Here is a 112,689-nt window from a genome sequence, read left to right as displayed (position 1 = left end):
GCGCGCGCTCAGATCGCGCCGACCAATCCAGCGGATCGCCTGCAACCCGTTGTCACGGGTGATGACCCGGTCCCCGACCTGCAAGTTCTCGACCGCGACCTGCCCGCGCGGTGTGGCGATCATGGTACCGGGCGTGAAACACGGCACGACCTTTTCGATGTTCTTGAAATCAATCTGCCCTGCGGCGTTGCCATCGGCATCAAACAGGCGGATCGTTCCGTTCTCGATGTTGTCGGGGTCACGATCGACGCGCAGGCTGCCGCCGGAAGGGATCGCGCTTTCGGCGTTGATACGGTCGAAATCCTCGCCGCCTTCGCCGCCGTCAATCACATCGCCCGCCGTGACGTTGTAGAAGATGTCGCGCCCGTCGCCCCCGGTCATGGTGTCGGCACCCGCGCCGCCGTTGAACAGATCGCCACCGCCGTTGCCGATCAGCACGTCGTCGCCGTCCCCGCCAAAGAAATCATCCGTCTCGGCGCTGCCGATCAGAGTGTCGTTGCCCGCACCGCCAAAATACAGATCCGCCCCCGGCCCACCGTCGAGCAGATCGTTGCCCGCCCCACCGCTCAGCGTGTCATTGCCGTCCAGACCGGTGATGCGGTCGTCCTCGTCCGTACCGGGCAGTGAATCCGCGCCGGGCGTTCCAGTAATATCAGCCATGTCCCAATCCCCTTGATCGGCGCCAAAATCGGCGCATCGACTCGTCACATCCCCGGGACAGTGATACCGCGTCGGCAGCGTTTCGCCTAATGAACGCTGCATTTTAACCATATTTTACAGTGTATTGGAAACATGCGCGGGGTCTGCAAGGAATTGACGCGCGGTGGTGGACAATCGCGCCACAATTGAAAAAGGGGCGACGCGCCCGTGGCCCGCCGCCCCCTTAAGGGTGCCCGGGCAGTGATCCCGGGCCGTGCTGCATATGTCGTGCAACGGCCCCGGCGCGAACCGGGGCCATTGGATTACTTGGTGATGAGCTTTGCCTCATGCTTTTTCAGCGACTTGCGCGCGGAGGCGTAGGCATCGATCCCTTCCTGCGTGGCCAGTTCCGGGAAGAGCTCTAGGATCTCCTCGCGGGACGCGTCGCCCACACCGGCCAGCGACATGTCGCCGGGCTGGAAGCTCTCGGTCCAGGTGCCGTCGGACAGAACCACCTCGTGGCGGTCGAACATGATGTGGATGTAGGTCGTCTGCGACACCTCCACCACGTCGATCCCTTCCATGTCAGTCAGGTGTTTTGCGGCGACCAGGACTTCACGCTCCTCAAAGTAGAGGGCCGTCTTGTCGTTGGCCACCAGCACCCGGTGCTGGGGAGAGACCATCATGTCCCGCTCTGGCAGACCGTTGCCGAGCGCGCCTTGCTGGATCAGAACGGGGCGCAGGTGTTCCTTTGCTGCCAGTTCTTCGCCCGGCATGTCACGCTTGCCGACCCAGCGGATCACCTGCATGCCGTTGTCGCGGGTGATGACCCGGTCACCGACCTCCAGCTCCTCGACACGACGCTCGCCCGTTGGGGTGGCGATCAGCGTGCCGGGGGTGAAGCAGGGGATGACCTTTTCGATGTTCGAGAAGATCAGCTGACCCGCGTCAGTGCCGTCGGCGTTGAAGTACTGAACGATACCGTTCTCCGGGTTATCGGGATCCGCCGGATCGGGCAGGATGTTCAGGCTGCCACCTTCGGGGCGGAGCCCGTCAGGTCGAGACAGTCGAAATCATCCCCCGTTTCAGAGCCGTCCACGATATCGCCGGCATTCACGTTGACAAAGTTGTCGCGATCCGCGCCCCCCGTCATCGTGTCGTTGCCGTCACCACCGTCGAAGATGTCGTCGCCGGAGCCGCCCGTCAGGACATCGTCACCCTCACCGCCGTTGAGCGTATCATCGCCCAGACCGCCCGCAATGGTGTCGTCGCCCGCATCACCGCTCAGCAGATCATCGTCCGCGCCGCCATCGATGTCGTCGTTACCGGCGCCACCGTGCAGGCTGTCTGCACCGGTGTTGCCCGTAATCGTGTCATCGCCGTCACCGCCTTCGACGGTATCGTCACCGGCACCGCCATCGAGGCTGTCGTCACCGATCCCACCGTCAAGCGTGTCGTCACCGGTGCCGCCCTGCAGCGTATCGTCGCCCGCATCGCCGGAGAGGCTGTCGTTTTCGCCGCCCCCGTCGAGCATATCGTCGCCGTCGCCGCCGTGCAGACTGTCGTCCTCACGGTTGCCACGCAGGGTGTCGTTGCCTTCGGAGCCTTCGAGGCTGTCGTTGCCCCGTCCGCCCTCAAGGCTGTCGTCGCCCTGTCCGCCGATCAGGGTGTCGTCGCCGACGCCGCCCAGAAGCGTGTCATCGTCGATTTCACCGTCGAGCAGGTCATCGCCCTCGCCGCCGATCAGCAGATCGTCGTCGTCGGCCCCAAAGATGGTGTCGTTTCCGGCGCCGCCGTCCACGGTATCGCGCCCGTTGTCGGGACGTGGATCCGGGATGCCACCGACACCCGAACCATCGTCGGGAATGTCGAGCCCGTCGGGGATCTCGTCGGGGTCGTTACCGGCAAAGATCAGATCGTCCCCTTCGCCGCCAAGGATGCTGTCATTACCCTCGCCACCAACGATGCGGTCGTCGTCATCCCCGCCGTCGACGATATCGTCGTCGATGCCTGCGTTGATGACATCCTCGCCGGTGCCGCCGTTGATGGTGTCACGATCGTCGCCGGTGCGGATGGTGTCGTTGCCGTCCCCGCCATCGACGCTGTCGCGATCATTCTCCGGATCCGGATCGGGATCGAACACACCCGGCACACCAAGATCGGGCAGCACATCGCCGTTGTCGGTGTCGATGACATCGTCGCCCGCGCCACCGATCACGGTGTCAGAGCCGTCACCGCCTTCGATTGTGTCAGCGCCGTCGCCACCGTCCAGAAGGTCGTCGCCCTCTTCGCCCAGCAGGCTGTCGTCGCCGATGCCGCCGTTGACCGTATCGTCGCCCACGTTGCCGTTGACGGTGTCGTTGCCGTCCCCGCCATCGAGGCTGTCGTTACCGTCGCCGCCAAGCACCGCGTCGTCGCCGGGTCCGCCGTCGAGCGTATCCGCCCCGTCACCACCGTCGAGACTATCGTTGCCCTCGCCGCCGATCAGGCTATCGTCGCCCTCCTCACCGTTGAGCAGGTCATCGCCGTCACCGCCGTCAAGCGTATCGTCGTCCAGACCGCCTTCGAGCGTATCGGCGTCATCGCCACCGTCCAGGCTGTCGTTGCCGTCGCCGCCGATCAGGCTGTCCTCACCCGCGTTGCCGTTGACGGTGTCGTCGCCGGGTCCGCCGTTGACGGTGTCGTTGCCGTCACCGCCGTCGAGGCTGTCGTCGCCCTCGCCGCCGTTGACCACATCGTCGCCTGCACCGCCCGTTGCGGTATCGTCGCCGGGGCCGCCTTCGAGCGTGTCGTCGCCCGCACCGCCATCGAGGCTGTCGTTGCCTTCGTTGCCGATCAGCAGATCGTCGTCATCGCCGCCTTCGAGCGTGTCGTCGCCGACACCGCCATCGAGCGTATCCTCACCCGGACCACCGACAAGGCTATCGTCACCCTCTCCGCCGACAAGCGTGTCGTCGCCCGCGCCGCCGTCGAGCGTATCGTCGCCCGCGTCGCCATTGAGCACATCGCCACCGTCGCCGCCGTCGAGGCTGTCGTTGTCGTCGCCACCGTTGAGGTTGTCGTCGCCCGCGCCGCCTTCAAGCGTGTCTTCGCCGGTGCCGCCGCCGATGGTGTCATCGCCGTCGTCGCCCGCCAGGCTGTCGTCGCCCGGGCCGCCGTCGATCAGATCGTTTCCGTCGCCGCCCGACACATCGTCGTCGCCAAGACCTGCGTTGATGGTGTCATCGCCGCCACCGGCCTCGATGATGTCATCCTCCGGGCCCTCGCCGGGCAGGAAGCCGTCGCCACCGTCAACCACATCGCCTTCGGGATCGCCGTCGAAGTTCTCGTCAATGAGCTCTCCGTCGTCGGTGCCCGTCACGATACCGTCCCGCACGGTCACCGTCACGATGGCCGGATCGGTGCCGCCGTTACCGTCCCCGATGGTGTAGTTGATGGTCGCATCACCAAAGAAGTCGGGATCGGGCGTGAAGGTCACGGTGCCGTCGTCGTTGATGACCACGTCACCGTTCGGGCTCGATGCCGCGATCACTGTCAGCGGATCGCCTTCGGGATCGCTATCGTTGGCCAGCACCGGAATGATCACGGGCGTGTTGAGGTTGGTGTCCGCCACGTCGTCCTCGGCCGCAGGGCCATCGTTGACGGGGTTGACCGTCACAACCACTTCGCCCACGTCGCGACCGCCGTTGCCGTCGATGATGTCGTAGGTGATGATCGCCTCACCGTTGAAATCTGGATCGGGCGTGAAGGTCAGCGTACCGTCGTCGTTGATAACCACGTCGCCGTTGGGCGATGTCGCCACCACAACCGTCAGCGGATCGCCGTCCGGGTCGCTGTCATTGGCCAGTACGTCGATGGTAACGGGCGTATCTTCATCCGTTTCCGCCGTATCGTCCTCGGCCACCGGCGCACCGGAAACCTCCCCGACGGAGACTTTCGCCACCGCATCATCGGTGCCGCCCTGACCATCGTCGATGGTATAGGCGATCTCAGCATCACCGGTAAATCCGGGCGTCGGGGTGAAGGTGATCGTGCCATCGTCGTTGATGACCACATCGCCATCGGGCGACGTCGCCGCCGTCACGGTCAGCGGATCACCGTCCGGATCACTGTCGTTCGCCAGCACCGGAATGGTCACCGCCGTATCAAGATCGGTCGAGACGCAATCATCCTCGGCCACCGGCGCATCCTGCACCGGCGTCACATCCACGGTCACGACCGCGTCGTCAAAGCCGCCATTGCCGTCGGTGATGGTATAGGCGATCTCCGCCGGGCCGTTGAAGTCGGGCGCGGGCGTGAAGGTCAGCGTGCCGTCGTCGTTGATTACCACGTCGCCGTTGGGGCTGGTGGCCTCGGTCACGGTCAGCGGATCGCCATTGGGATCCGTGTCGTTGCCCAGCACGTCGATGGTGACAGGGGTGTCCTCGGGCGTCGTGTCGCTGTCGTCGTTGGCGACGGGCGCCAGGGCGTCGTCCACGTCGTTGACCGTCACGGTCACGACCGCGTCGTCAAATCCGCCATTGCCGTCGGTGATGGTGTAGTTGATCACCGCCTCGCCGAAGAAATCCGGGTTGGGCGTGAAGCTCAGCGTGCCATCGTCGTTGATGACCACATCGCCAAAGTCCGACGTCGCTTCCGTCACCGTCAGCGGATCCGCATCCGGGTCCGTATCATTGGCCAGCACCGGGATCACGACGGTCGTATCCTCATCCGTCGTCGCCGTGTCATCGGTCGCCACGGGCGGATCGTTCACGTCGTTCACGGTGACCGTGACGATGGCCGGATCGGTGCCGCCGTTGCCGTCGGTGATCGTGTAGTTGATGGTCGCCTCGCCGGTGAAATCATCGTCCGGCGTAAAGGTCAGCGTGCCATCGTCGTTGATGACCACCTCGCCATCGGGGCTCGACGCCGCGATCACCTCAAGCGGATCGCCCTCGGGATCGCTGTCGTTGGCCAGCACCGGAATGATCACGGGCGTGCCTTCGTCGGTCTCGGCCACGTCGTCCTCGGCCACCGGCGGATCGTTGACCGGGTTCACCGTGACATCGACGGTTGCCGTGTCCTCACCGCCGTTGCCGTCGGTGATGGTGTAGCTGATCGTGGTCGGCCCGTTGAAATCGGGGTTGGGCGTGAACTCGAGCGTGCCATCGTCGTTGATGGTGACGGTGCCGTCGGGGCTTGTCGCCTCGGTCACGGTCAGCGGATCGCCGTCGGGATCGCTGTCGTTGGCCAGCACGGGGATCGTGACGGGCGTGTCCTCATCCGTCTCGGCGGTGTCATCCACGGCCACGGGCGCGTCGGACACCTCGCCCACCGACACAGTCACCTGCGCGGTGTCAAAGCCACCGTTGCCATCGGTGATCGTGTAGTCGATCACCGCGTCGCCGGTGAAGTCCGGTGCGGGCGTAAAGGTCAGCGTGCCGTCATCGTTGATCACCACATCGCCGTCTGGCGAGGTCGCCTCGGTCACCTCCAGCGGATCGCCATCGGGATCGCTGTCGTTGGCCAGCACGGGGATCGTGACGGCGGTATCCTCGTCGGTGCTGGCAGAATCGTCCACCGCAACGGGGGGATCCTGCACCGGCGTCACATCCACGGTCACGACCGCGTCGTCAAAGCCGCCGTTGCCGTCGGTGATGGTATAGGCGATCTCCGCCGGGCCGTTGAAATCGGGCGCGGGGGTGAAGGTCAGCGTGCCGTCGTCGTTGATCACCACGTCGCCGTTGGGGCTGGTGGCCTCGGTCACGGTCAGCGGATCGCCGTTCGGATCGGTGTCGTTGCCCAGCACGTCGATGGTGACCGGGGTGTCCTCGGGCGTCGTGTCGCTGTCGTCGTTGGCGACGGGCGCCAGGGCGTCGTCCACGTCGTTGACCGTCACGGTCACGACCGCGTCGTCAAAGCCGCCATTGCCGTCGGTGATGGTGTAGTTGATCACCGCCTCGCCGAAGAAATCCGGGTTGGGCGTGAAGCTCAGCGTGCCATCGTCGTTGATGACCACATCGCCAAAGTCCGACGTCGCTTCCGTCACCGTCAGCGGATCTGCATCCGGGTCCGTATCATTGGCCAGCACCGGGATCACGACGGTCGTATCCTCATCCGTCGTCGCCGTGTCATCGGTCGCCACGGGCGGATCGTTCACCGCACCGACGGTCACGGTCACGACCGCGTCGTCAAAACCGCCATTGTCGTCGGTGATCGTGTAGTTGATCACCGCGTCGCCGGAGAAGTCAGGCGCCGGGGTAAAGCTCAGCGTGCCGTCGCCGTTGATCACCACGTCACCGTTGGGCGATGTCGCCTCTGTCACGCGGATCGCATCGCCATCGGGATCGCTGTCATTGGCCAGCACGGGGATTACGACGGTCGTATCCTCGTCCGTCGTCGCGGTATCGTCCTCGGCCACGGGGGGATCCTGACGCGGATCGACGAACAGGTTGACCTGCGCGGTGTCAAAGCCGCCATTATCGTCCGTGATTGTGTAGTCAATGACCGTGTCGCCGGTGAAATTCGGCGCCGGGGTAAAGCTCAGCGTGCCGTCACCGTTGATCACCACGTCGCCGTTGGGCGATGTCGCCTCTGTCACGCGGATCGCGTCGCCGTCGGGATCGCTGTCGTTGCCGAGCACGTCGATGATGATTGCCTCATCTTCGACCGCGTCCTCATTGTCGTCCACGGCGATCGGCGCATCATTGACCGGGTTCACGGTCACATTGACAACCGCATCGTCAAAGCCGCCATTGCCATCGCTGATGGTGTAGTTGATCACGGCAGGCCCGTTGAAATCGGGCGCGGGCGTGAAGGTCACGGTGCCATCGGGCGTGAACGTGACTTCGCCATTGGGGCTGGAGGCTGCCGTGACGGTCAGCGGATCAAGATCCGGATCGCTGTCGTTGGCCAGCACGTTGAGGCTGCCGGTGGTGTCTTCGTCGATGGTCAGCGTATCGTCCACGGCAAGGGGCGGCTGATTGCCGGCGGGCGGCAGGATCAGCGTTTCGATTTCGGCAAAGGTCATGAAACCGCCGCTGGTGCCGTCCCCGTTGAGGAACTCGATCGTGCCGGAGGTGGAATCGCCATCCGCGTCCACGGTTTCCTCGACCAGACGCAGCGGGCCGCTGTCGCTCAGATCCAGCGTGTCGTTGTCGTCGCCGCCGGTGCCACCGTCGACCACATCGCCGGCGTTGCCGCCGATGAAGAGGTCGGCGTCGTCGCCGCCCGACAGGCTGTCCGCGCCCACACCACCGGTGATGACGTCATCACCGCCTTCGCCAAAGATCGTGTCGTCGCCGGCTTCGCCCATCAGCACGTCATTGCCACCGGGCACCATCACACCGCCACCGGCGGTAAAGAACACGTCGGAGATGTTGACGTTGGTGCCGTTTGGTCCGTCCTGCGTGTGCTCGATCACGATGCGCGAAACGGGGCCCGCGATATCCACATTCAGGCTGTAGACGGGATTGGTATCGTCGGCGTAATTGCCATCGCTGTTGGCGGTATCGGCGCCAGGCACGGCGTCGGTATCGCTGAGCGTAAGGCCGGAGCCGCCGTTGAGGGTGACCACGACGGGGTTGCCCTCGGCATCGAAAGCGGTGATGCGCACATTGCTGTCGCCATCGATGTCGTTGATGTTGAAATCGACGTTGCTCACGGGGGCGTCAAAAGCCAGCTCGAATGTGCTGCCCTGCCCTTCGGCGCGGGTTTCGCTTTCCAGCGAGCTCGTCGCGCTGACGGCTTCGCCCGCCCCGTCGATGTTGTCGGTGTTCTGCGCGTCGGTGCTGTAGGTGACGCTGGTTTTCGGGGTCGAGCCGACGTTGGTGAAGGTGACGTTGGTCGTACCGGTATCCTGCGTGAACGACGACACGGCTGCGCCATCGGCGGCGCCCAGCTCGCTCCAGTTAAAGCTTTCGCGCGTGGCCTCGCCCGCATCCGCGCCATCGGCAAGCGTGCGGTCCCCAAAGATCAGATCGTTGCCGTTCCCACCCGCAACGGTATCGTCACCGGCACCGGCGTATACGTCGTCGTCGCCCTCGAACGAAGAGATGTTGTCATCCCCGCCGCGCGCGTCGACGATATCATCATCGGGCGCCTCGCCCGCAATCAGCGCGTCGCCCGCGTCGATCCGGTCCCCTTCGGGATCGCCAACGTAGGCCAGATCAATGGTGTTGCCGGTGTCGTCGCCCGACACGATGCCGTCACCTTCGGCGACAGGCGGCTCTTCGGGCTGCATGTCGTCAAAGATCAGATCATCGACGGCGCCGGAGCCGCTCAGCACGACTTCGAAACGGTCGACACCCTCGACGAACAGCTGCACGACGCTGACCTGATTGTCGCCACCGTCCGCGGGCACGAACTGCTCGCTGATGACGTTGCCCTGCGCGTCGTAGAAAAACAGCCGTGCGGGCTCTTCCAGATCGATGAAGGAGAGCGATTTCACGGTCGAGAGGCCGGTGAAGTCAAATACGAACGTGCCGCCCGACGCATTGTCGTTCGGAACGTCCGTCGATCCATCCTCCGAGATGATCAGGATGTTTTCCTGTGTTGTGGTACCCAGATCGGGATCTGCCGCCGTCGGGTTGGCGCTGTCAAAGATCAGCGCCTGATTGCGGCCCGTGCCATTGGCCACGGCAGAGATCACCACACCTTCGGCTTCGAATTGGTTGGTCACGGTTTCGCCCTGCGTAAGGGCGTTGAAATCGATGGTTCTGATCATGTCGAAGTCTCCTGAGCGGCGGCGCGGGGCGCGCGGGCATCTGTCATCTGTGTGTGGGTGCAAAAGGACGGGAACGCGATCGCCCGGTGGGGCGCCGTTGGCCTTGGTCGTGCAGTCATGGACGTTTTCATCATCGTCTCCGTCGTTTCGTTTCACCCCGTGAAGTGGCAAGGACCCGGTCCCGACACGGCACGCGCATCTGTCAGCGGCAAAAGAGGGAGGAAGGCACGGCAGCCCGCACGCCACACATCCGTGCGACGAACTTCTGCCCGCGACGCGATAGCGTCACGGCACATCATGCAGCGGTCGCAAACTAGCGGCACCTGCACGTCCTCCACGTCTTTCGACATGGCACATGTGCGGCCGCCCCCGAGACCAGACTCTTCGCCCCCAGTTGGGCATGCACCATAGATAGCGAAGCGCCGTCGGGCGACAAAGGGAAAAAAGTTTGAAAAATGTCCATGAATGGGGCACTCAGGACAAGCATGGTTAACGCAGGCGCCCCGGACACGCCCCGCGGCGCGCCATTGTTTCCAAAAGAGAAATCAAGGAAATTCCAGTTTGACCCCGCTCAGCATGGGGTTTGCGCAGATCAGGGCAGCCGCGGGCGCCCCGAAAACGCGGCTGACTGTTTCCACCATGTGAACAATGACACCGCTCCACGGTGGCCCCACCCCGCCAAGACCCCCGTGCGTCTAAATCATGGCAGTGTTCGCGAAACAGCACCAATGCCTCCCATCGGGCGGATTTGGCCACGCGGATCGACACCGCCTGCCACAATCGTTGTCGAATCAATGATCCCTTGTCGGCACCCGTCAACCACCCGTCTGACGCCGTAGGACATGAGCATCAGAGCACACGCAAATACATCAATCAGGCCGCCACACCGCCTATACTGTTCGGGGATCATGAGGTTTTTGGCGGGGCCCGCACCGCGCGCGCATCCCGCAAAGGCCGTGGTACCCAAGGCCGGACTCGAACCGGCACGCCTCGCGGCGGGGGATTTTGAATCCCCTGCGTCTACCATTCCGCCACTTGGGCCTCTGCGCCCGCAATAGCGCAATCCGCTTTACCGGGGCAAGCGGAAAACCCCGCCCTTGACGCACGCCGCGCTGCGTGGTCAGACCACACAGCGACAGCGGAGCGATAAGATGATCCAACGCCTCTACGACTGGACGATCCACCTGGCAGAGCATCGCCATGCGATGTGGGTGCTGGCCATTGTCGCCTTCATCGAAAGCTCGGTCTTTCCGATCCCGCCGGACGTCATTATGATCCCGATGATCCTTGCCCGCCCCAGCCGCGCCTTTGTCATCGCGGGCGTGGCGCTGCTGGCCTCGGTCTTGGGCGGGCTGTTGGGATACGCCATAGGCGCGCTTGCGTTCGAAACCCTGGGCGAGCCGATCCTGACCGCCCTGGGCAAGGGTGACGCCATGGCCGAATTCGCCGAACGGTTCAACAATATGGGCTTCTGGGCGATCCTCACGGCGGGGGTTACACCTTTTCCCTATAAGGTTATCACGATCATGTCAGGCTGGACGGCGATGCCGATGGGCGTTTTCATCGCCACCTCGATCCTCGCGCGCGGGCTGCGGTTTTTCCTTGTGGCGGGCCTTTTGTGGAAATTCGGCGCCCCGGTACGCGATTTCATCGAACGTCGCCTGCCGCTGATGTTCACCCTCGCCGTCGCCCTGCTGATCGGCGGCTTTTACGCGATCAAGTTCCTATGAGCGCGCGGCATCTCTGTGCCCTCGCGGCGCTCGGATCGCTCGCGGTTCTGCTGGGCGCTTACGGCTTTCAGCATCTGGGCGGGCTGGCGCCGTGCAAGATGTGCCTGTGGCAGCGCTGGCCCCATGCCGCCGCCATCGCCATCGGCGTGCTGATCTGGTTCACCGGCCTGCGCGCGCTGGCCTGGGCCGGGGCCGCCGCCGCGCTTACCACCGCCGGGATCGGCGCCTATCACGTGGGGGTCGAGCAAGGCTGGTGGGAAGGCCCCTCGACCTGTTCTTCGGGGCCATCGGGGGGCTCAGCCCGGATGAATTGCTAAACCAGATCCTGACCGCGCCGCTGGTGCGCTGTGATGAAATCGCGTGGCAGCTGGCGGGCATCAGCATGGCGGGCTGGAACGCGCTGTTATCGCTGGCGCTGGCCACCCTTTGGATCCTCGCCGCCCGCCGCCCCTAAGCCCGCCTTTTGCGTGCTCAGCAGCAGGCTGGTTTCGCTGCTGACCACCCCGTCGAGCCGCCGGATACGGTCCAGCACCAGATCAAAGGCGGCCAGCGTATCGGTCCCGATCTCGACGATCAGATCCCAGCGCCCGTTCGTGGCGTGCACCGCGCGCAACTCGGCCATGGCGCTCAGCTGGCGCTTGATGCGCGCGGCGCCGCGCCCCTCGATCCCGATCATCATCAGGCCGCGCACCGGATCGCGCGCCACATCCGCGCGGGTGACGACGGTAAATCCCACGATCTCCCCGCCCGCGCGCAGCCGCGCCAGCCGGGCCCGCACCGTGGTGCGCGCCAGCCCCAGCGCCGCCGCAAGATCCGACAGCGAGGCGCGCGCGTCGTGGCGCAGCGCCGCGATCAGCCGTTCATCCGTTTCGTCCATATCGACGCTCCATTTCGGTCAGTAAGTATCCGTATCGGTCACTTTGTACGCTTCTGTCCACCCAGTTTTGCGCATATCCCTGGGGGCAATCACGCAGAGGAACCGACAATGACCAAAAACATTCTGCTTCAGGGCGCACCCGTTGATTGCGGCAAACGCCGCCGCGGCTGCCTGATGGGGCCCGACGCCTACCGCACCGCCGGGTTGCAGGAGGCGTTGGAGGATCTGGGCCACCGGGTCCGGGATGCGGGCAACGTGGCCCCCGCCCCTTCACCGACGCGCCCCACCCCAAGCTGCACCGGCTGGCGGAAACCATCGCCTGGACCGAAGCGCTCGCCGACAGTACCGAAGCGGCGTTGCGCGACGCGCTGCCCATCACGCTGGGCGGCGATCACGCGCTGGCGGCAGGCACGGTGCTGGGCTCGATGCGCCACGCGGCGGCGGCGGGCAAGCCGCTGTTTCTGCTGTGGCTCGACGCGCACAGCGATTTTCACACCCTCGACAGCACCGACAGCGGCAATCTGCACGGCACGCCCACGGGCTATCTGACCGGGCGCGCGGGGTTTGACGGCTGGCCCACCCTGCCCGCGCCCCTGCCCGGCGCGCAGATCGCGATGATCGGCCTGCGCTCTGTCGATCCGGCGGAACGCGCGGCCCTGCAGGAGACCGACATCACCCGCATCGACATGCGCCAGATCGACGAAAGCGGCATCGCGCGGCCCATGGCGGCTTTCCTCGATCGGGTCGCGGCAGCGGGCGGGCATCTGCATGTCTCGCTCGACGTGGATTTCCTGGATCCCGCCTATGCGCCTGCCGTGGGCACTACCGTGCCCGGCGGCGCCACCGTGCGCGAGGCGCATCTGGTGATGGAGATGCTGCACGACAGCGGCGCCATGACCGCGCTCGATCTGGTTGAGCTCAACCCCTTCCTCGACGAACGCGGACGCACCGCCCAGCTGATGGTGGATCTTGCCGCCTCGGCGCTGGGGCGCAACGTCTTCGACCGTCCGACACAATCCTACTGAAAGGCCCCGAGATGACCCAACCCTCCGAAAAAGCCTTTGTGCCCTTTGTCAGCGTCGATCACATGATGCAGCTCATTCACCACGTTGGGCTGAAGCCCATGCTGCGCGGCATTGCCGACCGGATCGAGGCGGATTTCCACCGCTGGCCCGATTTCGACAAGACGCCGCGCGTGGCGTCCCATTCCGACGTCGGCGTGATCGAGCTGATGCCGACCTCCGATGGCGATGTCTACGGCTTCAAATACGTGAACGGCCACCCCGGCAACACCAAGGGCGGTTTGCAGACCGTGACCGCCTTTGGCCTGCTGTCGGATGTGGCGACGGGCTATCCGGTGCTCTTCTCCGAGATGACGATCCTGACGGCTCTGCGCACCGCGGCGACCTCGGCCTTCGCGGCCCGGGTGCTGGCGCCCGCGGGCTCAAAGGTGATGGCAATGATCGGCAACGGCGCGCAGTCCGAATTCCAGTCGCTCGCCATGCAGGAAGTCGTGGGCATCGAGGAGGTGCGCCTGTATGATATCGACCCGGCGGCGACCGAGAAGGCCGCGCGCAACCTCGCCGGATCGGGCCTGCGCGTGGTGCCCTGCAAGACCGCCGAAGAGGCGATCGAGGGCGCGCAGATCATCACCACCTGCACCGCCGACAAGCAATACGCGACCATCCTCACCGACAACATGGTCGGCGCGGGCGTGCATCTGAACGCCATCGGCGGCGATTGCCCCGGCAAAACCGAGCTTGCCCCCGCGATCCTGCACCGCGCCGATATCTTTGTGGAATACCCCGAACAGACGCGGATCGAGGGCGAGATCCAGCAGCTGGACCCCGATCACAAGGTGACCGAGCTTTGGGAGGTCGTGACCGGCGCCGCCAAGGGGCGCACATCGGAGCGCCAGATCACGCTTTTCGACAGTGTGGGCTTCGCGATCGAGGATTTCTCGGCACTGTGCTATGTGCGCGACGCCATCAGGGGGACCGACTATTTCACCCCGCTCGACATGCTCGCCGACCCGGACGATCCGCGCGATCTGTTCGGCATGGTGCAGCGCGCGGGCTGAGGGCCCTTCACACCTCGCGCGTCACGTCGTGGGCATAGAGCCAGTCGAACCCGCGCAGCATCCGCCCGGGTGCTACGCGACTGCCCAGGCGCAACGCCGTATGCGCCACCGTGCGCAACGGGCCGGGGTGCAGGTGGTAGCGCCAGGCGTTACGCTCCGCCGCGCGGATGACGCGCGGCACCCGCGCGGCGCGCAACGCCTCAAAGCGGGGCAGATCACCGGCGCAGGCGGCCAGCACCCAGGCATCCTCCAGCGCCTGATTGGCGCCTTGCGCCAGAAAGGGCAGCGTCGGATGCGCCGCATCGCCCAGCAAAGCCACACCGCCGCGCTGCCAGACGGGGGCGACCGGATGGCGGTGCAGGCCCCAGAGCGTCGGCGCCTCGACCGCGTCGATCAGCGCGCGCGCCGGGCCCCCGAACGCCGCAAAACCCGCGCGCAGGTTTGCCGGATCATCGGGCAGCGCCCAGCCCTCGGCGGCCCAGGCGTCGCGTTCCTCAACCGCCACAAGGTTCACCAGATCGCCGCCCCGGATCGGGTAGCTGACCAGATGACGCCCCGGCCCCATGCTGACGACCGCCGCCGCCGGGTGATCGACGCCGCGCACCGTGGCGCGCCACGCCACCTGCCCGGTAAATTCCGCCGCATCCTCGCCGTTGAGCACCCGGCGCGTGCGCGAATGGATGCCGTCAGCGCCCACCACCAGTTCAGCGCGCAGCGACGTCTCATCGGCGCAGAGGACCGAGGGCAGATCGCCCGGCACCACGTCCGTCACCTCCACACCCAGCCGCAGGGTCACCCCCGCCTCGCGCACGGCGCGGGCCAGTACCTCGATCAGATCGGCGCGATGGGCAAAGAGATAGCTTTGCCCTGACGGCAACAGCCCCAGATCCAGCCGCGCGACCTCATCGCCGCGCGCATGATCGCGCAGGATCACCGCCTGCCCCTCGACCGCGCGGCGCGCGCGCAAGGCACGCTCAAGCCCCAGCGCGCGCAGCACGACCAGCCCGTTGGGGCTGATCTGGATCCCCGCGCCGACCTCGCGCAGCGCCTGCGCGCGCTCCAGCACCGTCACCGCCACGCCGCGCCGCGCGAGCGCCAGCGCGCAGGCCAGCCCGCCGACACCGGCGCCGATCACGAGTGCATTGCGCATGATCCCTCCGAACGAAAAACGCCGCGGCCCTCACGGGGCCACGGCGCTGAACTCTCACGATCCGGCGTTGGGATCAATCGTCGCGGTGCACGCGCTCGCGGCGCTCGTGACGCTCCTGCGCCTCAAGGCTCATGGTCGCGATGGGCCGCGCGTCGAGACGTTTGAGCGAGATCGGATCGCCGGTCACCGAGCAGTAGCCGAATTCACCCTCGTCGATGCGGCGCAGGGCGGCGTCGATCTTGCCCACCAGCTTGCGGGCGCGGTCACGGGTGCGCAGCTCAAGCGCGCGATCGGTTTCCTCGGACGCGCGGTCGGTCACGTCGGGGATGTTGCGGGTGCCGTCCTGCAGGGTTTCGATGGTATCGCGGCTGCCCGCCAGCAGTTCGGCTTTCCAATCCAATAGCTTGCGGCGGAAGTATTCGACCTGACGGTCATTCATGAACGGCTCGTCTTCTGCGGGCCTGTAGTCGTCTGGCAAGAACGCCTCTTGTTTCATGTGTTTTGTCCCCTCAACGGCTGTCATGGCTGTCACTTTGCTGCACTCCCTGGCAACATTTCCCTGACGCAGCGTCTATAGCAGGGCTGCCCCGTTGTCACTACACAATCCTGCGCTATGCTGTGTGCAAGCCGCGCGGGCGGCGCAACTCAAGGAACTGATATCGCATGAAATTCCAGGGCACCGACGATTATGTCGCAACCGACGACCTCAAAATCGCGGTGAATGCCGCGGTGCAACTGGAGCGGCCCTTGCTCGTTAAAGGCGAGCCCGGCACCGGCAAAACAGAGCTTGCGCGACAGGTCTCGGCGGCGATGGATCTGCCGATGATCGAATGGAACATCAAATCCACCACCCGCGCCCAGCAGGGCCTTTACGAATACGACGCCGTGTCGCGCCTGCGTGACAGCCAGCTGGGCGAAGAGCGCGTGCATGACGTCAAGAACTACATCCGCAAGGGCAAGCTGTGGGAGGCGTTCGAGGCCGAGAAGAAGGTCGTTCTGCTGATTGACGAGATCGACAAGGCCGACATCGAATTCCCCAACGACCTGCTGCAAGAGCTCGATAAGATGGAGTTCTACGTCTACGAGACCGGCGAGATGGTCAAGGCAAAGGTCCGGCCCATCGTCATCATCACCTCCAACAACGAAAAGGAACTGCCCGACGCCTTCCTGCGCCGCTGTTTCTTTCACTATATCCAATTCCCCGAGATGGAGACGCTGAAAAAGATCGTCGAGGTGCACCACCCCGGCATCAAGCAGGATCTGCTGACGACCGCCCTTACCCAATTCTACGAAATCCGCGATCAGCAGGGGCTGAAGAAAAAGCCTTCGACCTCCGAGGTCATCGACTGGCTGAAACTACTTCTGGCCGAGGATATGGACGCCGCCGATCTGAAATCCGACGGCGCTTCGGCCCTGCCGAAACTGCACGGCGCGCTTTTGAAGAACGAACAGGACGTGCATCTGTTCGAACGTCTCGCTTTCATGGCGCGCGGCGGGCGCTGACCTTTACCGAATACCTTATGGCTGCGGGCGCTTCGGCGCCCGTTTTGCGTTGTGCCGTCAACGGAGTGTGGCATTTGTGTGGTTTCGCCATATGGTTGTCGCACTCCGCCCAATTTGCCTCTTTTTTGCCTTAATTGCTCCCTACCCAAGTCGGGTTGAGAGGCGAAAAGATCTCCAGACAAGGCTCAAAAGGGCAGGCAGGCAGACCATGACCAGTATCTTCGCGCATGAAACATGCGTTTTTTTCGTTCGCTTTCCGACATCCACACTGTCACCCGCCGGCGGTGCAGTGTGAGGGCGCGTCTGGCGCTTGTGCTTTCGATGGCACTGAACGCATGTACGCCGTCGACCGAAGGGCATGTCTCGCGGCAGATGAATGTCGCAGACAGCGGCCTGCCGCCGGTCCGGCTTTTTGCGACGCAGGTGCCCCCGGGCCCCGTGCGGGCCAACAATGATCTGGCGCTCGATTTTATCGAACTGTCGTTCCGGCTGGAATCCGGGCGGGAGCTGCCGGTGTTCACCCGTTTCGAAGGGCCGATCACCGTGGCCGTGGTGGGCGCCGCTCCGCCAACCCTGCAACCGGATCTGACCCGGCTGGTGAGCCGTCTGCGCAACGAGGCGCGCATCGACATCCGTCAACGCGCCAGTGGCCCCGCCAACATCACCATCAACGCGGTGCCCCAGCGTGAAATCCGCAAGGTGCTGCCGCAGGCGGCGTGTTTCGTCGCCCCCAACGTCAGCACGCTCGATGAATACCGCAAGGCCCGTAAAAAGAACAAAAGCAGCTGGAGCAGTCTGCGCAAGCGCGAGCGTCTGGCGATCTTCCTGCCCAACGACGTGAGCCCGCAGGAAGTGCGCGATTGCCTGCACGAAGAGCTGGCACAATCGCTTGGGCCCCTCAACGATCTCTACCGCTTGCCGGATTCGGTGTTCAACGACGACAATGTGCACACTGTTCTGACCGGTTTCGACATGCTGATGCTGCGCACCTACTACGCACCCGAGCTGCGCAACGGCATGACCCGTGGTCAAGTGGCAAGCGCGCTGCCCGGTATCCTCACCCGCATCAATCCGCAGGGCAATTACGCCGCCTCACGCTTTGCAACCCGCACGCCCGGCGCGTGGAAGCGCGCCATCGAATCCGCCCTTGGCCCTGCCTCATCGCGCACAGAGCGGCGCGCGGGTGCGCAGAACGCCCTGAGCATCGCAAAATCCATGGGCTGGACCGACCAGCGCCGCGCTTTTGCCCACTACGCCATGGCCCGCGTGGTGCAGCGGGACGATCCGGCGCTGGCCCAGCAACACTACAGCCGCGCCAACCAGTATTATCAGGCCACCCCCGGCACCCATCTGCACCGCGCTTACGTCGCCACGCAGCTGGCCGCCCACGCGATTTCGCAAGGCAACGGCGCGCGGGCGCTGGCGCTGACCGGCCCGCATATCGACACCGCCACCCGTAATGAGAACGCCGCATTGCTTTCCACCCTGCTGCTGCTACGTGCAGAGGCGCTGGATCTTGAAAACCGCCCCGCCGAGGCACAGGCCGTGCGTCTGGACAGTCTGGGATGGGCGCGCTACGGCTTCGGCGACGACTGGGCTGTGCGGGCCAAGCTGCGCGAGATCGCGGCACTCAACCCGCTGAAAGGATAGCCCGCCAACGCAAAGGAACGGGCAGGATGATCGTAATCGGCATGGCGCTACTGGGGGCCATCATCGGCGGGATGACCGCGCGTAAACGTGGCGGCAACCGCAAGGACATCGCGCAATACGTGGCGGGCTACATGATTGCCTTCCTGATCCTCGGCCTCTTTGCCACGATCTTTATCGACCGGATGGCGCGCTGATGTTTCTGCCGTTCTTCGAGCAGCTGCGCGCCCATAAGGTCCCCGTGTCGATGCGCGAATTTCTGGCGTTTCTCGACGGGATGTCGGCGGGTCTGGCGACCTACGACGTCGATGCGTTCTACTACCTCGCGCGCATCTCGATGGTGAAGGACGAGCGCAACATCGACAAGTTCGACCGGGCCTTTGCCGCCGCCTTTTCCGGCCTTGAAAACATTACCTTGGACGACGTTCTTGAAGCGGTCGAGATTCCGCGCGACTGGCTTGAGAAGATGGCCGAAAAGCACCTGAGCCCCGAGGAAAAGGCCGAGATCGACGCCATGGGCGGCTTTGATAAGCTGATGGAGACGCTCAAAGAGCGGCTCAAGGAGCAGGAAAAGCGCCACCAGGGCGGCAACAAATGGATCGGCACGGCGGGCACCTCGCCCTTTGGCGCCTACGGCTACAACCCCGAGGGCGTGCGCATCGGTCAAAAGGAATCCCGCCACCAGAAAGCGGTCAAGGTCTGGGACAAGCGCGAATTCCGCAACCTCGACGACACGGTCGAGCTGGGCACGCGCAACATCAAGGTCGCGCTCAAACGCCTGCGCCGCTGGGCGCGCGACGGCGCGCAGGAGGAGCTGGACCTGAACGGCACCATCCGCTCCACCGCCGAGCAAGGGTATCTGGACGTCAAAACCCGCCCCGAGCGGCGCAATGCCGTGAAGGTGCTGCTGTTTCTCGACGTTGGTGGCTCAATGGATCCGCATGTGAAGGTAGTCGAGGAGCTTTTTTCCGCCGCCCGCTCGGAATTCAAGCATATGGAGCATTTTTACTTCCACAATTGCCTCTACGAAGGGGTTTGGCGCGACAATCGCCGACGCTGGGACGCGCAGACGCCCACGCACGAAATCCTGCGCACATACGGGCCGGACTACCGCTGCATCTTTGTGGGTGATGCGTCGATGTCGCCTTACGAGATCGCCTATCCCGGCGGCGCGAACGAGCATTGGAACCCCGAGGCCGGATCGACGTGGCTCGCCCGCGCGCGCGACCAGTGGCAGTCCAACCTCTGGATCAATCCCATCCCCGAGAAATACTGGCCCTACACCCAATCCATCGCGATGGTGCAGGAAATCTTTGGCGCCGACGCGATGGTGCCGATGACCCTCGACGGGCTGTCGCGCGGGATGAAAACGCTCACCCGTTAGTCGCGGCGGGGCGGTATCTCGACCGCCCCGAAACGCTTATTTCAACGTCAGATTGCCGATCGAAGCGCGGATGACGCTTTTCGTGTCGTCGCTGTCGCCCGACACAGCCAGTCCGATCAACGCGCCCTTTTCGCCGCCAAACGCCCGCCGGTAGTCTGCCGCCAGATCCACGCTTTCGCTGTGCGCGCCGGTCCCCGCAGGGCGCAGCGCGATGGTCACGCCCTGCCCGGAGGGCCCGTAGGGCGACGGGATCACCGTGCCGCGCGCAGCATTGCCGCCCCAGGCGTATTGCATGATGCGCACGTCCTTGTTGCCCAGCAGGCTGCGGATATTCGCGCCCTCAAGGCTGGGCGCCACGCTTTCTGGCACGAACACGAAATAAAGCGAGATGTTGCGATCATCCCCGCCCTTTTTCGCCAGATTGGTCGCGGGCACGGATTGGTCGACCTGCCAGTTCCACGAGGCCCCGGAAGTGCCCCAATCACCCTGCCCCACACGCGTCCACGCGATCGACACCGATCCTTCGGACACCAGCCCAAGGCTTGATCCAAAGCTGTAATCGTTGGAGTTGAACAGCGACAATCGCTGCTCCTGCCAGCCGTTTGAAAAACTGACCGGCCCGGCCGTGGCGGCAGCGGCGATGAGGCTCAACAGGGCGGCGGTGACGGGAATACGCATGAACTCTTCCTTCTGTGACTGGCCAAAGACGTAGCGCAGCGCAGCCGCCCCGACCAGCGCCGCGCCGTCACAGTCGCGTCAACGCGCCGTGAGCCTGCGACAACCGCCCCTTGCGCCCCCCGCGCAGGCGCCATATTGAATGTATGTTCAAGGTTTTGCCCATCCTGCTCGCCGTGCTCTACGGCTTTGTCATGTACCGGTTTTCGGTCTGGCGCACGGGGCGTGAGCTGGACGAGAAATCGACCGAGCTGGCCGATCCGCGCCTTGTCGCGATGAGCAAGCAGATGGCCAAGGCACTCGATCTGCCGCGCATCAAGGTCCATATCTACGAGATCGAGCCGGTGAATGGCCTCGCCGCCCCCGATGGGCGGATCTTCATCACGCGCGGCTTCTACAACAAATTCCGCGCGGGCGAGGTTTCGGCGGAAGAGCTGGCAAGCGTGATCGCCCACGAGCTGGGCCATGTGGCCCTTGGCCATTCACGCCGCCGGATGATCGATTTTTCGGGGCAAAACGCCATGCGCGCGGCCCTTGGCATGATCCTCAGCCGCTTCATCCCCGGTGTGGGCGTCTGGATCGCGAATATGCTGACCTCGATGCTGGCGGCGAAACTGTCGCGCGCCGATGAATACGAGGCCGATGCCTACGCCGCCGCCCTGCTGACCAAGGCGGGCATCGGCATCGCGCCGCAAATCTCGCTGTTTGAGAAACTTGACGCGCTGACGAACGCCGGCGGCGGGCGCCCGCCCGCGTGGCTGATGAGCCATCCGCGCACCGAGGATCGCGTCAAGGCGCTCACCACGCTGCAATCAAAATGGGACGCAAAGCCAAAGGTTTAGGCGACGTTCTTCACGTGCTCAACGCCTTACCGAGACGCGGCAGCCGCGCCTTTTTCATCAGCGCGCGCATCTGCCAATCGTCGCCCGAGAGCCTGCGCGCCTCGGCCAAGGTATCCGCGCCAACGCCTGCCATGACCTCCGGTTGCGCCTGCCACAGACGCAGCAGGAAGGCATCGGGGTCGGCGCGGCTCAGCCCCTCTTCGGCCAGGATCCCGCGCGGGAAATCCTTGGCGTTCATCGTGATGATGCCATCGGCATGACCGGCCACGGCGGCGGCCAGCACGTGGATGTCGTGTGCGTCCGGCAGCCACAGCCGCGCGTCCAGCCCCTCGGGCACCGACACGCTTGCCTTGGGAAAGGCCGCCTCGACCAGGGCGATCTCCCCGCGCGCCTGCGCCTCCCCGCCGGGGCCAAGTTTGCGCGCGGCGAGCGCCCATTCCTCAAGGATGCGCGGCGACCAGACCGGCGTGTAAAGCCCCGCGCGCGCGGCACCCAAAAGCATCTCGCGCATCACCGTGGGGTAGATCACGCAGGCGTCCAGCAGCATCTTCATAGATGGAAGAACAACGCCTTGAGGTACCCCGTCTCGGCCAGTTGCGGCAGCTGCGGGTGGTCCGGCCCGGCCGCCCCCGTATGGATCAGCTGACCGCGCCGCCCACTGCGCCCGATGCCGCGCACGCAAGCCGTGCGGAACTGCGCCAGATCGGCGGCATGGGAGCACGAGCACAGCCCCAGCACGCCGCCCTCGGCCACCAAGGGCGCCGCGAGCCGCGCCACACGTTCGTAGGCGCGCAGGCCCTTTTCCAACGCCGGTTTTGCGGGGGCAAAGGCCGGGGGATCGCAGATCACGGTGTCAAATTGCACGCCCTCTTGCGCCATTGCGGTCAGTACCTCGAACGCATCGCCCTGGCGCACGGTCAGCGCATCACCGCGGCCCATGGCCTGCGCCCCCCGTTCCGCCAGCGCAAGCGCCGGCGCCGAGCCATCGACGCAAAGCGCCGACGTGGCCCCGCCCGCAAGCGCCGCAAGGCCAAAGCCCCCCACGTGGCTGAACACATCCAGCACCGAGCCGCCCCGCGACAGGCCGGCGGCAAACGCATGGTTGGGCCGCTGGTCGTAGAAGAGACCGGTTTTCTGACCCTCGATCAGATCGGCCATATAGACCGCGCCATTCATCTGCACCGCAACCGCCTCCGTGGGCGCGTCGCCGTGCAGCACGCCGCTGGCATCATCCAGCCCTTCGAGGCTGCGGGTACGCCCGGCGGCGTTTTTCAGCACCGTCGTGACCCCCGTCACCTCGACCAGCGCCGCCGTCAGCACCTCGATCAGCGCGTCAGACCACGCGGCGTTGGGCTGGATTACGCAAGCCTCGCCAAAGCGGTCGATGACCACACCGGGCAACCCGTCGCCCTCGGCGTGGATCAGCCGGTAGAACGGCGCGTCGTAGATCCGCGTGCGCAACGCCAGCGCCCGGCGCAGGCGTGCGGCGATCCAGTCGTGGTCGATCGCGGCATTCGGATCGGGATCCATCATGCGCGCGATGATCTTGCTTTCGGGGTTGACCGTCACCACGCCCATGGGCGTGCGCGCGCTGTCCTCCAGCACGGCAAAACTGCCGGGGTCAAGCTTGCGGGTGCGGCGGTCCAGCACCAGCTCGTTGGCAAAGACCCACGGCGCGCCAAAACGGATGGCGCGGGCGTTGGCCTTGGGTTGCAGGCGGACGACGGGATAAGGCGGGGATGTGGAAAAGGGCGCTGTCATAGCGCCCTTCCCTAGTCGTTCGGTGGTGAAGTTGAAAGGTCAGATCTTGTTCACGGCCTGATAGAAGCCCAGACGTGCGTTGGTATAGCCTTCGGGCTTGACCAACTCCTGCCGGATCACCTCGGCCAGATGGTTCGAGATGCGGACCTTCTGCGTCAGCCCGCGCGCCTCGGCGTTGACCGCCTGCTGGCCGCCAAAGGCATCCAGATCGGCCTCAACCAGATGCGGCTCGGACAGGAATTCGCCCGTCTTGGCATCGCGCAGCACCATGCGGAACTTGATCGAATGTACGCCGCCCACGGTATAGCGCGCCTTTTCGGTCAACGAGTGAAAGCGCTGCACCTCGACGTCGAGGATGACGGGCACCTCGCCCTGAAAGGCCGCCGTGCCGGTGGCCAGCGCATCGCGGAAGATCTTTTCGACCTGCGCGTGACGGTCGCCGATGGGATCCTCGCGCCAGACGATATCGCCCAGCGGATAGTAGCGGTTTGCCTCGGAGACCTTGAGCCGCTCGGGCACCCGCACATTGATCTGCGACACGGCGATGTTCTCGCGCAGGGCGGCGGGCAGCAGGTGTTCAGTGCCGGAGGCATGGGCATGGCCCGTCTGCGCCGCCACGGCCAGACCGCGTGGTGCCTCGGAGAAGCCGGAGTTGCCCGCGGCGGCGTTAACCTCGAAAGGCGCGTCGCGCGATACCAGATCGGGCGCGCCACAGGCGCTCAGCACAATGCCCAATCCAAGGGCTGCGGCAAGTTTGAGATGTTTCATCGTCAGATCTCCCGGGTCTTCTGACCCATCAACTAAATACAAGTTGACCTAACAACGCTATCGGGGCGGAATTGCGGCGGGTCTGTGATGAACTGCGGCGAAACAGAGAAATTAATCGTCTGTTAGCCGGATCTGACCGCCCGCTGAGCTGTCAGTCCCGCGGGCGGCTGCGCCATCCGCCCCGGCGGCGCGGCGTCGGCATGCTGTGTTGCCCTTCGCGCAGCACGGTCGTCATCGGATGGTCGGCGCGGTCGCCGTAGGCGTCCAGAAACCGCGCGATCGCGGCGGTGGTCGGTCGCTCGGACGGCAGGCTCAGCGCCCAATCCAGGAAGATCGACCGGCATTGCGCGGGCGTGATGCCCTCGATCCGGTAGGCCTCGAATATCAGGCCCTTGGGATCGTCGATATCGCCTTTTTCGATCATGCCTCTGTCTCCGGCTGTGCCAATGCTGCCGTGATGATCGCATCGCAGGCGGCGTAATGCGCGCTCATTTGCGTCTCGAGCGTGTCCAGTTGCGCCGTGGCGTCCCCTAGAACCGCGCGCGCCAGAAACGCCGCCGTCGCCGCGCGCAACTCGGACGCCCGCAGCGCATGGGCCGACACAAGGCGCGATGCCGCCTGAAGCGCCCAGGCCCGGACATAGCCCGCGCGCAGCGTCTGAGCCGCCGGCGCGTCTATCAGACCACACGCAACCGCAGCGGCCAGACCGCCGGGCACATCCCGCGCCGTGCCGCCCGCGATCAGGGCGGCGGCCTGCGCAAAAAGCTCGATATCCTGCAAGCGGCCCGGCCCGATCTTGGCATCCAGGACGCCCTCGGGCGCCTTGGCGCTTTGGATGCGGGCGCGCATGGCGGCGGTTTCGGCGCGGATGTGCGCGGCGTCGCGCTCAGTCGCCAGGATCTGCGCCCGCAGAGTCTCGACCCGTTCGGCAAGCGGCGGTGGCCCCGCCACCACCTGCGCGCGCGTGAGCGCCAGATGCTCCCACACCCAGGCCTCCTGCCGCTGGTAGCTGTCAAAAGACTGCACACTGGTTGCGACCGGCCCCTTATTGCCCGAGGGGCGCAGCCGGAGATCGACTTCGTACAGCCGCCCTGCGCCATGGGCGCGCTCATCGCCGTAATCATCGCCTGTGTGAGCCGCGCGTAATACTGGCGCGTGGGCAAGGGGCGCGGACCCTCCGATTGCTCCACGCCGCCCGGATCGTAGATTACGATCAGATCCAGATCCGATTGCGCCGTCAGCATGCCCGCGCCCAGCGAGCCGAACCCCACAAGAACCGCCCCACCGCCGGGTGCCGCCCCGTGCCGGCGGGCGAAATTCTCCCGAACCGCGGGCCAAAGCGCGCCCAGCACCGCGCGGGCCAGATCCGCGTATTGCCGCCCCGCCTCTGCCCCGTCAATGAGCCCGCGCAGATGGTGCACGCCGACGCGAAAGCGCCATTCACGTGTCCAGGCGCGCGCGGCGTCCAGTTGTGCCTCATAGTCGCCCGTGGCCCGGACCCGCGCTGCCAACGCCTGACGCAGTGCGTCCTCCCCCGGCCAGTCGGTGAAGAAATCGCCCCCGATCACCGCATCCAACACGCCCGCATTGCGCGACAGATACGCCGCCAGCAGCGGCGAGACGGTCACGATCTCGATCAGAAGATCCGCCAGCTGCGGATTGGCCTTGAGCAGGGAGAAAAGCTGCACGCCCGCGGGCAGCCCCGCCAGAAACCCGTCAAAGGCCATCAGGGCCTCGTCAGGGCGGTCCGCCTGCGCCAAACGGGCCAGCAATTCAGGGCGCAGCCGGTCGAAAATTGCGGCACTGCGGTCGGAGCGCAGGGCGGGATAGCCGCGCCACGCCTCCGTGACCGCCGGATCAAAGGCATGGCTCGGCGTGGGGGCCGTGCGCGTGCGTTCGGCAAAGAAGCCTTCGGTGAGGCTATGCACCGCCGTCAGCCGCTCGGTCAGCTCGGCAGTCAGCGCATCGGCGTCGCGGTCCATCAAGGCCGCGATCCGCGCGATGCCTTCGGGGGTGTTCGGCATGCTGTGGGTCTGCGCGTCCTGTACCATCTGCAACCGGTGCTCGACCGTGCGGTGGAAGGTATAGTGTTCCGCCAGCGCGTCCGCGTCGGCGGCAGCGATCCAGCCCTTTTTGGCCAGCGCGCGCAACGCGGGTTTGGTGCCGCGCAGGCGCAGATCCGCGTCGCGCCCGCCCGAGATAAGCTGGCGGGTCTGGGTAAAGAATTCGATCTCGCGAATGCCCCCCCGCCCCAGCTTCATGTTGTGGCCGGGGATCGAGATCGCCCCGCCCAGACCCTTGTGGTTGCGGATCGCGAGCCGCATGTTGTGGGCGTCCTCGATGGCGGCGTAATCAAGGTGGCGCCGCCAGACAAAGGGCCGCAGCGTGCGGATGAACCCATCGCCCACCCCGATATCGCCCGCGCAGGGCCGCGCCTTGATATAGGCCGCGCGCTCCCACGTGCGGCCAAGGCTTTCGTAATACCGCTCCGCCGCCTCGATCCCGACGCAGACGGGCGTGACGCCGGGATCCGGGCGCAGGCGCAGATCCGTGCGAAAGACATAGCCCTCGGCGGTAATCTCGCTCAGCGTGGCGGCCATCTGGCGCGTCGCCTTGATCAGCCCCGCGCGGGCCTCGTGGAAATCGGCCAGATCAAACCGCGTCTCGTCGAACAGGCAGATCAGATCGATGTCGGAGGAATAATTCAGCTCCCCCGCTCCCATTTTGCCCATGGCCAGCACCGTCATGCCGCAGGCCGTCGCGATGTCGTCTTCGCCCATGCCCGGCAGCTTGCCGCGCCGGATCAGCGCGCCGATGGCCGTCTCAAGCGCTGTCTGCGTGGCAAAGCCCGCAAAATCGCTCAGCGCCCCGGTGACGTCCTCCAGCGACCATGCACCGCCCAGATCCGCCAGCGCGGACAGCAGCGCCACCCGGCGTTTGCGCTGTCTCAGCACGCTGCCCACGTCTTGCGTCACGGGCGTCATGAGCCCGGCCAGCGCGGCCTGCGGCGTCGTGACAGCCGCGCGCAGCCACCCCCTTCCTTGGCGATCAGCCCGGCGAGATACGGCGCCTGCGCCGCCGCGCCGCGCAAAAGCGGGTGCAAAGCGGCGTCGAACCCACCCAGATCCAGATCGGGCGCCTCCGCGCCGGTCAGGCGCGGGACACGGGTTATCAGCGTGCTCAGGGGGTATCGATGTTCATATCCGCAGGAAACGCCTTGCGCAGCACAAGGTCAACGGCAAACCGCACGCTCCATAACATACTGATGCAAAACAATTTCCAAAATAAATGTAAATTACATTCACATTTATCCTTGCGTTTTTGCCGCCCCTCCCCAAATAGTGAGATGTGAAAGGCATTAACATACACCGCCTCGCACCGGACGGACCCCGCATGGTCCGCATGTTCACAAAGGGGACCACAATGGCCACGACCTATGACAGCTACCCAACCACCACCGACACCCGCGGATGGTTTCGCAAATCCGAAGACTGGCTCGACGCGCGCGGCAAGGGCGCGTGGATCGCGGCCATGGTTCTGGGCTTCATCTTCTTCTGGCCCGTGGGCCTCGCCCTTCTTGCCTATATGATCTGGAGCAAACGCATGTTTTCCTCAAAATCCCGCAGCTGCCGCCGCAGCCCCTCGTTTCAAATGAGCCGCAGCACAGGCAATTCGGCCTTTGACGCCTACAAATCCGACACCCTGCGCCGCCTCGAAGAGGAGCAGGAGAATTTCGAAGCCTTCCTCGAGCGTCTGCGCGAGGCCAAGGACAAGTCCGAATTCGACGCCTTCATGGAAGAGCGCGCCAAGCGCAGCACAGAAGACCGCACATCCGAGGCGTAACACCCCTTGCACGATCCGGCGCCCCGCTTACCTGAGCGGGGCGTCCTGCCATTCCCATCAGAGAAGAAACGCCCATGTTGCCCGATCCCGATACCCAGCCGCAGTTCTACGACGGTGTGCCGCTCAAACGCTTTGTCGCGTGGGTCGTCGACGTCGTTCTCGTGGCGCTGCTTGTGGCCGTCGTGGTCCCCTTCACGGCCTTCATCGGGCTTTTCTTTCTGCCGGTGCTCTATGCTGTGCTCAGCTTTGCCTACCGCACGGTGAGCATCGCGCGCGGCTCAGCCACCCTGGGGATGCGGCTGATGTCGATCGAGTTGCGGCGCCACGATGACCGTCCGCTCGATCTGCCGCACGCGTTCTTTCACACGCTGGGCTACGCGCTGTCCTGGGCGATGCCGCTTGTGCAGCTGGCGGCGGTCGTGACGATGCTGGGATCGGAACGGCGCCAAAGCATCACCGACATGGTGCTGGGCACGGTCGCGCTGAACCGGCGCGCCTAGCTGGAATTGGGGGATTGCCCTGCGCGGTTCGGGCGCTATCCTGCACGCTGTCCGCAACCCGAGTTCTCCGTCTATGCGTCATTCGCTCCCCCTCGCCCCGCAGTTCTACGTCACGGCACCTCAGCCGTGCCCGTATCTCGAGGGACGCATGGAGCGTAAGCTGTTCACCGCCCTGCAAGGCGAAGCGGCAGAGCAACTCAACGACAGCCTGTCGGGCCAGGGGTTTCGCCGCAGCCAGAATGTGCTCTACCGCCCGTCTTGCACCGAATGTGCCGCCTGCCTGTCGGCGCGCATTGACGTTTCAAAATTCACCCCCAGCAAAAGCCAGCGGCGCACGATCAAGCGCAACGCAGGGCTGGCGCGGCGCGCGACCTCCCCCTGGGCAACCGAAGAGCAATACGACCTTTTTCGCCGCTACCTCGACAGTCGCCATTCCGACGGCGGCATGGCCGATATGGACGTCTTCGAATTCGCCGCGATGATCGAGGAAACCCCGATCCGCACCCGCGTGATCGAATACCGCGACACCGATACGGATGATCTGATCGGCGTGTGCCTTACGGATGTGCTGGGCGATGGCGTCAGCATGGTCTACAGCTTTTACACCCCCGACCGGCCCAGCGACGGGCTGGGCAATTACATCATTCTCGATCACGTCGAGATCGCCCGCGCGGCGGGCCTGCCCTATGTCTATCTGGGCTATTGGGTGCCCGGCAGCCAAAAGATGGGCTACAAGGCGCGGTTCTCCGGGCTTGAAGTATACGTCGGCGGCGACTGGCAACCGATGCGTGATCCCGATCAGTTTGACGCCGCCTCCCACCCGCTCAGCAACGATCCGATTGCCGAGCAGGTCGCGAATATCTCCCTCCCCGATCTGAGCCGTTAAGCGCGGTTTTTCCACGCGGTCATATGACAATTGCGGTCGCTGTTTTTTCTGTATACATCGGTATACAAATAGCAGCCGCGCTGGGTCAGCCCCCGCCCCGGCCCCGACCCTGCCAAGGAGACCCCATGGGACATTACACCGATTACCTGTCTGAGATTGAGAGCCGCAAGGCACAGGGCCTCAGCCCCAAACCCATCGACGCAGGCCCGCTGACGGCCGAAATCTGCGAGATCATCCGCGATCCCGCCCACGCCGACCGCGCCGATGCGCTGAACTTCTTTATCTACAACACCCTGCCCGGCACGACCGAGGCGGCGGGCGTCAAGGCCGCGTTCCTCAAGGAGATCGCGCTGGGCCAGATCGCCCTTGATGAGATCACCGTCCCCTTCGCGTTCGAGTTGCTGTCGCACATGAAGGGCGGCCCGTCGGTTGAGGTGCTGCTCGATCTCGCCCTGGGCGAGGATGCCGCCATCGCCGCACAGGCCGCCGAGGTGCTGAAAACGCAGTTCTTCCTCTACGATGCCGACACCGACCGGCTGAAGGCAGCACTTGACGCGGGCAACCCGGTTGCGCGCGAGATCCTGCAAAGCTACGCCGAGGCGGAGTTTTTTACCCGCCTGCCGCTGGTCGAGGAAGAGGTCGAGGTCGTCACCTTTGTCGCGGGCGAAGGGGATATCTCCACCGATCTGCTCTCGCCGGGCAATCAGGCGCATTCCCGCTCCGACCGCGAATTGCACGGCAAATGCATGATTTCAGAGGCCGCGCAAAAGCACATCGAAGACCTCAAGCTTCAGCACCCCGGCAAGCGCGTTATGCTGGTGGCCGAAAAGGGCACGATGGGCGTGGGTTCCTCGCGCATGTCGGGCGTCAACAACGTCGCCCTCTGGACCGGCAAACAGGCGAGCCCCTACGTCCCCTTCGTCAACATCGCCCCCGTCGTGGCCGGCACCAACGGCATCTCGCCCATTTTCCTGACCACCGTGGGCGTGACCGGTGGCATCGGGGTCGATCTGAAAAACTGGGTGCGCAAAACCGGCGAGGACGGGAAACCGATCCTCGGCAACGACGGCAATCCCGTGCTTGAACAGCGCTATTCGGTGGAAACCGGCACCGTGCTGCGCATCAACACCAAGGCCAAAAAGCTCTATAGCGAGACGGGCGAAGAGCTGGCCGATCTCTCCGATGCCTTCACCCCGCAAAAGGTCGAATTCATGCGCGCGGGCGGCTCCTATGCCATCGTGTTCGGGAAAAAGCTGCAAACTTTCGCCTGCGAGGCGCTGGGTGTGCCGCTCAAATCCGCCTTCGCCCCCGCGCGTGAGGTCAGCCACGAGGGTCAGGGCCTCACCGCGGTCGAAAAGATCTTTAACGCAAACGCGCGCGGCACCACACCGGGCCGCGTCCTGCACGCAGGTTCCGACGTGCGCGTGGCCGTCAATATCGTGGGCAGCCAGGACACCACCGGCCTGATGACCTCGCAAGAGCTTGAGGCGATGGCCGCCACGGTGCTGTCGCCCACAGTCGACGGCGCGTACCAGTCGGGCTGTCACACCGCCTCGGTCTGGGACCGCAAGGCGCAGGAAAACACGCCGCGCCTGATGGCGTTTATGAACAAATTTGGCCTTGTCACCGCGCGCGATCCCAAAGGCGTCTATCACGCGATGACAGACGTTATCCACAAGGTGCTCAACGACATCACCGTGGACGATTGGGCGATCATCATCGGCGGCGACAGCCACACCCGCATGTCCAAAGGCGTGGCTTTTGGCGCCGACAGCGGCACCGTGGCGCTGGCGCTGGCAACGGGCGAGGCTTCCATGCCGATCCCGCAATCGGTCAAGGTGACGTTCACCGGTGCCATGGCCCCGCATATGGATTTCCGCGACGTGGTGCACGCCACGCAGGCGCAGATGCTGGCGCAGCACGGCGACAACGTGTTCCAGGGCCGCATCATCGAGGTGCATCTGGGCTCGCTTCTGGCCGATCAGGCCTTCACCTTTACCGACTGGACGGCCGAGATGAAGGCAAAGGCCTCGATCTGCATCTCCGAGGATGAGACGCTGATCGAAAGCCTCGAGATCGCCAAATCCCGTATCCGCACCATGATCGACAAGGGGATGGAGATCGACAGCGGCATGCTGCAAAACCTCATCGACATCGCCGACCGCCGCATCGGGGAAATCCGCGCGGGCACCAAACCCGCCCTGCGCCCGGATGAAAACGCCAGATACGCCGCCGAAGTGGTCGTGGATCTGTCGGCCATCGACGAGCCGATGATCGCGGACCCGGACGTGGCCAATGCCGATGTCTCCAAACGCTACACCCACGACACCATCCGCCCGATCTCCTACTACGGGGCGCAGAAAAAGGTCGATCTGGGCTTTGTCGGCTCCTGCATGGTGCACAAGGGCGACGTGAAGATCGTGGCCCAAATGCTGCGCAACCTTGAGGCGGAATACGGCCGCGTCGAATTCAACGCCCCGCTGGTCGTCGCCGCCCCCACCTACAACATCATCGATGAGCTGAAGGCCGAGGGCGATTGGGACGTTCTGCAGAAATACGCAGGGTTCGAATTCGACGACACCGCGCCTAAGCAGACCGCGCGCACCGAGTACGAGAATATCCTCTATCTCGAGCGTCCGGGCTGTAACCTGTGCATGGGCAATCAGGAAAAGGCGGCCAAGGGCGACACGGTGCTGGCCACCTCCACCCGCCTGTTCAAGGGCCGGGTGGTCGAGGATGCGGATGGCAAAACGGGTGAATCCCTGCTGGCCTCCACCCCGGTCGTCGTGCTCTCGGCCATTCTGGGCCGCACGCCGACGCTGGAGGAATACAAGGTCGCCGTCGACGGCATCGACCTCACAAAATTCGCCCCGCCCGTAGCGGCGCCCGCGGGTGCGCGGTCGCTGCATTTCTAGAGGGCGGTCGGGCTCACACAGAAAGGGCGCACCGAGTGGTGCGCCCTTTTGCGTTTTGCTGCATTGTGGCGAAAGGGCGCTTTGAGCCCAACGTGACGAATGCTGCGCTTTGCGCGAATGACCGCTATCGTCCAAACAGACTGGTTCGGATCAGTTCCTGCAGGGCTCTGCTACGTGAGATGTTTGCTTGCAGTTACTGGTTATCTTGCAGTGAATGACCGCTGATCTCGCAGGTTCCTTCATGGCTGTACGCTTTCATTCCACCATGGATAATGTCGTGGCGTGTCATCGCAACGTTTCCATGTGAACGGATCGAGATGATAGTCGGACCGAAAGCTTCAAGCCATCCGCCATAGCGTCCGTTTTTGGTCTTTTCTCCGGTGAACTTAGCCGTTGCGGGAGACATCCAGAAATGGACCATGTGCTGAGAGGTATCGGTAAACCCTTTCATCACACCTAGCCCCTTTGCATTTCCAGATGGCGTAACAGTACGCGCAAGATTTGCATCTCGATTCCACACTATGTGTAGGTCGATTTCGTTATTTTTGGGGAAATACCCCTCTCGTTTCAAGGCAGTCAAACTGCATTGAAAGGTCCAAACTTGGTGGTTGTTGAATGGTTCAGCATTCACATGCGCTGTTCCGGCAACGAATAGCGATACCGCCACAGCCGTTCTTGAGGGAAAATTCATTAGTCCTGCCAATACATTGTTTTGTGCCATTTTGAGTAGCGTAGCGCCAAGATAGGCGCTCAACAAAGCGTATTGGTTGTCTACCTGAAGCAGACATTGGCGCAAATGCAGCGAATTCACGCTTCGTCCGCCAAGCGGACGCCGCTGCACTATCTCTCAACCACAGCCGCACACCACTCCCTCTTTGCCCCCTCACACCGGCTGCATTCCGGCACCCATTCACACCCCCCAAACGAAAACGGCCCCCGGACATCTCCGGGGGCCGCTTGTCTGGTCTGCCCTTCCCAATCAGTTCGGGATCAGATCCGGTACGATGGTCACGATCGACGGGAAGAACCACAGGATCGCGAGCCCCGCCACCTGGATCAGCACGAACGGGACGATGCCTCGGTAGATGTGGCGTGTCGTCACTGACGGCGGCGCCACCCCGCGAAGGTAGAACAGGGCAAAGCCGAAGGGCGGTGTCAGGAATGAGGTCTGAAGGTTGACCGCGATCATGATCGTCACCCATTTGGGATCGAACGAGCCGCCGTAGATCACCGGGCCCACGATCGGCACCACGATGTAGATGATCTCAAGGAAATCGAGCACGAAGCCCAGCACGAAGAGTACCAGCATCACGATCAGGAAGACCGTCATCTCGTTGTCAAAGCTCTTGAGGAACTGCTGGATGTAGTGCTCCCCCCGAAGGAGATCACCACGAGATTGAGCAGCTGCGAGCCGATGAGGATGGTGAACACCATGCTCGTCACCTTCGCCGTCTCGCGCACCACCGGGGTCAGCACGCCGTTGGCGTAGAGAACCCAGCACGAGAACAGCAGACCGAACACCGCGTAGAGATACGCACCGTAGGCGACGAAGAACGCAAACCAGGTCTCGAAACTCACATCATCCGTGTTGATGCGCAGATCGAAATTCACGCCCACGAGGATGCAGATGATGATCGCCAGCGTCGACCAGATGATCACCTTGGGCGAGCGGTCCAGATCGGTGAGCTTGCGGTAGGCGGCGAGCATGATCGCGCCCCCTGCCCCAAGCGCCGCGGCAGGCGTCGGGTTGGTGATCCCGCCAAGGATCGAGCCCAGCACGGCGACGATCAGCACCAGCGGCGGGAAGACCACGCGGATCAGCTCGTTCTTGGCGCAGAGCTTGGTCCCGTAGACGACGCCGTACATGATCGCCACGAAGGGCAGCGCCATCAGCACCACCATCGTGCCCGGCGATGTTGTCGGACTGACAAGCAGAATGTCGACCAGCACGGCCAGCACCACACCGATCCCGCCGATGATCAGCGGCCGCGCGTCCGACGAGGGCGACACCCCGCGACCCGTCGTCAGGATCAGCGACAGCACGATCAGGATAATCGCCACACCGGTCCCGATGGGGGCGGCATTCGCGATCTTGGCTTCCTGTGCGGCGGCGAATTCCTCTTCGTTCAGCGCCTCGGATTGAGCAAGGCCACCGGCGTCGTCGATGGTCTGCTGTTCGGCCACGGCGCGATCCCACGCGTCCTGCCCGTGCAGCTCGATCATCGCCGCCTGACATTCCGCGCCCACATTGGTGCGCAGCGATGCCGCCTCCCCGATGTCGGAGAAGCTTGAGATCCGCGTGTCCTGGCTGCCGACAACACCGAGGTTGCCCAGCAGGATCGTGCCCACGATGATCGCCAGCGGCACGCCCGCGAACCATGTGAAGGCCTCGTTGCGGGTGATCGGCTCGGCGTTGGTTGATCCCATGGGCACCGCGGGCGCCTTGTCGGGGTTCAATAGCGCGTAGCCAAAGGCATACAGCGCGTAGAGCAGCGCCAGCATGATCCCCGGCAACAACGCCGCCTGGAACAGCGTGCCAACCGACACGACCGCAGGCTCGCCCAGATAGGTCAGCGCATCGGTACAGCCGGCAGCCGTCGCGCGCGCTTCCTGTGCGGCAGAGTACAGATCCCCCGCCAGCGTGCCCAGCAGAACGATCACGATGGACGGCGGGATGATCTGCCCCAGCGTGCCCGACGCCGCGATGACCCCGGTCGCAATCTCGGGCGAGTAGTTGTTGCGCAGCATCGTCGGCAGCGCCAGCAGACCCATGGTCACCACGGTCGCGCCCACAATCCCGGTCGAGGCGGCAAGGAACGCGCCCACAACCACGATGGACACGGCCAGACCGCCCGGCAGCGGGCCAAAGACGCGCGCCATGGTGGTCAGCAGATCGTTCGCGATTTTCGAGCGCTCCAGCGTGATGCCCATCAGAACGAACATCAGAACGGCCAGCAGCGTCTCGATGGACTGGCCCGCCAGCACCCGCTCGTTCATGCGGTTGACGATGAACGACACGTTGCGGTCCAGTGCCACTTCCCAGCCTGCGGGGAACACCGGCTCCGCGATGCGTGGCAGATCGGGGTATCGGAACAGCGATACCGCGTCCTCCTTGACGCCCGAATTGATCAGCGCGCGGTAGGCATCCGACGAGGTGTCAATCGCCTGGTGGATCAGCAACCCCGCGCTGTCCATCGCGGCGATGATCCCAAAGGAAATGATGCCCGCCCCGCCAATGGCAAAGGCCACCGGAAAGCCCGACAGGATCCCCCGAACAGGCAGATAAAGACGATGATCAGGCCGACTTCGACCCCGTCCAACCCGAAAAACATCAGTGCGTCCCCTCATAGGCTTCTTCACCGTCGCCCAGCGTATCGCGGTCGAGGTATTTGTTTTCACTTTCTTCGCCTTCGCGCAGCTCGCACCACGAGCGGTAGAAGACGGCAATCGCCTGCAACAGCACCATCACGCAGAACAGACACAACAGGATCTTGAACAGGAAATATCCGTTGAAGCCGTTGGGGCTGAACCCGATGGTCTCCACGTTCCATTTCAGCAGCCGCGCCTTGCGCAAGAGCAGCTCCAACCGGTCAGAGGCCGACGGGTTGGGCGTGACCAGATGGCGCCACAGGAAATACCAGCCGTACATCCACGTCACCACCGCAAAGGGGATCATGAAGAACAGCGCGCCGAACATGTCGATGATCTTTTTCGTGCGGAATTTCGCGCCCGCGTAAAACAGATCGACCCGCACATGCCCGCCCTGCACAAAGGTATAGGCCACGCACATACAGACGACCAACGCGTTGAAAAGCTTCAGCTCTTCGGCAAACCACGAAATGTCGAACTGTAGCGGGATACCAAACCCGATGGAGATGTCGGGCCGGGTAAACACGCGCTGCATGAACACGATAATGATCTGCTGCACCACCATGATCAGACCTGCCCAGGCAAACAGCCGCCCGGTGGCGTTGGCAAAGCCTTCCAGCCCGCGCACGCAGGCCCACATCACCTGCCGCTTCCAGATCCCCACGATTGTCAGGATCACCAGCATGTTGAAGATCACAAAGAACAGCTCGACCGAGCCGCCGTAGTAGATGAAGCGCATGAGCGAGGTGCCCTCGCTCCAATTCAGCCACAGGCCCGGCTGCAGGATCGCCGCGAAGAAGTTGTAGAACCCTTCGAGGATGTTGCCGAGCACGAACTGGATCAGCCCGCTGTCCTGGAATTTGTCGAGGCAGCTGATGTCTACACCCTCAGCTGCGCGGAAAAATCCCCCACACACGATATCGTCGGCCATATGTCCCCCTCCCCGGTCGGTGCCGCCACTTTTTCCCGTGGCCGATCACACGTTCTGTCTGACAGGCATCAGGGGCCGCAGGAAATCCCGCGGCCCCCGACGTAATCTACAGGCTTAGCCCGCGTTGCGCACGCGCTCACGCTGCTCGACGTAGAAGGCGTCGGATTTCGACAGCCATTCCGCCGAGGCGGTCAGCGACGCTTCAAAGCTTTCGCGTGTACGCGCGAACAGCTCGTCGCCCATGTTCTCGTCCATGACTTCGGACGAGGCCGCGCCGAACGCATCCCAGACGTCGTCGGAGAACTGCATGGTTTTCACACCCTGCTGCTGCAGACGCGCCAGCGCAGCGCCGTTGCCGGCCAGTGTCTCGGACAGCTGGTAGTGCGTGGTCGCCATTGTCGCGTATTCGATGATTTTCTGATGCGCGGGCGCCAGATCGTTGAACACGTCGAGGTTGACGGCAGCCGACAGACCCGAGCCTGGCTCGTGGAAACCGGCAGTGTAGTAGACTTTCGCGACTTCCTGGAAGCCCGCGCGCTCGTCCGCCATGGGGCCAACCCACTCCAGACCGTCCAGCGCGCCCGAGGACAGCGCCTGATAAAGCTCGCCGCCGGGGATGTTCTGAACCGAAGCGCCCAGCTTGCCCAGCACCTTGCCGCCCAGACCGGGCATGCGGAATTTCAGACCGTTGAAGTCTGCCGCGGAGCCGATTTCGTTGCGGAACCAGCCACCGGACTGCGAACCGGAGTTACCCGCCTGGAACGACTTGAGGTTAAAGATCTCGCCCAGCTCGTTGTGCAGGTCGTGACCGCCACCGTGGTAGTACCAGTTGGTCAGCTCCTGGGCTGTACCGCCGAAAGGCACGGCTGTGTAGTAGGCATAGGCAGGGTGCTGGCCGATGAAGTAGTAATCGGCAGAGTGATACATGTCGGCCTGACCGGAGGAGACGGCGTCGAAGACTTCGAACGCGCCGACCAGCTCACCGGGGGCTTTCTTGTCGATGGTCAGATTGCCGTCGGACATCTCGTTGACCATGTTGTTGAGGTAGGTTGCCGCGTCATCGAGAACGGCGAAACCGCGCGGCCACGACGTGACCATTGTCAGGCTGCGCTTGCCTTGGGCATACGCAGGTGCGGCGAGCGTGCTGGCCGCGGCGGCCGTGCCGCCCATTGCAGATGTCTTCAGAAAAGAACGACGATCCATTGGTGATATCCTCCCGGGATTTTTTCATAGAGGCCGCACGCGATTCTTCGCGCACGACGGTGAAGTGACGCCACGGTACGGATCTGCGCGGGATTTGAAATACCCACTACTGCGCAGTGACCGCTAACGGTCGGAGATTGGGGAAAAAATTTAACCTTTTCTGCACGCGCACAATCGCCCAATGAGTGTATCGCCGCGCGCCGATCAACCCAGACCGTGCCAAATGACGGAACGCGTTGATTTCAGCGCGCAACGCGCTAATGCTGCACGCCATGCGTCCGCGTCTGTCCTTCTCCTACGCCCAGAAACTCACCCTGCTGGCGTCTGTGCCACTCATCGTGGCGGTGGCGGCAATTGCCGTACTGGTGGCCGCGCAATCGCGCGCGCTGGCGGAGCGTGAGATCAACGCGCTCGAGGCGCAGCTGATCGAGGCCAAGAAGGCCGAGCTGCGCAACTATGTCACCCAGGCGCGCAACGGGTTCTACTTCATCTACGGCTCGGCCGCCCCCGACGACCAGGAGGCAAAGGATCGCGTGGCGCAGATCCTCTCGGCGATGATCTACGGCGAGGAAGGGCAGTTCTTTGTCTACGATTACAACGGCACCGCCATCGTCTCCCCGCGCGAGACCGACCGCATCGGGCGCAATTTCCGTGGCGAGACAGATCTGGGCGGCACCCCCGTCGTCGACCGCCTGATCGAGATCGCGCGTGACGGGGCGGGCTATCACACCCATCAATGGCCCAAACCCTCCACCGGCGAGATGGCGCAAAAGATCACCTTTGTGACGTCGTTCCCGTCGTGGGGCTGGGCCGTGGGCACCAGCGTGTTCATCGATGACGTGCTGGCCACCGTGGCCACCGCCCGCGCGGATGTCGAGGCCCGTGTGCAGCGCACGTTCCTCTACATCGGGGCGATCACGCTGGTGGCGCTGCTGGTGGTGTTCGCCACCGGCATGGGCATCAACCTGCGCGAACGCCGCCTCGCGGACGCCAAGCTCAAGAAACTCACCCAGCGCGTGTTCGACGCGCAGGAAGAAGAGCGCGGCCGCGTCGCACGCGAGCTGCATGACGGCATCAGCCAGATGCTCGTCGGGGTGCGCTACGCGCTCGACAACGCGCGGCGCAGGCTGGAGCGCGGCGACGACAGCGCAGCAGAGCCGCTGGGCAAGGGCATCACCTCGCTTGCGCAGGCGATTTCCGAAGTCCGCCGGATCAGCCGCGATCTGCGGCCCGGCGTGCTGGACGATCTGGGGCTGGGCCCCGCGCTCAAAACCCTGATCGAGGAGTTCGAGACCCGCACCGGCATCGACGTCACCTATTCCACCGTGGTGTTCCGCAACCGGCTGGATAACGACGCCAAGATCGCGCTCTACCGCATCGCGCAGGAAGCGCTGACCAATATCGAGCGTCACGCCGCCGCCACCGCCGTCACGGTCGACCTGCGCGGCCACCGGGGCGGCGCCACCCTGCGGATCAGCGACAACGGGCGCGGGTTCGAGAAACGCGCGAGCGGTCCGGGCCTTGGCCTGCGCAACATGCAGGAACGTATGGACCAGATCGGCGGCATCCTGCGCCTGCGCGCCACCCCCGGCGCCGGACTGGTGATCGAGGCGACCGCACCGCTGACCCACATGCTGCCGCCAGACCCCACCACTGCCCCACAGAAAGTGACCACATGACCGACCAGTTGCGCATCGCCATCGTCGACGATCACCCCATGGTCGCCGAAGGCATCCAGAGCATCCTGGAAAGCTATGACGACGTGAATGTCGTCGGCACCCTCACCACGGGCCGCGCCATCATCGACGCGCTCGATACGCTTCAGCCCGACGTGATCCTGATGGATCTCAACATGCCCGATATCGGCGGTCTGTCCGCCACCGAAATCGTGCTGGAGCGTCGCCCCGGCACCCGCGTGGTGATCCTGTCGATGCATGACAGCCCCGAATACATCTCCTCCGCCCTCAGCCACGGCGCCATGGGCTATATCCTCAAGGACGTGCCAACGGATGAGATCAAGCTGGCGATCGATACTGTGATGGGCGGAAAACGCTATCTGTGCACCGGTGCGCAAGGCTCGCTTACCCCCAAGGATGGCGGCGCGCGCGAGGCGCTTACGGGGCGGGAGCAGACGATCCTGTTGCAACTGGCGCAGGGCAGCTCGAACAAGGAGGTGGCGCTGACCCTCGACATCTCCGTGCGCACGGTCGAGACGCACCGCAAGAACATCAAACGCAAGCTGGGCATCTCAAGCACCGCAGGGCTCACCCGCTACGCGCTGGAGCACGGGGTGTTGCAGGGCACGGGCGTGGACCTCTAGACACAAAAAGGCCCGGACGCTGCCGGGCCTTTCTACTTAAATGGCGGAAGTTAGCTGTCGTCGCTGGGCGGTGTCACGTCGATGCCGGGCACGGTCACGGTGGATTCCTCCATGGTGACGTCCACATCCGGTGTCTCGACGGTTACTTCCTCGCTGGTGAGGTCCACGTCGCCGACTTCGGCGTCATACTCGGGAAGGTTGCCCCCTTCGGCGCTAATGTTCACGTCGGGCAATGCGCCCTCTTCGGTCTGCTCAAATTCGACCATGTAGAACCCTGCGGCAGCGATAAGGGCGACGGCGGCGATGCCTGCGATGGTTGCTGAGGTTTTCATTGTGTCTCTCCATTGTATTCTGGCGATGCGGTGCACCGCTTTTTTCATCCCCAAAACGACTGCCGCGGCGATCCGGTTCCCGGCACAATTCAGGATCCAGCCCGACAGCGGCCCGCGGAACCCTCCGAAATTTCCGAGAAATGTCGCCCAAAGCCAGCTCAACGCAATAAAATTACAAATTTTTTCGCTCTACAGACATATTTTCCGCCCGTTTGCCGGTTGACGCCCCTGCCCCCCGGTCATAATGTCCCGCCACCACACGCAGGAGAACGGTTCATGTCGGACCTAGTCGTCATTGTAGGAAACACGCGCATGGGCCGGTAACGGTTGACCATATCAAGACCCATGCGCCCCCGAACATCCTCGGGGGTTTTTTTATGCCCGACGCGGCCGCACGACATTCGACACGAACCCCGAGTTTGACAGGAAGGACGCAAGACAATGACACGCCAGATGACCGGAGCCAAAATGGTCGTTCAGGCCCTGATCGATCAGGGCGTCGATACCGTATTCGGGTATCCCGGCGGCGCTGTCCTGCCGATCTACGACGAGATCTTTCAGCAAAACCACATCAAGCACGTGCTAGTGCGCCATGAACAGGGCGCTGTGCACGCCGCCGAAGGATACGCCCGCGCGACCGGGAAACCCGGCGTGGTGCTGGTGACCTCCGGTCCGGGCGCCACGAACGCGGTGACCGGCCTTACGGACGCGTTGATGGACAGCATCCCGATCGTGGTGCTGACGGGTCAGGTGCCCACTTTCATGATCGGGTCGGACGCCTTTCAGGAAGCCGATACCGTCGGCATCACCCGCCCCTGCACCAAGCATAACTGGCTGGTCAAGGAAACGGACCGTTTGTCCGGCGTCATCCACGAGGCATTCCATATCGCCACCAACGGTCGCCCCGGCCCGGTGCTGGTGGACATCCCCAAGGACGTGCAGTTCGCCACCGGCACCTACACGCCCAAGAAACCGCAGGCCTCCCACTACCAGCCCCAGCTCAAGGGCGACATGGAGGCGATCACCGAATTGGTCGAGGCGATGGAGAAAGCCAAGCGCCCGGTGTTCTACACCGGCGGCGGCGTGATCAACTCGGGCCCCGGCGCCAGCCAGCTGTTGCGCGAACTGGTGGAGGCCACGGGCTTTCCCATCACCTCCACCCTGATGGGCCTTGGCTGCTATCCGGCGTCGGGCGACAAATGGCTCGGCATGCTGGGGATGCACGGCACGTATGAGGCCAACATGTCGATGCACGGCTGCGATCTGATGATCAACATCGGCGCGCGGTTCGACGACCGCATCACCGGCGTGGTCGACAAATTCTCGCCCCACTCGACCAAGGCGCATATCGACATTGATCCCTCAAGCATCAACAAGGTCATCCGCGTCGACATCCCGATCATGGGCGATGTGGGCCACGTGCTCGAAGATCTGCTGAAGGTCTGGAAATCGCGCGGTCGCAAGACCAACTCCGAAGCGGTGGCTAAGTGGTGGAAGCGCATCGAGGAATGGCGCGCGGTGGACTGCCTGAAGTTCACCCAGAAGGGCCCGACCATCAAACCCCAGCACGCGCTCGCCCGGCTCGAGGCGCTGACCAAGGAGCACGACCGCTATATCTGCACCGAGGTGGGCCAACACCAGATGTGGGCCGCGCAATATCTGGGCTTCGAGGATCCCAACCGCTGGATGACCTCCGGCGGGCTGGGGACCATGGGCTACGGCTTTCCCGCGTCCATCGGCGTGCAGATGGCACACCGCGACGCGCTGGTGATCAACGTGGCGGGTGAGGCGTCATGGCTGATGAACATGCAGGAAATGGGCACCGCGGTGCAGTACAACCTGCCGGTCAAACAGTTCATCCTCAACAACGAACGCCTTGGTATGGTGCGCCAGTGGCAGGAGCTGCTGCACGGTGAGCGCTACAGTCAGTCGTGGTCCGAAGCCCTGCCCGATTTCGTGAAACTCGCCGAAGCCTTCGGCGCGAAGGGCATCCTGTGCTCGGACCCCGCCGATCTGGACGAGGCGATCATGGAGATGATCAATCACGACGGGCCGGTGATCTTTGACTGCCTTGTGGAGAAACACGAAAACTGCTTCCCGATGATCCCGTCTGGCAAGGCCCATAACGAGATGATCATGGGCGACGTGGACACGCAAACCGCCATCGACGCAGAGGGCAAGGTGCTGGTTTAAGATCGTTTTCTTTGAAAGAAAACGGTCGGAATTTTTCAAAAATTCCGATCCCTGCCTAAAAGAGGTGCCATGACCGACACGCTGCCCACCCCCGCCGAACTGATGCCCCGCTGGTGGCAGATCGGCGCGCAGACGCTGCTCTATGCGGCGTATCTGCTGTGGCTGATCCCGCTCGTGCAATATTTTGCGAACGGCGCCAGCCTTGGCACAGCGCTGGCGTGGCTGGCGGGCGTGATCGTCGTGCAATTCATCCTCGCCAAACTCGTTTCGCTCGCTGAAACCCTCGCGACCGCGCGCGCCCTCGAAAATCTGCGCGCCGCGCGTGACGGCGACGCCCCCAATTTCGGAGAAATAGACTGATGTCAGCCCTGAAAATCAAGAAAGGCGCGAACAGCCATTCCGCCTACAACCTACGCCCCGATTTCTCGGACGTGGAGGAACGCCACACCCTCGCCGTACTGGTCGAGAATGAGCCGGGCGTGCTGGCCCGCGTCATCGGCCTCTTCTCGGGGCGCGGCTACAACATCGACAGCCTCACCGTGGCCGAGGTCGATCACACCGGCCATCTGAGCCGCATCACCATCGTCACCCGCGGCACGCCCCAGATCATCGAACAGATCAAGGCGCAGCTGGGCCGCATCATCTCGGTGCGCGATGTGCATGACCTCACCGTCGAGGGCGCGAGCGTGGAGCGCGAATTGGCCATGCTCAAGGTCACCGGCACCGGCGACAAGCGGGTCGAGGCGCTGCGCCTTGCGGATATCTTCCGCGCCAATGTGGTCGACAGCACGCTGGAAAGCTTTGTGTTCGAGATTACCGGCGCGCCGGAAAAGATCGACGCCTTTGCCGATCTGATGCGCCCACTGGGCCTGTCCGAAATCGCGCGCACCGGCGTCGCCGCACTTTCGCGCGGGGAGTAAGCGCCGGGGGCATTATTGCTCCCAGTCCGCGCCGTGTGCCCTACCCGCGCTTGCGCGGCAGACCGGTCGGGCGGAACGGCACCACGTTGGAGGCGCAGGGCTGATCCGGCTCGGATTGCTCTGCCGCGTCCTCCTCCGCATCGCTCAGCGCCTCCCAGGCGGCCTCATCGTCGAGATCCTCGGGACCGGTCGCCGCCGCATCCGCCATCACCAGCGAAAGCTGCACCGCCCGGGGCGATACCGCCACGCCCGCTGATCCGCGCGACAGCAGGCTTTCGGGCAGGTGGTGAAAATAATCCTGCGACACCAGCCGCGCATTATACGCACAGCGCATGGGCCGCGCGGCCCGCACATCGAATTCCACCAGATCGCCCGCGTGCAGCCCGTCCGCGCGGGACGGGCCCGGCAGATAGATCGCCAGATCGCCGTGATCCTCGCACCAGAAAACCGCGCGCTGATCGGCGGTATCACTCCAAAGCACGACACCGTACATAGGGCTCTCCTCGCTGATGATTTCAATGATGCTGATAGCTTTAGTATAACATCGGCCATTCCCGGCCTAAACCATTGATCGTCCCGTAAATCATTGCTTTTTGTGTCAAAATCCGACACACATGATGCACAACAGCGTCAAAATCCGTCACGAGTAGCCGCTTTTCTTTCCCTTCTATTGTCAATAATGGCACATCTCATTCGCGCGGGGGTTGAACGCCCCCGAGGAGCCCCATGCACAAGAGCCACAACACGCCCGAAGACCTGCGCGACATGTTCGGCGCCAATCTGCGCAGCCTGTCCGCGCCCTTCGGCTCAGTCTCCAAACTCTCGCGCGAGCTGGGGATCAACCGCACCCAACTCAACCGCTACCTGTCCGGCGAAAGCTTTCCCCGGCCCGATGTGCTGGCCCGGATCTGCAGCTTTTTCGACGTGGATGCCCGCGTGCTGCTTGAACCCATCGACAGCCTGCCGCGCACGAAAGACGCGGGCGAGGATCCTTTTGTCGCGGATTTCCTCGGCGCGGGTGAGCGTCATATACCGCAGGCGCATCTGCCCGACGGGTTCTACCGCGTGCTGCGCCGCAGCTTTTCGCGCGAGGATCGCTTTCATTCGGTGCTGGTGCGGATCTGCCGGGTGGGCGCGCGCACCTACCTGCGCGGGTTCGCGCCGATCAGCGCGCTGCCCCGCGATGCCATGGTCCGCTCAACCTCCGCGCGTGAATTCCGGGGCCGCGTGATGTCGCAGGGCGATGGTCTGTCGATCATGATGACGGGCCAGAACGGGACCGACGCGGTCTTCAACTATCTGCGCAAAATGCCCTCGCACCGGAACAACCTTTGGTTGGGCTACGCCGTGCGCTCGGTGCCCGAACACGCCGCCGGAGAGCGGGTGACGCGCACCCTCTACGAATATCTGGGAAACCGAATCAGTGACGGGCTGACCGCCGGACGCCGCGCGGGGCCGCTGGGTATCGACGATCTGTTGCCGACACAGCTGCGCCTGCTGCGCCCCGACACCGCCTTTCACTAGGCGCCCCCCGTGTCGCTGGCGGGCAAGTGAAGTCGCTTGCCGCCCGCAGCGCCTGCCCCCGCTCTGATACCGCTGATGAGACCCAGCAGGAGCGCGCGCCATGCCCAATGACCTCACCGCCGTCCGCCAGCCCATCGCCCGCGCCCACGGGCTGCCCAACGCGCATTATACCGATCCCGCCACCTTCGCCGCCGAGGCGCGCGCGACGCTGCACGCGGGCTGGGCCGGACTGTGTGTCGGCGCCGATGTGCCAGAAGTGGGCGATGCGGTCCCGCTCACGTTCCTCGATGTGCCGCTGCTGGTGGTGCGCGACCGCGCGGGCACGGTGCGCGTGTTCCAGAACATCTGCCGCCACCGCGGCATGATCCTCGTCGATGCGCCGCGCAAGATCGAGGGCGCGATCCGCTGTCCCTATCATTCGTGGTGCTACAGCACCGACGGCCGGCTCGTCAGCACGCCCCACGTCGGCGGGCCGGGCCAGAACACCCACGAAGGGATCGACCGCGCGCTCCTGGGCCTGATCGAGGTGCGCAGCCACATCTGGATGGATGTCGTCTGGATCAATCTCACCGGCGATGCGGCCCCCTTTGCGCAGGCCAACGCCGATCTGCTCGCCCGCTGGGCGGAATTCGACAAACCGCTCTACCACGGCGGCGCCGACAGCCGGTTCACGCTGACCCTTGATGCCAACTGGAAGCTTGCCGTCGAGAACTACTGCGAAAGCTATCACCTGCCGTGGGTGCACCCCGGCCTCAACAGCTATTCGCGGCTTGAGGATCACTACCACATCGAGCAGCCCGGCGCGTTCTCGGGTCAAGGCACGTGGGTCTACCGCCAGCTGACCGGCGAAGACGGTGCCACCTTCCCCGATTTCGAGGGGCTGAGCGCGCATTGGGATCGCGGGGCCGAATATGTCTCGTGTTTTCCCAACGTGCTGCTGGGCGTGCACCGCGATCATACCTTTGCGATCATCCTCACCCCCGACGGCCCCGCCCGCACGGTCGAGACGATCCACCTCTACTACGCCGCCCCGCAGACCAATCCGGCCTTGCGCGCGCGCAACACCGCGCAATGGCAAGAGGTGTTCAAGGAGGACGTGTTTGTGGTCGAGGGCATGCAGCGCGGCCGCCACGCCACCGGGTTCGACGGCGGGCGGTTCTCCCCCGCGATGGACGGGCCGACGCATCTGTTCCACGATTGGGTGGCAGGGCGGATGCAGGCGACGCAGTGACCCTTGACGCGGCGCTTCTGGCCGCCCATGCGGCGGGCGACCGTGCGGCGCTGATCGCGCTCTATACGCAGGCCGCCGATGCCGCCTCCGGCGACGCGGCGGCGTTCTACCTCACCCACGCGATGGTTTTTGCGCTTGAGGCCGGCGATCCGCGCGCCGACACCCTGCGCGCCCGCCTCCTGGCCGAGGGGCGCGAAGAGGCCTAGGCCATCGCAGGCCGCTTTTGCGGCCACCCGGTTGCGCCATGCCATTGCTGGGCCAGCTGCAACAGCTTCCCGTCACTGCCGCGCGGCCCGATCAGCTGGATGCCCGCCGGCAGGCCGTTTTCGCCAAATCCCACGGGGATATTGACCACCGGCAGACCGATCAGCCCGGCGGGGACCACCACCTGCATCCAGCGGTGATAGGTGTCCACCGCCACGCCCGCGATCTCTTCGGGGAAGATCCAGTTCACGTCGAAGGGCCACATCTGCGCGGAGGGCAGCGCGATCACGTCATAGGTCTCGAACAGGCGCGTGGCGCGGCGAAACCAGTCCGACCGGATTTCGCTGGCGCGCTGCACCGTCTGCGCCTGCATCGCCAATCCGCGCTCGATCTCCCAGACGGCGGCGGGTTTGAGATAGCCCGCCAGCTCAGGATCGCGGTAAAGGTCGCCCAGCCCCCCGCCACCGCGAAGGAGCGCAGATCGGTCCAGGAATGCCACATCGCGTCCGCGTCAAAGGGCGCGGCAAGCGGCTCCACCCGGTGCCCCAGATCCGCCAGCGTGTTCATCGCCTGCGCACTGATCTCGGCAATGCCCGCCTCCAGCGGCAGCGCGCCGTCCCAGTCGCCCAGCCAGCCGATGCGCTTGCGCTTTGGCGCACGCGCCAGGCCGCCTGCGGTGGCGCGCGGGCTGGTGGTGAGCGGTTGGCGCGGGTCCGCGCCCGTCATCGTATCCAGCAGTGCGGCCAGATCGGCGGGGCTGCGCGCCATCGGGCCGTTGGTGCTGAGCTGGTGCAGATACATGTCGCCCTCGGGCTCTGACGGAACCGTGCCCCATGTGGGCCGCATGCCGTAGACATTGTTCCAGCCCGCCGGATTGCGCAGGCTGCCCATCATGTCCGAGCCGTCCGCCACGCACAGCATCCCCGTCGCCAGCGCCACCGCTGCCCCACCGGAGGAACCGCCGCAGGAGCGTGTCGTGTCATAGGGGTTCAGCGTCGCACCATGCACGGGATTGAACGTGTGGCTGCCCAGACCGAATTCGGGCGTGTTGGTCTTGCCGATCACGATTGCCCCGGCGGCGCGCAACCGCGCTACCATCACATCATCCGTGCCCGCAGGCAGCCGCGCAAACAACGGCGATCCGCGCGAGGTCGGCAAACCTTCGGCATTGGCGAGATCCTTGATCGCGATGGGAATGCCGTGCAGCCAGCCCGCGCGCGGCCCACGATCCGCCTCTGCCGCCTCTGCCAGCAACCGCTCGGGATCGCGCAGCGAGACGATGGCGTTGACGGTGCCATTGACGGCGGCGATCCGGTCGAGCGTTGCCTGCATCAGCTCGACACAGGAAAGCTCCCCGGCATCCAACCGGGCAGAAATTTCCGTGGCATCAGCGGTCTTCAGATCCATCTCATCTCTTCCCTTATCAACGGTCGTGCCGAGCAGCCAACGTCGCTCCACACGCCGATTTTTTCGAAAAAATCGGACCGGAATTTTCGAAAATTCCGGCGCGCACCGCGACCGCTGCGCTCAGTCCCCCTGCGCTTCCGCCCGGCTTTTGCCAGAAACCGCCAGCGCCAGCGTGGCGCCCATCAACCCATCGAGATCGCCGTCCAGCACGCCCTTGGTATCCGAGGTCTCGTAATTGGTGCGCAGGTCCTTCACCATCTGATAGGGCTGCAACACATACGACCGGATCTGGTTGCCCCAGCCCGCGTCGCCCGCGCTCTCATGCGCTTCGTTCACCAGCGCAGAGCGTTTATCCAGCTCCATCTGATAAAGCCGCGATTTCAGCGCCTTCATCGCGATGTCCCGGTTCTGGTGTTGCGATTTCTCGGAACTCGTCACCACGATCCCCGTGGGGTGGTGGGTGATGCGCACGGCCGAGTCGGTCGTGTTCACGTGCTGTCCGCCCGCCCCGGAGGAGCGGTAGGTATCGATGCGAATATCCGCCGGGTTCACCTCGATCTCGATGTTGTCGTCCACGACCGGATAGACCTTCACGCTCGTAAACGACGTGTGCCGCTTGGCCGCTGAATCAAAGGGCGAAATCCGCACCAGACGGTGCACGCCGCTCTCGGACTTCAGCCAACCATAGGCGTTGTGCCCCTCGATCTTGTAGGTCGCGGATTTGATCCCCGCTTCTTCCCCGGCACTCTCGGCCTGAAGATCGACTTTGTAGCCTTTCTTCTCGGCCCAGCGGACATACATGCGCGCCAGCATCGACGCCCAGTCACAGCTTTCCGTGCCGCCCGCGCCCGAATTGATCTCAAGGAAGGTATCGTTGCTGTCCGCCTCGCCGTTCAGCAGCGCCTCCAACTCCTTTTGCGCCGCCGTCACCGCCAGCGCCTTGAGCGCGGCCTCAGCCTCCGCCACGACTTCGGCGTCGTCCTCCATCTCGCCCAATTCAATAAGGTCGATGTTGTCTTGCAGGCCGGTCTTGATGCTCTCGTAGGTGTCGATGGCGTCGACCAGCGACTGCCGCTCGCGCATCAGCTTTTGCGCCGCCGCCGGATCGTCCCACAGGCCCGGATCCTCGACACGGGCGTTGAATTCCTCCAGCCGGAACTGCGCCGTCTCCACGTCCAGACGCTGGCCCAGCAGCTCAAGCGATTTGGCGATTTCGTCTGCGGTATTCTGTGCTTCTGCGCGCATGGTCGGCCTCTCATTCGGTTCCCCCCGAATAGACCAGCCGCACGGCACGGGCAAGGCATCCCCTGCCCGCGTAGCGCCTAGTAAAGCCCGCCCGAACTCAGCGTGCCAAAGCCCGCCTTGGGCCCCACGACCGCCTTCTGCCCCGTTGATGTCGTCACCTCGCGCGCGGCACGCCCGCCCAGCTCATCCACAAGCGGCAGATCGGCCCCCATGGCAAAGCCACCGTCAAAGGTGATCCCGAACAGCGGCGTCTCGCCCTCGCGGAAACACTCGGACACGACGTTGTTGCCCGCCGCACCGTTGCCCAACCTCGCGCCCGAGAAGCGGTCAATCTTGATGAACTCGCACGCGCCCGGCGCCTCGAACTTGCCGCCGCCGTATTTCTGCACGGCCTTGGACATGAAGCGCTGGAACACCGGACCACACATGCCCCCGCCCGACGCCCCGCGCCCCAGGGAGCGCGGCTGGTCGTACCCGATATAGCAGCCCGCCACGATGTTCGAGGTAAAGCCGACAAACCACACGTCCTTGGCGTCGTTGGTGGTGCCGGTCTTGCCCGCCGTAGGCACGCCAAGGTTCACGGTCTTGCGCGCCGTGCCCCGTTCGACAACGCCCGTCATCATCGAGGTCAGCTGATAGGCGGTAACGGCATCCATCACCCGCTCGCGGTTGGAGGTCACGCGCGGGGCCGTGCCTGCCGTCAGCGTGGGCAGGTTGCAATCGTTACAGATCCGCTTGTCGTGTTTGTAGACCGTGCGGCCATAGCGGTCCTGCACCCGATCCACCAGCGTCGGCTCCACCCGCTCGCCGCCGTTGGCAAACATCGCGTAGGCGGCAACCATCTGATAAAGCGTCGTTTCCTGCGATCCCAAGGCGTTGGCAAGCACCGGCGAGAGGTTCTCGTAGACGCCGAAGCGCTCTGCGTAGTCGCCAACGACGTTCATGCCGACCTCCTGCGCCAGACGAATGGTCATCAGGTTGCGCGACTGCTCGATGCCTGTGCGCAGCGGCGTGGGGCCGTAGTAGCGGTTGCTCGCGTTCTTGGGCCGCCAGACACCTTGCGGCGTGTTGATCTCGATGGGCGCGTCCACCACGATCGTGGCGGGCGAGTAGCCACTGTCGAGGGCGGCGGCAAAGACAAAGGGTTTAAAGCTTGATCCCGGCTGCCGCTTCGCCTGCGTGGCGCGGTTGAACACGCTCGCCTGATAGCTGAAACCGCCCTGCATCGCGATCACGCGACCGGTGTTGACGTCCATGGCCACAAAACCGCCCTGCACTTCGGGGACCTGCCGCAGCGTCCAGCGGATGAACGAGCCGTCGGCATCCGCCACCATGCGCCGCACGTGCACCACATCCCCGACCGCGACCAGATCGCCCTTGGCGCCCAGCTTGCCGTTCTCCTGACGCTTGCGTGCCCAGGCCATATCCTTGGGGGGCACCCAGTTCTCGCCATCGACGCTCTCGATGCCCAGCCGCGCGCCCTGCCCGCCGACCTCCAGCACTACCGCCGGGAACCATTGTGTCTCAAGCGTGATGTCGCGGGCCACGCGCACATCCGCCAGCGCCGCGCGCCATGCGGCCTCGCTCACCAGCGCCTCGGGCGGCAGCGTCTTGCCGGTGCCGCGCCACACACCCTGCCCGCGGTCGTATTGCTCCAGCTGGCGGCGCAGCGCATCCGCCGCGATGGGCTGCATTTCGTTGTCGATGGTCGCGCGCACAGTCAGACCCCCGCCAAAGAATTCGCCCTCGCCAAAATCCTCCGACAGCTGGCGGCGAATTTCGTCGGTGAAATAGTCGCGCGGCGGCAGCTGGTTCTTGAAGCTTTCGAAATCGCCGTTCTGAACCGAGCGTACCGGCATCTCGACCTCGGTCTGATAGACCGCGTCGGAGATATACCCGTTCTCTTTCATCTCCCGCAGCACGAAATTCCGCCGCGCGCGCAGCCGGTCGATCTGGCGCACGGGGTGGTACTGCGACGGCGCCTTGGGCAAGGATGCCAGAAACGCCGCCTCATGCGGGGCAAGCTGGCTCAGCGTCTTGTTGAAATAGGTCTGGCTGGCGGCGGCGACGCCGTAGGAGTTCTGCCCCAGGAAGATCTCGTTCATGTAAAGCTCGAGGATCTTTTCCTTGTCGAGCGCCTCTTCGACACGGGCGGCAAGGATGATTTCCTTGATCTTGCGCTCGGCGCGCCGGTCGCCCGACAGCAGAAAGTTCTTCATCACCTGCTGCGTGATCGTCGAGGCGCCGCGAATATCCGCCCCGCGCGAGCGGACGGCATCCACCGCCGCCGCCCCGATGCCGCGCAGATCATAGCCGTCGTGCTCGTAGAAATTCTTGTCCTCGGCCGAGATGAACGCGTGCTTGACCAGATCGGGGATCGTGTCGGCGGGCGCGAACAGGCGCCGCTCGGTCGCAAATTCGTCGATCAGCTTGCCCTGACCCGAATAGATCCGGCTGATCGTTGGTGGCGTGTATTGCGCAAGGGATTCGTGGCTGGGCAAATCGCGCCCGTACATCCAGAACACCGCCCCGATGGTCAGCGCAACCATGGCAATAGACATGGTAAGGGTGGTAAAAATACCCCCAAAGAAAGACAGGATAAAACGAAACACCGGCGACAGCTCCTTAAAACGGCTGTGTATTTGCCTCAGCTATACCGCGCCCGTGCGCCGGGGTCAAAACAACCCTTGCGGGGAAAGGCGCGGCTTTTCGCGCATTGCTACTGACGCACCAGCGCCTGCCGCTGCGTATCCGCGTCGCGCCAGGCCTCGATCGCATTGGCCATGCCCTCGACCATGCCCAATCGCCACACCGGATCCTTGAGGTTGGCCAGATCGCGCTTTGAGCTCATGAACCCCACCTCGATCAGCACGCTGGGAATATCCGCCGATTTCAGCACCGAAAATCCGGCGCGCCGCAGGGGGCGGCGGTTCATCGGGCCGCCCGCCTCCGCCATCGCCCCGGCAAAGCTTTGCGCCAGCGCGAGCGAGCGCGGCTCCGTCTCCTGACGCGCCAGATCCAGCAGGACGCTGGCCACCTGATCGTCCGATCCCGTCAGATCGACGCCCGCGATGATGTCGGATCGGTTGTGGCGCGCCGCCAGATGGGCAGATGCCGCGTCCGAGGCCTCCTCGCTGAGCGTATAGATCGTGGCCCCTTTTGCCCCGCCCTGGCTCAGATTGTCGGCGTGCAGCGACACGAACAGATCCCCGTCCACCTGATGCGCCACGGCCACCCGCGTCTCGAGCGCCACGAACACATCCGCGTCCCGCGTCAGCACGGTCTCGACGCCCCGGCGGCGCAACGTCTCCGAGAGCAGCTGCGCGAATGTCAGCATCAGCGTCTTTTCCTCGACCCCGCCGTTCACCGCACCGGGATCGATTCCGCCATGACCGGGGTCAATCACCACCACGAACCGGTCGTCATCCGGCGCGCTGGGGGCCGCCTGCAAAAACCCCGGCGTCCAATTGGGATCGGCTGGCGTCCCGGCGGCGGCGGCGAAGGTTTCCGCGTCGGCGCTCTTTAGCGTGATCTCCAGCGTGGCGCGCCCGTCGTTGCGCCCCACCGGCATCCCGATCTCTTCGGGCAGCATCGGCTCGGACAGCTCCGCCACCAGCCGCGACCAGCCGGGGCGGAAGGCGCCGAACCGCACGTCGGTCACGCGGCTGTCGCCCGCCAGCAGATCGCTCGCCTGCAGCCCACTGAAATCGACCTCGCGGAAATCCAACACCAACCGCGCCGGATCATCCAGCGTGAACACCCGGAACGGCACGCCCTGGCTGAGCGAGAGCGCCAGATGCGTGCGCCCGAACCACGCATCCTCGATCCCGCTGGCGGCGGGATCAACGCGGGCAAGGGCCGAAAACTCTTGTGCCTGCGCCTGAACACTCAGGCACAAGCCCATAAAAAGGCTCAGAAAATATCGTTTCATCACTGCTCGTTCCGGCGTTATTCTGGGGGGCCGTTTGGCAACAGCCTAACAGATATCCCCCCCGCCGGTCCAGCGATCAGCGCGCGTCCATAAACGCCTTGAGCCGCGCGAGCCCTTCCTCGATGTCCGCCGTGGCCCGCGCGTAGGAAAACCGCAGCGTCGTGGCGCCGCGCACCGGGTCAAAATCCAGCCCCGGCGTGACCGCCACGCCCGCCTTTTCAAGGATTTCGGCAGCCAGCGCGCGGCTGTCGTCGGTGATGGCACTTACATCCGCATAGACATAGAACGCCCCGTCCGGCGGCGCGATCCGGTCAAAGCCGGCGCGGGGCAGCCCCTCCAGCATCAGTGCGCGATTGGCGCGGTAGACGGCCATGTTGGCCTCCAGCTCCTCGGTGCAGTCCATCGCAGCAAGGGCCGCCACCTGCGACGCGTGGGAGGCGCAGATAAACATGTTCTGCGCGATCCGCTCGACCACTCGCACCTGATCGTCGGGCACCACCATCCAGCCCACGCGCCAGCCTGTCATCGAGAAGTATTTGGAAAAACTGTTGATGACATAAGCCTGATCGGTGATCTCCAACGCGCTGACGGCCTTCTTGTCGTATTCGATCCCGTGGTAAATCTCGTCCGAGATAAACGACGCCCCCGCCCCGTGGCACGCCTCGATCAGCCCGCGCATCGCCGCACGGTCCAGCATCGTGCCCGAGGGGTTGGCGGGCGAGGCCACCATCAATCCGCGCAGCGCCTGCCCTGCCAGATCGGCGGCCACCGGTTGCAGGCGGTTTTCCGGCGCCGTCTGCAAATCCACCGGCACCATCCCCAGCGCGCGCAAAATCTGGCGGTAGCTGGGATAGCCCGGCGCACCGATGCCCACGCGGTCGCCACTGTCGAACAGCGCCGTGAACGCCAGAAGGAACCCGCCCGACGATCCCGGCGTGATCACCACCCGCTGCGGATCAAGGTCCACGTCGTACCATTCCCCGTAAAGCCGTGCGACACGTGCGCGCAGCGCGGGCAGCCCCAGCGCCACCGTATAGCCAAGGGCATCCCGCTGCATCGCGCCCGCCAGGGCCTCCACCGCGCCCTTGGGCGCACCGGTGCCGGGCTGGCCGACCTCCATGTGGATGATGTGGCGCCCGGCAGCCTCTGCCGCCGCTGCCGCCTGCATCACGTCCATCACAATAAAGGGATCGACCTGGGACCGGGTTGAATTCCGCATGTTCACGCTCCTACAGTGCTGCATGCGCTTTCAACCCATCCGCCGTGCGGCGTCAATCCTGTGCCTGCTCCTCGCCCTCGTGGTTGCCCTGCCCGCGCAGGCGCAGACCCTGCTGCGCGATGCGGATATGGAATACGCGCTCAAACAGCTGGCCGCGCCGATCCTGCGCGCCGCGGGTCTCAGCCCCAACCGGGTGAAGGTGCTGGTGGTCAACGCGCCCACGCTCAACGCCTTTGTGGTCAGCAACGACGCGATTTTCATCCACCACGGGCTCATCAACAAGATGGAGAGCGCACCGATGCTGCAGGGCATCATCGCCCATGAAGCCGCGCATATCGCCAATGGCCACATCACCCGACGCCTGACGAACCTCGCCAATACCCGCACGATCACCGGGTTGGGCATCGCCCTTGCCGCCGCCGCTGCGGCCTCGGGCAACAACCGTCTGGCGGGCGGGCTCGCCATCGGCTCCGCCAGCTCCGCGCGCCGCGCGTTTCTCAGCCACACGCGGGCCGAGGAAGCCTCCGCCGATCAATCCGGCATCCGCTACATGGCCGCCGCGGGCGCCTCGCCGCAGGGGCTGTATGACACGCTCAAGATCTTTGCCGGGCAGGAAGCGCTCAGCGCCGGGCGGCAGGATCCCTATCTGCGCTCGCATCCGTTGACCCGCGACCGCCTGCGCGCCGTGCAGGGATTCGTCACCAGCTACGGCACCAAACCGCCAAACGCTGACGCCGAATACTGGTTCGCACGGCTCAAGGGCAAACTCTCCGCCTATACCCGCGCGCCGAGCTGGACGCTGCGGCGGCTGAAATCCGAACCCTACGCGGACGTGCGCCTGCTGCGCGAGGCGATTGCCCAGCACCGCAATTCGCGCACGCAAAAGGCGCTCGCCGCCATCGACCGCGCCATCGCCGCGCGCCCAAATGATCCGTTCCTGCACGACCAGCGTGGCCAGATCCTGCTGGAGACGCGCAATTTTGCCGCCGCCACCAACGCCTACGCCCGCGCGGTGCAGCGCGCGCCCAATGATCCGCTGATCCTGTCGGGCTACGGCCGCGCGCTGCTGGCCTCCGGTCAGGTCGCCAAGGCGCGCGGCGTGCTGGAAAAATCCCGCCGTCAGGATTTCCGCGACGGCTCCATGCTGCGCGATCTGGCCACGGCCTACGCCAAATCCGGTCAGACCGGCATGGCGGCCCTGACCACCGCCGAACGCTTTGCCCTCATTGGTCGGCTGAAAGACGCCGGCATCCACGCCAAACGCGCCACCGCGCTGCTTGCCACCGGCTCCGGCCCTTGGCAGCGCGCGCAGGATGTGCTGATTGCCTCCGAACGCGCCGCAAAACGAAAGTGACCCCGATGAAAAAGCTTCTACTCTCCACCGCCTTCGCCACGCTGGCCCTGCCGGCCCTCGCCGCCGATCTCAAGGAGATGACCGACGAAGAGCGCGCGCAATTCCGCGCCGAAGTGCGCGCCTATCTTTTTGAGAACCCCGAAGTCATCATGGAAGCCGTCGATATCCTGCGCGAACGCGAGGCCGAACAGCAGGCCCGCGCCGACATCGACCTTGTCACGCAATACGCCGATCAGATCTTCAACGATGGCTACTCCTACGTCGGCGGCAACCCCGACGGCGACATCACACTGGTCGAATTCCTCGACTACCGCTGCGGCTATTGCAAACGCGCCCACGGTGAGGTGGCCGAATTGCTGGAAACCGACGGCAACATCCGCCTGATCGTCAAGGAACTGCCGATCCTCGGCGATGCCTCCGTGCTGGCCTCCCGCTTTGCCGTGGCGGTCAAACAGGTCGCGGGCGACGACAGCTACAAGGCGGTGGGCGACGCGCTGATGTCGTTCAACGGCGAGATCACGATGCCCGCCCTGCGCCGTCTGGGGGCGACCTTTGGCCTCGACATGGACGCGGTCGAGGTGCGCATGGGCTCCGAAGACGTCACTGCCGAAATCGCCGCGACCCGCCAGCTGGCCGCGGCCCTCGCGATTTCCGGCACGCCGACCTTCGTGATGCACGACGAGCTTTTGCGCGGCTACCTGCCGCTGGACCAGATGCAGCTGATCGTCGACGAAAAGCGCGGATAAGGCTTGCCAGACCGCGCCACCTGCGCCTAAGGGTTGGGGGAGCATGACCGGCGATGGCGTCGCCGGGGGGCCGTTCCCGCTCAATCCCTTCCTGAACGCCGGGACTTTCAATCGTGAGGTTGAGGGTTCCCATACCCCGACCTCCCGAACCACTGGAGGTCTTGATGACACAACACCACACATTCCCCGCCCGCCCGGATTACTTCACCTTTCCCAACGGTGAAAAAGCGCCGCTGCCGTTTTCCCGCGCCGAATACGACCGCCGCCTTGCGGGCCTGCGCGCGCAAATGGCCGCCCAAGGAATCGATGCCGCGATCCTGACCTCGATGCACGGGGTCGCCTATTATTCGGGGTTTCTCTACTGCGCGTTCGGGCGTCCCTACGCCTGCGTGGTCACGCAAGAGCGTTCCGTGACGATCTCGGCCAATATCGACGGCGGCCAGCCCTGGCGCCACTCTGCGGATGAAAACATCGTCTACACCGACTGGCGGCGCGACAACTACTGGCGCGCCGTGGCCGAGGCCGCAGGCAACCCTGCCCGTGTGGGTATCGAGGGCGATCACCTGACGCTGGCGCAATCCGCGAAACTGGCCGCGTTCATCGGCGCCGAGAGCGTCGACATCGCCCCCGCCACCATGCAGCAACGCATGATCAAGTCGCCCGAGGAAATCGCTCTCATCCGCGAGGGCGCGCGCATTGCCGACCACGGTGGCGCGGCCATCCGCGACGCCATCCGCGCGGGCACCCGCGAGATTGACGTGGCCATGGCCGGCCGCGACGCGATGGAGCTGGAGATCGCCCGCAGCCACCCGGAAAGCGAGATCCGCGACAGCTGGGTGTGGTTCCAATCCGGCCTCAACACCGACGGCGCGCATAACCCCGTCACAACCCGCGCCCTGCAACAGGGCGATATCCTCAGCCTCAACACCTTTCCGATGATCTCTGCCTACTACACAGCGCTTGAGCGCACCCTGTGGCTGGGCGAACCCGACCCCGCATCGCTCAAGATATGGGAGGCGAATGTCGCAGCCCACGAGCTGGGCCTGTCGCTCATTCAAACGGGCGCCACCTGCGCGGGCATCTGCGCGGAGATCAACGATTTCTTCGCCGCGCGCGACCTGCTGCAATACCGCTCCTTCGGCTACGGGCATTCCTTCGGCATCCTGTCGCATTACTACGGCCGCGAGGCGGGGCTGGAGCTGCGCGAGGATATCGACACCGTACTCACCCCCGGCATGGTCGTCTCGATGGAGCCGATGCTGACCCTGCCCAAAGGAACGCCCGGTGCAGGCGGCTACCGCGAACACGATATCGTCGTGCTGACCGAGGATGGGGCCGAGAATATCACCGGCTTCCCCTACGGCCCGGCCCATAACGTGATCGCCTGAGCGCATAAAACGGGGCGCGTGACAGCCCGCACGCGCCCCGCTACGCTGCACCGATGATACCGAAATTTACCACGCAGACCGATCTGATCGACGGCCACGCCGTGCACTACGCGCGCGGCGGCGACGGCCCGCCCGTGCTGCTGCTGCACGGCTTTCCGCAAACCCACGCCATGTGGCACGCCATCGCCCCCGCGCTGGCGCGGCACTACACCGTCATCGCCCCCGATCTGCGCGGCTACGGCGCCAGTGGCAAACCGGACGATCCCGCCGCCTATAGTTTTCGCGGCATGGCCGAGGGGCCGCGCGCGTTGATGGCGGCACTTGGGTTCGAGAGTTTTCACCTCATAGGCCACGACCGTGGCGGGCGCACGGCGCACCGTCTGGCGTTGGATACTCCTGACCCGGTGCGCAGCCTCACGCTGATGGACATCGTGCCCACACATCTGCTGCTCGCGGATCTCACGCGCAAGGTCGCACAGGCCTATTACCACTGGTTCTTCCTCGCCCAGCCGCACCCGATGCCCGAGACCATGATCGCCCACGATCCGGACGCCTATTTCGAAGGGTGCCTGATGGGCTGGGGGGCCGCCGATACCTCCGATTTCCACCCGGACGCACTCTCCGCCTACCGCGGCGCGTGGCGCCAGCCCGACACCATCCGCGGCATGTGCGCCGATTACCGCGCCGCGCTGAGCCATGATTTCGACCTCGACGCCGCCGACCTTGGCCGCCGCCTCACGATGCCCGCGCTGGTGATGTACGGCGCGGACGGCGTCATGGGCCGCGCCTATGACGTCCCCGCCACATGGGATGACCGCCTCAGCGACGCGCGCCCCTGCCCGATCCCCGGCGGGCATTTCTTTCCCGACACCCACCCGCGCGAGACCGCCGCCGCACTGCTGGATTTCCTGCGCCCGCAGGACGCCTAGAAGATCCCGAAAAACCGCTCCGGCAGCTCGTATTGCGTCGCGAACTCCGGCCTGCGGAATTCATACATCCCGGTATCGCCACGCGGCCCGAACGAACGCTGCATGCGCGCGCGCATCTGGCCAAAGTCAAACCCCTCGACCAGCTCCAGATCGGCAAAGCCTTCGAACATCGCGCGATCCTCACCGCGCGCCTCCGCGAACCAGTGCCGCCCGATGGCCGTATCCTTGACCCCGCCGCCGATCTCTTGCGTGACCGCATTGCGGCGGTTCATCGCCTCGGCGTATTGTCCAAAATCGCAGAACTTGAGGTGAAACAAATACAGCTCGTCGGGCGCGTGCAGCTTGGGGTACTGCGAAAAATGCCCCCCGCGCGCGAGCTTTGTCGCCGCCGACACGATGCAGGGTTTCGAGTAATGGGGTGCCGGCCGCACAAACCGCCGCGGCCCCAGGATTGCGCCCTCGATCGGCGTCTCCTCCACGTCGATGCGGTGGATCACCTCCAGCCCCAGGGGCGTCAGCACCCGCTTTTCCGGCATCGCCTCAAGATACTCGGCCAGGGTCATCCCGTGATCGGGATCGACCACCACCAGCTCATCCACATCGCCCACGATCACGTGGCGGTAATACTTGCGCAAACCGCCCAGCAGCCCGTTCAGCAAGCCCCAGCGTTTCACATCGAAATTCTTGTGCGGATCGCCGGGGATGCCGATGATATTGCATCCTTCGGCCTGTGTCGCCACATCCGCACCAAATCCGTGGTTGATGACATAGCAATTCTGCCGGCCCAGCAGCCCGCCGTAATGGCGCAGCCACGCATCCAGAAAAAACGCATCCCCGCGCACCATGGTGATCGCCGCCGCCGTCTGCATGCCCGCTGCCCCTTTTCAATGCCGCGCGAATTCGCAATGCTCCGCGTCGAGCCCAGATGTAGCCGGGAGGCCCCGCCCATGACAATGCCGCACACCACCGCGCGCCCCGATTTTGCCCCCATGGCCGCCGATATGGCCCGTCAGGGCTGGCATCTGCACCGCGCCCACGACACGCCGCCCAACCGCTATCAGGTCATGGGGGAGCGCGGCTGCGGCACCAACATCATCCGCAAGGTGATCTCGAAATCGCTCCGCATCGAACGGCAGGAATCGCTCGGCTGGAAACACGGCTTTCCCCAGATGGTCGGCGTGCCGCAGGACATGCTGGTGGTCTGCGCCGTGCGCGCGCCGCAGGCCTGGGCCACGTCGCTGTTCAAACGCCCCTGGCACGCGACCCAGGCCATGCAGCAACTCCCCTTCGAGGCGTTCATCCGCGCCCCCTGGGACAGCTATATCGACAAGCCCGACCATTTCGAGCCGCTGCACCCCGAGCTGCAACCGGGCCCGCTGCCACTGCAATACGACCGCCACCCGCTGACCGGCGCGCCCTTCCCCACGATATTCGATCTGCGCAACGCCAAACATCTTGGTTTGCTCAGCTTTATCGCGCGCGGCGCCAATGTGATGTTCTTCCAGATGGAGCCGTTCAACCGCGATCCCGAAGCCATGGTCGGCGTGCTGCAAGACGCCTTTGACCTCAAATCGACTGAACGCGGCTACCGCCCCGTCAAACGCCGCATGGGCAACCTGTGGAAATCCGAAGGGCCCCGCCCCGATCTGCCCGAGGCATGGTCCGACGACGACATCGCCCATATGCACGCCCACCTCGACGCGCAGACCGAATGGATCATGGGCTACGGCGACTGACCGGCCCAGACGCAAAAAGGCCCCCCGAAGGGAGCCTTTTGCGGCAGCGGTGGCGCGGTTGACGGGGCTCGAACCCGCGACCTCCGGCGTGACAGGCCGGCACTCTAACCAACTGAGCTACAACCGCCCGCTGCGCGCGCCCCGACGTTTGCCGCAGCGCGTTTGAGCGGGATAGGCCACCACGCAAAAACCGTCAAGCGCTTATCTGCGCGCTTGCGGGTTTTTCTTGGCGGTGGGAGAGTGGCGGGTATGGATGGATCAAAGATGACAGCCGATGAGGCCTACGCGGAAGCCGAGCGGCGGATTGAGGAGCATATTGAATCCGATGAGGATATGCGCTCAATTTCTTTTGGAGATCTTGAGGCCTTAGAGGAAATTCCACCACTCATAAGAAAAGTAGAATCGCTCTTCTATATTGATCTCGAGAACACACAGGTCGCAAACATTGACGTGCTTTCGGGCTTCGACACCCTAGAAATCCTGAATATAAACCTAACCAGAGTGACCGACCTCAAACCAGTCGAAACTCTGATCAACCTCACCGATCTCTACATCACCGGCCTCCATCCACAATCACTCGATCCACTCAGTCGGCTATTTAACCTTGAGCTACTGCATATGTGGGACGCGAAAATTACAGACCTTAGCGCCCTTACTCGCCTTCACAACTTGATGGATCTCAACATTATTGGGACTGAAGTTGAAGATCTCAGACCAATCGCAGGCATATCGTTTGACTCTAAGGGGAAAGGATACCCAATCTCGCCGAGGATAGAATTCCGAAACACCAAAGCAGTCGAAAAGTCAGAGGACCTCCGGGCACTTTCCGAAATCATCGACGACCGCGAACGCACCGAAAAAACCCTCGCCTACCTACGATCCCTCCCGCCTTACCCCGAACCTCTCCCGTGGGAGGCAACCAAGCCAAAACCCCCGATCACAGCGTCGCAATTGATTGATCAGCAGGATGCCGCAGGTTGGCGGTTTTCTCCCGTTCACGGCGCCATGGCGCTCTTTATTGAGGACACCCCGCTTCAAAAGCGGCAGGAGACCCTCGCCACCCTATGTGCAGAGCGGATCAAAAATCTTCTCGAAAAACTCGGCGACAGGACAAACTCGGGCGGCCTGCGCCAAGAGGTCGCCGAAGAAGCCGCCCGTTTTGAGGGTATCCTCGGGGATACCGGGCGAAGTCTCTCGGAGAGATCGCTGGAACTCTGGGCAAGCCTCATCGCGCTCGGCGGGCATCTAGAGGAACAGGATCGCGGACGTGTCGAAGGTCGCGATCCGCTTGACCTGCTGCCCGGTGAGGCGCGCACCGCGCTACAGACCTTTTTGGGCCTCGCCGGGAATCTCGTCCGCTCTTTCCCCGACGTGCGTGCGATGGACGACGGACAGGCCGATTTCACACGCCAGCAAATCCCCGTCGAGTTGATCCTGTCGCTGCTGCAACGCGCGTTGGAGACGAAGTTTGTCGATCCCACCAGCGGTGCCCTGATCCAGCACGTCAGCAAACTCGCCAAGAAAAGCGGCGTTCAAGCCGACAAGGCCTATTCGACAACCGCCAAGGGTGGCCGGAACCTCGCCTACGCCGCGATCCTCACGGCTCCGTTCTTGTACGGTGCGGACGGTGTCGCATCTGGGATCCTGAACGACATCGGCACAGACATCAGCGATCACTACGAATTGAGCGAGCGCGCCATTGAATTCCTCGAAGCCTCCGAGAAAGAGATCGAACAACTCTTAAAGAATTCGCCGCCGGACGAAGCGGCGCAGATGCGCAGTCTTCTAAACGATCTGATGCAGCAAAAAGGGCCACGCTAGCTGCGCCTTTTGTATGCACAGGATGTGTACGTCGGTCATACACCCAGTGCACACGTCCTAAAGCGTTTCGAAAAACAAAATCTGGAAGGCAAAAATGGCGCGGTTGACGGGGCTCGAACCCGCGACCTCCGGCGTGACAGGCCGGCACTCTAACCAACTGAGCTACAACCGCGCATGGTGGGTCGTGAGAGGCTCGAACTCCCGACATCTTCGGTGTAAACGAAGCGCTCTACCAACTGAGCTAACGACCCGGTGGCAGCGGTTTAGACAAAGCCGCCCGCGCTGGCAAGCCTCAATCGATGCGTTTTTGCACGCCGCCTGCCACGTGGTACACACATCCCTGTCCGCCCCCGATTTCCCGCACCATTTCAATCGGTTGCCCGGTCGCGAGCGTGCGGATCATGCGCGAGGTGATGCCATGGGTGACCAGAACGGCGGGGCCCTGCACCCCCTCCAGAAACGCCGCACAGCGCCGCGCCAGCGCGGTAAAGCCCTCACCCCCCGGTGCCGCCTCGTAGAGGTCGAATCCCTTGCCAACATCGCCCAGATCCGCGCGCGCCTTGCCCGCCCAGTCGCCCATACCGATCTCACGCAGGGCGGGATCGTAGCTGAGCTTCAGCACCTCGGGCAGCGCAATCCGTGCGGTCTCAGCCGCGCGGCCTTGTGGACTGCAAATACCTGAAAAGCCATACAATTCCAGCGATGCGAGGATTTCTCCCTGCCGCGCGGCCTGTGCGCGGCCCCGCGCCGTCAGGGCCGAATCCAGCCCCCCCTGCAAACGGCCCTCGACGTTCCAGACTGTCTCACCGTGGCGCAGCACGTAAAGCTCAGGGAAGGATCTCATGCCGATCTGGCCTTGGCGGATTAAGAATTAAATACACCGCACAACGCCTTGATATGTAAATGAAATACTACGGCACGGCAGGGAAAATGGTGGGTGATAAGAGATTTGAACTCCTGACATCTTCGATGTGAACGAAGCGCTCTACCACTGAGCTAATCACCCCTGCCGTTCGAATAGCCAATTCCGCCCCCGCGTGCAAGGGGGGCGGTGGCCGGTCGTGGCCCGGTTATTCGGCGGCCGTGGCCACGGGATCTTTCGGCGTATCCGCTGCGTTGAGCACGGCGGATTTCTGTCGCAGTTTCAACACCAACGCCCGTCCGTCGCCCAGCTCCTTGCCGCGCTGGACCTTCAATTTACCAAGCGGCGGCAGCTGCATCTCGCGGTGCTCGGAAAACGCGTCGCCCAGAACGGCCAGCATGGCCTCGACGATGGGTTTGACGTCCTTTTTCTTGCGCCCCGACCGTTCGACCACAAGATCGAAAAGTTCCTTTTTGCGCAGCTCCTTACCGGCCAAAACCGGGCTCAGTGTTTCGACCAGCGCAGGGTCCGGGATCGCCGCTTCGGGCGCGGAGGCCGTGTCGACGGCGGTCATGGGGGATGTCTTCGGCGGGCTCACCTTGGTGGTTTTGCGCGCAGCTGTTTTGGTAGATTTCTTTGTGGATGTGGTCATTTACACTGCCTCGGTTGGTTTTGATTATTTGTTTTTCCAAATCTTACCGAACATCGTATCAAAAATCCAGTGATACCACCCGCGCGACCTCAAATGACTGCACCCCGGACACAGAAAACGCCCCGCGGTTTCCCTCGGGGCGCTTCTTTTACAATGGGTTCGCCGCTAGTGCGCGACGGCGCTGTCACCCGATCCGCCACGACCCGCGAGGGCCGCTGCCGCTGCCGCTTCCTCGGCGGCCTCGTCCCATTCGATGGGTTCAGGCTTGGACACCAATGCGTGCTCCAACACTTCGGACACATGGCTGACCGGAATGATCGTCAGCCCCTCTTTCACGTTGTCGGGGATATCCGGCAGATCCTTCTCGTTTTCCTGCGGGATCAGCACCGTCGTGATGCCGCCGCGCAGGGCCGCGAGCAGTTTCTCCTTCAGACCGCCAATGGGCATCGCGTTGCCGCGCAGGGAGACCTCACCCGTCATCGCAATATCCTTGCGCACAGGGATCTGCGTAAGCACCGACACGATCGACGTCACCATCGCCAGACCGGCGCTTGGTCCGTCCTTGGGCGTGGCCCCGTCCGGCACGTGAACGTGGATGTCCAGCGTGTCGAACTTCGGCGGTTTCACCCCGATCTGCGGACTGATCGAGCGCACGTAGGAGCTGGCCGCATCGATGGATTCCTTCATCACATCGCCAAGCTTACCCGTTGTTTTCATCCGGCCCTTGCCCGGCAGGCGGAGCGCCTCGATATGGAGCAACTCCCCACCGACCGACGTGTAGGCCAGCCCGGTCACCACGCCAATCTGGTGCTCCTTTTCGGCCAGACCGTAGCGGTGCTTGGGCACGCCGAGGAAATCGTCGAGGTTGTCGCCGGTCACGGTGATGCTGTCGGCTTCCTTGCGCACGATCTTGGTCAGCGATTTGCGCGCAACCTTCGCGATCTCACGCTCAAGGTTCCGCACGCCCGCCTCGCGGGTGTAGTGGCGGATGATGCCTGTCAGCGCGGAATCCTCGATCGTGAATTCCTTGGCTTTCAAACCGTGGTTCTTGACCTGCTTGCTCACCAGATGCTGCCTGGCGATCTCGCGCTTTTCGTCTTCGGTGTAGCCACTCAGCGGGATGATCTCCATCCGGTCCAGAAGCGGGCCGGGCATGTTGTAGCTGTTCGAGGTGGTCAGGAACATCACGTTCGACAGATCGTATTCCACCTCAAGGTAGTGATCCACGAAGGTAGAGTTCTGTTCGGGGTCAAGCACTTCGAGCATGGCAGACGCCGGATCGCCCCGGAAATCCTGACCCATCTTGTCGATCTCGTCGAGCAGGATCAGCGGGTTCGTCGTCTTGGCCTTTTTCAGCGCCTGAATGATCTTGCCGGGCATGGAGCCGATGTAGGTCCGGCGGTGGCCGCGGATCTCGCTCTCATCGCGCACACCGCCCAGGCTGATGCGGATGAACTCGCGGCCCGTCGCCTTGGCCACGGATTTGCCCAGCGAGGTCTTGCCCACGCCCGGAGGGCCGACAAGGCACATGATCGGGCCTTTCAGCTTGCTTGAGCGTTGTTGTACCGCGAGGTATTCGACAATGCGTTCCTTGACCTTTTCCAGCCCGTAGTGATCGGCGTCCAGGATCGCCTCGGCCTTGGCCAGGTCTTTCTTCACACGGGATTTTTTGCCCCACGGGATCGACAGCATCCAGTCGAGATAGTTGCGTACCACCGTGGCCTCGGCTGACATCGGCGACATGTTTTTCAGCTTCTTCAGCTCGGCCTCGGCCTTTTCCTTCGCCTCTTTGCTCAGCTTGGTCTCGGCGACCTTCGCTTCCAGCTCGGCCACTTCGTTCTTGCCGTCCTCGCCATCGCCCAGCTCGTTCTGAATGGCTTTCATCTGCTCATTCAGGTAGTATTCGCGCTGGGTTTTCTCCATCTGGGATTTCACGCGGGTCTTGATCTTTTTCTCGACCTGAAGGACCGACAACTCGCCCTCCATCAGACCGTAGACTTTCTCAAGCCGCTCTGACACGCTCAGCGTTTCCAGCAGGTCCTGCTTCTGGCCCACTTCGATGCCCAGATGACCGGCCACCAGATCGGCAAGCCGCGCGGGCTCTGTCGCGTCGGCGACGGCGCTCAGCGCTTCTTCGGGGACGTTTTTCTTGACCTTCGCGTAACGCGCAAATTCATCGGCAACCGAGCGGATCAGCGCCTGCGTCGTCGCCGCATCGCCCGGCATTTCGGTCAGATACTCGGCGCGCGCTTCAAAGAAATTGTCGTTGTCGAGATATTCGGTAATGCGCACCCGCGCCTGCCCCTCGACCAGCACCTTCACGGTGCCATCGGGCAATTTCAGCAGCTGCAGCACGTTGGCCAGAACGCCGGCCTTGAAGATGCCGTCGCTGTCGGGATCGTCCTCACCGGGGTCGATCTGGCTCGACAGCAGGATCTGCTTGTCATCTGCCATGACTTCCTCAAGGGCGCGCACGGATTTATCGCGTCCGACAAACAGCGGCACGATCATATGGGGGAACACCACGATATCCCGCAAGGGGAGAACCGGGTAGCTCGCGTTCAGGGGCTCTTGCATGCTCATTTCCTTATCTTGGCAAAACGACACCTGTCCCTGACTAGGCAACATCGGTCGTTTCCTCTGGAAGGGTTAATTGGGCACCCTTCCCGCCTGTTTCAATACTGCACGTCGTTGCGCGACTTTCCATGCAACATGGCGCGACACCCCCCTCTGGGCAACCGTAGAGTGCGCGGGGTTTGAGGGAAATTTGCCGCAGGGCAGAAATGCGTTACTGAAATACCGGTTGTGCAAAAACCGATGTAACACAAATCTTGATCCGGGGTGCGAAATGCGCTATGTAACGTTTCAGAAATCGAAGAACCGGAGAATTCAATGTCAGACGCCTTTATCTGTGACGCGGTCCGCACGCCCATCGGGCGCTACGGGGGTGCGCTGTCTTCGGTGCGTGCCGACGATCTGGCCGCGGCTCCGCTTGCCGCGCTGATGGCGCGCAACGCGGGCGTCGACTGGTCGCGCGTGGATGACGTTGTCATGGGTTGCGCCAATCAGGCGGGCGAGGACAACCGGAATGTCGCGCGCATGGCCGCCCTTCTGGCGGGCCTGCCGACGGATGTGCCGGGCATCACGCTCAACCGGCTCTGCGCATCGGGGCTTGATGCCGTGGGTCAGGCAGCGCGGGCGATCCGCGCCGGTGACATGGATCTGGCCATTGCAGGCGGCGTCGAAAGCATGAGCCGCGCGCCTTTTGTCATGCCCAAAGCCGAGGCGGCGTTCGGACGGGCAAACGCCGTCTACGACACGACGATTGGCTGGCGCTTTATCAATCGCAAGATGAAGGATGCCTACGGTGTCGACAGCATGCCGGAGACTGCGGACAACGTGGCCGACGACTATCACGTGAGCCGCGCGGATCAGGACGCTTTTGCCCTGCGCAGCCAGCAACGCTGGGCCGCAGCCGACGCTGCCGGTCTCTTTGCCGAGGAAATCGTGCCCGTCACCATTCCCCAGCGCAAGGGCGACCCCAAGGTCGTCGACCGCGATGAGCACCCCCGCCCCCAGACCGACGAGGCCGCACTGGCGAAGCTGCGCGGCATCAACGGGCCCGACAAGACGGTGACGGCCGGTAATGCCTCGGGTGTGAACGACGGTGCGGCGGCGATGCTGATCGGCAATGACGCGGCGGTAAAGGATCACGGGCTGACGCCTATGGCCCGCGTCGTGGCGATGTCGGCGGCGGGCGTGGCCCCGCGCGTCATGGGCATCGGCCCGATCCCGGCAGCGCAGAAAGTGCTGGCCCGCGCCGGTCTGACCATCGACCAGATGGATGTGATTGAACTCAACGAAGCCTTTGCCTCACAAGGTATTGCCACACTGCGCGCGCTTGGTGTCGCGGATGACGCCCCCCACGTGAATGCCAACGGCGGCGCCATTGCCATCGGCCACCCTCTGGGCATGTCCGGTGCACGGCTGGTGCTGACGGCGGCCTACCAGCTCAAACGCACCGGCGGACGCTACGCGCTGTGCACGATGTGTGTGGGCGTGGGCCAGGGCGTCGCGCTCATACTGGAGCGCGCATGAAACGATCCCTAATTCTCGAACGCGTGTGAACGCGCAACTGCACCTGAAAGGATTGAACGAATGTACGCACAGATGATCAAATCCACCGGCCAGGGCGTCAAATCCCTCGACGAGATGGACCCGCAGGAGCGCGCCTTTCAGGAGCGGATCGACGCGGGCGGCAAGATCGAGCCGAAGGACTGGATGCCAGAGGGCTACCGCAAGAACCTGATCCGCCAGATCGGCCAGCACGCGCACTCCGAGATCGTGGGCCAACTGCCCGAAGGCAACTGGATCACCCGCGCCCCGACGCTGGAGCGCAAGGCGATCCTGCTGGCCAAGGTGCAGGACGAAGCGGGCCACGGGCTCTACCTCTATTGCGCGGCAGAGACGTTGGGCATCACCCGCGACGAGATGTTCGAGGCGCTGCACGAGGGCCGGATGAAATACTCGTCGATCTTCAACTATCCCACGCTGACATGGGCCGACATGGGCGCCGTCGGCTGGCTGGTTGACGGGGCTGCGATCATGAACCAGGTGCCGTTGCAGCGCACCTCCTACGGCCCCTACGCGCGGGCCATGGTGCGGATCTGCAAGGAGGAATCCTTCCACCAGCGTCAGGGTTTCGACATCATGATGAAGATGGTGAAGGGCACGGAGGCGCAGAAAAAGATGGCGCAGGATGCGCTCAACCGTTTTTGGTATCCCTCGCTGATGATGTTCGGCCCCTCGGACGCCGACAGCGTGCATTCCGCGCAATCCATGGCGTGGAAGATCAAGATGAACACCAACGACGAGCTGCGCCAGAAATTCGTCGATCAGACCGTGCCGCAGGCCGAATACCTCGGCCTCACCATCCCCGACGACACACTCGCGTGGAACGAGGAAAAGGGCGGCTATGACTTTGCCGAGCCGGATTGGTCGGAGTTCTTTGACGTGCTCAAGGGCAACGGCCCGTGCAACCACGACCGCCTGAACGCGCGCAAAGAGGCGTGGGAAGACGGCGCATGGGTGCGCGAGGGCATGCTGGCCCACGCCGCGAAAAAGCGCGCGGCCAAGCTGGCGGCGGAGTAAGCGACATGAGCAGCCCTGCCCCCACGAACTACGACAAGTCTGAGGCGCCGGACAAACCCGCGCGCAAACCCGAATGGCCCCTGTTCGAGGTGTTCATCCGCGGCCAGCACGGGCTCAGCCACCGACACGTCGGATCGCTGCACGCCCCCGATGAGGCGATGGCGATCAAGAACGCACGCGACGTCTACACCCGCCGCAACGAGGGCGTAAGCATCTGGGTGGTCGAGGCCGCGCATATCCACGCCTCCGCCCCCGGCGACAAGGAGGCGATGTACGATCCGTCGAACGACAAGGTCTACCGCCACCCGACGTTCTTTGATGTGCCGGATGAAGTGGGGCACATGTGATGTCGGACGCGCTGTTTCAGGGGTTGCTCAGGCTGGGTGACAATACGCTGGTGCTGGGTCACCGCATTTCGGAATGGTGCGGCAAGGCACCCGCGCTTGAGGAGGACATCGCTCTGGCCAACACCGCGCTTGATCTGATCGGGCAGACGCAGATGTGGCTGGGCTATGCCGCCGAGGTCGAGGAGAAGGACCGCTCCGCCGACGATCTGGCGTTTCTGCGCGACGTCTGGGATTTCCGCAACGTGTTGTTGGTGGAACGTCCCAGTGTGGATTTTGCGCATACGATGATGCGGCAGTTCCTGTTTGATGCGTGGCACAAGGGGATGCTCACGGGCCTCACGCAATCCACTGACCCGCGCATCGCAGAGATCGCCGCAAAATCCGTGAAGGAAGCCACCTATCACCTTGATCGCTCTGCAGAAACCGTGATCGCGCTGGGGGATGGGACCGAGGTGAGCCACGCCAAGATGCAGGATGCGCTGGACCTCGCGTGGCCCTATGTGGGCGAGATGTTCGCCTCCGACGAGATCGACACGGCGCTCGCCGCCGACGGCACAATGCCCGATCCGGCCAGCCTGCGCCCCGCGTGGGATCAGACGGTTGCCGCCACGCTGGCCGAGGCGACGCTGACGCTGCCCGACGGCGATTTCGCCCATCAGGGCGGGCGCACCGGCAAGATGCACACCGAACATCTGGGCCACATGCTGGCGCAGATGCAGTATCTGCCCCGCGCCTATCCCGGGGCGCAGTGGTAGCCGCCGCCGTGGACCTCAGACCCGACACCGAGACCGTCTGGCAATGGCTCGACGAGGTGCCCGATCCCGAGATCCCTGTGATCTCGGTCGTGGATCTGGGCATCATCCGGGGCGTACAGTGGCAGGGCGATACGCTTGAGGTGGCCGTGACGCCGACCTATTCGGGCTGCCCCGCAACTTCCGTCATCTCGATGGACGTCGAAACAGCGCTACGCGATCGCGGTGTGAAGGACGTGCGCATCCGTACGCAGATCTCGCCTGCCTGGACCTCCGATTGGCTCAGCGACAAGGGCCGCGCGCGGCTGGAGGCATACGGCATCGCGCCCCCCTCGCCCGCCGGTGGCCCCGATCATTGCCCGCAGTGCAAATCCAAAGATGTCGAGCGGGTGAGCCAGTTCGGTTCCACCCCCTGCAAGGCGCATTGGCGCTGCCTCGATTGCCTTGAACCCTTCGACTATTTCAAATGTATCTGAGGCACCCATGGCCCGTTTCACGCCCCTGACCGTCACCGACGTGCGCAAGACCATCCGCGATGCGGTGGTCGTCTCCTTTGAGGCGCCCGAGGGGTTTGATTTCACCCAAGGGCAATATCTGACCTTCAAACGCGATTTTGACGGCGAAGAGTTGCGGCGCAGCTATTCAATCTGCGCGGGCGTCGATGAAGGGATCCTGCAAGTGGGCATCAAACGCGTCGATGGCGGCGCGTTCTCCACCTGGGCCAACACCGAATTGCAACCCGGCGACACCATCGAGGCGATGCCGCCGATGGGCAAATTCTTTACCGAGCTCGATGCAGACGCGGCCCGCCACTATCTCGGCTTTGCCGGTGGATCCGGCATCACACCGGTGCTGTCGATCCTGAAAACCGTTCTGACCCGCGAGCCCAATTCGCGTTTCACGCTGGTCTACGCCAACCGCGCGGTCAGCACGATCATGTTCCGCGACGAGCTGGAAGACCTGAAAAACACCTACATGGGCCGGGTTAACGTGATCCACGTGCTGGAGGCCGACGCGCAGGATATCGACCTCTTCACGGGCCGCGTGGATGAAGAAAAATGCGCGCGCCTCTTCGCCAGCTGGATCGACGTCGGCTCGGTCGATACTGCCTTCATCTGCGGGCCTGAGCCGATGATGCTGGGCATCGCACAGGCCCTGCGCGACCACGGCATGCACGACGACGACATCAAGTTCGAGCTTTTCGGCTCCTCCCAGCCGGGCCGCGCGAAAAAGGCCGCCGTGGCCGCCGACAGTACCGCCGCAGGCGCCATGACGCAGGCCAAGGTCACACTCGACGGGGCCACGCGCAGCTTTGCCATGCCCCGCGACACCAGCCTGCTGGATGCAGCCCTCGACAACGCGCTCGACGCGCCCTTCGCCTGTAAGGCGGGCGTGTGCAGCACCTGCCGCGCGCGGGTGACAGAGGGCGAGGTCGAGATGCTCGTCAATCACGCGCTTGAGGATAACGAGGTCGCCGACGGCTTTGTGCTGACCTGCCAGTGCTACCCGCTGAGCGATATCGTCACCTTCGACTACGATCAATGAAATCGCCCGCGATTTACGACCAATGAAATCGCCCCCGATTTACGACCAACAGGAGCCACGCCCATGATCGACGTCCATTCCTTTGCCGCCGGTCACTGGACCCCCTCCGACAGTGCCGCACGCCCCATCGCCTGCGCCATCACCGGCGAGATCATCGCGCGCTCGGGCAACGGCGCGCTGGATGTGGGCGCGATGCACGCCTACGCCCGCGAGGTCGGCGGCCCGGCCCTGCGCAAGCTGACGTTCCACGACCGTGCGCGCATGCTCAAGGCGCTGGCGATCTATCTGGGCGAGCGCAAGCAGGCGCTCTACGATCTGTCCTTCCACACGGGCGCCACGCAGGCCGACCACGCGTTTGATATCGACGGCGGCATCGGCACGATGTTCGTCTACGCCTCCAAGGGGCGGCGCGAGATGCCCGATGCGCGGATCTACCTCGACGGCGAGGTCGAGCAATTGGGCCGCGAGGGCACTTTCCTGGGCCGTCACGTGGCCGTACCGCTGCAGGGCGTGGGCGTGCATATCAACGCCTTCAACTTCCCCGTCTGGGGCATGCTTGAGAAATTTGCGCCGACTTTTCTTGCAGGCGTGCCCTCCATCGTGAAACCCGCCACCGCGACCTCCTACGTGACCGAAGCCTGCGTGCGCATGATGCTGGAAAGCGGCATCCTCCCCGACGGCGCGTTGCAGCTGATCGCGGGCGGCACGGGCGACCTGTTAAAACGCCTCGACGCGCAGGATGTCGTCAGCTTCACCGGTTCCGCCGATACCGCGCTCAAGCTGCGCTCCGAGCCGCATCTGCTGGCCAACGCCGTGCGCTTCGTGGCCGAACAGGACAGCCTGAACGCCTCCGTGCTGGGCCCCGATGCCGCCCCCGGCACGCCGGAGTTCGACCTGTTCGTCACGGAAGCGCACCGCGAGATGACCACCAAGGCGGGCCAGAAATGCACCGCCATCCGCCGCATCATGGCGCCCGCCACCCATGTCGACGCGCTGATCGCGGCGCTGTCGGAGAGGTTGCAGAGCACGCAGATCGGCGATCCGCGCGACAAGGCCACGCGCATGGGCGCGCTCGTCTCGACCGCCCAACGCGCCGACGTTCTGGAAAAGGTCGCCGCGCTTGCGACCGAGGCCGAGCGTGTGTCCGGCGATCCCGACAGCTTTCGCGCCCCGGTCGAGGGTGGCGCCTTCCTGCCGCCGATGCTCTTTCACTGCGCCGATCCCGACGCAGCAGAGCGCCTGCATGATACCGAAGCCTTCGGCCCCGTCAGCACAATCATGCCCTACCGCGATGCAGACCACGCCATTGCCTTGCTCAACCGGGGCAAAGGCTCGCTTGTCGCCTCCGTCATCACCCGCGACACCGATCTGGCGCGCGAGATGGTGCTGGGCGCAGCTGCCTGGCACGGGCGGCTCTATTTCAACAACCGCGACAGCATGGCAGAGGCCACGGGCCACGGCGCGCCCATGCCCCATATGGTGCACGGCGGGCCGGGCCGCGCGGGGGGCGGCGAAGAGTTGGGCGGGATCCGCGGCGTGATGCACTACATGCAGCGCACCGCCGTGCAGGGCAGCCCCGACATCCTGACGGCCGTGGGCGCCGAATGGATCCCCGGCGCAACCGAGACCACGGCCTCTGAGCATCCGTTCACCAAAACCTTCCACGACCTCGCCATCGGCGAGACGCTGCACACCGACCCGCGCGAAGTCACCCTCGACGATATCGAAACCTTCGCCCATTTCACCGGCGATACCTTCTACGCCCACATGGACGAGGAGGCCGCGAAGGCAAACCCCTTCTTCCCAGGCCGGGTCGCCCACGGCTACCTGCTGCTCAGCTTTGCCGCAGGCCTGTTTGTGCAGCCCGACCCCGGCCCCGTTCTGGCCAATACCGGCCTCGGCGCGCTCACCTTCCTGAAGCCCGTCTCACCCGGCGACACCATCGCCGTGCGCCTCACCGTGAAAAAGAAAACCCCCCGCACCGATACCTACGGCCAAGTACGCTGGCACGTCACCGTCACCAATCAGGACGCCGAAAAAGTCGCGGAATACGAGCTCCACACCATGAATGCCTACAGCTAGGCACACCCTCCCTGCACCCTTTCAAAAATACCTAAATCCCACGGCCGCCCCGCATCACCCCCCGCGTTACTCCCTTTGGGACGGCGGGCGGGGTGTCGCGGGCCCGGCCCGCGCACGCCGTACGTCTCACAAGGGATCGATATCACCCTGCGCCCGGCCCGCGTGAAACGCACGCTGCCAGCTCTCAAAACTGCCCGCCGCGATCGCCTCACGCATCCCCGCCATCAGATCCTGATAATACCGCAGATTGTGCCAGGTCATCAGCATCGAACCGATGATCTCTTTCGAGCGGGTCACATGGTGCAGATACGCGCGCGAGTAGTTCTGGCACGCCGGGCAGCCGCAGGCCTCATCCAGCGGGCGCGGATCATCGAGGTGGCGCGCGTTGCGGATATTGACGACCCCATGACGGGTAAATGCCTGCCCCGTGCGCCCCGAGCGCGACGGCAGAACGCAATCCATCATGTCGATCCCGCGCGCCACGGCGCCCACGATGTCATCGGGCTTGCCCACCCCCATCAGATAGCGCGGCTTGTCCTCGGGCAGCTGCTCCGGTGCGTAGTCGAGACAGCCAAACATCGCCTCCTGCCCCTCGCCCACGGCCAGCCCGCCCACGGCATAGCCGTCAAATCCGATCTCGCGCAACGCCTCAGCACTCTGCGCACGCAGGTCCTCTTCCAGCCCGCCCTGTTGGATCCCGAAAAGCGCGTGACCGGGCCGGTCGCCAAACGCCACCTTTGACCGCGCGGCCCACCGCATCGACAGCTCCATGCTCTGCGCAATCCGCCCCCGGTCCGCGGGCAGCGCGGGGCATTCGTCAAAACACATCACGATGTCCGAGCCGAGCAGCGCCTGTATCTCCATCGACCGCTCGGGCGTCAGCGCGTGTTTGGACCCGTCGATGTGGCTTTTGAAGGTCACGCCTTCCTCGGTCAGCTTGCGCAGGCCCGCAAGGCTCATCACCTGAAAGCCGCCCGAATCCGTCAGGATCGGCCGCTCCCAATTCATGAACTTGTGCAGCCCGCCAAGCGCCGCGATGCGCTCTGCCGTGGGGCGCAGCATCAGGTGATAGGTGTTGCCCAGCAGGATATCCGCGCCGGTCTCGCGCACCGATCCGGGCAGCATCGCCTTGACGGTGGCTGCCGTGCCCACGGGCATGAACGCAGGCGTGCGGATCTCGCCGCGCGGGGTCGAAATCACGCCCGTGCGCGCCCGCCCGTCCTGCGCGTGCTTTTCAAAGGTAAATTCACTCATCCCCGGCCCTCATCTGCGCATGAACCGCGCTCTACCCCAGTGCCGCAGATCTTGCAAACCCGCCCCACCTTTACGCGCCGCCCCCGCTTACCTATATAAACACTCAGGAATTGAGATGAGGCGCAGATGACCGATACGACCCCCCCATGGAAGGCCAGCCGTTGATCGCCCCCTCCAGCACCGATCACCCGCTCTACGATCAGGTGGTCGAGGCGTGCCGCAGCGTCTATGACCCCGAAATCCCGGTGAATATCTATGAGCTTGGGCTGATCTATACCATCGACATCAACGACGCCAACGAGGTCGACATCAAGATGTCGCTCACTGCCCCCGGCTGCCCCGTGGCGGGCGAAATGCCCGGCTGGGTCGCCGACGCGGTGGAGCCCATCGCGGGCGTCAAACAGGTCGACGTGGCCCTTGTATGGGAGCCGCCCTGGGGCATGGACATGATGTCTGACGAAGCGCGGCTTGAGCTGGGCTTTATGTAGGTCGCCTCGCATCGGGTGTGTTTTCCGGGCCGTCCCTGATCGGGGCGGCCTTTGCCGTTCTTGCGCCGCTCCGGGCGCGGTGCCACAGTAGGCCAAGGGGGGCGCATGACGCAACTGGCAGTCTTTACCGGCGATATCGTGAAATCGAGCGATCTGGACGCTGCAACGCTTGATGCGGTGTTCGCAACCCTGCGCGCGGGCGCCGAGCAGATCGGCGGCTGGTCCGGCGCCACTGCCCCTTTCGCGCGGTTTCGCGGCGATGGCTGGCAGATGGCCTTGCCGCCCCGCGACGCCCTGCGCGGCGCGCTGGTGCTGCGCGCGCGGGTGCGGTCCGAGGGCGCCGAGACGCGCATCGGCATCGGCATCGGCGATGCCCGGCTGACCGGCACGGACCTCGCCGCCGCCGAAGGCCCGGCCTTTGTCACCTCCGGCCACAGCCTCGATACGCTCAAACGGTCGCTCTTGATGCAGGCCCCCGACGGCCCGCTCTCCATTGCCCTGCCCCTTGCCGACCGTATCGCACGAACGTGGACACCAAAGCAGGCACAGACCATCGCCGCCCTGCTCGACCCCGCGCCGCCCACACAGGAAGCCTTGGGCGCCACGCTGAACCGCAGCAAGCAAATGATCCAGAAACAGGCGGAGGCCGCAGGCATCGACGCGCTGCACGCCGCCTGCGCCGCCTATGAGGCCCAGTGGTGAGCCGCCTACGACAACCATATTTGGTTGTTCTTTCCGCAAACAACCAAATATGGTTGTCAACCTCTCGGTCGTTCCAGAGCCGTCCTCGCGCGCAGAGGTGCCCCGCCCCATGACCCTGCCGCAAATGTCCCTCTACACGATCGAGCTGCTGATCGCGCTGGGCTGCGCCCATCTGCTGGCGGATTTCGTCTTTCAAACGACCCATATGGTGCTCAACAAGCACCGTCTGCCGATCCTGCTGATGCACGGTGTGCATGTGTTCGCCCTGACCGCATTGTTCAGCGGTGGCGCCTTTGCGGTGGCCGCCGGTATCGCCGCCAGCCACGTCCTCATCGACTGGATCAAGATCACCCTCGCCCCGGATACCCTGCGCAGCTATCTCGTCGATCAGGCGGCACATTTTGCGGTCCTGCTGGGGGCGGTGATGCTGGTCCCACAGGTGTGGTTCTTCCCGCTCTGGCCCGCGCTTTCGGCGGATATGATCCAGATCTCGCTTGTCATCGGCGGCGCCATTCTCGCCAGCCTCGCGGGCGGTCCTGCCGTGGGGCATCTGATGGTGCGCTACAAGGCCGATGCGCAGCCCGAAGGCCTCGAATACGCCGGGCGCATCATCGGCGTGATGGAACGCGCGCTGATCTACCTGATGGTGATGATCGGCGAGCCTGCGGGCATCGGATTTCTCATCGCCGCCAAATCAATCCTGCGCTTTGACACCGTCAGCCGCGATCAAAGGATGAGCGAGTACGTCATCATCGGCACGCTTGCGTCCTTTGGCTGGGCGCTCGCCGCCGCTTTCACCACCGTCGCCACGCTGAACGCGCTGGGCTACTGACCGCGCGGGGTTGAGAAACGCCGCCGGCCCGCCTATCTAAGGGGTGTATAAGGAGAGTTCGATGTTCGGCATTCCCGGCAAGCAAGCCGTCACCATGACACCCAAGGCCACGGCACAGATCCTCAAGCTGATGCAGGCAAAGGGCCACGCGGGCCTGCGCATCGGCGTGAAAAAGGGCGGCTGCGCCGGCATGGAATACACCATGGAATACGTCGATGACGCCGATCCCAACGACGAGGTCGTCGAACAGGACGGCGCGCGGGTGATGATCGCGCCGATGGCGCAGATGTTCCTCTTCGGCACCGAAATCGACTATGAGACGACGCTGCTGGAATCCGGGTTCAAATTCAATAACCCCAACGTGTCCGAGGCCTGCGGCTGCGGCGAGTCGATCAAATTCGACGACGCGCTCTTTGCCAAATAGACGGACCCGCTGACGCCCGCAGCGTTGCCCGGTCAGGCTCCGGCTGATAAAGCACGCCTCACACCCAAGAGGAGAGCGTGCCATGCCCCGTAAAATCGCCGCCGGTAACTGGAAGATGAACGGCACCGCCGCAAGCCTCGCGATGCTACGCGATCTGGCCGCCAACCTGCCCGACGCCGGCCCCGATGTGTTGATCTGCCCGCCCGCGCCACTGCTTTTCAGAGCCGTTGACGCGGCGGCGGGCACGTCGATCCTCATCGGTGCGCAGGATTGCCACGCCGCGGCTAGCGGGGCGTATACCGGCGACATCTCTGCCGCACAGATCGCCGACACCGGCGCGACATACGTGATCCTCGGCCATTCGGAACGCCGTGAGGGCCACAACGAGCGTAACCGCGACGTGCGCGCCAAGATCGAAGCAGCCTGGGCTGCGGGCCTCGCCGCCATCCTCTGCCTGGGCGAATCCCTTGAGGATCGCGAGGCCGACAACACGCTCGACATCATCGCGGGCCAGCTTGCAGGCTCCCTGCCCAACGGCGCCACGCCAGAGAATACCGTTATAGCTTATGAGCCGATCTGGGCCATCGGCACCGGCAAGGTTCCCACACTGGCGCAGATCGTCGACGTGCATGATTTCCTGCGCGCAGAGCTCACCGACCGCCTCGGCGCAACCACCGCCGATGACATCTCCCTGCTCTACGGCGGCTCTGTCAAACCAGACAATGCCGCGTTGATTTTCGAGGCCAGGAACGTCGACGGCGCCCTCGTCGGCGGCGCCTCCCTCAAGGTCGCGGATTTCGCCCCCATCATCCACGCTCTCGCCCAAAGCTAGGGCGCACCGCCGCCCCCCTGCACCCTTTCAAAAATACCTGTATCCCGCCCAAGCCACATAGGAAACGGCCCGCGTTCATTCCGAACACGGGCCGTCTTTCCACTGTACCGGGCGTAAACGTCAGTTCGTGATGATCTCCGGCCCCATCATCAGCGTCGGCAACCAGGTCGAAATTGCCGGGATGTAGGTCACCATGATCAGGAACACGAAGAGCACGGCAAGAAACGGCAGCGCCGCGCGCACCACGTTCATCATCGGCATGTTCGCCACGCCCGAGGTCACGAACAGGTTGAGGCCAACGGGCGGCGTGATCATCCCGATCTCCATATTGACCACCATGATGATGCCCAGATGGATCGGATCGATCCCCAGCTCGATCGCGATGGGAAACACCAGCGGCGCCACGATGACCAACAGGCCCGACGGCTCCATGAACTGCCCGCCGATCAGCAGGATCACGTTCACGATCACCAGGAACATCACCGGCCCGAATCCCGCATCCAGCATCGCGGCGGAGATTTGCTGCGGGATCTGCTCGTCGGTCAGCACGTGTTTGAGGATCAGCGCGTTGGCGATGATGAACATCAGCGTGATCGTCAGCTTGCCCGCCTCAAAGAGCGTGTCGCGGGTGTCGCGGTGAAAGAACACCGACACCAGCGCGATGGGCTTTTGCACAAGGCTCAGGTTGCGCGCCTCGCCCTTCACGTGCAGCGGCCCCATGTCGCGGTAGACAAAGCTTGAGATCACGAAGGCATAGACCGCCGCGACCGCCGCGGCTTCGGTGGGGGTGAAAATCCCGCCGTAGATGCCGCCGAGGATGATGACGATCAGGAACAGACCCCACGCCGCCTCGAACCCCGCGGCGCGCACCTCGCCCCAGCCTTTCCACTCGCCTTTCGGCAGGTTGCGCACCCGCGCGATCACGTAGATCGAGGTCATCAGCATCAGACCGGCCAAAAGCCCCGGAATGACCCCCGCAAGGAACATCCGGCCCACCGACACATCCGTGGCGGACGCATAGACCACCATCACGATGGAGGGCGGGATCAGGATGCCCAACGTGCCCGCCACGGCGATCACACCGGCGGCAAAATCCTTGGTATAGCCGACCTCGCGCATGCCGACGATCACGATGGAGCCGATGGCGACCACCGTGGCCGGCGACGAGCCGGAAAGGGCGGCAAAGAGCATGCAGGCAAACACGCCCGCAATCGCCAGACCGCCGGGAAGGTGCCCCACCAGCGCGATGGAGAACCGGATGATCCGCCGCGCCACGCCCCCGTCGACATGAACGCCGACGCAAGGATGAAGAACGGGATCGCCAGCAGCGTGTAGTGCCCCGCCATCGCCTGAAAGAACGACTGCGCGATGGAGGCAAGCGAGGTGTCGCTGAGCACCAGCAGAAACAGGATCGACGAGGTGCCAAGGCTCACGGCGATCGGCACACCGATCAGCATGAAGCCGATGACCATGCCAAAAAGAATGATGACTTCCATCGCTCAGCGCTCCGCGTTCATGTGTTTGACGTCCTCGACGGCGTCCTCGGCCTCGTGGCTCACGATCAGCGCGTCGCGCCGTCCCTGCACCACGCCCACCGTCGCCTGCACAAAGCGCAACAGCAGCAGCGCCGCACCGAAGGGCAGCATCGCGTAGGGGATGAAGCGCGGCAGCTTTTCGTAGGCCTCGCCCTCGTTCATCCCCGGCTCGATCCAGCGCAGCCATTCGAGCATGGGGATGTCGTTGACCTCGTACCACGCCTGATCGCGCGTCGGCGTGAACCCCGTGGGGAACCACCGCCCCGACGTCACGTCCATCCCCGCAAACGGCGCCCAATAGTCCCACGCGCCCTTCATCAGCAAAAAGGCGTAGACCACGCACACCAGACCCGCCAGCACGGCCAGCACGCGGCGTGTGCCGCTGGAGAAGAGATTGATGATCGCGTCCACGCCCAGATGCGCGGTGACCTTGACCGCATAGCTCACCCCGAACAGGACAAGCCAGGCAAACAGGAACGACGTCGCCTCAAGCCCCCAGATCAGCCCGGTGTTGAAGCCGTAGCGCAGGACCACGTTGATGAATGTGATGATCGTCATCAGCCCCAGCAGCAGGGCGATGGCGGTTTCCTCGATTTCGCTGACGATCCGGCCGATGCCGGAGGTCGGGCGGTGCTTTGCCGACATGGATCCCCTCCCCGAGATACAAAAAGCCCCTGCCCACGGCTCGCGCAGGCAGGGGCGGTGTCAACGGATCAGGAGTTGCTTTCGTTGAACTTCTGCGCCGCTTCGATGTTGTCCTGGCCTACGTCCTCACGGAACTGGTCCCAGACGGGGCCATCACGTCGACCCATTCCTGGCGCTGCTCTGCGGTCAGCTCACGCACCACGCCGCCGGCGTCGATGATCGCCTGCTTGGCCTCGGCGTTCACCTTGGTCGACTCGCTGTTGCGCGCCACGGTGACTTCCTCGACGATGGTGGCCAGCTGATCGCGCACGTCGGCGTCCAGCCCATCCCACCAGTCGGTGTTGGTCACGACGAGATAGTCGATGATGCCGTGGTTGGTCTCGGTCACGCCGTCCTGCACTTCAAAGAACTTGCGGCCGTAGATGTTGGACCAGGTGTTCTCCTGCCCGTCCACAACGCCGGTCTGCAGCGCACCGTAGACTTCGGAGAACGCCATCGGCTGGGGCGAGCCGCCCATCGCGGCCATCTGCGCCTTGAGCACTTCGGAGTTCTGCACGCGGAATTTGAGACCATCGGCATCCGAGGGCGAGATCAGCGGCTTGTTGGCCGACATCTGCTTCATCCCGTTGTGCCAGAACGCCAAACCCAGCAGGCCGCGGCGGGTCATGGATTCCTTCATCGCCTGACCGGTTTCAGAGTTCTGGAACGCGTCGACGGCGGCGATATCTTTGAACATGAAGGGCAGATCGAAGATGCGGAATTGCTTGGTGAACTGCTCGAATTTCGACAGCGAGGGCGCCGCCATCTGCACGTCGCCCTGCAGTAGGGCCTCAAGCACCTGATCGTCATTGTAGAGCGTCGAGTTCGGGAAGACTTCCATGCAGGCCTTGCCGTTCATCTCTTCGTTCACGCGGCTTTCCAGCAGCGAGGCGGCGATGCCCTTGGGGTGTTTGTCGGTGTTGGTGACGTGGCTGAACTTGATGACGATCTCGCCATCGTCGCAGGCGGCGGCGACGGCGCCGGCGGATACGGTCAGGGCCAATGCGGCCATGGTCAGGAATTTCATATGGTGTCTCCTCCCAGAGATTTTTGCGCTTTTCGCGCGGTGAATGGGCAGAGAATGAAAGAGCGCGTGCGGCGCTTCAAGCTTTTGTGAAAACCACACATCCCAAAGAAGAGTAAACCGCGATTACGGGGGGTTAGCGGGAGGTGCCCGCAAGCGGTACAGCGGGGACGTGCGAAAATCCGCACACAGCATCGGGCGAAAATTGCGAAAATCCGCACAGAATCGTGCGGCGTCAGTCGCGAAAGCTTTCCGGGCGGATGCCGTAGCGCGCGCAGCGGTCGTAGAATGTCTTGCGCGGCATTTTCAGCCGTTCTGCCGCCTGCGTCGCGCGCCCCGATGCCGCGCGCAACGCCGCCTCGATCAGCGATTGCTCGACTTGCGCGAGGTGCTCCTGCAACCCCAGCCCCTCGGCCACGGGCGCGGGATCCGACACCCCCATGACAAAGCGCATGGCCTCGCTCATCAACGCGCGGGCATTGCCCGGCCAGTCGCGCGCCATCAGCTGCGCCTCAAGCTCGGGCGTGACATCAGGCTGGCGCTGGCCGCTTTGCTCGGCGGCCTGGGCCACATAGCGACGGAAAAGCACCGGAATATCCTCGCGCCGCTCGGCCAGCGCGGGGATGCGCACCGGCAGCACCGTCAGGCGGAAATAGAGATCGGCGTTGAACCCGCCCTGCTCCACCAGCGGCTCGAGCGCGCGGGTTGTGCCCGCGATCAGCCGCGCGCTGGGTGCGGCATCAAGCTCCTCCGCCAGCGCCATCTGGCTTTGCGGCGGCATCTGCGCGATCTCGTCGATGAACAGGCTCCCGCTTTCGGCTTCCGCCACCGCCGCGCTCAGCGCGTCGGGCGTCAGCCCCGGCCCCGCCCGTTTCACAAAGGGGCGTTTGGAACGGGTCGAGCTGAGGTGAATCACCTCGGCTATTTTCGAGATCCCGCTGCCTTGCGGGCCATTCACCAGCACCTCACCCGAGATTTGCGCCACCTCGCGTACCCGCGCGCGCAGCCCTTCCGCCAGCGTTGAGGCCCCGAAGACCATGCGCGCCGCGGGATCGCCTGTTTCCACCAGCTGCCGCAGCGCGCGGTTTTCCAGCACCAGCGCGCGGGTTTTCAGCGCGCGTTCCACCACCGCCAACAAATCGGTCGGCGCGCAGGGTTTCTCCAGAAAATCAAACGCTCCCTCGCCCATCGCCTTGACCGCCATGGGGATGTCGCCCTCCCCAGTCAGCAGGATCACCGGCAGATCGGGGTCAACGCCTTGCACATGAGAGAGCAGGTGAAACCCGTCGCGCCCCGGCATGCGGATGTCCGACACGATGACGCCCGCGAACTCAGCCGCGATGTGATCGGCGGCCACGATAAAGGACGCAGCGGGCTGGCAATCGATCTCGGCCAGCTCAAGCGTCTGCGCGAGCGCCTCGCGCACGGCGGCGTCGTCGTCGACCAGCAGCACCCGGCGGCTCATGCAGCGGCCTCCGCTGTCGCCGCGTTGAGCGTGACGGTGAACTCCGCGCCCGTCTTGCCGTTGCGCGCGCGCAGCTCCCCGCCCATGCTCTGCACAATGGCATAGCTGATGGACAGGCCCAGCCCGATCCCCTTGGCCGCGCCCACTTCCTTCGTCGAATAGAACGGATCAAAGATCCGCTCGGCCTGTGCGATCCCCGGCCCGGTATCGGCCAGCGTGACAGTCACCTGCGCGCCGGTCTGCACCGTAAGGATCAAACGCCGCTCCTCAACCTCGGCCATGGCGTCAAGCGCGTTGGTGATCAGGTTCACAAACACCTGCCCCAGCCGCACCTCGCCACCGCGCACCCAGACCGGACCGTCAGGCGCCGAATAGTCCAGCGTCACGCCAAGCGTTTCGCGCCGCGCCTGCGTCAGCTCCAACGCGGCGGCAATCACGCCGGTCAGGTCCACCTGCGTCTGCGCCACGCTTTCCTGTTTCGAGAAGGCGCGCAGGTTCTTGATGATCCGCCCCATGCGGTGCGCCATATCCGATATCCGGCCCAGATTCTCCCCCGCCCGCTCGGCCTGCCCGCGCTCCAGAAAGGCGCGCCCGTTCTCGGCAAAGCTTTGCACCGCCATCAGCGGTTGGTTCAATTCGTGGCTGATGCCCGCGCTCAGTTGCCCCAGCGCGCTCAGCCGGCTTGCCTGCACCAGCTCGTCCTGCGCGCGCGCCAGTGCGTCCTGCGCCTGTCGACGCTCGGTCACCTCGCGGCGCAGCGCGGCGTTGGTCTCGCTCAGCGCGCGGGTCCGCTCGGCCACCCGCGCCTCGAGCTGTGCGTTGGCGCGCGCCAGCGTGCGGCGCCGTTCGGTCGCCAGAAACAGCAGCGCGCCGAGCGCCAGACACAGGGCCGCCACCGCCGCCGCCTGGCTCAACGCAAGGCGGCGCACGGGGGCCACATCGCTCAGCACCTCGCCGGTCATGCCGATCACCGGCAGATCGCGCGCTAGATGCAGCGCCTCATCAGGCAGATAACGGCCCCAGCCCAAGCGCCAGATCTCGAACCCCGCCTCGACATGGGCCGAGAACGCGGGTGCCGGCCCCTCGGCGGGCTGCAGGCCCAGACCACCCGCCGGGCGCCGCCATCCCACCAACTCCGAGCGGTTGGAGACCTGAACCCGTCCGCTTGCATCGCGAAAGAACACCGCCGCGGTATCGCTGCGCCACGCATATTCGACCGAGCTGAGGTCCGTCGCCACGACAATCGCCCCCAACACCCGGCTTTGCCGATCGAACACCGGCGCGGCGTAGAAATAGCTGCGCGGCACCCCACCCGTCGCCGGACCATAGCCGCGCCCCAACGCGCCGTTGAGCGCGCGCTGCACGAAAGGCCGCGCGCCCTGCGCCAGCGTGCCGTCTTCGGCGGCGGCCATCACCCGGCCCGTCAGATCGACCACGATCACATCCTGTGCCGCCGTGCGGTCGGCCACCCGGCGCAGCAGCGCCACATCCTCGGGCTGCACCGCCCCCGCCAGCACCCGCGTCACCTGCGGATGATCGGCCATGTTCACAGCCAGATCACGGTAGCGTTGCAATTGCCCGGTCAACCGATCGCTCGACAGCGCCAGATCGGCCTGCGCGCGGGCTGCGAGCTGGCCCAGGCCCACCTGCGTGGCGACCCGCCACACCCCCAGCGACACCCCAGCCACCGCAAGCAGGTAGAGCACGACAAACACGATCCGGGGCATTTTTGCGATCATAATGCCCCTTCTTTACGGCCAAACCCTTGCGTTGCAAACATCCCTTGGCCCAACTGCGGGGCTATGAAACATCTGTCCCAATCCCCCCGCGATCCGGCCTTTGTGCAGGATCCCTACCCGTTCTACGCCCGTGCGCGCACCGCAGGCCCGCTGATCTGGTGGGAAGACTACGCCATGCCCTGCGCCTTTGACGCGGCCACGGTGCAGGCGGTTCTGCGCGACCGCCGCTTTGGCCGCGAAATGCCCGCCGAGCTGCGCACACCGGTGCCGGACCACCTGCGCGCCTTTGACCGGGTCGAGCAACACTCGATGCTCGAGCTGGAGCCGCCCCGCCACAGCCAGCTGCGCGGGCTGGTGCTGCGCGCCTTCACCTCGCGCCGGGTGCGGGCGCTGGCCCCAGACATCACCGCGAGCACGCAAGACCTCATCGCGGCCCTGCCCCGCGACACGGCATTTGATCTGATCCCCGCCTTCTGCGCCGAGCTTCCCGTGCGCGTGATCGCGCGCCTGCTGGGCGTGCCCGAGGCGATGGCGCCAAGGCTGCTGGCGTGGTCAAACGCGATGGTCGCGATGTATCAGGCCAGTCGCACCCGCGCGACAGAAGAGGCCGCGAATACCGCCGCCGCCGAATTCCACAGCTATCTGCACGATCATATCGCTGCGCGCCGCGACACGCCCGCCGACGATCTGATCTCCCACCTCATTGCCGCGCGCGTCGACGGGGAGCGGCTGAGTACCGACGCGTTGATCGGCACCTGCGTGTTGTTGCTGAACGCGGGCCACGAGGCCACCGTGCACAGTCTGGGCAACGCGGTCGCCTGCCTGTTGCAGCACCGCACCCCGCACAGCGCCCTTGCCCCGGACACAATCGCCGCCACCTGCGAGGAACTGCTGCGCTTTGCCCCGCCGCTGCACATGTTCGACCGCATCGCCTACGAGGACATCACCCTGCACGGCCACCGCTTTACCCGGGGCGACCGCATCGGCCTGATGCTCGCGGCCGCCGGCCGCGACCCCGCCGTTTGGGAGGCCCCGGACCGCTTCGATCCCACGCGCGCGCTCACCCCGCACGCAGCTTTCGGCGGCGGCATCCACTTTTGCGTCGGCGCGCCGCTCGCCCGGCTCGAGATGCAGATCGCTTTGCCCGCGCTTTTCGCAGCCCTGCCCGGCATGGCCCTGTGCGACACCCCGACATTTGCCGACAGCTACCATTTCCACAAACTCGACCGGTTGATGGTGCGCGCGTGAGCCGCGGGCGGGTCAAGGATCGGCGCAGCCGACCGGGCGTGCCCGGCCTGTCCTTGAGGCGCGCGCGGCTTGCCCCCAAAATTGCCCAAGGTCGTTCAGGACGCACCGCGCCCTGAACACCGTCTCAGCGGATTTCATACCCTCTCAATCAGGCCCGACACCCGCGGCGGAGGGCTCACGCCGGCCCCACGCGCCCATAAAAACAATCGCGCGCACGCGCGTCCGCCGGATCACACCCCGAGCGGGAGCGCCGTGGTCGATTTGATCTCTTCCATCGACAAGAGTGCTGTCACGGTATGCACCCGCACCTCGCCGATCAGCGCCTGATAGAACCGGTCGTAGGCGCGCGCGTTCTCCACCCGCACCTTGAGGATATAGTCGATGTCGCCCGCCAGCCGGTGCGCCTCCTGCACCTCGGGACGCTCGCGCAGCGCCCGCAAAAACCGCGCCTGCCAGTCTGCCTCATGCTCGGACGTGCGGATCAGCACGAAAAAACACGCCTCGAACCCCAGTGCCTCAGCGTCGAGCTTTACGGTCTGCGCCCCGATGATCCCGGCCTCGCGCATCTTGCGGATGCGATTCCACACCGGCGTCTTCGAAGAGCCCACCGCCCCGGCGATATCATCCAAAGACTGGCTCGCGTCCTGCTGCAGCTGCGAAAGGATCTTCCGATCCATCTCATCAATCCGAACCGCCATTCTCATTCTCCCCAAAAGACAAACCAGACGTTCCGAAATTGCGGAGCGGTAGAACAATCATCCTTATCCGCGCCGGGATATGGCGTCAAATCGGAACAATGTCCTATATTGAACCCAACAAGTCACAAGGACGCCGCCATGGACCATTTCCCGATCTTTGTCGCCACCAACAGCGCCCGCATCATCGTCTCCGGCGGTGGGGACGCCGCACTGGCCAAGCTGCGGCTGCTGATGAAGACCTCCGCGCGGATCACCGTTTTTGCCGCCGATGCCGCGCCCGAAATCGCGGGCTGGGCCGCGGAGGGCAAGCTGACGCTGATCCCTCGTGCGATGGATCACGGCGATGCTGTCTGCGCGCGCCTCTTCTACGGCGCCAATGAGGACGAGGCAGAGGATGCGCGCACAGCAGAGTTGGCGCGCGCCTGTGGCGCCCTGATCAATATCGTCGACAACCTGGGCGACAGCCAGTTCATCACACCCGCCATCGTGGACCGCGACCCCGTCACCATCGCCATCGGGACCGAGGGTGCCGCCCCCGTTCTGGCCCGCGCGATCAAGGCCGACCTCGAAGAGCGTCTGCCGCAATCGCTGGGCATGCTCGCGCGCATCGGCAAGACCTTCCGCCGCGCCTCCTACGCGCTGCCCTTTGGCCGCGCGCGCCGCGATTTCTGGCGTGACTACTATTTCAACGCAGGCCCCAAGGCCGCGACCGAGGGCGAAGCCGCCGTGCGCCCCGCGCTCGACACATTGCTGGCCGACCACCTGAACCGCGAGGCGCGGGCCGGGCACGTCGCCTTTGTCGGCGGTGGGCCGGGCGATCCGGAACTGCTGACGCTCAAGGCGCGGCGCGCGCTGGATGAGGCCGATGTGGTGATCTACGACCGTCTCATCACGCCTGAGATATTGGAACTCGCCCGCCGCGAGGCCGTGATGATCGACGTGGGCAAGGAAGGCTTTGGCCCCTCCACCCCGCAGGAACGCATCAACGCGCTGCTGGTCGAGCATGGCCAATCGGGTGCGCAGGTCGTGCGCCTGAAATCCGGCGATGCCACCGTCTTTGGCCGTCTGGACGAGGAAATCGAGGCGGTTGAGGAGGCAGGCATCGGCTGGCACATCGTGCCGGGCATCACCTCCGCCTCCGCCGCCGTGGCCGCCATCGGGCAGAGCCTCACGCGCCGGGGCCGCAACGCCTCCGTGCGCTTCTTGACGGGTCATGACACCAAGGGGTTTGCCGATCACGACTGGAAGGCGCTCGCGCGCCCCGGTGAGGTTGCGGCGATCTACATGGGCAAACGCTCCGCCCGGTTTATTCAGGGCCGTCTGCTGATGCACGGCTGTGACCGCCAGACCCCGGTGACGCTGATCGAGAACGCCTCGCGCGCCGATCAGCGCGTGATCGAGACGACGCTCGACGCGCTGCCCGCCACGCTGGAGGCCGCGCAACTGGGCGGCCCCGCCCTCACCTTCCTCGGCCTCGCCCCGCGCGCCGCCGTGGCCCTTGCCCCCACCATCCCTGCGCAGGAGTTCGCCTGATGCCCAAAGCTTTCAAACCTTCCGTTGTCACCGCAAATGCGCTTCTCGAAGGCGACGTGGTCTATATGGGCGCGTCCGGCTGGGTGCGTGATCTGGCGCAGGCCGAGGTGCTCACCGATGAGGCCGACGCCGACATTCGCCTGATCGAAGCGCAGGCGCAGGCCGACACCGTCGTCGGCGTCTATCTGGCCGAGGTCGATCCCGACGGCCCCACCCCCACTCATTTCCGCGAAGCGTTCCGGGCCAAGGGCCCGTCGAACTACGCCCACGGCAAGCAGGAGACAGCCTGATGTACAGCTACACCGAATTCGACGACGCCTTTCTGGCCGAGCGCAACGCGCAGTTCCGCGCGCAGGTCGAGCGCCGCATCGACGGCAGCCTGACCGAAGATGAATTCAAGCCCCTGCGCCTGATGAACGGGCTTTATCTGCAACTGCACGCCTACATGCTGCGGGTGGCGATCCCCTACGGCACGCTCAACGGGCGCCAGATGGACCAGCTCGCCATGATCGCGGAGCGGTGGGACAAGGGATATGGCCATTTCACCACGCGCCAGAACATCCAGTACAACTGGCCCGAGCTGCGCGATGTGCCCGACATGCTCGATGCGCTGGCCGAGGTGAACATGCATGCGATCCAGACCTCTGGGAACACGATCCGCAACGTGACGGCAGACCATTTTGCCGGGGCCGCCGCCGATGAGGTCGCCGATCCGCGCCCCGTGGCAGAGCTGATCCGCCAGTGGTCCACCGACCATCCCGAATTCCAGTTCCTGCCGCGCAAGTTCAAGGTTGCCGTCTCCGGCGCGCCCCACGACCGTGCAGTGATCAAGGCGCATGACATCGGCCTGCGCATCGTTGAGCGGGACGGCGCGCTGGGGTTCGAGGTCATCGTGGGGGGCGGTCTGGGCCGCACGCCGATGATCGGCAAGGTGCTCTATGACTTCGTGCGCTCCGAAGATCTGCTGCCCACGCTGGAGGCCATCGTCAGCGTCTACAACCTGCTGGGACGACGCGACAATAAATACAAGGCGCGCATCAAGATCACCGTGCACGAGAACGGGATCGAGGATATCCGCGCCCGTGTCGACGCGCGCTACGCGCTGATCCGCGCGCAGTTCACCGGCGTCGATCAGCAGATGCTGGCGCGCATCGAGGCGGATTTTGCAGCACCCGCCTTTGTCGAGAAATCCATCGCCCCGTTTGAGGCCGCCTATACCAACGATCCGGTGTTCCGCGCCTGGGCCGATACCAACGTCGACGCGCACCGCGCGCCGGGCTACGCCATCGTGAGTATTTCGCTCAAGGCCCATGGCGCCACACCCGGTGATGCCACCGCCGATCAAATGCGCGTGATGGCCGACCTCGCCCGCCGCTACGCCCACGATGAGCTGCGCATCAGCCACGAGCAGAACGTGATCCTGCCCCATGTGCACCGCGCCGATCTGCCCGCCGTGCACGCCGCGCTGAAAGACGCCGGTCTGGGCACGGCCAACATAGGTCTGATCTCTGACATCATCGCCTGCCCCGGCATGGATTACTGCGCGCTGGCCACCGCCCGCTCGATCCCGATCGCGCAGGAAATCGCGACGCGGTTCGACGCGCTCAAGATCGAACACGACGTCGGCCCGCTCAAGATCAAGATCTCGGGCTGCATCAACGCTTGCGGGCACCACCACGTGGGCCACATCGGCATCCTTGGGCTCGACCGTGCTGGCGTGGAAAGCTACCAGATCACGCTGGGCGGCGACGGCACCGAGGACGCGGCGATTGGTGAGCGCGCAGGCCCCGGTTTCTCCGCCGATGAGATCATCCCGGCGATTGAGCGTCTGGTCATGGCCTACCTCGATCTGCGGCAGGATCCGTCAGAGACGTTTCTGGCCACTTACCGCCGTCTCGGCCTCGCCCCGTTCAAATCCGCGCTCTACCCCGAGGCAAAAGCCGATGCCGCTTGATGATGCGCTCAACACGCAGGTTGCCACGCTCAACACCGAGCTGAAGCATCACGCGGCGACGGACGTGCTGCGCCGGGCGCTGGCGGCGGTGCCGAACCTCGCGCTGGTCAGCAGCTTTGGCGCGGAATCGGTGGCGTTGTTGCATCTGGCCTCTCGGGTAAAGCCGGACGTGCAGGTGATCTTTATCGACACGATGCTGCTGTTTCCCGAAACGCTGGCCTATCAGCGCGAGGTGGCGAAAAAGCTGGGATTGCGCCGGGTTAAGGTCGTGCGTGCGGACACCGCGCAGGCCGATCCCGACGATACGCTGCACCAGCGCGACACCGACGCCTGCTGCACTCTGCGCAAAACGCGGGTGCTGGAGGAGGCGTTACGCGGCTTTGACGGCTGGATCACCGGGCGCAAACGCTATCAATCGGCCACCCGCGCCGATCTGCCCGCCTTCGAAGTCGAAGAGGCCACGGGCCGGATCAAGGTCAATCCGCTGGCCCATTGGACCCGCGACGACGTGGCGACCTATATCGAGGAAAACAATCTGCCCCGGCACCCGCTGGTGGCGCAGGGATATCCGTCCATCGGATGCGCGCCCTGCACCTCGCCGGTCGCGGCGGGCGAAGATCCCCGTGCCGGGCGCTGGCGCGGGCAGGACAAGGACGAATGCGGCATCCATTTTGTAAACGGCAAAATGGTGCGAACAGGAGCAAAGACATGAGTGTGATCGTGACCGACGCGGGCTTTGGCCCCGATGACTGGACGGATGGATACTGTGGTGCAGGCGCGGCGAATGATTGCGCGGCGCTGGATCTGGCGTCCGATGCGCAGCCCGAGGATGTGACGCTGACGCCCGCGCTGAGGATGATCCGGGTGGATTTCCCCTCCTCCGCCGACGGGCGCGGGTTCACCATTGCGCGCGCGTTGCGCCTGCGCGGCTATACCGGCCGGCTGCGCGCGCGGGGCCACGTGCTCGCCGATCAATACGCGATGGCGCGGCGATCAGGTTTTGACGAGGTGGAAATCGACGCCGCCCTCGCCGCCCGCCAGCCAGAGGATCAATGGCAGTTCCGCGCCGATTGGCGTGCGCATGACTATCAGGCGCGCCTGCGGGGTTGACCGCGATCGATATTCATTAGTACACTAACGAAATTAGAGCGCACAGGCGCCGCATTGCGCGCGCCCGTGCCCTTCAATAGACAAGGACTGCGGGCGCCGCCCGCCGATGAGACATGACCGAGCAAAAACCAGTGACCACAGATACCGCCAAGCCCGTGCCAACCCTGCCCGATGCGCAGACCGTGACCTCCGTCACCCACTGGACGGACCGCTTGTTTTCGTTCCGCGTGACGCGCCCTGCATCATTGCGCTTTCGCTCGGGCGAATTCGTGATGATCGGGCTGATGGGCGATCCGCACCCCGAGACGGGCAAGCAAAAGCCGCTGCTGCGCGCCTATTCCATCGCGTCGCCCGCCTGGGACGAAGAGCTGGAGTTCTACTCGATCAAGGTCGAGGACGGGCCACTGACGTCCAAGCTGCAGCATATTCAGCCCGGTGATGAGATCATCCTGCGCCCCAAACCCGTGGGGACACTGGTGCATGACGCGCTGCTGCCGGGCAAACGGGTGTGGTTTTTCGCGACCGGCACGGGATTTGCCCCCTTTGCCAGCCTGCTGCGCGAGCCCGAGACCTACGAGAAATTCGAGGAGGTCATCGTCACCCACACCGTGCGCGACGTGGCCGAGCTGGAATACGGCGCCAAGCTGATCGCGGATCTGCAGGCCGACGAGATGATGCAAGAGCTGATCGGCGTCGAAAACCTCGCCAAGATCCGCTATTACCCCACCACCACGCGTGAGCAGAGCCCAAAAATGGGCCGCATCACGACCCTGCTGGAGGACGGCACCGTGTTCCGCGATCTCGGCATCGACGGCATCAACGTCGAGACCGACCGCGCCATGGTCTGCGGCAGTCTGGCATTCAACAAGGACATCCTCGCGATCCTCGAGGGGTTTGGCCTTGAGGAAGGGGCGAATTCGGATCCCAAGCATTTCGTGATCGAAAAAGCGTTCGTGGGCTGACCGCCAACGCATCCGATCCCAGGGGCCTGCGCGCGGCGCGGTCCCTTTTTCGTTTTGACACCGCGCCCTGCCCGGTGCTTGATCGCGCGATGACCTACCTGCGCGGCCATTGGCAATTGTTCGTGATCCTCGGCGTGGTGTTTGCCCTGTGGCAGACGCCCGTGGTCTGGCCGCTCAAGATGCTGGTGGTCTACCTGCATGAGCTCAGCCACGCGCTGGCCACATGGGCCACAGGGGGCCGCGTGCTGGAGCTGTCGTTGTCGCCCGCGCAGGGGGGTCACGTCATCAGCCTGGGCGGCAACCGCTTCGTGATCCTCACGGCGGGCTATCTGGGGTCGCTGGTGTTGGGGATTGCGCTGCTGATCGCGGCGCTGCGCAGCACGGCGGACCGGCTGATCCTGGGGCTGTTCGGGGCTGGCATGATCGCGGTCACGGCGCTTTTTGTGCGCGACCTTTTTGCGGCGGCGTTCTGTCTGGGCACCGGGGCGGCGCTGCTGGCCATCGCGCGTTTCGCCGGGCACCGGGTAAGCGATCTGGTGCTGCGGGTGATCGGGCTCAGCTCCGTGCTCTATGTCCCCTACGACATCTTTGACGACACGATTGCCCGGCGCACGGCGCGCTCGGATGCCTATATGCTTGCCGAGGAGATCGGCGGCAGCGCGGCACTCTGGGGCGGGATCTGGCTGATCCTGAGTGTGCTGTTGCTGGTGTGGGTGCTGCGCCGTGGACTGGGCGCGCAAAGCAACCTCTGAGCTCGACCGACCCTCGCCGAACGCGCATCACGGGCAATGCCAGAACCGGGTGCACATTTTATCGGGTCAAAAGAAAAAGGCCGCGAACCCATTCGGATACCGCGGCCTTTCCAACTTGCTTGTCGCGGCGTTATTCGGCCAGACCCAACGCCTCACGTGCGCGCTCAAGCGCGGCCCGCAGCAGGTCGGGATTGTCCTGTGCCGCCCGCAGACCCTGTGTCAGCGTGGTCTTTTGCAGGGCACCGAGGTCGGACTCTTCGATCAGGGTGCTGACCCGGTCAAAGTCGAACCCGTCAACCGTCAGCAGATCTGCAAGGCCGGTGGCCTCTTCGGTGCCGGCAGTTGCGGCATCAGCGGCTTCGCTGACGGCTTCTTCGGTTGCCTCAGCCGTGGCCTCCTCGGTCGCGGTCGCGGCGTCCTCAGTGGCTTCCGTCGCAGCTTCTTCGGTCGCCGTTGGAGCCTCGGTCGCGGCTTCTTCAGTCGCCGCTGCAGCGTCAGTCGCAGCCTCTTCGGTCGCTGTTGCAGCCTCAGTCGCAGCCTCTTCAGTCGCCGTTGCAGCCTCAGTCGCGGCTTCTTCGGTCGCCGTTGCAGCCTCAGTCGCGGCTTCTTCGGTCGCCGTTGCAGCCTCAGTCGCGGCTTCTTCGGTCGCCGTTGCAGCGTCAGTCGCGGCTTCTTCGGTCGCCGTTGCAGCCCCAGTCGCGGCTTCTTCGGTCGCCGTTGCAGCTTCGGTTGCCGTCTCTTCAGTTGCCGTTGCAGCCTCGGTCGTTGCTTCTTCGGCTGCAGTCGCGGCTTCTTCAGTCGCCTCATCGGCCGCACCAGTTGCGGAATCAACGGCGTCCTGCGCGGCATCTGCCGCATCGCTTGCCGCTTCCTGCGTGGCGTCGACCGCGTCCTCGGCGACATTGACGGCGCCATCAACGGCGTCGCCCGCCGCGTCCGCGGCATCGCTGGCCAGATCGCTTACCGCGTCCGCCGCAGCTTCGGCCGCGTCCGTGGTCGCCTCGACCGCATCGCCCGCCGTCTCGGTCGCGGCATCCACGGCATCAGCGGTGGCGTCGGCGGTCGCATCGGCGGCGTCGCTTGCCGCCTCGGCGGCGGCGTCAACGGCGTCCCCGGCGGCATCCGCCGCGGCACCGGCGGCTTCTGTTGTGGCCTCGGCAGCCGTTCCGGCCGCGTCGGAGACATCCGTCGCAATGTCCTGAACGCTGCGCCCGGAGTACAGCATATACCCCCCGACAGCGATGATGGCAGCAACCACGATCCAAACGATATTCTTCATTTTCTGTACCCCTCTAGTAACATCCGACGCCGTAACCCCCGGCAATCGGACCGCTGATGAGCACATGCGCATCCCCGCGCCCGGACGCAAGGGGGAAAACGCCCATGATCCAGCCTGAAACCGGTCTTTTGCCTTGAAGGCGGCGCCCCGGAAGTCTACCTTGCAAACTCGATAACGGACACAGAAAAAGGACGACCATCATCGCTCGCAGACCCCATAACGCGCCGCCGCAACGTGACACCGGCCCGCGCGTGAACGAGAATATCCGCGCCCCCGAAATCCGCCTGATCGGCGCGGATGGCGAAAACGTCGGCGTTGTCAGCCCCTCCCGCGCCATGGACATGGCCGAGGAAGCCGGGCTTGATCTGGTTGAGATTTCTCCCAACGCCAACCCGCCCGTGTGCAAGATCATGGATTTCGGCAAATTCAAATACGAGACGCAAAAGCGGGAGGCCGAAGCCCGCAAAAAGCAGAAGATCATCGAGATCAAAGAGGTCAAGTTCCGTCCCAACACGGATACCAATGACTACGATGTGAAAATGCGCAATGTCTTCAAGTTTCTTGATAACGGCGACAAGGTCAAAGTCACCCTGCGGTTCCGGGGGCGCGAGATGGCGCACCAGAACCTGGGTCGCGAATTGCTCGAACGTGTGGCCGAGGATACGAAGGAACACGGCAAGGTCGAAAACTTTCCCAAGATGGAAGGTCGTCAGATGGTCATGCTGATCGGGCCGCTGCCAAACAAAGCCTGATCGCTAAATCCTCATGCGCAAGAATTGCCCCCGGTGGATCACTCCACCGGGGTTTTTTCGTCAACGCAGCAGGGTCGAGATATCGCGCACGACCGCGCGGCGGTTCGCAGGCTCGCTCAGTGCCGTGCGCACCTTGAGCTGGCTTTCGCCGTAGCCCTGCACGATCATGTTTTCCGGCGGCACATCGAAATACTCCGTCAGGGCCAGCGCGACCGTTTCGGCGCGGCGGTCCGACAAGGCAAGATTGTAGGACGCATCACCCACCGCATCGGTGTGCCCCTCGATCAACAGCACGGTGCGCGGATCGTCTTCAATCAAATCGCGCAAGGTGTTCCCGATACGCGCGAGGCTGCGTGCCTGCTCTGGCTCGATCGCGGCGGAGCCGGTGGCGAATGTCACCTGATCCAGCTCGATCTGCGGCACAAGGCTGCGGACCTCCTCGATATCGCGCACCTGCCGCAAGCTAAAGCCCTCCCCACGTGCAAGCGCCCGCTCCGCCTCAAGCGCCGCGCGCAGATCGCGTTCGCCCGCAACCGCGCCCTGATCGAGTGACTGCGTGGTGATCGTCGGCACGCTCGCGCGCTGCGTGTCGTCAAAAAGCTCGATCTGCTCGCCAGATGGCGTCACCCGCGTGCGTCGCAAAACGGCACCATCCGCGCCACGAATGGTGACGATGCGATTGCCATCGGGCTTGGTCACCGTCGTCCGGGTCGATCCGTCGTCAAAGGTCTCTGTCTGAAGATCATTGCCAGGCCGACGCAGCAGCGCATCATCGTCCTTGAGCACGCGCAGATCGCCGTCCCGTTCAACAACGACCCGGTCGCCGGAGCGGCTGACCACCTCATCACCGTTGTCCAGGATCTTGCCCACGGCAACGGCGCCAAGGCCAAGGATCAGCGCTTTTTCAAATTTGCTGAGCCCGCCGTCGGACTCATTGCCACGCACATCGGTGTCGAACTCCTCGTTCGACGCCCGGGTATTGTCGTCAGTCAACTGCTCCCGCTCGATCCGGCCAACGGGACGATCGCCGTCAGCTGCGGCGGCGGCCGCACGTCGTTCCGCCTGCCGCTCTGCCCGGCGCTCGGCGCGCCGCTGCTCCCGGCGCTCCTCCTCCAACAGCGCCTGGCGCTCGGCTTGCCGCTGGGCCTGCCGCTCGGCGGCGCGGCGCTCGGCTTCGCGCTCTGCCTGACGCTGCGCTTGGCGTTCGGCCTGCCGCTGCGCGCGGCGCTCGGCTTCCAGCTCCGCCTCCAACTCCGCTTCGCGCTGTGCACGACGCTCTGCTTCGCGCTGCGCTTGCTGTTCTGCACGACGCTCCGCCTCGCGCTGCGCCTGCCGTTCGGCCTGACGCTCCGCCTCGCGTTCGGCCCGGCGCTCCGCCTCACGCTGCGCACGCCGTTCGGCCTTGCGCTGTTCGCGCTCCTGATCCGCCTGTTTCTGACGCTGGCCCTGCGCGTTCTGCTTGTCCTTTTGGGCGGAGCGGGCCTGCTTCAACGCCGCCCGGCTCTCGTCAAGCTGCCGCTGCGCCGCGTCCAGCTGGCGGCGCACCTCCGCCTGATTGACCGTAACGACCCGGTCAGCCCGCTGAAGCTGCTGTTGCAACTCCCGCACGCGTTCCTGCTGCTGCTCGACGCGCTGCGCGAGCGCCTCTGCACCCGACTGCGCAAATCCCGCTGTCGGCGCCGAGAGCGCCATGACCAATCCAAGTACAACCGACGATTTACCGATCCGCGACATGTGCATTCCTTTCGTCTCAACACGCAGGCGCCAGGAAGACGCCTCAATCACCAACGTCAAACTGTCCCCGCAGTTCCGCGTTATGCAATAACACCCCCCTGAAAACGGATAACCGCGGGGGTCTCCCCCCGCGGCTAACGTGTCTGGCAGAAGATGCGTGCCGGATCAGGCCAGCGCAGCAACCGCCCGCTTTGTCATCACGCCGACCAGATGCGCCCGGTAGGCCGCACTCCCGTGCAGATCCGAGATCATCCCGTCTGCGGAGGCCGACAGCCCCGCAACCGCGTCAGCGGTAAACGATCCGTCCAGCGCGGTTTCGGCTTCGGTCCAGCGGAACACGCCGTTCTCGGAGGCACCGGTTACCGCCACGCGCACGCCATCGGCGAACTTCGCAACGAAAACCGCCACCAAAGGAAAACGTGACGCGGGCTGGATGTGCTTTTCGTAATGCGCCTTTTCGGGGATCGGGAATTTCACTTCCGTCACGATCTCCCCCTCTTCCAGCGCGGTCGCGAACATCCCCTGAAAATAGTCGTCCGCCGCGATCTCACGCGCGTTGGTGCACACCGTCGCCCCCGATGCCAGCACTGCCGCGGGATAGCAGGCCGATGGATCGTTGTTGGCAACCGAGCCACCGATGGTGCCGCGGTTGCGCACCGCCGGATCCCCGATCCGCGCCGCAAGGCCCGCAAGCCCCGGATAGTCCGCCGCAGCCTCCGCCGCGACAACCGCATGGGTGGTCGCCCCCCCGATGCACAGGCGGCCTTCGTCGTCCTTGCACACGCCCTTCATCTCGTCGATGCCGTGCAGCGACACCAACACCGACGGCGCCGCCAGCCGCGCCTTGAGCGTGGGGATCAGCGTCTGCCCGCCGCTCAGCGGCTGCGCCTCGTCGGTGCCCAATGCCTTGACCGCATCCGCAATCGTGGTGGGCCGTTCTACGTCAAAATTATACATCTTGCCTTCCTTTCGGGGTGCGCCGGTCTTTCCCTGCACCCTTTCATAAATACCTCTGCGCGACCGATGCCCCGTGGACACCGGTCGCGGGTGAGATCAGCCGTTCATCGCGTCCCAGACACGGGCGGGCGAGACGGGCATGTCGATGTGGCCCACATCCTTGCCGCCCGACCGCATCGCGTCGAGCACGGCATTGACCACCGCCGGCGGCGAGCCGATGGCGCCCGCCTCCCCGCAGCCCTTCACCCCCAGCGGGTTGTGCGTGCAGGGCGTCTGGCAGGAATGATCCACATCGAACATCGGCAGATCGCTGGCGCGCGGCATGGCGTAATCCATGTAGGACGCGCTCAGCAGTTGCCCGTTTTCGTCATAGGCACAGTTCTCAAGCAGCGCCTGCCCGATCCCCTGCGCCAGACCACCGTGCACCTGCCCGGTGACGATCATCGGGTTGACGATATTGCCGAAATCATCGGCCGCCGCAAAGCGTTCGATGGTGACATGGCCGGTTTCGGGATCCAGCTCCACCTCGCAGGCATAGGCGCCCGAGGGGTAGGTAAAGTTTGCCGGGTCGTAGAACGCGGTTTCCTCCAGGCCCGGCTCGATATCCTCGAGCGGGTAGTTGTGCGGCACGTAGGCCGCGAGCGTCACGTCACCCCAGGCCACGGATTTATCCGTGCCCGCGACGGTGAACGCCCCGTCCTTGAGCTCCACATCCCCTTCCGAGGCTTCCAGCAGGTGCGACGCGATCTTGCGCGCCTTGGCAATGATCTTTTCCGTGGCGCGCACCATGGCAGAGCCGCCGACGGCCAGCGAGCGCGAGCCGTAGGTGCCCATGCCCATCGGCACCTTGGAGGTGTCGCCGTGCACGATCTCGACCATATTCTCGTCGATGCCGATCATCTCGGCCACGACTTGAGCAAACGAAGTCTCGTGCCCCTGCCCGTGCGAGTGGCTGCCGGTCATCACGACCAGACCACCGGTGGCGTTCACCCGTACCGTGCAGCTTTCATAGAGACCCGCACGCGCGCCGAGCTGCCCCACGAGGTTCGACGGCGCGATGCCGCAGGCCTCGATGTAGCAGTTCACGCCAAACCCGCGCAGCTTGCCATTGGCTTCGCTCTCCTTGCGGCGGGCGTCGAAACCGGCGCGGTCCACCATCTCTTCGAGCTTGTCCATCGTCGCGTGATAATCCCCGGTGTCGTATTCGACCGCCACGGGCGTGGCATAGGGGAATTCGGTGATGAAGTTCTGGCGCCGCAGGGCGATGGGATCGACCTTGAGCTCATGCGCGGCCTTATCGACCAGACGCTCCAGCTGATAGGTCGCCTCGGGGCGCCCCGCACCGCGGTAGGCATCAACCGGTACCGTGTTAGTGAACACTGCCTTTACGTTCACGTAGATCAGCGGCGTCTTGTAGTTCCCGGCCATCAGCGTGCCGTGCAGCCATGTGGGCACCGATGGCGCAAACGTGGACAGATACGCGCCCATGTTGGCGTAGGTATCGGTGCGGATCGCGGTAAAGTTATTCTCCGCGTCCAGTGCCAGTTCGATCTTGGTGACGTGGTCGCGCCCGTGGGCGTCCGACATGAACGCCTCGGATCGGCTCGACGTCCATTTGATCGCGCGGTTGCACGCCTTGGCCGCGAAGGTGACGAACGCTTCTTCCTGATAGTGGAAGATCTTGGTGCCGAAACCGCCGCCCACGTCGGGGGCGACAACGCGCAGCTTGTGCTCGGGGATGCCCAGCACGAAGGCGCCCATCAACAGGCGGATCACATGCGGGTTCTGCGAGGTGGTATAGAGCGTGTGATCGCCCGTGCCGCGGGCATAGTCGCCCACCGCCACGCGCGGCTCCATCGGGTTGGCGACCAGACGGTTGTTGGTCAGCTCAAGCGTGGTGACATGCGCGGCCTTCTCGAACGCCTCGTCGACGGCGCCCTTGTTTTCCTCGACGAACCCCCAGTCATAGCACAGGTTCGACGTCAGATCGTCGTGCACCTTTGGCGCGCCGTCCTTGACGGCTTCCTTCATGTTCACGACCGCCGGCAGCTCGTCGATGTCGACGACAATCGCTTCGGCGGCGTCGCGCGCCTGTTCCAGTGTTTCGGCGACGACGGCGGCGATGGGTTCGCCCACGTGGCGCACCTTGCCCTCGGCCAGCACGGGGTGCTTGGGCTCCTGCATCGGCTCACCGTGCTTGTCGGTCACCTGCCAGCCGCAGGGAATCGATCCGACCCCTTCGAAATCGGCGGCCGTAAACACCTTGACCACACCGGGCATGCCGTCGGCGGCCGAGGTGTCGATGGAGGTGATCGTTCCGTGCGCGATGTCCGAGCGCAGAAAGAACACATGCGCCTGACCCGCTATATTGATATCATCCGTATAATTGCCGTCGCCGGTCAGAAACCGGACGTCCTCGCGCCGCTTCGAGCTGGCGCCGATACCACTATCCTTTGGCATTTGAATTCCTCCCTTGGGGGGGATGCGCGTCAAGGGCGCACCCGTTTTCTATTTGATATTCCGCGTGTTATTCCGCCGCGATGGCGCCGACGTCCTGACCGGATGCGGCCATGATCGCCTTTACGATGTTGTGATATCCGGTGCAGCGGCAGATATTGCCGTCGAGGTAGTGGCGTACCTCGGCCTCCGAAGGCTTGGGGTTTTCCTTGAGCAGGGCCGCCGCCGACATCACCATGCCCGGCGTGCAGAATCCGCACTGAAGCCCGTGATGCTCCTGAAAGGCGGCCTGAATGGTGTTGAGCGTGCCGTCTGGCGCCGCCTGCCCCTCGATCGTCGCCACCTCGGCGCCCTCGGCCTCCACGGCCAGCATCGAGCAGGATTTGACCGCCTGCCCGTTCACATGCACCACGCAGGCGCCGCATTGGCTGGTATCGCAGCCCACGTGGGTGCCGGTCAGCCCCAGCTCTTCGCGCAGGAATTGCACCAACAGCGTGCGCCCCTCGGCGCTGCCTTTGACGGCCTTTCCGTTCACGGTCATCGAAACTTCGGTCATCAATGTCCTCCCAGACGATTGTTTTTTTGAGATTGAAGTGAGTTAAGCACGCACCCCGGCAGTTGAGAACCCGAAAACTGAGGGGCTGCGGGTCACATGGGTGTCGGGACCGGGGTACTTTGGTCGTATCTCCGACCTAGGTCTCAGAGGCTTTTGGCGCGGGGCCCCGGCGGGGTTGCGGCCGCGTCGGAATTTCCTTGAGCAATCCGCCCACGCCCATCGCCGCGATATCCTCTGCACTTACCTCGATCCCACAGACCAGCCGCGACAGCACCCAATCGGCGCCATTGAGCGCCGGCGCGCGCGCGCAGCCGGGCAGGCCGATCACCGCCCGGCCCGCACGCACCCCCAGAAACAGCAGATTGCCCGGATCAACCGGCATCCCGAAGCGCGTGACCGTGCCACCCGCCGCGCGCAGCGCTTCGGGGCCCACGTCATGTGCGTCAGAGGTTGCAGAGCCGGTGAGGATCAGCGTCAGCGGTGTTTGCACGGCCGCAATCGCGCCCGCCAGTGCCGCCGTTTCGTGGGGCACGCGCACGGTTTGCGTCAGGGCCACCTCCAGCGCGTCGAGCCTTGCCGCAATCGCCTCGCGCCCCTTGTCGCCCGCGCCGCCGGGAATGTCGGTGATGACAAGCGTCGCCGCACCGATCTGCGGGCGGTGCAGCGTCAGCGCGCCACGGGCCTGCGCGATGGCGCGCTCCAGCGCGGTGCGGTCCACGGCGTAGGAGATGATCTTGATCGTGGCGACCATGCCACCGGCGCGCATTTGCTGGAAATCAGGCACGGTGGCGATGGTGATCATCGGATCGATCGCGTTGATCGCGGCAATGGCCGCCGCGTCCAGCCGCACCACCCCTGCCCCTTCGGCCAGCAAGTTCACGCGTCCGGTGAACGCCGCCGAGCGTGTCAGGCCCCGCGCGTCCGCCAGCAGCGCATCGGCCAGCAGATCGGCGGCGGCGTTCTCATGCACGTCGCGCTGCGACAAGCGCGCGACGATGACCTCCGCCACCCCTGCCGCCGTCAGATCCGCAATGTCCGCTTGCGTCAGCGTGATTCCTTTGCGCAGGCGCCGCCCATCGACGGGCACGGAGTGGGCAAGGATGGCCCCGACAGCTTCAGCGGTGGGAACGGCCCCGAATTTCACGCGCGGCGCAACCGGTCGATCATCTGCGCAAGGATCGAGACGGCGATCTCGGGCGGGCTGGCCGCGCCGATATCAAGGCCCACGGGACCGTGGATGCGCGCGATGGTGTCGGCATCGAACCCCGCCTCCTCCATCCGCGCCACCCGCGCGGCGTGGGTGCGTTTCGATCCCAGCGCACCGATGTAGAACGCGGGCGAGCGCAGCGCCAGCAGCAGCGCCGGATCGTCGAGTTTGGGGTCATGGGTCAGCAGCACCAGCGCCGTGCGCGCGTCGAGGCCCACCTCCGCCAGCGCCGCATCGGGCCAGTCGTTCAGCACCCGTGCGCCCGGAAAGCGCGCGGGCGCGCCGAAGGCCTCGCGCGGATCGACCACCACCGCGTCAAAGCCCGCGATCTGCGCCATCGGCACCAGCGCCTGCGCGATGTGCACCGCCCCCACGATCGCCAGCCGCAACGGCGGATTGTGCAGGGCGACAAAGGTATCGCCATCCGCCTCCACGCCCGAGCGGTCCTTGGCAAAGCGCTCTGCATGGCCCTCAGTCACCAGCCGCCGGGCGCTGCCATCAAGGCGCACCTCATAGGCCACGGCACGGCGCGCGGCCCGGTGGGCGACCAGCTCTTCGAGCATGTCCTGGGGCATCCCGCCCGCGCCGATGGGTTCGACCAGCACGCGGATCGTACCGCCGCAGGCGAGGCCCACGGCAAAGGCGTCGCCGTCGCTGACCCCGTATTCGAGCAGCTTGCAGGCGCCCTCCTCCAACGCCTCAAGCGCTTCGAGCACTACGGCCCCCTCGACGCAGCCGCCCGAAACCGACCCCTCCATCGCGCCATCGTCCGCGACGACCATCTGTGCGCCCGTGCGCCGGGGCGCGGAACCCCATGTTTCCACCACCGTCGCAAGCGCCGCGCGCCGCCCGGCGCGGATCCAGGCAAGCGCCTGTTCGGGGGCTCCGGTAAGAGTGTTCATGGGCGCGCTCCTTGAGTGACAGGCTCCGTTTGTCGGAGGTCGGGGCCGGATCGTCAAATAATACTTTGGTGGATGCAAGGCCCGTCGATGCGGCGGCACAGCATCTTGCACCCGCCTGCCCGCACGACTACATCTTGGCCAAGACAGCCCAAGGAGACCGCCCCATGCCCATGCAGGCCCACGAGATCGAAGAGCTTTTGCGCGCCTCGTTTCCCGACGCGCAGATCGAGGTTCAGGGCAGCGACGGGGTGCATATGGCCGCGATGGTCGTCGATGAAAGCTTTCGCGGCAAGAACCGCGTGCAGCAGCAGCGCGCCGTCTACGCCGCCCTCAAGGGCAAGATGGACGGGCCGGCGGGCGATCTGCACGCATTGGCGCTGACCACCCGCGCACCCGATTAACCGTTTCCCGCAATCAGGAGAGACCGACATGACCCTTTTCACCCTCATCGCCGTGCTCGGCGCCCTTGGCGCCGCAGCCCTGTGGCGGGCGATGCCAACACCGAATGAACGGCCCATCCCCGTGCCGGTAAGGAAAGACCAATGAGCGACGCACAGACACAGATCCAGGAAACGGTCAGCGGCAGCGATGTCGTGCTGTTCATGAAAGGCACCAAGGAAATGCCGCAGTGCGGATTTTCCAGCCGCGTGGCCGGTGTGCTGAACTACATGGGCGTGGAGTATTCCGACGTAAACGTGCTGGCCGACGAAAACATCCGCCAAGGGATCAAGGATTTCTCGGACTGGCCGACGATCCCGCAGCTCTACGTGAAAGGCGAATTCGTGGGGGGTTGCGACATCATCACCGAGATGACGCTGTCGGGCGAGCTGGATACGCTTTTTGCGGAAAACGGCGTGAGTTTCGACAAGGATGCCGCCGACAAGATCCGCGAAGCCAACGGCTGAGGCTTCTTGCCGGTTCGCTTATAGACGCGCCCGCGACAGACCCGTGGGCGCGTTTTTTATGGGGGCCACACGGCCCCGGAAGGACCACCATGATTTCCTATGTCACCGTCGGCGCCGATGACATCGCCCTCGCACGGCGCTTTTATACCGCGCTTCTGCCCGCGCTTGGCTATGGGGTGCACGAAGGGCCCGAGGGGCTCAGCTTTGTCCTGCCCGTGGCCGAGGGCGCGCGGCCCTCACTGCCGGATTTCTACGTAAAACCCACGTTCGACGGTGGGCCTGCGACCGCCGGCAACGGGGCGATGGTAGCCTTTGAGGCTTCCAGCCAGCAGCAGGTGCGCGATCTGCACGCCGCTGCCGTCGCCGCCGGTGGCGCGGATGAGGGGCGGCCGGGCTTTCGCCCCAACTACGGCGCAAACTTCTACGTGAGCTATCTGCGCGACCCGCAGGGCAACAAGATCGCGTTGTTTTCCAGCAATCCCGATGAGCCGGGCCGCGACAACTGAGCGCGCCGGTCAGTCGCCGGTTTTCTCGTCCACTTCGGCGGCCAGCGATTCCGCACGCGCGGCAATCTCGGCCAGCGTGTCGGTGACCGATTGCGGCACCACGGGCACCTCGATCCGCTCGGGCTCGATCACGACGTTGCGCAGCCCTTCCAGCTCCGCCTCGCGCTCGGCCAACTCCGCGCGGACCTCGACGATCTTGTCCTCGACGCTGGCGGTCTTGTCGGCCAGCAACAGGCCCGCCATCAGCAGCATGCGCGCCTCCGGCAGACGGCCCACCTGATCGCTGAGCACCTGCGCCTCGTCATCGAGCATCTTGGCCGCCGCGTGCAGATAGCTTTCCTCGCCTTCCTGACAGGCCACATCGAAATGGCGGCCCCCGATGGAAATCTTGACTTCGGGCATCAGCTGTCCTCCGCGGCGGGGCTGGATTGATCGATGAGCGGTTGCAGGCTGGCCAGGATCACCGACGCCTCGGCCACATCCGCCGCGCGCGCGGCGCGCAGGCCCTCAAGCTCGGCGAGCATCGCCTTGTTGATCAGATGCGGCTCGCCGACCCCTTCTGTATTGGCCTCGCGCAGCGCGGCGCAGGCATCGGCCAATTGCGCGTTGGCGCGGCGCACGCGCTGCAATTCGATATCGAGCTGCGCCATCCGCGCCTCGGCCTCGTCGAGTGCCGCGCGCAGCTGCGCCTGCTCCGCCTCGGATTTGGTGCGTAGACCGCGCACGCGCTCCTGCAACTGGGCGTTTGCGGTACGCTCGTCCTCAAGCTGTTGCAGGGTGTCGGGATCGGGTGCGGCAGGTTTGGCCGCGATGCGGTCGACGCCAAAGGCGATCTGATCCATCGCCGCCGTGATCCGGCGTTGCAGTTCTTCGATATCGCTCATGCGCGGGTCGACCCTTTCGATTTCACCCGGCCCGCTGGGCGCATCGGGCGAATCGTCTCGCCGCCCGCGCGGGGCCGATCAAGTGCGTCCTAAGGTGCATTCGCCGCCCGCCTTTGTAAACAGCCACTTGCCCCGCGACCTTAAACCGACGGGCCGGGGGTCGCTTGATCTTTCGCGGCACCCTGATATTGAGGCGCAAAATCCCCTAGCGAATGGAGCACCCCGCCCGTGGATCTCAAAGCCCTCGCCACAGCCCACCCCGATCACTGGTCAAAGGCGGGCGCCATCCGCGCGCTGACGCTCGACGCGGTGATTGCCGCCAATTCCGGTCACTCGGGCATGCCCATCGGAATGGCCGATGTGGCGACCGTTCTGTTTGAAAAACATCTGAAATTCGACGCGGCACAGCCGACCTGGCCAGACCGTGACCGGTTCATCCTGTCGGCGGGCCATGGATCGATGCTGATCTATTCACTGCTGCATCTGGTGGGCGACGCGCAGTTTCCCATCGAGGAGATCAAGAACTTTCGCCAGATGGGCGCGCGCACGGCGGGCCACCCCGAGAATTTCCTGGCCGACGCGATCGAGACCACGACAGGCCCGTTGGGTCAGGGCATCGCCAATTCCGTAGGCTTTGCCATGGCCGAAGAGATCCAGCGCGCCACCTACGGGGCCAAGGTCGTCGACCACCACACCTATGTCATCGCCGGTGACGGCTGCCTGATGGAAGGCGTGAGCCAGGAGGCGATCACCATCGCTGGCCGTCACAAGCTGAGCAAACTCATCGTGATGTGGGACAACAACAACATCACCATCGACGGCCCCGTCACCCTGTCGGACACCACCGATCAGGTCGCGCGCTTCCGTGCCGCAGGCTGGGACGTGCAGGAAATCGACGGCCACAACCCCGATGAGATCGACGCCGCCCTGACGGCCGCGAAAAAGACCGACACCCCCAGCATGATCGCCTGCAAGACGCATATCGCGCTTGGTCACGCGGCGCAGGACACCTCGAAAGGGCACGGCGCGCTGACCGACGCGGATGCCGCCGAAGCCGCCAAAAAAGCCTGGGATTGGCCGCACGCGCCGTTCCACGTGCCGGAGGATGTGAAATCACAGTGGGAAGCCATCGGCGCGCGTGGTGCCGACGCCCGCCGCGCGTGGGAAGAGCGGTTTGACAAGATGCCCCGCGCCAAACGCGAGACGTTCAACCGCGCGCTGGACCTCGATCCGCCGAAAAAGCTGAGCGCAACGATCAAGGCGTTCAAAAAACAGATGTCCGAGACGGCGCCGAAACTCGCCACCCGTGCGTCGTCGGAAAAGGTGCTTGAAGTCATCAATCCGATCATGCCGGAAACCGTTGGCGGATCCGCCGATCTGACGGGATCGAACAACACCAAGACCGCCGATCTGGGCGTGTTCGACATCGACAACCGCGCGGGCCGCTATGTCTATTGGGGGATCCGCGAGCATGGCATGGCAAGTGCGATGAACGGCATGGTGCTGCACGGCGGCGTGCGCCCCTATTCGGGCACGTTCATGTGTTTCACCGACTACGCGCGCCCCGCGATGCGCCTGTCGGCGCTGATGAAACAGCCCGTCGTCTACGTCATGACCCACGACAGCATCGGTCTGGGCGAGGACGGCCCGACCCACCAGCCGGTCGAGCATCTGGCAATCTCGCGCAGCACGCCCAACACGCTGGTCTTCCGCCCCGCCGACACGATCGAGACGGCAGAGGCGTGGGAGCTGGCATTGACGCAAAAAGAGACGCCCTCGGTGCTGTCCCTGACCCGTCAGGGGCTGCCCACGGTGCGCCTTGAGCACAAGACAAAGAACCTCAGCGCGCAGGGCGCCTATACGCTGGTAGATGCGGAGGGCAAGCGTCAGGTGATCCTGATCGCCACCGGGTCCGAGGTTTCCGTGGCGCTGGCCGCGCGTGATCTGTTGCAGGCAGACGACATCGGCACGCGCGTTGTGTCCATGCCCTGCATGGAGCTTTTTGCCCAGCAGGACGACGCCTACCGCAAGCGGGTGCTGCCCGGTGGCGCCGTGCGCGTCGGCGTCGAGGCCGGTGTGCGTCAAGGCTGGGACCAGTGGCTGCTGGGCGAGCGCGGCAAATGGGGCAAGGCCGATTTTGTCGGGATGGACAGCTTTGGCGCCTCCGCCCCCGCCGAAGAATTGTTCGTCAAATACGGCATCACCGCCGAGACCGTGGCGGAGCGGGCAAAAGCGCTGCTGTAGCGGCGCGCGCAGGACAGGAACAAAGGGCGCCCGTTGCGGCGCCCTTTTTGTTTGTCTGCCGACAACGGCGCGGTTCCCCCCAGCCCCCCTGCACGGGTGGTCCGGCGCATTCGGGTACGGACCCGCCGCAAACCCCGGAAAAACACCGGATTGTTGCCCGCGCTTCGGCTAATTCGTGCCAGTGTTGCCATATTTACGGCGATCTTCAGCCATATCCCCCGGCTAACCTATGATTGTCTTGATCGATCTTAATGCTAGGTTAACGATTAGGATGCAGGATAATTCAACACCCAAAACGGGTATGGAGGGGACGATGGCCTATCTTATGACAGCAATGATGACCGGCGGTGTCGCCGCGATTATCGCGCTCTTCTCCGGTGCCGGGATTTGGTCGATCCTGTGGAATTACGTGATCTTTGGCCATCTTGGCATGGCGACACTTGCCTTCGCAATGATCGCCTCAGCCATCGGGGCGCGCCTGACGCGCTGACGCCCGCCGCCCTGAACGCCCCTCGCCCATAGCCTTTTCCCGTACCGCCCTCAGACTGGCACCGCGCCCGTCACCTTACGCCAGATCGGTGTGATCAGCCGCTCGCCCACGGGGATGAGCGCGAGCCCCAGTGCAAGCCCCAGAATCCCGTCAATCACCGCTTTGGTCAGCCAGTCGATCAGCCCCGCGCCGGTTGTAAACGGGGCGCTCAGCGTCTTGGCGACACCGTAGATGAAATCCTCTGGCCCGTGTACGCCCATCTCGGCCAGCCCGTGCACGATGATCGAGCCACCGACCCACAGCATCGCCGCCGTGCCCACAATGGTCAGCAGTTTGAGAAAGCCCGGCATCCCCTTGACCAGGCCGCGCCCCACAGCCCGGGTAAGCGACAACCGACCTTTGGTCGCCATAGCCAGCCCCACATCGTCCATCTTGACGATCAGCGCGACCGATCCGTAGACCGCTACCGTAATCAGGATTGCCACCGTGGCCAGCGTCGCCGCCTCCATCCAGAAACCGCTTTCGGGAATTGCGGCGAGCGAGATCGTCATGATTTCAGCAGACAGGATGAAATCGGTCTTGATCGCCCCCTGCGCCTTCTGCTCTTCGAGCTTGGCGGGATCCTCGATCACCTCCTCCTTGCCGGGGTGATCCTCGTGCCCGTGGCTCCACCCCATGACATGCGCGACCTTTTCGGCCCCCTCGAAACACAGATACGCCCCACCCAGCATCAACAGCGGCGCGATGAGCCAGGGCGCAAAGGCCGACAGCGCGAGCCCCACCGGTAGAAGGATCAGCAACTTGTTGCGCAGACTGCCCTTGGTGATGCGCCAGATGATCGGCAGTTCGCGATCGGCGTCAAAGCCCTGCACGTATTTCGGCGTCACCGCCGCATCGTCGATCACCGCGCCCGCCGCCTTGGCCGATGCCTTGGTCGCCTGCCCGATCACGTCATCGACCGAAGACGCCGCCACCTTTGCAATCGCGGCGACATCATCGAACAGGGCAATCAATCCACTCATCACGCGGGCTCCTTCATCATGCTGCGTGCAACCTAGCGCGGTATCGTCCCGCGCCAACAGCCCTCGACACCGGATTTGATTGCGCTAACCACAAAATTTAACGCTAACAGCACAATCGCGCGCCCCTTTGGCACTGGCGGCGCCGGCCCGCGCGGGTCTATAGCAGGCGCAAAGACCCAAGCTCAGGAGCGTTCCCATGACCATCAAAGTCGGTATCAACGGTTTCGGCCGTATCGGCCGTTGCGTGCTGTCGCACATCGCCGCGTCGGGGCGCGAGGACATCGAAGTGGTCAAGCTGAACGCCACAGGCCCGATCGAGACGGCGGCCCACCTGCTGCGCTACGATTCGGTGCACGGACGCTTCCCCGGCGAGATCACGGTCGACGACAATTACATCAACCTCGGCCAGAACGATATCGAGGTGATGTCGACCTACAACCTCGATGAGCTGGACTGGTCGGGCTGCGATGTGGTGCTGGAGTGCACGGGCAAATTCAACGACGGCAACAAGGCCCGCGCACATATCACCCAGGGCGCGAAAAAGGTGCTGCTCTCGGCACCGGGCAAGAACGTCGACCGCACCATCGTTTTCGGCGTCAACGACGATGAGCTGCAAAAAACCGATACGATGATCTCGAACGGGTCGTGCACCACGAACTGCCTCGCCCCGCTCGCCAAGGTCATGCACGAATCCGTCGGCATCGAAAGCGGCCTGATGACCACGATCCACAGCTACACAGGCGACCAGCCGACGCTCGACCGCCGTCACAAGGATCTGTACCGCGCGCGCGCCGCCGCCATGGCGATCATCCCGACCTCCACCGGCGCGGCCAAGGCGTTGGGCGAAGTGCTCCCCGCGCTCAAGGGAAAGCTCGATGGGACCGCGATGCGCGTGCCCACGCCCAACGTCTCTGCCGTGGATCTGACATTCACCGCCGGGCGTGACGTCACGGTCGAGGAAATCAATGCCGCGGCCAAATCCGCCGCCGAAGGGCATATGCGCCGGGTGATGGCCTATGACCCCGCGCCCAAAGTCTCGATCGATTTCAACGGCACGGAGTTCAGCAGCATCTTTGCCCCCGATCAGACCATCGTCGTGGCCGACCGGACCGTGCGGGTGCTCGCGTGGTACGACAATGAATGGGCGTTCTCGGTGCGCATGGCGGATGTCGCGGTGGCGATGGGAGAGCTTGGCTAAGCTTGCGCCGCGCGCGGTGCTGTCCTATCACGGCGCCACGCCGCAAAAGGACTGCCCATGACCAACCGTATCGCCCTTGTGCTGGGTCTGCTGATCGTGGGCGCCATCGTTGTCGACTATGTCTACTACGGCACCGAACACGGTGTTTTCCTGGCAAAAAAACTGGCCGACCTGATCGAATGGCTGGCCTTCTGGCGCTAGGCCTTTTCGTCAAATCGGGCGCGCAACTCCGCATTGATGCGGGGGGTTACGAAATTGCTCACGTCGCCGCCCAGGCGCGCAATCTCCTTGACCAGCTTTGACGCGATCGCCTGGTGCTGTGCCTCGGCCATCAGGAACACCGTCTCGATCGCGTCATCGAGCTGCCGGTTCATGCCAACCATTTGATATTCATACTCAAAATCGGCCACTGCGCGCAGCCCGCGCACAATCATCTGCGCACCGACATCGCGGGCACAATCGATCAAAAGGTTCTCGAACGGGTGCACGGTGATCTCGATCCCTGTCTGCGCGGCCAATTCGGAACATTCCGCCTCGACCAGCGCCACCCGCTCTTCGAGCGAGAAAAGCGGCCCCTTGTCGCGATTGATCGCAACACCGATCACCAGCTTGTCGACCAATGTGGCGGCGCGGCGGATGATGTCGAGATGTCCCAGTGTGATCGGGTCAAAGGTTCCGGGATACAGACCGACGCGCATACGCTCATTCCTTCGCTGAGGTCGTGACAACGGAGCCCAGGCAATCACGCAGCCCCAAAAGATGCAAGAGCGCGCTTAATGCCCGCGGATCATCCCCTCAAGCGCGTCATTCTCCATCGCAAGCTCCATCAGCCGGGCCTTGACCACGTCGCCAAGGCTGATCAGCCCCACCAGCGTGCCCGCGTCATCCAGGACGGGCATGTGACGGAACCGTCCGTCGGTCATCTTTTGCAGCACCTGATCGGCGCGCATCTCGCGCGTGCAGGTGACCAGTTTGCGCGTCATCACGGTCTCGACAGGCTCGCTCAGACAGGCCGCGCCGCGCTTGCCGATCTGGCGCACGATGTCGCGCTCCGACAGGATGCCGTCGGCGGTGGCCCCATCGCGCGAGATCAGCAGCGTGCCGATCCCCGCCTCGCCAAGGCGCGCTGCGGCCTCCGACAATGTGATCGACGGCAGCGCGGTCACCAGCGTATCGCTCGTCTTGCCGCTCAGGATTTGAGATACCAGCATTCAATATCCTCCCAGGATCAAAATGGTATCCCCCCATGCTCCGCTGCAAAGGGCGCTTGTGTCAAGCGTCCAGCACCTGAAGCCGCGCCACCTCTGCGCGCAAGCCGGCCACCAGCGCATCGGCAAACCGGCTGAGCCGCGGCGTGCGCGCGTCGTCGGCGTGCCGTATGAGGTAGAACGCGCGGCGCAGGCTGACGGTGTCGCGCAGGATCCGCCGCACCCCGGGTGCGAAGGGCAGGCAAAAGTCATGCACGACCCCCACGCCGCCGCCCTGCCGGATCATGTTCATCTGCACCGCCACCGAATTCGACGCCAGCCGCACCCGTCCCGCCCCCAGATCGGCCAGGTAATCCAACTCCCGGTCAAAGATCATGTCGGGAATATAGCCCACCATCGGATGATCGCGCAGATCCGCGACGGAGGCGATGCCGCCCGCCTGCGCAAGATACCGCTCACTCGCCGCCAGGTGCAGTGTATAATCGGTGATCTGGCGCACCACCAACCGCCCCGCCGTGGGCGCGCTGACCCCGATCGCCATATCCGCCTCGCGCCGCGACAGGTTGAACACCCGCGGCAGGGCCACGATCTGAATGTCGAGCGCTGGATTCTCCCGCGCCAGCGCGGCGCAGACCTGTGGCAGCACAAAATTCGCACATCCATCGGGCGCCCCGATCCTGATCTGGCCACTCAACCCTTCCGCCGTCCCCGACGCCGGGCGGCGTACGGCCAGCATCGCGCGCTCCGCCGCCGCCGCCCGCTCCAGCATATCTGTCCCCTCGGCGGTCAAGGCGTAGCCCTGCGGCGATTTCACAAAAAGCGCCTTGCCCAGATCCGCCTCCAGCCGCGCCATGCGCCGACCCAGTGTCGCGGGGTCCAGCCGCAACACCTTTCCTGCACCTGACAGGCTTTCTTCGCGCGCCACCGCCAGAAAAAGCCGAAGATCATCCCAGTTCTGCATCCGCCTCCCCGTAGGACGCAGGGCACACCCGCCCCCTGCACCCTTTTCCAAATACCTATTTTACGCCCTTCGCTATTAAGACAGACACGCGCGTTCATCCCTGGCGTCTTGCAAATTCGCAAAATTGTTTTGCCTATCTCCCCCTTTTACCCGCGTTTTTGCAAGACTACAGTGACGCAACTCTCAACAAGGAGACCGCAATGCAAGAGCTCACCCACTACATCAACGGCGCCCACGTCAAAGGCACATCAGGCCGCTTCGCCGACGTCATGAATCCCGCCACCGGCGAAGTTCAGGCCAAATGCCCGCTCGCCAGCAAGGAAGAGCTGCAACAGGCCGTCGCCCATGCCCAAGCCGCCCAACCCGCCTGGGCCGCGACCAATCCCCAGCGCCGCGCGCGGGTGTTGATGAAATTCGTGGATCTTCTCAACCGCGACATGGACAAGCTCGCCGAGGCGCTCAGCCGCGAGCACGGCAAGACCCTGCCCGATGCGGCGGGCGATGTTCAGCGCGGGCTTGAGGTCGTCGAATACTGCATCGGCGCGCCGCAGCTGCTGAAAGGGGAATACACCGACAGCGCGGGTCCGGGCATCGACATGTATTCGATGCGTCAGGCGCTCGGCGTCACGGCCGGCATCACGCCTTTCAACTTCCCGGCGATGATCCCGATGTGGATGTGCGCCCCGGCGATCGCCTGCGGCAACGCCTTTATCCTGAAACCCAGCGAGCGTGACCCCTCCGTGCCGCTGATGCTGGCCGAACTGCTGGAAGAAGCGGGTCTGCCCAAGGGCATCATGCAGGTGGTCAACGGCGACAAGGAAGCGGTCGACGCGATCCTGCACGATGAGGTGATCCAGTCGGTGGGCTTTGTCGGCTCCACCCCGATTGCGGAA

At 64.5% G+C, this 112,689-nt stretch carries 100 protein-coding genes, 5 tRNA genes and 6 pseudogenes (2 of these 111 cut by a window edge); 58 read left to right on the top strand and 53 right to left on the bottom strand.

Features of this window, described 5'->3' with window-relative positions:
• The 4 genes from KDD17_RS05955 to KDD17_RS05940 form a co-directional block, all read right to left on the bottom strand.
• Positions 1–660, bottom strand: partial view of a Hint domain-containing protein gene (locus KDD17_RS05955; RefSeq protein WP_212705721.1) — the 5' portion only. It extends 441 nt beyond the left edge of the window; the window shows 660 of its 1,101 coding nt (coding positions 1–660); the start codon lies at positions 658–660; the stop codon falls past the left edge of the window.
• Positions 661–962: 302 nt separating this feature from the next.
• Positions 963–1,487 carry a Hint domain-containing protein gene (locus KDD17_RS05950; protein ID WP_254796945.1) on the bottom strand — a complete coding sequence of 175 codons (525 nt, stop codon included), beginning with the start codon at positions 1,485–1,487 and terminating at the stop codon, positions 963–965.
• 176 nt (positions 1,488–1,663) lie between these two features.
• Positions 1,664–9,343 (bottom strand): Ig-like domain-containing protein, encoded by a 7,680-nt coding sequence (locus KDD17_RS05945; RefSeq protein ID WP_212705720.1) that lies wholly within the window; start codon positions 9,341–9,343, stop codon positions 1,664–1,666.
• Positions 9,344–10,300: 957 nt separating this feature from the next.
• Positions 10,301–10,384: transfer RNA gene (locus tag KDD17_RS05940), tRNA-Leu, on the bottom strand.
• A gap of 110 nt (positions 10,385–10,494) precedes the next feature.
• Between KDD17_RS05940 and KDD17_RS05935 the strand changes: the two genes are divergently transcribed.
• Both KDD17_RS05935 and KDD17_RS05930 read left to right on the top strand, forming a co-directional pair.
• Positions 10,495–11,073 carry a YqaA family protein gene (locus KDD17_RS05935; protein ID WP_212705719.1) on the top strand — a complete coding sequence of 193 codons (579 nt, stop codon included), beginning with the start codon at positions 10,495–10,497 and terminating at the stop codon, positions 11,071–11,073.
• A pseudogene (locus KDD17_RS05930) lies at positions 11,070–11,527 on the top strand (disulfide bond formation protein B). Before KDD17_RS05935 ends, KDD17_RS05930 begins: the two are co-directional and overlap by 4 nt.
• Here KDD17_RS05930 and KDD17_RS05925 read toward each other — a convergent pair.
• A complete protein-coding gene (locus tag KDD17_RS05925; RefSeq protein ID WP_212705718.1) occupies positions 11,477–11,950 on the bottom strand; it encodes an Lrp/AsnC family transcriptional regulator in 474 nt (157 codons plus the stop codon). The pseudogene KDD17_RS05930 and the gene KDD17_RS05925 sit on opposite strands and share 51 nt — an antisense overlap.
• Positions 11,951–12,058: 108 nt before the next feature.
• Between KDD17_RS05925 and rocF the strand changes: the two are divergent.
• Positions 12,059–12,975, top strand: a pseudogene (gene rocF / locus KDD17_RS05920) (arginase).
• Positions 12,976–12,986: 11 nt separating this feature from the next.
• Positions 12,987–14,030, top strand: a complete 1,044-nt coding sequence (ocd, locus tag KDD17_RS05915; protein ID WP_212705717.1) for an ornithine cyclodeaminase — start codon at positions 12,987–12,989, stop codon at positions 14,028–14,030.
• A gap of 7 nt (positions 14,031–14,037) precedes the next feature.
• On the opposite strand, the gene KDD17_RS05910 is transcribed toward ocd, so the two are convergent.
• Positions 14,038–15,180, bottom strand: coding sequence for an FAD-dependent monooxygenase (locus tag KDD17_RS05910; protein WP_212705716.1), 1,143 nt, complete (start codon positions 15,178–15,180; stop codon positions 14,038–14,040).
• A gap of 73 nt (positions 15,181–15,253) precedes the next feature.
• Positions 15,254–15,676 (bottom strand): RNA polymerase-binding protein DksA, encoded by a 423-nt coding sequence (gene dksA / locus KDD17_RS05905; protein ID WP_212706161.1) that lies wholly within the window; start codon positions 15,674–15,676, stop codon positions 15,254–15,256.
• Between the two features lie 167 nt (positions 15,677–15,843).
• Between dksA and KDD17_RS05900 the strand changes: the two genes are divergently transcribed.
• The 4 genes from KDD17_RS05900 (at position 15,844) to KDD17_RS05885 (ending at position 19,714) form a co-directional block, all read left to right on the top strand.
• Positions 15,844–16,683, top strand: a complete 840-nt coding sequence (locus KDD17_RS05900) for an AAA family ATPase (protein ID WP_212705715.1) — start codon at positions 15,844–15,846, stop codon at positions 16,681–16,683.
• 321 nt (positions 16,684–17,004) lie between these two features.
• The gene (locus tag KDD17_RS05895; protein ID WP_254796901.1) at positions 17,005–18,333 is read left to right on the top strand and encodes a DUF2927 domain-containing protein; all 1,329 of its coding nucleotides are present in this window, start codon (positions 17,005–17,007) and stop codon (positions 18,331–18,333) included.
• 26 nt (positions 18,334–18,359) lie between these two features.
• Positions 18,360–18,527 carry an apolipoprotein acyltransferase gene (locus tag KDD17_RS05890; RefSeq protein ID WP_212705713.1) on the top strand — a complete coding sequence of 56 codons (168 nt, stop codon included), beginning with the start codon at positions 18,360–18,362 and terminating at the stop codon, positions 18,525–18,527.
• Positions 18,527–19,714 carry a vWA domain-containing protein gene (locus KDD17_RS05885; RefSeq protein ID WP_212705712.1) on the top strand — a complete coding sequence of 396 codons (1,188 nt, stop codon included), beginning with the start codon at positions 18,527–18,529 and terminating at the stop codon, positions 19,712–19,714. Before KDD17_RS05890 ends, KDD17_RS05885 begins: the two co-directional genes overlap by 1 nt.
• A gap of 36 nt (positions 19,715–19,750) precedes the next feature.
• Here KDD17_RS05885 and KDD17_RS05880 read toward each other — a convergent pair whose 3' ends face one another.
• Positions 19,751–20,392, bottom strand: coding sequence for a DUF3047 domain-containing protein (locus KDD17_RS05880; RefSeq protein WP_212705711.1), 642 nt, complete (start codon positions 20,390–20,392; stop codon positions 19,751–19,753).
• Positions 20,393–20,535: 143 nt separating this feature from the next.
• Between KDD17_RS05880 and KDD17_RS05875 the strand changes: the two genes are divergently transcribed.
• Positions 20,536–21,231, top strand: coding sequence for a M48 family metalloprotease (locus tag KDD17_RS05875; RefSeq protein WP_212705710.1), 696 nt, complete (start codon positions 20,536–20,538; stop codon positions 21,229–21,231).
• Positions 21,232–21,241: 10 nt separating this feature from the next.
• Here KDD17_RS05875 and KDD17_RS05870 read toward each other — a convergent pair whose 3' ends face one another.
• From KDD17_RS05870 to KDD17_RS05850, 5 genes and pseudogenes are all read right to left on the bottom strand, one after another.
• Entirely contained in the window at positions 21,242–21,784 is a 543-nt protein-coding gene (locus KDD17_RS05870) for an RSP_2648 family PIN domain-containing protein (RefSeq protein WP_212705709.1), read from the bottom strand.
• Positions 21,781–22,992, bottom strand: a complete 1,212-nt coding sequence (locus KDD17_RS05865) for an RSP_2647 family RNA methyltransferase (RefSeq protein ID WP_212705708.1) — start codon at positions 22,990–22,992, stop codon at positions 21,781–21,783. Before KDD17_RS05865 ends, KDD17_RS05870 begins: the two co-directional genes overlap by 4 nt.
• Positions 22,993–23,031: 39 nt before the next feature.
• Entirely contained in the window at positions 23,032–23,760 is a 729-nt protein-coding gene (locus KDD17_RS05860; protein WP_212705707.1) for a DUF6778 family protein, read from the bottom strand.
• 151 nt (positions 23,761–23,911) lie between these two features.
• On the bottom strand, positions 23,912–24,184 hold the full coding sequence (locus KDD17_RS05855) for a hypothetical protein (protein ID WP_212705706.1): 273 nt from the start codon (positions 24,182–24,184) through the stop codon (positions 23,912–23,914).
• A pseudogene (locus KDD17_RS05850) lies at positions 24,181–26,944 on the bottom strand ([protein-PII] uridylyltransferase family protein). Before KDD17_RS05850 ends, KDD17_RS05855 begins: the two are co-directional and overlap by 4 nt.
• Before the next feature lie 239 nt (positions 26,945–27,183).
• Between KDD17_RS05850 and KDD17_RS05845 the strand changes: the two are divergent.
• The 4 genes from KDD17_RS05845 to KDD17_RS05830 all read left to right on the top strand — a co-directional run bounded on the left by KDD17_RS05845 (position 27,184) and on the right by KDD17_RS05830 (position 31,904).
• A complete protein-coding gene (locus tag KDD17_RS05845) occupies positions 27,184–27,603 on the top strand; it encodes a DUF2852 domain-containing protein (protein WP_212705705.1) in 420 nt (139 codons plus the stop codon).
• A 74-nt stretch (positions 27,604–27,677) separates the two neighbouring features.
• Complete coding sequence (locus KDD17_RS05840; protein WP_212705704.1) at positions 27,678–28,103, top strand: RDD family protein; 426 nt, start codon at positions 27,678–27,680, stop codon at positions 28,101–28,103.
• Between the two features lie 73 nt (positions 28,104–28,176).
• Entirely contained in the window at positions 28,177–28,989 is an 813-nt protein-coding gene (locus tag KDD17_RS05835) for an arginyltransferase (RefSeq protein ID WP_212705703.1), read from the top strand.
• Positions 28,990–29,114: 125 nt separating this feature from the next.
• Entirely contained in the window at positions 29,115–31,904 is a 2,790-nt protein-coding gene (locus KDD17_RS05830) for a bifunctional aconitate hydratase 2/2-methylisocitrate dehydratase (RefSeq protein WP_212705702.1), read from the top strand.
• 193 nt (positions 31,905–32,097) lie between these two features.
• On the opposite strand, the gene KDD17_RS05825 is transcribed toward KDD17_RS05830, so the two are convergent.
• From KDD17_RS05825 to KDD17_RS05810, 4 genes and pseudogenes are all read right to left on the bottom strand, one after another.
• A complete protein-coding gene (locus tag KDD17_RS05825; protein ID WP_212705701.1) occupies positions 32,098–32,715 on the bottom strand; it encodes a hypothetical protein in 618 nt (205 codons plus the stop codon).
• 168 nt (positions 32,716–32,883) lie between these two features.
• Positions 32,884–35,236: pseudogene (locus KDD17_RS05820) on the bottom strand (TRAP transporter large permease).
• The gene (locus KDD17_RS05815) at positions 35,236–36,204 is read right to left on the bottom strand and encodes a TRAP transporter small permease subunit (RefSeq protein ID WP_212705700.1); all 969 of its coding nucleotides are present in this window, start codon (positions 36,202–36,204) and stop codon (positions 35,236–35,238) included. The pseudogene KDD17_RS05820 and the gene KDD17_RS05815 overlap by 1 nt, the downstream one beginning before the upstream one ends.
• A 114-nt stretch (positions 36,205–36,318) precedes the next feature.
• Positions 36,319–37,407 (bottom strand): TRAP transporter substrate-binding protein, encoded by a 1,089-nt coding sequence (locus KDD17_RS05810; protein ID WP_212705699.1) that lies wholly within the window; start codon positions 37,405–37,407, stop codon positions 36,319–36,321.
• Between the two features lie 272 nt (positions 37,408–37,679).
• Between KDD17_RS05810 and KDD17_RS05805 the strand changes: the two genes are divergently transcribed.
• Both KDD17_RS05805 and KDD17_RS05800 read left to right on the top strand, forming a co-directional pair.
• On the top strand, positions 37,680–39,086 hold the full coding sequence (locus KDD17_RS05805) for a cache domain-containing protein (protein WP_212705698.1): 1,407 nt from the start codon (positions 37,680–37,682) through the stop codon (positions 39,084–39,086).
• Positions 39,083–39,727, top strand: a complete 645-nt coding sequence (locus tag KDD17_RS05800) for a response regulator transcription factor (RefSeq protein WP_212705697.1) — start codon at positions 39,083–39,085, stop codon at positions 39,725–39,727. Before KDD17_RS05805 ends, KDD17_RS05800 begins: the two co-directional genes overlap by 4 nt.
• Positions 39,728–39,777: 50 nt before the next feature.
• Here KDD17_RS05800 and KDD17_RS05795 read toward each other — a convergent pair whose 3' ends face one another.
• Positions 39,778–40,059, bottom strand: coding sequence for a hypothetical protein (locus KDD17_RS05795; protein ID WP_212705696.1), 282 nt, complete (start codon positions 40,057–40,059; stop codon positions 39,778–39,780).
• Positions 40,060–40,500: 441 nt separating this feature from the next.
• On the opposite strand from KDD17_RS05795, the gene KDD17_RS05790 reads away from it, so the two are divergent.
• The 3 genes from KDD17_RS05790 (at position 40,501) to ilvN (ending at position 43,172) form a co-directional block, all read left to right on the top strand.
• On the top strand, positions 40,501–42,252 hold the full coding sequence (locus tag KDD17_RS05790; RefSeq protein ID WP_212705695.1) for an acetolactate synthase 3 large subunit: 1,752 nt from the start codon (positions 40,501–40,503) through the stop codon (positions 42,250–42,252).
• 69 nt (positions 42,253–42,321) lie between these two features.
• Positions 42,322–42,612, top strand: coding sequence for a hypothetical protein (locus KDD17_RS05785; protein ID WP_212705694.1), 291 nt, complete (start codon positions 42,322–42,324; stop codon positions 42,610–42,612).
• Positions 42,612–43,172: an acetolactate synthase small subunit gene (gene ilvN / locus KDD17_RS05780; protein WP_212705693.1), complete on the top strand. Its 561-nt coding sequence runs from the start codon at positions 42,612–42,614 to the stop codon at positions 43,170–43,172. Before KDD17_RS05785 ends, ilvN begins: the two co-directional genes overlap by 1 nt.
• Positions 43,173–43,212: 40 nt before the next feature.
• Here ilvN and KDD17_RS05775 read toward each other — a convergent pair whose 3' ends face one another.
• A complete protein-coding gene (locus KDD17_RS05775; protein WP_212705692.1) occupies positions 43,213–43,665 on the bottom strand; it encodes a hypothetical protein in 453 nt (150 codons plus the stop codon).
• A gap of 233 nt (positions 43,666–43,898) precedes the next feature.
• On the opposite strand from KDD17_RS05775, the gene KDD17_RS05770 reads away from it, so the two are divergent.
• The 3 genes from KDD17_RS05770 (at position 43,899) to KDD17_RS05760 (ending at position 46,133) form a co-directional block, all read left to right on the top strand.
• A complete protein-coding gene (locus KDD17_RS05770) occupies positions 43,899–44,696 on the top strand; it encodes a helix-turn-helix domain-containing protein (protein WP_254796900.1) in 798 nt (265 codons plus the stop codon).
• Between the two features lie 100 nt (positions 44,697–44,796).
• Positions 44,797–45,927, top strand: a complete 1,131-nt coding sequence (locus tag KDD17_RS05765) for an aromatic ring-hydroxylating oxygenase subunit alpha (protein ID WP_212705691.1) — start codon at positions 44,797–44,799, stop codon at positions 45,925–45,927.
• Positions 45,924–46,133 (top strand): hypothetical protein, encoded by a 210-nt coding sequence (locus KDD17_RS05760; RefSeq protein ID WP_212705690.1) that lies wholly within the window; start codon positions 45,924–45,926, stop codon positions 46,131–46,133. Before KDD17_RS05765 ends, KDD17_RS05760 begins: the two co-directional genes overlap by 4 nt.
• On the opposite strand, the gene KDD17_RS19210 is transcribed toward KDD17_RS05760, so the two are convergent.
• The 6 genes from KDD17_RS19210 to KDD17_RS05735 form a co-directional block, all read right to left on the bottom strand.
• Positions 46,130–46,489 (bottom strand): amidase family protein, encoded by a 360-nt coding sequence (locus tag KDD17_RS19210; RefSeq protein WP_431358143.1) that lies wholly within the window; start codon positions 46,487–46,489, stop codon positions 46,130–46,132. The two genes, KDD17_RS05760 and KDD17_RS19210, sit on opposite strands and share 4 nt — an antisense overlap.
• Positions 46,417–47,538 carry an amidase family protein gene (locus KDD17_RS05755; RefSeq protein WP_431358142.1) on the bottom strand — a complete coding sequence of 374 codons (1,122 nt, stop codon included), beginning with the start codon at positions 47,536–47,538 and terminating at the stop codon, positions 46,417–46,419. The genes KDD17_RS19210 and KDD17_RS05755 overlap by 73 nt, the downstream gene beginning before the upstream one ends.
• Before the next feature lie 120 nt (positions 47,539–47,658).
• Positions 47,659–48,783 carry a peptide chain release factor 2 gene (gene prfB / locus KDD17_RS05750; RefSeq protein WP_212705689.1) on the bottom strand — a complete coding sequence of 375 codons (1,125 nt, stop codon included), beginning with the start codon at positions 48,781–48,783 and terminating at the stop codon, positions 47,659–47,661.
• A gap of 77 nt (positions 48,784–48,860) precedes the next feature.
• Positions 48,861–51,395 (bottom strand): penicillin-binding protein 1A, encoded by a 2,535-nt coding sequence (locus tag KDD17_RS05745; protein WP_212705688.1) that lies wholly within the window; start codon positions 51,393–51,395, stop codon positions 48,861–48,863.
• A 107-nt stretch (positions 51,396–51,502) separates the two neighbouring features.
• Positions 51,503–52,714, bottom strand: a complete 1,212-nt coding sequence (locus tag KDD17_RS05740; protein WP_212705687.1) for an N-acetylmuramoyl-L-alanine amidase — start codon at positions 52,712–52,714, stop codon at positions 51,503–51,505.
• 76 nt (positions 52,715–52,790) lie between these two features.
• Positions 52,791–53,933 (bottom strand): pyridoxal phosphate-dependent aminotransferase, encoded by a 1,143-nt coding sequence (locus tag KDD17_RS05735; protein WP_212705686.1) that lies wholly within the window; start codon positions 53,931–53,933, stop codon positions 52,791–52,793.
• A 22-nt stretch (positions 53,934–53,955) separates the two neighbouring features.
• On the opposite strand from KDD17_RS05735, the gene KDD17_RS05730 reads away from it, so the two are divergent.
• The 4 genes from KDD17_RS05730 (at position 53,956) to KDD17_RS05715 (ending at position 58,350) form a co-directional block, all read left to right on the top strand.
• Positions 53,956–55,287 carry a M48 family metalloprotease gene (locus tag KDD17_RS05730; protein ID WP_212705685.1) on the top strand — a complete coding sequence of 444 codons (1,332 nt, stop codon included), beginning with the start codon at positions 53,956–53,958 and terminating at the stop codon, positions 55,285–55,287.
• Positions 55,288–55,292: 5 nt separating this feature from the next.
• Positions 55,293–56,033 carry a DsbA family protein gene (locus KDD17_RS05725; RefSeq protein WP_212705684.1) on the top strand — a complete coding sequence of 247 codons (741 nt, stop codon included), beginning with the start codon at positions 55,293–55,295 and terminating at the stop codon, positions 56,031–56,033.
• 164 nt (positions 56,034–56,197) lie between these two features.
• Complete coding sequence (locus KDD17_RS05720) at positions 56,198–57,421, top strand: aminopeptidase P family protein (RefSeq protein WP_212705683.1); 1,224 nt, start codon at positions 56,198–56,200, stop codon at positions 57,419–57,421.
• A 53-nt stretch (positions 57,422–57,474) separates the two neighbouring features.
• Entirely contained in the window at positions 57,475–58,350 is an 876-nt protein-coding gene (locus tag KDD17_RS05715; RefSeq protein WP_212705682.1) for an alpha/beta fold hydrolase, read from the top strand.
• Here KDD17_RS05715 and KDD17_RS05710 read toward each other — a convergent pair.
• A complete protein-coding gene (locus KDD17_RS05710) occupies positions 58,347–59,219 on the bottom strand; it encodes a glycosyltransferase family protein (protein WP_212705681.1) in 873 nt (290 codons plus the stop codon). The genes KDD17_RS05715 and KDD17_RS05710 overlap by 4 nt on opposite strands.
• A gap of 78 nt (positions 59,220–59,297) precedes the next feature.
• On the opposite strand from KDD17_RS05710, the gene KDD17_RS05705 reads away from it, so the two are divergent.
• Positions 59,298–60,086, top strand: a complete 789-nt coding sequence (locus tag KDD17_RS05705; RefSeq protein WP_212705680.1) for a hypothetical protein — start codon at positions 59,298–59,300, stop codon at positions 60,084–60,086.
• 50 nt (positions 60,087–60,136) lie between these two features.
• On the opposite strand, the gene KDD17_RS05700 is transcribed toward KDD17_RS05705, so the two are convergent.
• Positions 60,137–60,213 (bottom strand) — tRNA-Asp (locus tag KDD17_RS05700).
• 137 nt (positions 60,214–60,350) lie between these two features.
• On the opposite strand from KDD17_RS05700, the gene KDD17_RS05695 reads away from it, so the two are divergent.
• Entirely contained in the window at positions 60,351–61,907 is a 1,557-nt protein-coding gene (locus tag KDD17_RS05695; protein WP_212705679.1) for a leucine-rich repeat domain-containing protein, read from the top strand.
• A gap of 95 nt (positions 61,908–62,002) precedes the next feature.
• Here KDD17_RS05695 and KDD17_RS05690 read toward each other — a convergent pair.
• The 5 genes from KDD17_RS05690 to KDD17_RS05670 all read right to left on the bottom strand — a co-directional run bounded on the left by KDD17_RS05690 (position 62,003) and on the right by KDD17_RS05670 (position 63,343).
• Positions 62,003–62,079, bottom strand: a tRNA-Asp gene (locus KDD17_RS05690).
• Between the two features lie 3 nt (positions 62,080–62,082).
• Positions 62,083–62,158: transfer RNA gene (locus KDD17_RS05685), tRNA-Val, on the bottom strand.
• A 41-nt stretch (positions 62,159–62,199) separates the two neighbouring features.
• Positions 62,200–62,751, bottom strand: coding sequence for a histidine phosphatase family protein (locus KDD17_RS05680; RefSeq protein ID WP_212705678.1), 552 nt, complete (start codon positions 62,749–62,751; stop codon positions 62,200–62,202).
• Positions 62,752–62,838: 87 nt separating this feature from the next.
• Positions 62,839–62,913: transfer RNA gene (locus KDD17_RS05675), tRNA-Val, on the bottom strand.
• Between the two features lie 64 nt (positions 62,914–62,977).
• Positions 62,978–63,343 carry an HU family DNA-binding protein gene (locus KDD17_RS05670; protein ID WP_212705677.1) on the bottom strand — a complete coding sequence of 122 codons (366 nt, stop codon included), beginning with the start codon at positions 63,341–63,343 and terminating at the stop codon, positions 62,978–62,980.
• Here KDD17_RS05670 and KDD17_RS05665 point away from each other — a divergent pair.
• Complete coding sequence (locus KDD17_RS05665; protein ID WP_212705676.1) at positions 63,327–63,494, top strand: hypothetical protein; 168 nt, start codon at positions 63,327–63,329, stop codon at positions 63,492–63,494. The two genes, KDD17_RS05670 and KDD17_RS05665, sit on opposite strands and share 17 nt — an antisense overlap.
• Positions 63,495–63,586: 92 nt before the next feature.
• Here the strand turns inward: KDD17_RS05665 and lon are convergent, their stop codons facing one another.
• Complete coding sequence (gene lon / locus KDD17_RS05660) at positions 63,587–65,998, bottom strand: endopeptidase La (protein WP_212705675.1); 2,412 nt, start codon at positions 65,996–65,998, stop codon at positions 63,587–63,589.
• 315 nt (positions 65,999–66,313) lie between these two features.
• Here lon and pcaF point away from each other — a divergent pair, with 315 nt between their 5' ends.
• The 7 genes from pcaF to paaZ all read left to right on the top strand — a co-directional run bounded on the left by pcaF (position 66,314) and on the right by paaZ (position 73,298).
• Complete coding sequence (gene pcaF, locus KDD17_RS05655) at positions 66,314–67,519, top strand: 3-oxoadipyl-CoA thiolase (RefSeq protein ID WP_212705674.1); 1,206 nt, start codon at positions 66,314–66,316, stop codon at positions 67,517–67,519.
• Positions 67,520–67,579: 60 nt separating this feature from the next.
• Positions 67,580–68,572: a 1,2-phenylacetyl-CoA epoxidase subunit PaaA gene (paaA, locus tag KDD17_RS05650; protein ID WP_212705673.1), complete on the top strand. Its 993-nt coding sequence runs from the start codon at positions 67,580–67,582 to the stop codon at positions 68,570–68,572.
• A 5-nt stretch (positions 68,573–68,577) separates the two neighbouring features.
• Positions 68,578–68,919, top strand: a complete 342-nt coding sequence (paaB, locus tag KDD17_RS05645; RefSeq protein WP_212705672.1) for a 1,2-phenylacetyl-CoA epoxidase subunit PaaB — start codon at positions 68,578–68,580, stop codon at positions 68,917–68,919.
• A complete protein-coding gene (gene paaC / locus KDD17_RS05640; protein WP_212705671.1) occupies positions 68,919–69,674 on the top strand; it encodes a 1,2-phenylacetyl-CoA epoxidase subunit PaaC in 756 nt (251 codons plus the stop codon). The genes paaB and paaC overlap by 1 nt, the downstream gene beginning before the upstream one ends.
• Positions 69,675–69,682: 8 nt before the next feature.
• Positions 69,683–70,147, top strand: coding sequence for a 1,2-phenylacetyl-CoA epoxidase subunit PaaD (paaD, locus tag KDD17_RS05635; RefSeq protein WP_212705670.1), 465 nt, complete (start codon positions 69,683–69,685; stop codon positions 70,145–70,147).
• A gap of 7 nt (positions 70,148–70,154) precedes the next feature.
• On the top strand, positions 70,155–71,216 hold the full coding sequence (locus KDD17_RS05630; protein ID WP_212705669.1) for a 2Fe-2S iron-sulfur cluster-binding protein: 1,062 nt from the start codon (positions 70,155–70,157) through the stop codon (positions 71,214–71,216).
• Positions 71,217–71,279: 63 nt separating this feature from the next.
• Positions 71,280–73,298 carry a phenylacetic acid degradation bifunctional protein PaaZ gene (gene paaZ, locus KDD17_RS05625; protein WP_212705668.1) on the top strand — a complete coding sequence of 673 codons (2,019 nt, stop codon included), beginning with the start codon at positions 71,280–71,282 and terminating at the stop codon, positions 73,296–73,298.
• Between the two features lie 126 nt (positions 73,299–73,424).
• On the opposite strand, the gene tgt is transcribed toward paaZ, so the two are convergent.
• The gene (gene tgt, locus KDD17_RS05620; protein WP_212705667.1) at positions 73,425–74,552 is read right to left on the bottom strand and encodes a tRNA guanosine(34) transglycosylase Tgt; all 1,128 of its coding nucleotides are present in this window, start codon (positions 74,550–74,552) and stop codon (positions 73,425–73,427) included.
• A gap of 146 nt (positions 74,553–74,698) precedes the next feature.
• Here tgt and KDD17_RS05615 point away from each other — a divergent pair, with 146 nt between their 5' ends.
• The 5 genes from KDD17_RS05615 (at position 74,699) to tpiA (ending at position 77,830) form a co-directional block, all read left to right on the top strand.
• Positions 74,699–75,040 carry an SUF system Fe-S cluster assembly protein gene (locus KDD17_RS05615; protein WP_212705666.1) on the top strand — a complete coding sequence of 114 codons (342 nt, stop codon included), beginning with the start codon at positions 74,699–74,701 and terminating at the stop codon, positions 75,038–75,040.
• A 105-nt stretch (positions 75,041–75,145) separates the two neighbouring features.
• Positions 75,146–75,742, top strand: a complete 597-nt coding sequence (locus KDD17_RS05610) for a MarR family transcriptional regulator (RefSeq protein ID WP_212705665.1) — start codon at positions 75,146–75,148, stop codon at positions 75,740–75,742.
• 49 nt (positions 75,743–75,791) lie between these two features.
• Positions 75,792–76,574 carry a DUF3307 domain-containing protein gene (locus tag KDD17_RS05605; RefSeq protein WP_212705664.1) on the top strand — a complete coding sequence of 261 codons (783 nt, stop codon included), beginning with the start codon at positions 75,792–75,794 and terminating at the stop codon, positions 76,572–76,574.
• Between the two features lie 61 nt (positions 76,575–76,635).
• On the top strand, positions 76,636–76,998 hold the full coding sequence (locus KDD17_RS05600) for a HesB/IscA family protein (protein ID WP_212705663.1): 363 nt from the start codon (positions 76,636–76,638) through the stop codon (positions 76,996–76,998).
• Positions 76,999–77,080: 82 nt separating this feature from the next.
• Complete coding sequence (gene tpiA / locus KDD17_RS05595) at positions 77,081–77,830, top strand: triose-phosphate isomerase (RefSeq protein WP_212705662.1); 750 nt, start codon at positions 77,081–77,083, stop codon at positions 77,828–77,830.
• Positions 77,831–77,950: 120 nt separating this feature from the next.
• Here the strand turns inward: tpiA and KDD17_RS05590 are convergent.
• The 5 genes and pseudogenes from KDD17_RS05590 to KDD17_RS05570 form a co-directional block, all read right to left on the bottom strand.
• Positions 77,951–79,326, bottom strand: a pseudogene (locus KDD17_RS05590) (TRAP transporter large permease).
• Positions 79,327–79,329: 3 nt separating this feature from the next.
• Positions 79,330–80,010 carry a TRAP transporter small permease gene (locus KDD17_RS05585; protein WP_212705661.1) on the bottom strand — a complete coding sequence of 227 codons (681 nt, stop codon included), beginning with the start codon at positions 80,008–80,010 and terminating at the stop codon, positions 79,330–79,332.
• Positions 80,011–80,078: 68 nt separating this feature from the next.
• Positions 80,079–81,076: pseudogene (locus KDD17_RS05580) on the bottom strand (DctP family TRAP transporter solute-binding subunit).
• Between the two features lie 232 nt (positions 81,077–81,308).
• Positions 81,309–82,538, bottom strand: a complete 1,230-nt coding sequence (locus KDD17_RS05575) for a sigma-54-dependent transcriptional regulator (RefSeq protein WP_212705660.1) — start codon at positions 82,536–82,538, stop codon at positions 81,309–81,311.
• The gene (locus KDD17_RS05570) at positions 82,535–84,277 is read right to left on the bottom strand and encodes a sensor histidine kinase (RefSeq protein ID WP_254796899.1); all 1,743 of its coding nucleotides are present in this window, start codon (positions 84,275–84,277) and stop codon (positions 82,535–82,537) included. The genes KDD17_RS05575 and KDD17_RS05570 overlap by 4 nt, the downstream gene beginning before the upstream one ends.
• Before the next feature lie 63 nt (positions 84,278–84,340).
• On the opposite strand from KDD17_RS05570, the gene KDD17_RS05565 reads away from it, so the two are divergent.
• Positions 84,341–85,525, top strand: a complete 1,185-nt coding sequence (locus KDD17_RS05565; RefSeq protein WP_212705659.1) for a cytochrome P450 — start codon at positions 84,341–84,343, stop codon at positions 85,523–85,525.
• Positions 85,526–85,755: 230 nt separating this feature from the next.
• On the opposite strand, the gene KDD17_RS05560 is transcribed toward KDD17_RS05565, so the two are convergent.
• Positions 85,756–86,223, bottom strand: a complete 468-nt coding sequence (locus KDD17_RS05560; protein ID WP_212705658.1) for an Lrp/AsnC family transcriptional regulator — start codon at positions 86,221–86,223, stop codon at positions 85,756–85,758.
• A gap of 138 nt (positions 86,224–86,361) precedes the next feature.
• On the opposite strand from KDD17_RS05560, the gene cysG reads away from it, so the two are divergent.
• The 7 genes from cysG (at position 86,362) to KDD17_RS05525 (ending at position 92,534) form a co-directional block, all read left to right on the top strand.
• Positions 86,362–87,756: a siroheme synthase CysG gene (gene cysG, locus KDD17_RS05555; protein ID WP_212705657.1), complete on the top strand. Its 1,395-nt coding sequence runs from the start codon at positions 86,362–86,364 to the stop codon at positions 87,754–87,756.
• Positions 87,756–88,046, top strand: a complete 291-nt coding sequence (locus tag KDD17_RS05550) for a DUF2849 domain-containing protein (protein ID WP_212705656.1) — start codon at positions 87,756–87,758, stop codon at positions 88,044–88,046. Before cysG ends, KDD17_RS05550 begins: the two co-directional genes overlap by 1 nt.
• Positions 88,046–89,710, top strand: a complete 1,665-nt coding sequence (locus KDD17_RS05545; RefSeq protein ID WP_212705655.1) for a nitrite/sulfite reductase — start codon at positions 88,046–88,048, stop codon at positions 89,708–89,710. Before KDD17_RS05550 ends, KDD17_RS05545 begins: the two co-directional genes overlap by 1 nt.
• Positions 89,700–90,422: a phosphoadenylyl-sulfate reductase gene (locus KDD17_RS05540; RefSeq protein ID WP_212705654.1), complete on the top strand. Its 723-nt coding sequence runs from the start codon at positions 89,700–89,702 to the stop codon at positions 90,420–90,422. Before KDD17_RS05545 ends, KDD17_RS05540 begins: the two co-directional genes overlap by 11 nt.
• Complete coding sequence (locus KDD17_RS05535) at positions 90,419–90,820, top strand: DUF934 domain-containing protein (protein ID WP_212705653.1); 402 nt, start codon at positions 90,419–90,421, stop codon at positions 90,818–90,820. Before KDD17_RS05540 ends, KDD17_RS05535 begins: the two co-directional genes overlap by 4 nt.
• 113 nt (positions 90,821–90,933) lie before the next feature.
• The gene (locus tag KDD17_RS05530) at positions 90,934–91,782 is read left to right on the top strand and encodes a ferredoxin--NADP reductase (protein WP_212705652.1); all 849 of its coding nucleotides are present in this window, start codon (positions 90,934–90,936) and stop codon (positions 91,780–91,782) included.
• Between the two features lie 89 nt (positions 91,783–91,871).
• Positions 91,872–92,534 (top strand): M50 family metallopeptidase, encoded by a 663-nt coding sequence (locus tag KDD17_RS05525; protein ID WP_212705651.1) that lies wholly within the window; start codon positions 91,872–91,874, stop codon positions 92,532–92,534.
• Between the two features lie 130 nt (positions 92,535–92,664).
• On the opposite strand, the gene KDD17_RS05520 is transcribed toward KDD17_RS05525, so the two are convergent.
• Positions 92,665–93,813, bottom strand: a complete 1,149-nt coding sequence (locus KDD17_RS05520) for a hypothetical protein (protein ID WP_212705650.1) — start codon at positions 93,811–93,813, stop codon at positions 92,665–92,667.
• Positions 93,814–94,064: 251 nt separating this feature from the next.
• On the opposite strand from KDD17_RS05520, the gene infC reads away from it, so the two are divergent.
• Positions 94,065–94,565, top strand: a complete 501-nt coding sequence (gene infC, locus KDD17_RS05515; protein WP_254796898.1) for a translation initiation factor IF-3 — start codon at positions 94,065–94,067, stop codon at positions 94,563–94,565.
• 60 nt (positions 94,566–94,625) lie between these two features.
• Here the strand turns inward: infC and KDD17_RS05510 are convergent, their stop codons facing one another.
• The 6 genes from KDD17_RS05510 to KDD17_RS05485 form a co-directional block, all read right to left on the bottom strand.
• The gene (locus KDD17_RS05510; protein ID WP_212705649.1) at positions 94,626–96,299 is read right to left on the bottom strand and encodes an OmpA family protein; all 1,674 of its coding nucleotides are present in this window, start codon (positions 96,297–96,299) and stop codon (positions 94,626–94,628) included.
• A 165-nt stretch (positions 96,300–96,464) separates the two neighbouring features.
• Positions 96,465–97,256, bottom strand: coding sequence for an FAD binding domain-containing protein (locus tag KDD17_RS05505; RefSeq protein ID WP_212705648.1), 792 nt, complete (start codon positions 97,254–97,256; stop codon positions 96,465–96,467).
• Between the two features lie 96 nt (positions 97,257–97,352).
• Positions 97,353–99,716 carry a xanthine dehydrogenase family protein molybdopterin-binding subunit gene (locus KDD17_RS05500; RefSeq protein WP_212705647.1) on the bottom strand — a complete coding sequence of 788 codons (2,364 nt, stop codon included), beginning with the start codon at positions 99,714–99,716 and terminating at the stop codon, positions 97,353–97,355.
• A gap of 67 nt (positions 99,717–99,783) precedes the next feature.
• Positions 99,784–100,269: a (2Fe-2S)-binding protein gene (locus KDD17_RS05495; protein WP_212705646.1), complete on the bottom strand. Its 486-nt coding sequence runs from the start codon at positions 100,267–100,269 to the stop codon at positions 99,784–99,786.
• Positions 100,270–100,405: 136 nt separating this feature from the next.
• Positions 100,406–101,413, bottom strand: coding sequence for a molybdopterin-binding protein (locus KDD17_RS05490; protein ID WP_212705645.1), 1,008 nt, complete (start codon positions 101,411–101,413; stop codon positions 100,406–100,408).
• Complete coding sequence (locus KDD17_RS05485) at positions 101,410–102,378, bottom strand: XdhC family protein (RefSeq protein WP_212705644.1); 969 nt, start codon at positions 102,376–102,378, stop codon at positions 101,410–101,412. The genes KDD17_RS05490 and KDD17_RS05485 overlap by 4 nt, the downstream gene beginning before the upstream one ends.
• Before the next feature lie 164 nt (positions 102,379–102,542).
• Here KDD17_RS05485 and KDD17_RS05480 point away from each other — a divergent pair, with 164 nt between their 5' ends.
• The 4 genes from KDD17_RS05480 (at position 102,543) to KDD17_RS05465 (ending at position 103,789) form a co-directional block, all read left to right on the top strand.
• Positions 102,543–102,779 carry a BolA/IbaG family iron-sulfur metabolism protein gene (locus tag KDD17_RS05480; RefSeq protein WP_212705643.1) on the top strand — a complete coding sequence of 79 codons (237 nt, stop codon included), beginning with the start codon at positions 102,543–102,545 and terminating at the stop codon, positions 102,777–102,779.
• Between the two features lie 28 nt (positions 102,780–102,807).
• Complete coding sequence (locus KDD17_RS19095; RefSeq protein ID WP_212705642.1) at positions 102,808–102,924, top strand: hypothetical protein; 117 nt, start codon at positions 102,808–102,810, stop codon at positions 102,922–102,924.
• Positions 102,921–103,283 (top strand): Grx4 family monothiol glutaredoxin, encoded by a 363-nt coding sequence (gene grxD, locus KDD17_RS05470; protein WP_212705641.1) that lies wholly within the window; start codon positions 102,921–102,923, stop codon positions 103,281–103,283. Before KDD17_RS19095 ends, grxD begins: the two co-directional genes overlap by 4 nt.
• Positions 103,284–103,372: 89 nt before the next feature.
• Entirely contained in the window at positions 103,373–103,789 is a 417-nt protein-coding gene (locus tag KDD17_RS05465) for a VOC family protein (RefSeq protein ID WP_212705640.1), read from the top strand.
• 9 nt (positions 103,790–103,798) lie between these two features.
• On the opposite strand, the gene KDD17_RS05460 is transcribed toward KDD17_RS05465, so the two are convergent.
• Both KDD17_RS05460 and KDD17_RS05455 read right to left on the bottom strand, forming a co-directional pair.
• Positions 103,799–104,191, bottom strand: coding sequence for a cell division protein ZapA (locus tag KDD17_RS05460; protein WP_212705639.1), 393 nt, complete (start codon positions 104,189–104,191; stop codon positions 103,799–103,801).
• Complete coding sequence (locus KDD17_RS05455) at positions 104,191–104,673, bottom strand: hypothetical protein (protein WP_212705638.1); 483 nt, start codon at positions 104,671–104,673, stop codon at positions 104,191–104,193. The genes KDD17_RS05460 and KDD17_RS05455 overlap by 1 nt, the downstream gene beginning before the upstream one ends.
• Before the next feature lie 228 nt (positions 104,674–104,901).
• Here KDD17_RS05455 and tkt point away from each other — a divergent pair, with 228 nt between their 5' ends.
• Entirely contained in the window at positions 104,902–106,917 is a 2,016-nt protein-coding gene (gene tkt, locus KDD17_RS05450; RefSeq protein ID WP_212705637.1) for a transketolase, read from the top strand.
• 313 nt (positions 106,918–107,230) lie between these two features.
• On the top strand, positions 107,231–107,407 hold the full coding sequence (locus tag KDD17_RS05445; protein WP_212705636.1) for a hypothetical protein: 177 nt from the start codon (positions 107,231–107,233) through the stop codon (positions 107,405–107,407).
• Positions 107,408–107,457: 50 nt separating this feature from the next.
• Here KDD17_RS05445 and KDD17_RS05440 read toward each other — a convergent pair whose 3' ends face one another.
• Positions 107,458–108,429: a DUF808 domain-containing protein gene (locus KDD17_RS05440; RefSeq protein ID WP_212705635.1), complete on the bottom strand. Its 972-nt coding sequence runs from the start codon at positions 108,427–108,429 to the stop codon at positions 107,458–107,460.
• 196 nt (positions 108,430–108,625) lie between these two features.
• Between KDD17_RS05440 and gap the strand changes: the two genes are divergently transcribed.
• Both gap and KDD17_RS05430 read left to right on the top strand, forming a co-directional pair.
• On the top strand, positions 108,626–109,627 hold the full coding sequence (gene gap, locus KDD17_RS05435; protein WP_212705634.1) for a type I glyceraldehyde-3-phosphate dehydrogenase: 1,002 nt from the start codon (positions 108,626–108,628) through the stop codon (positions 109,625–109,627).
• Between the two features lie 57 nt (positions 109,628–109,684).
• Positions 109,685–109,828 carry a hypothetical protein gene (locus KDD17_RS05430; RefSeq protein WP_212705633.1) on the top strand — a complete coding sequence of 48 codons (144 nt, stop codon included), beginning with the start codon at positions 109,685–109,687 and terminating at the stop codon, positions 109,826–109,828.
• On the opposite strand, the gene coaD is transcribed toward KDD17_RS05430, so the two are convergent.
• The 3 genes from coaD to KDD17_RS05415 form a co-directional block, all read right to left on the bottom strand.
• On the bottom strand, positions 109,825–110,325 hold the full coding sequence (coaD, locus tag KDD17_RS05425; protein WP_212705632.1) for a pantetheine-phosphate adenylyltransferase: 501 nt from the start codon (positions 110,323–110,325) through the stop codon (positions 109,825–109,827). The genes KDD17_RS05430 and coaD overlap by 4 nt on opposite strands.
• Before the next feature lie 75 nt (positions 110,326–110,400).
• Positions 110,401–110,838, bottom strand: coding sequence for a CBS domain-containing protein (locus KDD17_RS05420; RefSeq protein ID WP_212705631.1), 438 nt, complete (start codon positions 110,836–110,838; stop codon positions 110,401–110,403).
• A gap of 61 nt (positions 110,839–110,899) precedes the next feature.
• Positions 110,900–111,796, bottom strand: a complete 897-nt coding sequence (locus KDD17_RS05415; protein WP_212705630.1) for a LysR family transcriptional regulator — start codon at positions 111,794–111,796, stop codon at positions 110,900–110,902.
• Between the two features lie 200 nt (positions 111,797–111,996).
• Between KDD17_RS05415 and KDD17_RS05410 the strand changes: the two genes are divergently transcribed.
• A protein-coding gene (locus tag KDD17_RS05410; RefSeq protein ID WP_212705629.1) for a CoA-acylating methylmalonate-semialdehyde dehydrogenase crosses the window boundary here: on the top strand, positions 111,997–112,689 show its start. 807 nt of this gene lie beyond the right edge of the window; the window shows 693 of its 1,500 coding nt (coding positions 1–693); it begins with the start codon at positions 111,997–111,999; its stop codon lies off the right edge, out of view.

Source organism: Sulfitobacter albidus (assembly GCF_018200035.1).
In the GTDB taxonomy this organism is placed as follows: domain Bacteria; phylum Pseudomonadota; class Alphaproteobacteria; order Rhodobacterales; family Rhodobacteraceae; genus Sulfitobacter; species Sulfitobacter albidus.
The sequence above is the reverse complement of the archived record's forward strand: the minus strand, read 5'-3'. Positions and strand labels throughout refer to the sequence as shown.

What these genes read in the sequence shown, in the direction of transcription:
- KDD17_RS05945 (WP_212705720.1), bottom strand. Translation starts at nt 9,343, where the DNA reads ATGATCAGAACCATCGATTTCAACGCCCTTACGCAGGGCGAAACCGTG.
- KDD17_RS05935 (WP_212705719.1), top strand. Translation starts at nt 10,495, where the DNA reads ATGATCCAACGCCTCTACGACTGGACGATCCACCTGGCAGAGCATCGC.
- KDD17_RS05925 (WP_212705718.1), bottom strand. Translation starts at nt 11,950, where the DNA reads ATGGACGAAACGGATGAACGGCTGATCGCGGCGCTGCGCCACGACGCG.
- ocd (WP_212705717.1), top strand. Translation starts at nt 12,987, where the DNA reads ATGACCCAACCCTCCGAAAAAGCCTTTGTGCCCTTTGTCAGCGTCGAT.
- KDD17_RS05910 (WP_212705716.1), bottom strand. Translation starts at nt 15,180, where the DNA reads ATGCGCAATGCACTCGTGATCGGCGCCGGTGTCGGCGGGCTGGCCTGC.
- dksA (WP_212706161.1), bottom strand. Translation starts at nt 15,676, where the DNA reads ATGAAACAAGAGGCGTTCTTGCCAGACGACTACAGGCCCGCAGAAGAC.
- KDD17_RS05900 (WP_212705715.1), top strand. Translation starts at nt 15,844, where the DNA reads ATGAAATTCCAGGGCACCGACGATTATGTCGCAACCGACGACCTCAAA.
- KDD17_RS05895 (WP_254796901.1), top strand. Translation starts at nt 17,005, where the DNA reads ATGGCACTGAACGCATGTACGCCGTCGACCGAAGGGCATGTCTCGCGG.
- KDD17_RS05890 (WP_212705713.1), top strand. Translation starts at nt 18,360, where the DNA reads ATGATCGTAATCGGCATGGCGCTACTGGGGGCCATCATCGGCGGGATG.
- KDD17_RS05885 (WP_212705712.1), top strand. Translation starts at nt 18,527, where the DNA reads ATGTTTCTGCCGTTCTTCGAGCAGCTGCGCGCCCATAAGGTCCCCGTG.
- KDD17_RS05880 (WP_212705711.1), bottom strand. Translation starts at nt 20,392, where the DNA reads ATGCGTATTCCCGTCACCGCCGCCCTGTTGAGCCTCATCGCCGCTGCC.
- KDD17_RS05875 (WP_212705710.1), top strand. Translation starts at nt 20,536, where the DNA reads ATGTTCAAGGTTTTGCCCATCCTGCTCGCCGTGCTCTACGGCTTTGTC.
- KDD17_RS05870 (WP_212705709.1), bottom strand. Translation starts at nt 21,784, where the DNA reads ATGAAGATGCTGCTGGACGCCTGCGTGATCTACCCCACGGTGATGCGC.
- KDD17_RS05865 (WP_212705708.1), bottom strand. Translation starts at nt 22,992, where the DNA reads ATGACAGCGCCCTTTTCCACATCCCCGCCTTATCCCGTCGTCCGCCTG.
- KDD17_RS05860 (WP_212705707.1), bottom strand. Translation starts at nt 23,760, where the DNA reads ATGAAACATCTCAAACTTGCCGCAGCCCTTGGATTGGGCATTGTGCTG.
- KDD17_RS05855 (WP_212705706.1), bottom strand. Translation starts at nt 24,184, where the DNA reads ATGATCGAAAAAGGCGATATCGACGATCCCAAGGGCCTGATATTCGAG.
- KDD17_RS05845 (WP_212705705.1), top strand. Translation starts at nt 27,184, where the DNA reads ATGGCCACGACCTATGACAGCTACCCAACCACCACCGACACCCGCGGA.
- KDD17_RS05840 (WP_212705704.1), top strand. Translation starts at nt 27,678, where the DNA reads ATGTTGCCCGATCCCGATACCCAGCCGCAGTTCTACGACGGTGTGCCG.
- KDD17_RS05835 (WP_212705703.1), top strand. Translation starts at nt 28,177, where the DNA reads ATGCGTCATTCGCTCCCCCTCGCCCCGCAGTTCTACGTCACGGCACCT.
- KDD17_RS05830 (WP_212705702.1), top strand. Translation starts at nt 29,115, where the DNA reads ATGGGACATTACACCGATTACCTGTCTGAGATTGAGAGCCGCAAGGCA.
- KDD17_RS05815 (WP_212705700.1), bottom strand. Translation starts at nt 36,204, where the DNA reads ATGGCCGACGATATCGTGTGTGGGGGATTTTTCCGCGCAGCTGAGGGT.
- KDD17_RS05810 (WP_212705699.1), bottom strand. Translation starts at nt 37,407, where the DNA reads ATGGATCGTCGTTCTTTTCTGAAGACATCTGCAATGGGCGGCACGGCC.
- KDD17_RS05805 (WP_212705698.1), top strand. Translation starts at nt 37,680, where the DNA reads ATGCGTCCGCGTCTGTCCTTCTCCTACGCCCAGAAACTCACCCTGCTG.
- KDD17_RS05800 (WP_212705697.1), top strand. Translation starts at nt 39,083, where the DNA reads ATGACCGACCAGTTGCGCATCGCCATCGTCGACGATCACCCCATGGTC.
- KDD17_RS05795 (WP_212705696.1), bottom strand. Translation starts at nt 40,059, where the DNA reads ATGAAAACCTCAGCAACCATCGCAGGCATCGCCGCCGTCGCCCTTATC.
- KDD17_RS05790 (WP_212705695.1), top strand. Translation starts at nt 40,501, where the DNA reads ATGACACGCCAGATGACCGGAGCCAAAATGGTCGTTCAGGCCCTGATC.
- KDD17_RS05785 (WP_212705694.1), top strand. Translation starts at nt 42,322, where the DNA reads ATGACCGACACGCTGCCCACCCCCGCCGAACTGATGCCCCGCTGGTGG.
- ilvN (WP_212705693.1), top strand. Translation starts at nt 42,612, where the DNA reads ATGTCAGCCCTGAAAATCAAGAAAGGCGCGAACAGCCATTCCGCCTAC.
- KDD17_RS05775 (WP_212705692.1), bottom strand. Translation starts at nt 43,665, where the DNA reads ATGTACGGTGTCGTGCTTTGGAGTGATACCGCCGATCAGCGCGCGGTT.
- KDD17_RS05770 (WP_254796900.1), top strand. Translation starts at nt 43,899, where the DNA reads ATGCACAAGAGCCACAACACGCCCGAAGACCTGCGCGACATGTTCGGC.
- KDD17_RS05765 (WP_212705691.1), top strand. Translation starts at nt 44,797, where the DNA reads ATGCCCAATGACCTCACCGCCGTCCGCCAGCCCATCGCCCGCGCCCAC.
- KDD17_RS05755 (WP_431358142.1), bottom strand. Translation starts at nt 47,538, where the DNA reads ATGGATCTGAAGACCGCTGATGCCACGGAAATTTCTGCCCGGTTGGAT.
- prfB (WP_212705689.1), bottom strand. Translation starts at nt 48,783, where the DNA reads ATGCGCGCAGAAGCACAGAATACCGCAGACGAAATCGCCAAATCGCTT.
- KDD17_RS05740 (WP_212705687.1), bottom strand. Translation starts at nt 52,714, where the DNA reads ATGAAACGATATTTTCTGAGCCTTTTTATGGGCTTGTGCCTGAGTGTT.
- KDD17_RS05735 (WP_212705686.1), bottom strand. Translation starts at nt 53,933, where the DNA reads ATGCGGAATTCAACCCGGTCCCAGGTCGATCCCTTTATTGTGATGGAC.
- KDD17_RS05730 (WP_212705685.1), top strand. Translation starts at nt 53,956, where the DNA reads ATGCGCTTTCAACCCATCCGCCGTGCGGCGTCAATCCTGTGCCTGCTC.
- KDD17_RS05725 (WP_212705684.1), top strand. Translation starts at nt 55,293, where the DNA reads ATGAAAAAGCTTCTACTCTCCACCGCCTTCGCCACGCTGGCCCTGCCG.
- KDD17_RS05720 (WP_212705683.1), top strand. Translation starts at nt 56,198, where the DNA reads ATGACACAACACCACACATTCCCCGCCCGCCCGGATTACTTCACCTTT.
- KDD17_RS05715 (WP_212705682.1), top strand. Translation starts at nt 57,475, where the DNA reads ATGATACCGAAATTTACCACGCAGACCGATCTGATCGACGGCCACGCC.
- KDD17_RS05710 (WP_212705681.1), bottom strand. Translation starts at nt 59,219, where the DNA reads ATGCAGACGGCGGCGGCGATCACCATGGTGCGCGGGGATGCGTTTTTT.
- KDD17_RS05705 (WP_212705680.1), top strand. Translation starts at nt 59,298, where the DNA reads ATGACAATGCCGCACACCACCGCGCGCCCCGATTTTGCCCCCATGGCC.
- KDD17_RS05695 (WP_212705679.1), top strand. Translation starts at nt 60,351, where the DNA reads ATGACAGCCGATGAGGCCTACGCGGAAGCCGAGCGGCGGATTGAGGAG.
- KDD17_RS05680 (WP_212705678.1), bottom strand. Translation starts at nt 62,751, where the DNA reads ATGAGATCCTTCCCTGAGCTTTACGTGCTGCGCCACGGTGAGACAGTC.
- KDD17_RS05670 (WP_212705677.1), bottom strand. Translation starts at nt 63,343, where the DNA reads ATGACCGCCGTCGACACGGCCTCCGCGCCCGAAGCGGCGATCCCGGAC.
- lon (WP_212705675.1), bottom strand. Translation starts at nt 65,998, where the DNA reads ATGCAAGAGCCCCTGAACGCGAGCTACCCGGTTCTCCCCTTGCGGGAT.
- pcaF (WP_212705674.1), top strand. Translation starts at nt 66,314, where the DNA reads ATGTCAGACGCCTTTATCTGTGACGCGGTCCGCACGCCCATCGGGCGC.
- paaA (WP_212705673.1), top strand. Translation starts at nt 67,580, where the DNA reads ATGTACGCACAGATGATCAAATCCACCGGCCAGGGCGTCAAATCCCTC.
- paaB (WP_212705672.1), top strand. Translation starts at nt 68,578, where the DNA reads ATGAGCAGCCCTGCCCCCACGAACTACGACAAGTCTGAGGCGCCGGAC.
- paaC (WP_212705671.1), top strand. Translation starts at nt 68,919, where the DNA reads ATGTCGGACGCGCTGTTTCAGGGGTTGCTCAGGCTGGGTGACAATACG.
- KDD17_RS05630 (WP_212705669.1), top strand. Translation starts at nt 70,155, where the DNA reads ATGGCCCGTTTCACGCCCCTGACCGTCACCGACGTGCGCAAGACCATC.
- paaZ (WP_212705668.1), top strand. Translation starts at nt 71,280, where the DNA reads ATGATCGACGTCCATTCCTTTGCCGCCGGTCACTGGACCCCCTCCGAC.
- tgt (WP_212705667.1), bottom strand. Translation starts at nt 74,552, where the DNA reads ATGAGTGAATTTACCTTTGAAAAGCACGCGCAGGACGGGCGGGCGCGC.
- KDD17_RS05615 (WP_212705666.1), top strand. Translation starts at nt 74,699, where the DNA reads ATGGAAGGCCAGCCGTTGATCGCCCCCTCCAGCACCGATCACCCGCTC.
- KDD17_RS05610 (WP_212705665.1), top strand. Translation starts at nt 75,146, where the DNA reads ATGACGCAACTGGCAGTCTTTACCGGCGATATCGTGAAATCGAGCGAT.
- KDD17_RS05605 (WP_212705664.1), top strand. Translation starts at nt 75,792, where the DNA reads ATGGTTGTCAACCTCTCGGTCGTTCCAGAGCCGTCCTCGCGCGCAGAG.
- KDD17_RS05600 (WP_212705663.1), top strand. Translation starts at nt 76,636, where the DNA reads ATGTTCGGCATTCCCGGCAAGCAAGCCGTCACCATGACACCCAAGGCC.
- tpiA (WP_212705662.1), top strand. Translation starts at nt 77,081, where the DNA reads ATGCCCCGTAAAATCGCCGCCGGTAACTGGAAGATGAACGGCACCGCC.
- KDD17_RS05585 (WP_212705661.1), bottom strand. Translation starts at nt 80,010, where the DNA reads ATGTCGGCAAAGCACCGCCCGACCTCCGGCATCGGCCGGATCGTCAGC.
- KDD17_RS05575 (WP_212705660.1), bottom strand. Translation starts at nt 82,538, where the DNA reads ATGAGCCGCCGGGTGCTGCTGGTCGACGACGACGCCGCCGTGCGCGAG.
- KDD17_RS05570 (WP_254796899.1), bottom strand. Translation starts at nt 84,277, where the DNA reads ATGATCGCAAAAATGCCCCGGATCGTGTTTGTCGTGCTCTACCTGCTT.
- KDD17_RS05565 (WP_212705659.1), top strand. Translation starts at nt 84,341, where the DNA reads ATGAAACATCTGTCCCAATCCCCCCGCGATCCGGCCTTTGTGCAGGAT.
- KDD17_RS05560 (WP_212705658.1), bottom strand. Translation starts at nt 86,223, where the DNA reads ATGGCGGTTCGGATTGATGAGATGGATCGGAAGATCCTTTCGCAGCTG.
- cysG (WP_212705657.1), top strand. Translation starts at nt 86,362, where the DNA reads ATGGACCATTTCCCGATCTTTGTCGCCACCAACAGCGCCCGCATCATC.
- KDD17_RS05550 (WP_212705656.1), top strand. Translation starts at nt 87,756, where the DNA reads ATGCCCAAAGCTTTCAAACCTTCCGTTGTCACCGCAAATGCGCTTCTC.
- KDD17_RS05545 (WP_212705655.1), top strand. Translation starts at nt 88,046, where the DNA reads ATGTACAGCTACACCGAATTCGACGACGCCTTTCTGGCCGAGCGCAAC.
- KDD17_RS05540 (WP_212705654.1), top strand. Translation starts at nt 89,700, where the DNA reads ATGCCGCTTGATGATGCGCTCAACACGCAGGTTGCCACGCTCAACACC.
- KDD17_RS05535 (WP_212705653.1), top strand. Translation starts at nt 90,419, where the DNA reads ATGAGTGTGATCGTGACCGACGCGGGCTTTGGCCCCGATGACTGGACG.
- KDD17_RS05530 (WP_212705652.1), top strand. Translation starts at nt 90,934, where the DNA reads ATGACCGAGCAAAAACCAGTGACCACAGATACCGCCAAGCCCGTGCCA.
- KDD17_RS05525 (WP_212705651.1), top strand. Translation starts at nt 91,872, where the DNA reads ATGACCTACCTGCGCGGCCATTGGCAATTGTTCGTGATCCTCGGCGTG.
- KDD17_RS05520 (WP_212705650.1), bottom strand. Translation starts at nt 93,813, where the DNA reads ATGAAGAATATCGTTTGGATCGTGGTTGCTGCCATCATCGCTGTCGGG.
- KDD17_RS05510 (WP_212705649.1), bottom strand. Translation starts at nt 96,299, where the DNA reads ATGTCGCGGATCGGTAAATCGTCGGTTGTACTTGGATTGGTCATGGCG.
- KDD17_RS05505 (WP_212705648.1), bottom strand. Translation starts at nt 97,256, where the DNA reads ATGTATAATTTTGACGTAGAACGGCCCACCACGATTGCGGATGCGGTC.
- KDD17_RS05500 (WP_212705647.1), bottom strand. Translation starts at nt 99,716, where the DNA reads ATGCCAAAGGATAGTGGTATCGGCGCCAGCTCGAAGCGGCGCGAGGAC.
- KDD17_RS05495 (WP_212705646.1), bottom strand. Translation starts at nt 100,269, where the DNA reads ATGACCGAAGTTTCGATGACCGTGAACGGAAAGGCCGTCAAAGGCAGC.
- KDD17_RS05485 (WP_212705644.1), bottom strand. Translation starts at nt 102,378, where the DNA reads ATGAACACTCTTACCGGAGCCCCCGAACAGGCGCTTGCCTGGATCCGC.
- KDD17_RS05480 (WP_212705643.1), top strand. Translation starts at nt 102,543, where the DNA reads ATGCCCATGCAGGCCCACGAGATCGAAGAGCTTTTGCGCGCCTCGTTT.
- KDD17_RS19095 (WP_212705642.1), top strand. Translation starts at nt 102,808, where the DNA reads ATGACCCTTTTCACCCTCATCGCCGTGCTCGGCGCCCTTGGCGCCGCA.
- grxD (WP_212705641.1), top strand. Translation starts at nt 102,921, where the DNA reads ATGAGCGACGCACAGACACAGATCCAGGAAACGGTCAGCGGCAGCGAT.
- KDD17_RS05465 (WP_212705640.1), top strand. Translation starts at nt 103,373, where the DNA reads ATGATTTCCTATGTCACCGTCGGCGCCGATGACATCGCCCTCGCACGG.
- KDD17_RS05460 (WP_212705639.1), bottom strand. Translation starts at nt 104,191, where the DNA reads ATGCCCGAAGTCAAGATTTCCATCGGGGGCCGCCATTTCGATGTGGCC.
- KDD17_RS05455 (WP_212705638.1), bottom strand. Translation starts at nt 104,673, where the DNA reads ATGAGCGATATCGAAGAACTGCAACGCCGGATCACGGCGGCGATGGAT.
- KDD17_RS05445 (WP_212705636.1), top strand. Translation starts at nt 107,231, where the DNA reads ATGGCCTATCTTATGACAGCAATGATGACCGGCGGTGTCGCCGCGATT.
- KDD17_RS05440 (WP_212705635.1), bottom strand. Translation starts at nt 108,429, where the DNA reads ATGAGTGGATTGATTGCCCTGTTCGATGATGTCGCCGCGATTGCAAAG.
- gap (WP_212705634.1), top strand. Translation starts at nt 108,626, where the DNA reads ATGACCATCAAAGTCGGTATCAACGGTTTCGGCCGTATCGGCCGTTGC.
- KDD17_RS05430 (WP_212705633.1), top strand. Translation starts at nt 109,685, where the DNA reads ATGACCAACCGTATCGCCCTTGTGCTGGGTCTGCTGATCGTGGGCGCC.
- coaD (WP_212705632.1), bottom strand. Translation starts at nt 110,325, where the DNA reads ATGCGCGTCGGTCTGTATCCCGGAACCTTTGACCCGATCACACTGGGA.
- KDD17_RS05420 (WP_212705631.1), bottom strand. Translation starts at nt 110,838, where the DNA reads ATGCTGGTATCTCAAATCCTGAGCGGCAAGACGAGCGATACGCTGGTG.
- KDD17_RS05415 (WP_212705630.1), bottom strand. Translation starts at nt 111,796, where the DNA reads ATGCAGAACTGGGATGATCTTCGGCTTTTTCTGGCGGTGGCGCGCGAA.